This window comes from Streptomyces yatensis (assembly GCF_018069625.1).
In the GTDB taxonomy this organism is placed as follows: domain Bacteria; phylum Actinomycetota; class Actinomycetes; order Streptomycetales; family Streptomycetaceae; genus Streptomyces; species Streptomyces yatensis.
This window is the reverse complement of record NZ_CP072941.1, coordinates 1,209,709-1,324,285: the sequence shown is the minus strand read 5'-3', so window position 1 is coordinate 1,324,285 and position 114,577 is coordinate 1,209,709. Positions and strand designations below refer to the sequence as shown.

Annotated in this window: 100 protein-coding genes and 1 riboswitch (2 of these 101 running past the window's edge); of the genes, 53 read left to right on the top strand and 47 right to left on the bottom strand. The window is 72.0% G+C overall.

Going from position 1 to position 114,577, the window contains the following annotated elements; translation table 11 throughout:
• From J8403_RS04835 to ccrA, 5 genes are all read left to right on the top strand, one after another.
• A protein-coding gene (locus tag J8403_RS04835; protein ID WP_246585692.1) for a response regulator crosses the window boundary here: on the top strand, positions 1 to 145 show its 3' end. The gene continues 554 nt to the left of window position 1, outside the view; only the last 145 of its 699 coding nucleotides appear in the window; its start codon lies off the left edge, out of view; its stop codon occupies positions 143 to 145.
• Between the two features lie 92 nt (positions 146 to 237).
• Positions 238 to 1,203: an NAD-dependent epimerase/dehydratase family protein gene (locus J8403_RS04830; protein ID WP_246585691.1), complete on the top strand. Its 966-nt coding sequence runs from the start codon at positions 238 to 240 to the stop codon at positions 1,201 to 1,203.
• A complete protein-coding gene (locus J8403_RS04825; RefSeq protein ID WP_211122028.1) occupies positions 1,203 to 2,189 on the top strand; it encodes an aldo/keto reductase in 987 nt (328 codons plus the stop codon). The genes J8403_RS04830 and J8403_RS04825 overlap by 1 nt, the downstream gene beginning before the upstream one ends.
• Entirely contained in the window at positions 2,183 to 3,559 is a 1,377-nt protein-coding gene (locus J8403_RS04820; protein ID WP_211122027.1) for an NDP-hexose 2,3-dehydratase family protein, read from the top strand. Before J8403_RS04825 ends, J8403_RS04820 begins: the two co-directional genes overlap by 7 nt.
• A gap of 114 nt (positions 3,560 to 3,673) precedes the next feature.
• On the top strand, positions 3,674 to 5,017 hold the full coding sequence (ccrA, locus tag J8403_RS04815; protein WP_211122026.1) for a crotonyl-CoA carboxylase/reductase: 1,344 nt from the start codon (positions 3,674 to 3,676) through the stop codon (positions 5,015 to 5,017).
• A gap of 24 nt (positions 5,018 to 5,041) precedes the next feature.
• On the opposite strand, the gene J8403_RS04810 is transcribed toward ccrA, so the two are convergent.
• Positions 5,042 to 7,864, bottom strand: a complete 2,823-nt coding sequence (locus J8403_RS04810) for a peroxidase family protein (protein ID WP_246585690.1) — start codon at positions 7,862 to 7,864, stop codon at positions 5,042 to 5,044.
• 158 nt (positions 7,865 to 8,022) lie between these two features.
• Between J8403_RS04810 and J8403_RS04805 the strand changes: the two genes are divergently transcribed.
• The 6 genes from J8403_RS04805 (at position 8,023) to J8403_RS04780 (ending at position 16,079) form a co-directional block, all read left to right on the top strand.
• Positions 8,023 to 8,889, top strand: a complete 867-nt coding sequence (locus J8403_RS04805) for an Fpg/Nei family DNA glycosylase (RefSeq protein WP_211122025.1) — start codon at positions 8,023 to 8,025, stop codon at positions 8,887 to 8,889.
• 206 nt (positions 8,890 to 9,095) lie between these two features.
• Complete coding sequence (locus J8403_RS04800; RefSeq protein WP_211122024.1) at positions 9,096 to 10,307, top strand: FAD-dependent monooxygenase; 1,212 nt, start codon at positions 9,096 to 9,098, stop codon at positions 10,305 to 10,307.
• Positions 10,308 to 10,476: 169 nt separating this feature from the next.
• Positions 10,477 to 11,796, top strand: coding sequence for an NAD(P)/FAD-dependent oxidoreductase (locus J8403_RS04795; RefSeq protein WP_211122023.1), 1,320 nt, complete (start codon positions 10,477 to 10,479; stop codon positions 11,794 to 11,796).
• Between the two features lie 27 nt (positions 11,797 to 11,823).
• Positions 11,824 to 13,662 (top strand): transketolase, encoded by a 1,839-nt coding sequence (locus J8403_RS04790; RefSeq protein ID WP_211122022.1) that lies wholly within the window; start codon positions 11,824 to 11,826, stop codon positions 13,660 to 13,662.
• 45 nt (positions 13,663 to 13,707) lie between these two features.
• On the top strand, positions 13,708 to 14,796 hold the full coding sequence (locus tag J8403_RS04785) for an NAD-dependent epimerase/dehydratase family protein (RefSeq protein WP_211122021.1): 1,089 nt from the start codon (positions 13,708 to 13,710) through the stop codon (positions 14,794 to 14,796).
• A 215-nt stretch (positions 14,797 to 15,011) separates the two neighbouring features.
• Entirely contained in the window at positions 15,012 to 16,079 is a 1,068-nt protein-coding gene (locus J8403_RS04780) for a phosphatidylinositol-specific phospholipase C domain-containing protein (protein WP_211122020.1), read from the top strand.
• A 46-nt stretch (positions 16,080 to 16,125) separates the two neighbouring features.
• On the opposite strand, the gene J8403_RS04775 is transcribed toward J8403_RS04780, so the two are convergent.
• Positions 16,126 to 16,338: a dodecin gene (locus tag J8403_RS04775; RefSeq protein WP_093467158.1), complete on the bottom strand. Its 213-nt coding sequence runs from the start codon at positions 16,336 to 16,338 to the stop codon at positions 16,126 to 16,128.
• Between the two features lie 84 nt (positions 16,339 to 16,422).
• Positions 16,423 to 16,884, bottom strand: a complete 462-nt coding sequence (locus tag J8403_RS04770; RefSeq protein ID WP_078639047.1) for a universal stress protein — start codon at positions 16,882 to 16,884, stop codon at positions 16,423 to 16,425.
• A 106-nt stretch (positions 16,885 to 16,990) separates the two neighbouring features.
• Between J8403_RS04770 and J8403_RS04765 the strand changes: the two genes are divergently transcribed.
• Both J8403_RS04765 and J8403_RS04760 read left to right on the top strand, forming a co-directional pair.
• Positions 16,991 to 17,842: a metallophosphoesterase family protein gene (locus tag J8403_RS04765; RefSeq protein ID WP_059148448.1), complete on the top strand. Its 852-nt coding sequence runs from the start codon at positions 16,991 to 16,993 to the stop codon at positions 17,840 to 17,842.
• Between the two features lie 201 nt (positions 17,843 to 18,043).
• Positions 18,044 to 19,336, top strand: coding sequence for a cytochrome P450 (locus J8403_RS04760; protein ID WP_211122019.1), 1,293 nt, complete (start codon positions 18,044 to 18,046; stop codon positions 19,334 to 19,336).
• Here the strand turns inward: J8403_RS04760 and J8403_RS04755 are convergent.
• Entirely contained in the window at positions 19,299 to 20,069 is a 771-nt protein-coding gene (locus J8403_RS04755) for a bestrophin-like domain (RefSeq protein WP_211122018.1), read from the bottom strand. The genes J8403_RS04760 and J8403_RS04755 overlap by 38 nt on opposite strands.
• Positions 20,070 to 20,102: 33 nt before the next feature.
• Positions 20,103 to 20,255 carry a hypothetical protein gene (locus J8403_RS04750; RefSeq protein WP_211122017.1) on the bottom strand — a complete coding sequence of 51 codons (153 nt, stop codon included), beginning with the start codon at positions 20,253 to 20,255 and terminating at the stop codon, positions 20,103 to 20,105.
• A gap of 154 nt (positions 20,256 to 20,409) precedes the next feature.
• Here J8403_RS04750 and J8403_RS04745 point away from each other — a divergent pair, with 154 nt between their 5' ends.
• Positions 20,410 to 20,622 (top strand): hypothetical protein, encoded by a 213-nt coding sequence (locus J8403_RS04745; protein WP_210566629.1) that lies wholly within the window; start codon positions 20,410 to 20,412, stop codon positions 20,620 to 20,622.
• A gap of 415 nt (positions 20,623 to 21,037) precedes the next feature.
• On the opposite strand, the gene J8403_RS04740 is transcribed toward J8403_RS04745, so the two are convergent.
• Positions 21,038 to 21,823 carry a crotonase/enoyl-CoA hydratase family protein gene (locus J8403_RS04740; RefSeq protein ID WP_211128080.1) on the bottom strand — a complete coding sequence of 262 codons (786 nt, stop codon included), beginning with the start codon at positions 21,821 to 21,823 and terminating at the stop codon, positions 21,038 to 21,040.
• Between the two features lie 41 nt (positions 21,824 to 21,864).
• Complete coding sequence (locus J8403_RS04735) at positions 21,865 to 23,511, bottom strand: acyl-CoA dehydrogenase family protein (RefSeq protein ID WP_211122016.1); 1,647 nt, start codon at positions 23,509 to 23,511, stop codon at positions 21,865 to 21,867.
• Between the two features lie 112 nt (positions 23,512 to 23,623).
• Here J8403_RS04735 and J8403_RS04730 point away from each other — a divergent pair, with 112 nt between their 5' ends.
• Entirely contained in the window at positions 23,624 to 24,385 is a 762-nt protein-coding gene (locus J8403_RS04730; RefSeq protein WP_211122015.1) for a PaaX family transcriptional regulator C-terminal domain-containing protein, read from the top strand.
• A gap of 44 nt (positions 24,386 to 24,429) precedes the next feature.
• Here J8403_RS04730 and J8403_RS04725 read toward each other — a convergent pair whose 3' ends face one another.
• From J8403_RS04725 to J8403_RS04715, 3 genes are all read right to left on the bottom strand, one after another.
• Positions 24,430 to 25,434, bottom strand: coding sequence for a LacI family DNA-binding transcriptional regulator (locus J8403_RS04725; protein WP_211122014.1), 1,005 nt, complete (start codon positions 25,432 to 25,434; stop codon positions 24,430 to 24,432).
• Positions 25,435 to 25,491: 57 nt separating this feature from the next.
• A complete protein-coding gene (locus J8403_RS04720; RefSeq protein ID WP_211122013.1) occupies positions 25,492 to 26,511 on the bottom strand; it encodes an acyl-CoA dehydrogenase family protein in 1,020 nt (339 codons plus the stop codon).
• A gap of 76 nt (positions 26,512 to 26,587) precedes the next feature.
• Positions 26,588 to 27,769 (bottom strand): acyl-CoA dehydrogenase family protein, encoded by a 1,182-nt coding sequence (locus J8403_RS04715; protein ID WP_211122012.1) that lies wholly within the window; start codon positions 27,767 to 27,769, stop codon positions 26,588 to 26,590.
• Between the two features lie 68 nt (positions 27,770 to 27,837).
• On the opposite strand from J8403_RS04715, the gene J8403_RS04710 reads away from it, so the two are divergent.
• The 8 genes from J8403_RS04710 (at position 27,838) to J8403_RS04675 (ending at position 34,944) form a co-directional block, all read left to right on the top strand.
• On the top strand, positions 27,838 to 28,626 hold the full coding sequence (locus J8403_RS04710; RefSeq protein WP_211122011.1) for an SDR family oxidoreductase: 789 nt from the start codon (positions 27,838 to 27,840) through the stop codon (positions 28,624 to 28,626).
• Positions 28,627 to 28,641: 15 nt separating this feature from the next.
• Positions 28,642 to 29,349, top strand: a complete 708-nt coding sequence (locus tag J8403_RS04705) for a TetR/AcrR family transcriptional regulator (protein ID WP_281427899.1) — start codon at positions 28,642 to 28,644, stop codon at positions 29,347 to 29,349.
• A gap of 35 nt (positions 29,350 to 29,384) precedes the next feature.
• On the top strand, positions 29,385 to 30,542 hold the full coding sequence (locus J8403_RS04700) for an acetyl-CoA C-acetyltransferase (RefSeq protein ID WP_211122010.1): 1,158 nt from the start codon (positions 29,385 to 29,387) through the stop codon (positions 30,540 to 30,542).
• A gap of 270 nt (positions 30,543 to 30,812) precedes the next feature.
• Positions 30,813 to 31,235: a septal ring lytic transglycosylase RlpA family protein gene (locus tag J8403_RS04695; RefSeq protein WP_059144671.1), complete on the top strand. Its 423-nt coding sequence runs from the start codon at positions 30,813 to 30,815 to the stop codon at positions 31,233 to 31,235.
• Positions 31,236 to 31,248: 13 nt separating this feature from the next.
• A complete protein-coding gene (locus tag J8403_RS04690; protein WP_211122009.1) occupies positions 31,249 to 31,944 on the top strand; it encodes a cell wall protein in 696 nt (231 codons plus the stop codon).
• Complete coding sequence (locus J8403_RS04685) at positions 31,941 to 32,933, top strand: MauE/DoxX family redox-associated membrane protein (RefSeq protein ID WP_211122008.1); 993 nt, start codon at positions 31,941 to 31,943, stop codon at positions 32,931 to 32,933. The genes J8403_RS04690 and J8403_RS04685 overlap by 4 nt, the downstream gene beginning before the upstream one ends.
• A 239-nt stretch (positions 32,934 to 33,172) precedes the next feature.
• The gene (locus J8403_RS04680; RefSeq protein ID WP_211122007.1) at positions 33,173 to 34,033 is read left to right on the top strand and encodes a YihY/virulence factor BrkB family protein; all 861 of its coding nucleotides are present in this window, start codon (positions 33,173 to 33,175) and stop codon (positions 34,031 to 34,033) included.
• A gap of 167 nt (positions 34,034 to 34,200) precedes the next feature.
• Entirely contained in the window at positions 34,201 to 34,944 is a 744-nt protein-coding gene (locus J8403_RS04675; RefSeq protein WP_211122006.1) for a Mut7-C RNAse domain-containing protein, read from the top strand.
• A 60-nt stretch (positions 34,945 to 35,004) separates the two neighbouring features.
• Here the strand turns inward: J8403_RS04675 and J8403_RS04670 are convergent, their stop codons facing one another.
• Positions 35,005 to 35,850, bottom strand: coding sequence for a glutathione S-transferase C-terminal domain-containing protein (locus J8403_RS04670; protein ID WP_211122005.1), 846 nt, complete (start codon positions 35,848 to 35,850; stop codon positions 35,005 to 35,007).
• A gap of 331 nt (positions 35,851 to 36,181) precedes the next feature.
• A riboswitch (SAM riboswitch) is annotated at positions 36,182 to 36,328 on the bottom strand.
• A gap of 155 nt (positions 36,329 to 36,483) precedes the next feature.
• Positions 36,484 to 37,629 carry a PP2C family protein-serine/threonine phosphatase gene (locus J8403_RS04665; protein ID WP_211122004.1) on the bottom strand — a complete coding sequence of 382 codons (1,146 nt, stop codon included), beginning with the start codon at positions 37,627 to 37,629 and terminating at the stop codon, positions 36,484 to 36,486.
• A gap of 83 nt (positions 37,630 to 37,712) precedes the next feature.
• Between J8403_RS04665 and J8403_RS04660 the strand changes: the two genes are divergently transcribed.
• Positions 37,713 to 38,501: an Fpg/Nei family DNA glycosylase gene (locus J8403_RS04660; RefSeq protein WP_211122003.1), complete on the top strand. Its 789-nt coding sequence runs from the start codon at positions 37,713 to 37,715 to the stop codon at positions 38,499 to 38,501.
• Between the two features lie 51 nt (positions 38,502 to 38,552).
• On the opposite strand, the gene J8403_RS04655 is transcribed toward J8403_RS04660, so the two are convergent.
• Both J8403_RS04655 and J8403_RS04650 read right to left on the bottom strand, forming a co-directional pair.
• Positions 38,553 to 39,533 carry a CU044_5270 family protein gene (locus J8403_RS04655; protein WP_211122002.1) on the bottom strand — a complete coding sequence of 327 codons (981 nt, stop codon included), beginning with the start codon at positions 39,531 to 39,533 and terminating at the stop codon, positions 38,553 to 38,555.
• The gene (locus tag J8403_RS04650) at positions 39,530 to 40,126 is read right to left on the bottom strand and encodes an RNA polymerase sigma factor (RefSeq protein WP_211122001.1); all 597 of its coding nucleotides are present in this window, start codon (positions 40,124 to 40,126) and stop codon (positions 39,530 to 39,532) included. Before J8403_RS04650 ends, J8403_RS04655 begins: the two co-directional genes overlap by 4 nt.
• 104 nt (positions 40,127 to 40,230) lie before the next feature.
• Here J8403_RS04650 and ctaD point away from each other — a divergent pair, with 104 nt between their 5' ends.
• Positions 40,231 to 41,895 carry an aa3-type cytochrome oxidase subunit I gene (ctaD, locus tag J8403_RS04645; protein WP_211122000.1) on the top strand — a complete coding sequence of 555 codons (1,665 nt, stop codon included), beginning with the start codon at positions 40,231 to 40,233 and terminating at the stop codon, positions 41,893 to 41,895.
• A 2-nt stretch (positions 41,896 to 41,897) separates the two neighbouring features.
• A complete protein-coding gene (locus J8403_RS04640; RefSeq protein WP_237516711.1) occupies positions 41,898 to 42,245 on the top strand; it encodes a hypothetical protein in 348 nt (115 codons plus the stop codon).
• Here J8403_RS04640 and J8403_RS04635 read toward each other — a convergent pair.
• The 6 genes from J8403_RS04635 to J8403_RS04610 all read right to left on the bottom strand — a co-directional run bounded on the left by J8403_RS04635 (position 42,232) and on the right by J8403_RS04610 (position 48,873).
• Positions 42,232 to 44,139: a transglycosylase domain-containing protein gene (locus tag J8403_RS04635; protein ID WP_211121998.1), complete on the bottom strand. Its 1,908-nt coding sequence runs from the start codon at positions 44,137 to 44,139 to the stop codon at positions 42,232 to 42,234. The two genes, J8403_RS04640 and J8403_RS04635, sit on opposite strands and share 14 nt — an antisense overlap.
• A gap of 138 nt (positions 44,140 to 44,277) precedes the next feature.
• Positions 44,278 to 45,546, bottom strand: coding sequence for a sensor histidine kinase (locus tag J8403_RS04630; RefSeq protein WP_211121997.1), 1,269 nt, complete (start codon positions 45,544 to 45,546; stop codon positions 44,278 to 44,280).
• A gap of 1 nt (position 45,547) precedes the next feature.
• Entirely contained in the window at positions 45,548 to 46,321 is a 774-nt protein-coding gene (gene cseB / locus J8403_RS04625; protein WP_211121996.1) for a two-component system response regulator CseB, read from the bottom strand.
• The gene (locus tag J8403_RS04620; protein WP_211121995.1) at positions 46,318 to 47,094 is read right to left on the bottom strand and encodes a hypothetical protein; all 777 of its coding nucleotides are present in this window, start codon (positions 47,092 to 47,094) and stop codon (positions 46,318 to 46,320) included. Before J8403_RS04620 ends, cseB begins: the two co-directional genes overlap by 4 nt.
• A gap of 145 nt (positions 47,095 to 47,239) precedes the next feature.
• The gene (locus J8403_RS04615; RefSeq protein WP_246585689.1) at positions 47,240 to 47,863 is read right to left on the bottom strand and encodes a helix-turn-helix transcriptional regulator; all 624 of its coding nucleotides are present in this window, start codon (positions 47,861 to 47,863) and stop codon (positions 47,240 to 47,242) included.
• A gap of 299 nt (positions 47,864 to 48,162) precedes the next feature.
• The gene (locus J8403_RS04610) at positions 48,163 to 48,873 is read right to left on the bottom strand and encodes a hypothetical protein (RefSeq protein ID WP_211121994.1); all 711 of its coding nucleotides are present in this window, start codon (positions 48,871 to 48,873) and stop codon (positions 48,163 to 48,165) included.
• Positions 48,874 to 48,965: 92 nt separating this feature from the next.
• Between J8403_RS04610 and J8403_RS44280 the strand changes: the two genes are divergently transcribed.
• From J8403_RS44280 to J8403_RS04595, 3 genes are all read left to right on the top strand, one after another.
• Entirely contained in the window at positions 48,966 to 53,507 is a 4,542-nt protein-coding gene (locus J8403_RS44280) for a cation-translocating P-type ATPase (protein WP_211121993.1), read from the top strand.
• Between the two features lie 92 nt (positions 53,508 to 53,599).
• The gene (locus tag J8403_RS04600) at positions 53,600 to 53,833 is read left to right on the top strand and encodes a DUF6296 family protein (RefSeq protein WP_211121992.1); all 234 of its coding nucleotides are present in this window, start codon (positions 53,600 to 53,602) and stop codon (positions 53,831 to 53,833) included.
• Between the two features lie 110 nt (positions 53,834 to 53,943).
• Entirely contained in the window at positions 53,944 to 54,945 is a 1,002-nt protein-coding gene (locus tag J8403_RS04595; RefSeq protein ID WP_211121991.1) for a sigma-70 family RNA polymerase sigma factor, read from the top strand.
• On the opposite strand, the gene J8403_RS04590 is transcribed toward J8403_RS04595, so the two are convergent.
• The 4 genes from J8403_RS04590 to J8403_RS04575 all read right to left on the bottom strand — a co-directional run bounded on the left by J8403_RS04590 (position 54,844) and on the right by J8403_RS04575 (position 58,145).
• Complete coding sequence (locus J8403_RS04590) at positions 54,844 to 55,296, bottom strand: STAS domain-containing protein (protein WP_211121990.1); 453 nt, start codon at positions 55,294 to 55,296, stop codon at positions 54,844 to 54,846. The two genes, J8403_RS04595 and J8403_RS04590, sit on opposite strands and share 102 nt — an antisense overlap.
• A 177-nt stretch (positions 55,297 to 55,473) precedes the next feature.
• Positions 55,474 to 56,175: a glycoside hydrolase family 75 protein gene (locus J8403_RS04585; protein ID WP_211121989.1), complete on the bottom strand. Its 702-nt coding sequence runs from the start codon at positions 56,173 to 56,175 to the stop codon at positions 55,474 to 55,476.
• A 157-nt stretch (positions 56,176 to 56,332) separates the two neighbouring features.
• A complete protein-coding gene (locus J8403_RS04580) occupies positions 56,333 to 57,172 on the bottom strand; it encodes a class II fructose-bisphosphate aldolase (RefSeq protein WP_211121988.1) in 840 nt (279 codons plus the stop codon).
• Positions 57,173 to 57,251: 79 nt separating this feature from the next.
• A complete protein-coding gene (locus J8403_RS04575) occupies positions 57,252 to 58,145 on the bottom strand; it encodes an SIS domain-containing protein (protein ID WP_211121987.1) in 894 nt (297 codons plus the stop codon).
• Positions 58,146 to 58,271: 126 nt separating this feature from the next.
• Here J8403_RS04575 and J8403_RS04570 point away from each other — a divergent pair, with 126 nt between their 5' ends.
• On the top strand, positions 58,272 to 59,057 hold the full coding sequence (locus J8403_RS04570) for a DeoR/GlpR family DNA-binding transcription regulator (RefSeq protein ID WP_211121986.1): 786 nt from the start codon (positions 58,272 to 58,274) through the stop codon (positions 59,055 to 59,057).
• A 102-nt stretch (positions 59,058 to 59,159) separates the two neighbouring features.
• Here the strand turns inward: J8403_RS04570 and aroQ are convergent, their stop codons facing one another.
• Positions 59,160 to 59,633 (bottom strand): type II 3-dehydroquinate dehydratase, encoded by a 474-nt coding sequence (aroQ, locus tag J8403_RS04565; protein ID WP_211121985.1) that lies wholly within the window; start codon positions 59,631 to 59,633, stop codon positions 59,160 to 59,162.
• Positions 59,634 to 59,710: 77 nt separating this feature from the next.
• On the bottom strand, positions 59,711 to 61,543 hold the full coding sequence (locus tag J8403_RS04560) for a coagulation factor 5/8 type domain-containing protein (RefSeq protein ID WP_211121984.1): 1,833 nt from the start codon (positions 61,541 to 61,543) through the stop codon (positions 59,711 to 59,713).
• Positions 61,544 to 61,918: 375 nt separating this feature from the next.
• Between J8403_RS04560 and J8403_RS04555 the strand changes: the two genes are divergently transcribed.
• The 3 genes from J8403_RS04555 to J8403_RS04545 all read left to right on the top strand — a co-directional run bounded on the left by J8403_RS04555 (position 61,919) and on the right by J8403_RS04545 (position 66,002).
• Positions 61,919 to 63,034: a DUF1996 domain-containing protein gene (locus tag J8403_RS04555; RefSeq protein WP_211121983.1), complete on the top strand. Its 1,116-nt coding sequence runs from the start codon at positions 61,919 to 61,921 to the stop codon at positions 63,032 to 63,034.
• An 83-nt stretch (positions 63,035 to 63,117) separates the two neighbouring features.
• Positions 63,118 to 64,866, top strand: coding sequence for a discoidin domain-containing protein (locus tag J8403_RS04550; RefSeq protein ID WP_211128077.1), 1,749 nt, complete (start codon positions 63,118 to 63,120; stop codon positions 64,864 to 64,866).
• Between the two features lie 83 nt (positions 64,867 to 64,949).
• Positions 64,950 to 66,002: a LacI family DNA-binding transcriptional regulator gene (locus J8403_RS04545; protein ID WP_211121982.1), complete on the top strand. Its 1,053-nt coding sequence runs from the start codon at positions 64,950 to 64,952 to the stop codon at positions 66,000 to 66,002.
• 831 nt (positions 66,003 to 66,833) lie between these two features.
• Here the strand turns inward: J8403_RS04545 and J8403_RS04540 are convergent.
• Entirely contained in the window at positions 66,834 to 68,141 is a 1,308-nt protein-coding gene (locus J8403_RS04540) for an ROK family protein (protein ID WP_211121981.1), read from the bottom strand.
• A 183-nt stretch (positions 68,142 to 68,324) separates the two neighbouring features.
• On the opposite strand from J8403_RS04540, the gene J8403_RS04535 reads away from it, so the two are divergent.
• From J8403_RS04535 to J8403_RS04505, 7 genes are all read left to right on the top strand, one after another.
• Entirely contained in the window at positions 68,325 to 69,644 is a 1,320-nt protein-coding gene (locus tag J8403_RS04535; protein WP_211121980.1) for an ABC transporter substrate-binding protein, read from the top strand.
• Between the two features lie 13 nt (positions 69,645 to 69,657).
• On the top strand, positions 69,658 to 70,656 hold the full coding sequence (locus J8403_RS04530; RefSeq protein ID WP_211121979.1) for a carbohydrate ABC transporter permease: 999 nt from the start codon (positions 69,658 to 69,660) through the stop codon (positions 70,654 to 70,656).
• 28 nt (positions 70,657 to 70,684) lie between these two features.
• Positions 70,685 to 71,545 carry a carbohydrate ABC transporter permease gene (locus tag J8403_RS04525; protein ID WP_211128076.1) on the top strand — a complete coding sequence of 287 codons (861 nt, stop codon included), beginning with the start codon at positions 70,685 to 70,687 and terminating at the stop codon, positions 71,543 to 71,545.
• Between the two features lie 29 nt (positions 71,546 to 71,574).
• Positions 71,575 to 72,939 carry a GH1 family beta-glucosidase gene (locus tag J8403_RS04520; RefSeq protein WP_211121978.1) on the top strand — a complete coding sequence of 455 codons (1,365 nt, stop codon included), beginning with the start codon at positions 71,575 to 71,577 and terminating at the stop codon, positions 72,937 to 72,939.
• Positions 72,940 to 73,730: 791 nt separating this feature from the next.
• Positions 73,731 to 75,623, top strand: coding sequence for a discoidin domain-containing protein (locus tag J8403_RS04515; protein ID WP_211121977.1), 1,893 nt, complete (start codon positions 73,731 to 73,733; stop codon positions 75,621 to 75,623).
• Positions 75,624 to 75,704: 81 nt separating this feature from the next.
• Positions 75,705 to 76,055 (top strand): L-rhamnose mutarotase, encoded by a 351-nt coding sequence (locus J8403_RS04510; protein WP_211121976.1) that lies wholly within the window; start codon positions 75,705 to 75,707, stop codon positions 76,053 to 76,055.
• Positions 76,056 to 76,463: 408 nt separating this feature from the next.
• Positions 76,464 to 78,116 carry a S1 family peptidase gene (locus J8403_RS04505; protein WP_246585688.1) on the top strand — a complete coding sequence of 551 codons (1,653 nt, stop codon included), beginning with the start codon at positions 76,464 to 76,466 and terminating at the stop codon, positions 78,114 to 78,116.
• 105 nt (positions 78,117 to 78,221) lie between these two features.
• Here the strand turns inward: J8403_RS04505 and J8403_RS04500 are convergent, their stop codons facing one another.
• Complete coding sequence (locus J8403_RS04500) at positions 78,222 to 79,016, bottom strand: uracil-DNA glycosylase (protein ID WP_211121974.1); 795 nt, start codon at positions 79,014 to 79,016, stop codon at positions 78,222 to 78,224.
• On the bottom strand, positions 79,013 to 80,758 hold the full coding sequence (gene polX, locus J8403_RS04495; protein WP_211121973.1) for a DNA polymerase/3'-5' exonuclease PolX: 1,746 nt from the start codon (positions 80,756 to 80,758) through the stop codon (positions 79,013 to 79,015). The genes J8403_RS04500 and polX overlap by 4 nt, the downstream gene beginning before the upstream one ends.
• 189 nt (positions 80,759 to 80,947) lie before the next feature.
• Between polX and J8403_RS04490 the strand changes: the two genes are divergently transcribed.
• The 3 genes from J8403_RS04490 to J8403_RS04480 all read left to right on the top strand — a co-directional run bounded on the left by J8403_RS04490 (position 80,948) and on the right by J8403_RS04480 (position 85,741).
• Positions 80,948 to 82,042, top strand: coding sequence for a baeRF2 domain-containing protein (locus tag J8403_RS04490; RefSeq protein ID WP_246585687.1), 1,095 nt, complete (start codon positions 80,948 to 80,950; stop codon positions 82,040 to 82,042).
• Positions 82,043 to 82,670: 628 nt separating this feature from the next.
• The gene (locus J8403_RS04485) at positions 82,671 to 85,436 is read left to right on the top strand and encodes a glycoside hydrolase family 2 protein (protein ID WP_211121971.1); all 2,766 of its coding nucleotides are present in this window, start codon (positions 82,671 to 82,673) and stop codon (positions 85,434 to 85,436) included.
• A gap of 146 nt (positions 85,437 to 85,582) precedes the next feature.
• Positions 85,583 to 85,741, top strand: coding sequence for a hypothetical protein (locus tag J8403_RS04480; RefSeq protein WP_014057037.1), 159 nt, complete (start codon positions 85,583 to 85,585; stop codon positions 85,739 to 85,741).
• Between the two features lie 86 nt (positions 85,742 to 85,827).
• On the opposite strand, the gene J8403_RS04475 is transcribed toward J8403_RS04480, so the two are convergent.
• Positions 85,828 to 86,541, bottom strand: coding sequence for an HdeD family acid-resistance protein (locus J8403_RS04475; RefSeq protein WP_211121970.1), 714 nt, complete (start codon positions 86,539 to 86,541; stop codon positions 85,828 to 85,830).
• 168 nt (positions 86,542 to 86,709) lie between these two features.
• On the opposite strand from J8403_RS04475, the gene J8403_RS04470 reads away from it, so the two are divergent.
• Positions 86,710 to 87,087 carry a DUF2267 domain-containing protein gene (locus tag J8403_RS04470; protein ID WP_211121969.1) on the top strand — a complete coding sequence of 126 codons (378 nt, stop codon included), beginning with the start codon at positions 86,710 to 86,712 and terminating at the stop codon, positions 87,085 to 87,087.
• Between the two features lie 21 nt (positions 87,088 to 87,108).
• Here the strand turns inward: J8403_RS04470 and J8403_RS04465 are convergent, their stop codons facing one another.
• The 7 genes from J8403_RS04465 to J8403_RS04435 all read right to left on the bottom strand — a co-directional run bounded on the left by J8403_RS04465 (position 87,109) and on the right by J8403_RS04435 (position 94,690).
• Positions 87,109 to 87,540, bottom strand: a complete 432-nt coding sequence (locus J8403_RS04465; RefSeq protein ID WP_211121968.1) for a TIGR03668 family PPOX class F420-dependent oxidoreductase — start codon at positions 87,538 to 87,540, stop codon at positions 87,109 to 87,111.
• Between the two features lie 16 nt (positions 87,541 to 87,556).
• Positions 87,557 to 88,384 carry an LLM class F420-dependent oxidoreductase gene (locus J8403_RS04460; RefSeq protein ID WP_211121967.1) on the bottom strand — a complete coding sequence of 276 codons (828 nt, stop codon included), beginning with the start codon at positions 88,382 to 88,384 and terminating at the stop codon, positions 87,557 to 87,559.
• A gap of 130 nt (positions 88,385 to 88,514) precedes the next feature.
• Positions 88,515 to 89,156, bottom strand: coding sequence for a C39 family peptidase (locus J8403_RS04455; protein ID WP_211121966.1), 642 nt, complete (start codon positions 89,154 to 89,156; stop codon positions 88,515 to 88,517).
• 46 nt (positions 89,157 to 89,202) lie between these two features.
• Positions 89,203 to 90,042, bottom strand: coding sequence for an SDR family oxidoreductase (locus J8403_RS04450; RefSeq protein WP_211121965.1), 840 nt, complete (start codon positions 90,040 to 90,042; stop codon positions 89,203 to 89,205).
• Positions 90,043 to 90,203: 161 nt separating this feature from the next.
• A complete protein-coding gene (locus J8403_RS04445) occupies positions 90,204 to 91,022 on the bottom strand; it encodes a SigB/SigF/SigG family RNA polymerase sigma factor (RefSeq protein ID WP_425519748.1) in 819 nt (272 codons plus the stop codon).
• Between the two features lie 260 nt (positions 91,023 to 91,282).
• The gene (locus tag J8403_RS04440) at positions 91,283 to 92,203 is read right to left on the bottom strand and encodes an AEC family transporter (protein ID WP_211121964.1); all 921 of its coding nucleotides are present in this window, start codon (positions 92,201 to 92,203) and stop codon (positions 91,283 to 91,285) included.
• Positions 92,204 to 92,404: 201 nt separating this feature from the next.
• Entirely contained in the window at positions 92,405 to 94,690 is a 2,286-nt protein-coding gene (locus tag J8403_RS04435; protein WP_211121963.1) for a glycoside hydrolase family 3 N-terminal domain-containing protein, read from the bottom strand.
• Between the two features lie 247 nt (positions 94,691 to 94,937).
• On the opposite strand from J8403_RS04435, the gene J8403_RS04430 reads away from it, so the two are divergent.
• A complete protein-coding gene (locus tag J8403_RS04430) occupies positions 94,938 to 95,615 on the top strand; it encodes a GntR family transcriptional regulator (RefSeq protein ID WP_211121962.1) in 678 nt (225 codons plus the stop codon).
• A 25-nt stretch (positions 95,616 to 95,640) separates the two neighbouring features.
• Here J8403_RS04430 and J8403_RS04425 read toward each other — a convergent pair whose 3' ends face one another.
• From J8403_RS04425 to J8403_RS04400, 6 genes are all read right to left on the bottom strand, one after another.
• Positions 95,641 to 96,321 carry a GntR family transcriptional regulator gene (locus J8403_RS04425; protein ID WP_246585686.1) on the bottom strand — a complete coding sequence of 227 codons (681 nt, stop codon included), beginning with the start codon at positions 96,319 to 96,321 and terminating at the stop codon, positions 95,641 to 95,643.
• A gap of 151 nt (positions 96,322 to 96,472) precedes the next feature.
• Positions 96,473 to 97,960, bottom strand: a complete 1,488-nt coding sequence (locus J8403_RS04420) for an aldehyde dehydrogenase (RefSeq protein ID WP_211121961.1) — start codon at positions 97,958 to 97,960, stop codon at positions 96,473 to 96,475.
• The gene (locus tag J8403_RS04415) at positions 97,957 to 98,862 is read right to left on the bottom strand and encodes an alpha/beta fold hydrolase (RefSeq protein ID WP_246586300.1); all 906 of its coding nucleotides are present in this window, start codon (positions 98,860 to 98,862) and stop codon (positions 97,957 to 97,959) included. The genes J8403_RS04420 and J8403_RS04415 overlap by 4 nt, the downstream gene beginning before the upstream one ends.
• A 5-nt stretch (positions 98,863 to 98,867) precedes the next feature.
• Positions 98,868 to 99,419: an amino acid synthesis family protein gene (locus tag J8403_RS04410; RefSeq protein ID WP_211121960.1), complete on the bottom strand. Its 552-nt coding sequence runs from the start codon at positions 99,417 to 99,419 to the stop codon at positions 98,868 to 98,870.
• Positions 99,416 to 100,024 carry an amino acid synthesis family protein gene (locus J8403_RS04405; protein ID WP_211121959.1) on the bottom strand — a complete coding sequence of 203 codons (609 nt, stop codon included), beginning with the start codon at positions 100,022 to 100,024 and terminating at the stop codon, positions 99,416 to 99,418. Before J8403_RS04405 ends, J8403_RS04410 begins: the two co-directional genes overlap by 4 nt.
• Positions 100,017 to 101,195: an LLM class flavin-dependent oxidoreductase gene (locus tag J8403_RS04400; protein WP_246585685.1), complete on the bottom strand. Its 1,179-nt coding sequence runs from the start codon at positions 101,193 to 101,195 to the stop codon at positions 100,017 to 100,019. Before J8403_RS04400 ends, J8403_RS04405 begins: the two co-directional genes overlap by 8 nt.
• A gap of 194 nt (positions 101,196 to 101,389) precedes the next feature.
• Here J8403_RS04400 and J8403_RS04395 point away from each other — a divergent pair, with 194 nt between their 5' ends.
• The 3 genes from J8403_RS04395 to J8403_RS04385 all read left to right on the top strand — a co-directional run bounded on the left by J8403_RS04395 (position 101,390) and on the right by J8403_RS04385 (position 104,656).
• Complete coding sequence (locus J8403_RS04395; protein ID WP_211121958.1) at positions 101,390 to 102,307, top strand: flavin reductase; 918 nt, start codon at positions 101,390 to 101,392, stop codon at positions 102,305 to 102,307.
• Between the two features lie 73 nt (positions 102,308 to 102,380).
• Complete coding sequence (locus tag J8403_RS04390; RefSeq protein ID WP_211121957.1) at positions 102,381 to 103,808, top strand: purine-cytosine permease family protein; 1,428 nt, start codon at positions 102,381 to 102,383, stop codon at positions 103,806 to 103,808.
• A gap of 245 nt (positions 103,809 to 104,053) precedes the next feature.
• Positions 104,054 to 104,656, top strand: a complete 603-nt coding sequence (locus J8403_RS04385) for a helix-turn-helix domain-containing protein (protein WP_211121956.1) — start codon at positions 104,054 to 104,056, stop codon at positions 104,654 to 104,656.
• Positions 104,657 to 104,686: 30 nt separating this feature from the next.
• Here J8403_RS04385 and J8403_RS04380 read toward each other — a convergent pair whose 3' ends face one another.
• Complete coding sequence (locus tag J8403_RS04380; protein ID WP_059144620.1) at positions 104,687 to 105,181, bottom strand: Lrp/AsnC family transcriptional regulator; 495 nt, start codon at positions 105,179 to 105,181, stop codon at positions 104,687 to 104,689.
• A 108-nt stretch (positions 105,182 to 105,289) separates the two neighbouring features.
• Between J8403_RS04380 and J8403_RS04375 the strand changes: the two genes are divergently transcribed.
• Positions 105,290 to 105,754, top strand: a complete 465-nt coding sequence (locus tag J8403_RS04375; protein ID WP_211121955.1) for a DUF2000 domain-containing protein — start codon at positions 105,290 to 105,292, stop codon at positions 105,752 to 105,754.
• Here the strand turns inward: J8403_RS04375 and J8403_RS04370 are convergent.
• Positions 105,726 to 106,694, bottom strand: coding sequence for a ketopantoate reductase family protein (locus J8403_RS04370; RefSeq protein WP_211121954.1), 969 nt, complete (start codon positions 106,692 to 106,694; stop codon positions 105,726 to 105,728). The two genes, J8403_RS04375 and J8403_RS04370, sit on opposite strands and share 29 nt — an antisense overlap.
• Before the next feature lie 55 nt (positions 106,695 to 106,749).
• On the opposite strand from J8403_RS04370, the gene J8403_RS04365 reads away from it, so the two are divergent.
• The 4 genes from J8403_RS04365 to dnaK all read left to right on the top strand — a co-directional run bounded on the left by J8403_RS04365 (position 106,750) and on the right by dnaK (position 111,661).
• Positions 106,750 to 107,376, top strand: a complete 627-nt coding sequence (locus J8403_RS04365) for a CGNR zinc finger domain-containing protein (RefSeq protein ID WP_211121953.1) — start codon at positions 106,750 to 106,752, stop codon at positions 107,374 to 107,376.
• A 72-nt stretch (positions 107,377 to 107,448) separates the two neighbouring features.
• Positions 107,449 to 108,177, top strand: coding sequence for a YoaK family protein (locus J8403_RS04360; RefSeq protein ID WP_211121952.1), 729 nt, complete (start codon positions 107,449 to 107,451; stop codon positions 108,175 to 108,177).
• An 84-nt stretch (positions 108,178 to 108,261) separates the two neighbouring features.
• On the top strand, positions 108,262 to 109,665 hold the full coding sequence (gene sthA / locus J8403_RS04355) for a Si-specific NAD(P)(+) transhydrogenase (protein WP_211121951.1): 1,404 nt from the start codon (positions 108,262 to 108,264) through the stop codon (positions 109,663 to 109,665).
• A 76-nt stretch (positions 109,666 to 109,741) separates the two neighbouring features.
• Positions 109,742 to 111,661, top strand: a complete 1,920-nt coding sequence (gene dnaK / locus J8403_RS04350; protein ID WP_211121950.1) for a molecular chaperone DnaK — start codon at positions 109,742 to 109,744, stop codon at positions 111,659 to 111,661.
• A 3-nt stretch (positions 111,662 to 111,664) separates the two neighbouring features.
• Here dnaK and J8403_RS04345 read toward each other — a convergent pair whose 3' ends face one another.
• Positions 111,665 to 113,146: an ABC transporter substrate-binding protein gene (locus J8403_RS04345; RefSeq protein WP_211121949.1), complete on the bottom strand. Its 1,482-nt coding sequence runs from the start codon at positions 113,144 to 113,146 to the stop codon at positions 111,665 to 111,667.
• Positions 113,147 to 113,151: 5 nt separating this feature from the next.
• A protein-coding gene (locus J8403_RS04340; protein ID WP_246586299.1) for a hypothetical protein crosses the window boundary here: on the bottom strand, positions 113,152 to 114,577 show its 3' portion. 452 nt of this gene lie beyond the right edge of the window; only the last 1,426 of its 1,878 coding nucleotides appear in the window; its start codon lies off the right edge, out of view; its stop codon occupies positions 113,152 to 113,154.

The window sequence follows — 114,577 nt, the reverse complement described above, 5'->3', positions numbered from 1 at the left end:
GGCCACGAATCGACAGGCCGCGGCGGCGTTGTTCATCAGCCAGGCGACGGTGAAGACACATCTGCTGCATGTTTACGAGAAACTCGGGGTGAAGGATCGCGCGGCCGCCGTCAGTGAGGCCCATAAACGACATCTATTCCAATGACATCGCAGGTCGGAGCCGTGATAGGGGTGGCAGATAGGGGTGGGCGAGGGTAGGGGTTGTTCCGCTCGAAGCGGCGCCAATACGGTGGCGATATGGCCCACATGCGAGATCGGCAGGCCGTTGTGATCGGCGGCACCGGATTCATCGGGCGACATATCTGCAGGGCTCTCACCAAACGCGGATATGAAGTCCTGGCAATAGCGAGAAAACCCGCTGAACCCATTCCCGGAGTCGTATTCCTGCCCCTTGACGCGGTATCCGCGCCGAGCGACGACATCGCCCGGGCCGCGAAGTCCGCCGATCTCGTCGTCAACGCCGCGGGCGACAGCTGGGAGGGCGACGAGGAGAGCATGACGGCCTCGCACATCCCGCTCGTCGACCGGCTGGTGGACGCCGTGGCGGCCCTCCCCAGGCGGCCGCGGCTGGTCCATCTGGGCTCGGTGCACGAGTACGGCCCCGTCCCCGACGGCACGGCCATCGCCGAGGACCACCCCACCGCCCCCCACACCCCCTACGCCCGCACCAAACTCATCGGCAGCCGGATCGTCCTGGGCGCGGCGGACGCGGGCCGCATCGACGGCTGCGTCCTGCGCGTCACCAACGTCTGTGGACCGGGCACCCCCCGGGGCAGCTTCCTCGGCGGACTCGCCCACCGGCTGCGACAGACCACGAAGGACGCTCCGCTCTCCCTCACCCTCGTCGACGACCAGCGCGACTTCATCGACGTCCGCGACGTCGCCGAGGCCGTGGTGCTGGCCGCGAGCAGCCCGGTGACCGGCCGGGCGATCAACATCGGGCAGGGCGACGCCTCCAGCATGCGCGAACTGGCCTGGCTGCTGATCTCCGCCTCCCAGGTCCCCGCGGAGCTGGTACGCGAGGAGAGCGGCGCCGTGCACAGCAAGGGCGGAAGCTGGACCCAGGCCGACATCCGCCTGGCCCGGCGGCTCATGGGCTGGTCCCCGAAGGTGGCTCTGAAGGAATCCCTCCACGACCTGTGGGCCGCCTCCGCCACCTCGAGCCGACCGGCTGCCGCGGCGGCCCGTACCGAAGGACACTGATGGAGTACACCTATCTCGGACGTACCGGCCTCAAGGTGAGCCGGGTGTGCCTGGGCACCTTGAACCTCGGGGTCAGGGCGAGCGACGAGGAGAGCCACGCGATCCTGGACACCGCCCTGGACCGCGGGGTCAACTTCGTCGACACCGCCAACCAGTACGGCTGGCAGAAGCACAAGGGCTACACCGAGGAGTTCCTCGGCGGCTGGTTCGCGGAGGGAGGCGGCCGGCGCGAGAAGGTCGTACTGGGCACCAAGGTGTTCAACCCGATGAGCGACTGGCCCAATGACTCGGGGCTCTCCGCCCGGCACATCATCGCCTCCTGCGAGGACTCGCTGCGCCGGATGGGCACCGACTGGATCGACCTGTTCCAGATGCACCACATCGACCGCCACGCCCCCTGGGAGGAGGTGTGGCAGGCGATGGAGACGCTGACCCGGCAGGGCAAGGTGCGCTACGTCGGCTCGTCCAACTTCGCCGGCTGGCATATCGCCGAGGCCCAGGAGGCCGCCGCCCGCCGCCACTTCCTCGGCATCGTCTCCGAGCAGAGCGTCTACAACCTCGTCACCCGCCATATCGAACTGGAGCTGATCCCCGCCGCCCAGCGGTACGGCGTCGGGGTGCTCGCCTGGTCCCCGCTGCACGGCGGACTGCTCAGCGGGGCGCTGCGCAAGCTGGCCGAGGGCACCGCGATGAAGACCGCCCAGGGCCGCGCGGCCCAGGCGCTGGAGGTCCACCGGGACGCCGTCGCCGCGTACGAGAAGCTGTGCGACGGCCTCGGCGCCGACCCGGCCGAGGTGGGGCTGGCCTGGGTGATGGGCCGCCCCGGCATCACCGCGCCGGTCATCGGGCCGCGCAGCCTGGACCAGCTGGACGGGGCCTTCAAGGCCATGGAGCTGACGCTGCCGGACGAGGTGCTCGCCGAACTGGACCGGCTGTTCCCGCCGATCGGCAACGGCGGCCCCGGACCGGAGGCGTGGGCGTGGTGAGCACGCTCCAGGAGCGGCTGGTCCGCTCGGCCGCCACCGTCGACAGTTCGGTGACCCTGCTCGCCGACTTCCAGCGCTGGTTCCGGGAGCGCGTCGACGCCGACGAGTCCCGGGTCGAGATCATTCCGTTCGAGGCGATGCGTGGCTGGGAGTTCGCGCCGGACACCCACAACCTCGTCCATGAGACCGGCCGGTTCTTCTCCGTCGAGGGCCTTCGGGTGCGGATGCCGGGGGCGCCGGTGGAGGAGTGGCGCCAGCCGATCCTCCACCAGCCGGAGATCGGCATCCTCGGCATCCTGGTCAAGGACTTCGACGGCGTACCGCACTTCCTGATGCAGGCCAAGATGGAGCCGGGCAACCACGGCGGGCTGCAGCTGTCGCCCACCGTCCAGGCCACCCGCAGCAACTACACCCGTGTGCACAAGGGCCGGGCCGTGCCGTATGTGGAGTACTTCCAGCAGCCCGAACGGCACCGGGTGCTCGCCGACGTCCGCCAGTCGGAGCAGGGCAGCTGGTTCTTCCACAAGCGCAACCGCAACATGCTGGTCGAGGTCGCACCGGAGACGGACGTCGAGGTGCGCGACGGCTTCCGCTGGCTGACTCTGGGCCAGTTGCACCATCTGCTGGCCGTGGAGGACCTGGTGAACATGGACGCGCGCAGCGTCCTGGCCTGTCTGCCGCACTCCCCGCTGGACTCCGAGGAGACCTTCCCCGCCCTGGGGGCCCACAGCCGCCACCGCGACGCCGACATCCTCAGCTGGATCACCGGGCTGCGCACCGAGCGCGAGGTGTTCACCGAGCGGATACCGCTGCGGGAGACGACCGGCTGGCACCGCGGCGCCCATCGGATCTCCCATGAGAGCGGGCGTTTCTTCAGCGTGATGGCCGTGGACGTCACCGCGGGCGGCCGTGAGGTGGGCGGCTGGACCCAGCCCATGATCGAGCCCCATGGCCCCGGCGTGGCGGCCTTCTTGCTGGCCTACGCCGACAAGGTGCCCCATGTGCTGGTGCAGGCCCGCGCCGAACCCGGCTACACGGATGTGGTGGAGCTGGCCCCCACCGTGCAGTGCACACCGCGCAACTACACCCATCTGCCCGAGGGGGCCACGCCGCCGTTCCTCCGGGAGGTGGTGGAGGCGCCGGCCGACCGGGTGCGGTTCGACACCGTGCTCTCCGAGGAAGGCGGCCGTTTCTTCCACGCCTTCAACCGCTATCTCGTCGTGGAGACCGAGATGAGCGCCGTCCCCGAGGAGCCGTCGCACTACCGCTGGATGGCGGTGCGTCAGCTGCTCGACCTCATACGTCACAGCCATTACGTCAATGTCGAGGCCCGCACGCTCATCGCCTGTCTGCACTCCCTGGCGGTATAGGGGGGCGCCTAGGGGGGCCGGACCTGGGCGGACGTAGGGGTTATTCGGATCGTGGCCGCTGCCATAGCCTCCGGGACACAGGGTGCCCCGGGGCGGTACATCGGAGGACATGTCATGCAGGACATCATCAGCGCCGTGCTGGCAGAGGATGCGGTGGCCGCGGATTTCGCCGCCTTGAGCGTGCCCGAGTCCTATCGGGGCGCGGTGATCCTCAAAGAGGAATCCGAGATGTTCGAGGGCATGGCCACCAAGGACAAGGACCCTCAGAAGTCGCTCCACATCCGTGAGGTGCCCACGCCCGAACCGGGCCCGGGCGAGGCGGTGATCGCGGTCATGGCCGGCGCGATCAACTACAACACCGTGTGGAGCGCCATCTTCGAACCGCTGCCGACCTTCGGCTTCCTGGAGCGCTACGCACGGACCGACGACCCCGGAGCGGCCCGCCACGACCAGCCCTACCACGTCCTCGGCTCCGACCTGGCCGGTGTGGTGCTGCGCACCGGGCCGGGGGTGCGCCACTGGAAGCCCGGCGACCGGGTGGTGGCCCACTGCCTGTCCATCGAACTGCGCTCACCGGACGGCCACGACGACAGCATGCTCGACCCCGAGCAGCGCATCTGGGGCTTCGAGACCAACTTCGGCGGGCTCGCCGAGCTCTCCCTGGTCAAGGCCAACCAGCTGATGCCGATGCCCGCCCACCTCACCTGGGAGGAGGCCGCCTCCTCGGGCCTGGTCAACTCCACGGCGTACCGGCAGCTCGTCTCCCGCAACGGCGCCCAGATGAAACAGGGCGATGTGACCCTCATCTGGGGCGCGGCCGGTGGCCTCGGCTCGTACGCCACCCAGCTGGCCGTCAACGGCGGGTCCATCCCGGTGTGCGTGGTCTCCGGGCAGCGCAAGGCCGAACTCGTCCGCTCCATGGGGGCCGAGCTGGTCATCGACCGGGCCGAGGAGGGCTATCGGTTCTGGAAGGACGCGTCCACGCCCGACCCCAAGGAGTGGAAGCGCTTCGGGGCCCGGATCCGCGAACTGACCGGCGGCGACGATCCGGACATCGTCCTGGAGCACCCCGGCCGCGAGACCTTCGGCGCCAGTGTGTTTGTGGCGCGGCGCGGCGGAACCATCGTCACCTGCGCCTCGACGTCCGGCTACCGCCACGAGTACGACAACCGCTATCTGTGGATGGCGCTCAAGCGCATCATCGGCACCCACTTCGCCAACTACCGGGAGGCCTGGGCGGCCAACCGGCTGATCGAGAAGGGGATGGTCCACCCCACGCTCTCCAAGGTCTATCCGCTCACGGCGGTCGGCACGGCCACCCAGGACGTCCACCGCAACCGCCACTCCGGGAAGGTCGGCGTCCTGTGCCTGGCCCCGGAAGAGGGGCTGGGAGTGCGCGATCCGGAGCTGCGCGAGCGCCATCTGCCGTCCATCAACCGCTTCCGCGGCCAGGACTGAACCCGAACCGGTCCACGGCCGCGGTCAGGGCAGGGACGGCGCCACCGGCCGCCAGGGCGCGAACGGATTCGCCCCGCGGGGCAGCACTCCGGCCAGCTCCGGGCAGTGCCGCAGGATCACCGAGGTCATGCTGGACTTCTCCACCCAGTCCAGCCCCAGCGGGGTGTACACCTCCGGCCGGAAGTCGGCGGTCAGGAGGCGGTCGTCCTGAATCCGCCGGGTGGCCATGTGCAGCAGGACATGGAAGGCCGTCTCGCTGAACGCCGGCCCCCCGGGCGGGTTCTCCGCGAACAGCCCCACCATGGTGTCGATCTCGTTGACCGAGGCGTAGACCTCCTCGAGCCGCGCCACCGTGTCCTGATCGGGGGACAGCTCCTCGAAGGACCGGATCCGCGCTCTGCCCAGCCGGGCCCGGAAGTCGTTGTACCGCGGTACGCCCCGCCGCCGGGCCCGCATCAGCTCCGCCACCGGCAGATCGAGGAGCTCGCCGTCCCGTTCGAAGCGCCGCAGTGCGCGCGGGTAGTTGCCCAGGGTGATCGCGCCCGGGTGGGCGATGCCGAAGGAGTAGAGGGCGTCGGCGAGCCCCGTCTTGCGCATCACCGCCTCGGCCGCCGCGCCCCGCACCTCGTCGAAGCCGAGCGACCGCGACCGCCGCCCGAAGCGGTGGTCGCACAGCTCGATGTCGTCCGGGACCAGCGCATGGGTCCGGTAGACCGTCATGAACTCCTCGGCGAGGGCGAACGGCACCCGGGGGTGGTCCGGCACGCCGCGGGAGCCGCCCGCCGACGCGCTCGCCTCGAACAGCCACAGGCCGAGCCGGGACAGCCAATGGGCGGGCGGGCCCTGCCAGTTGGTCTTCGACCCGAGGTCGATCACCTCGGTGGCGAAGATCGCCGGAATCCACTCCACCGTATGGATCTTGGCGATGAGCGCGGAGACCACCAGCCGGGCCGTATGGTGCACCGCCTCCCCGCCCATCGCCGGATGGGTGCGGCGCAGCGCCTCGCACACCGCCTCGTGCTCACGGGCGAAGAGCGTGTGCACTGTGCTGAGCCCCAGCCACCAGGCGCCGGGAGAGCCGATCGGCGGCACCCCGCCCGGGCCCAGCGACAGATGGCCCTCCTCCAGGCGCGGCCCGGCGCCGCCGTACACCTGCGAGCCGTCCCACCGGTGGGAGGCGGCGTCGACCCAGTCCGGGGACTGGAAGTGGGTCCAGGCGGCCGCCAGGACATTGAGCGAGGTGGCGGGCCGGAAGCGCTCCCGGCGCAGCAGCCGTTCGCTGACCGTGGCGGGGTGGGGCACATGGATCAGCTCGGGCCGGTGGACCGCTGACGGGCGACGGCCGACGGCGGCCCCGGCCACGTCCGGCCGCGCCCCCTCCGTCCGCGCCCCCTCCCTGCGCGCCACGGCCGGGGCGGTGGCCGGATCGGGATGCGGCGGCGTCTCGGGCGGGGCCGCGTCGAGGAGGCCGAGCCGGCGCAGCGTCCGGCCCAGCGCGTCCGGGTTGAGCACCCCCAGCGGGTCCGGCAGCCGATGCCAGGGCACACAGCGGTTGACCAGGCCGAAGGCCGCGCGCACCGGTAGGTCGAAGGCGGCGCGCACCGGAACGGGCAGCAGCGCGGTGGGGCTCGGCTCGGCGGTCGGGCTCGGCTCGGCGGTCGGGCCCGGTTCGGCGGTGGGGCCCGGCTCGGTGGCGGGGAGGCGCAGGCCGAGGCGGTGCGCCGCGGCGACCTCGTACGCGGCCTTGCGCGCCCGGTTGAGATTGCCCAGCGGACGGAACTCCTCCGTGGTGTGCCAGGGGTTGAACGTCAGCAGCTCGACCCGGCGGGCCGCCGCCCGGGCCCGGGTGCTGTCCAGGTCCTGGCACGGCACCGTGAGCACCGCGACCGGGACGACCGGTGCGTCGCTCTCCCGCCACTCCACCGAGCCGTCCTCGACCGGAGTGCGGCGGTCGTCCAGATAGCGCTGCACACACAGCTCGAAGGCGACGTCGCCGGTGGACAGCCGCATCGCCAGCTCACGGTCGAGATAGTCGGGGTCGCCGCGGTCGGGCGGGGGAGCGGCGGTGCCGCCGGGCGCCGGACGCAGCTGATACCGCACCGGACCGGCCGGGCCCCACAGGATCGCGCCCCGGCTCCAGAAGGTCTCGCGGGCCAGCGAGCCCACCGTATGGCGGGTGGCGATCCGCACATTGCGGCGCATCCGGTCGGCGGTGGCCCAGCCCACCGCCAGCGGCAGCCGGACGAACAGCCCGAACGCCTTCTCCACGGTGCTCCCCGCGCCCGCCGTGGCCTTGGCGAAGGCGACGAACTCGTGCACATCGGCGGCATGCGACACCGGGAAGCTGGTGGCCAGCAGATCGTGGGTCTCCTCCGGACCGGCCTGGACCCGCACCGCCATCCGGCGCAGATCGGGTGTGGTGTCGTGCCGCTCGGTGCCGCTCGCGCTGGACAGCCGCACCACGGCCGGGTACTCGGCGCCCGGCCGGGCGTATCCCACGCACAGCTCCGGCGGCAGGTCGTCACGGAACCGCAGCCGGGCGTTCTCCACACCCAGCGTCGCCCTGGCCCGGAAGGGGCGCAGCAGCTGCGGGGCGCCCGGGCTGTCCGCGCCGCCGGGGCGGGTCCGCTGCGTCCGCATCAGCTCGCGCGTCAGCTTCTCGAAGCGCCGCCGCTCGGCCTCGGGGCTGCCGCCCTCGTACGCCTCATAGCCCTCGTACCTCGCGCCTCGTGTCCCGCCCGTCCCCTCGTGCCGTGCCACCTCGTGCCGCGCCACCTCACCGACGCGTGTCACCTCACCGCCGCGTACTGCCTCGCTTCGTACGGACTGCTGTCCGGTGTCGACCATGGGGAACGCTCCGTACGGGGCAGGCTGGGACGAGAAGGGACAAAAGAGACGGTAAGGGAGGGCTCGCGAGGCCGCAGCCCGGAGCGGTGCGTCGGTGGTAACCCGCCCCTCCGGGGCGCCCCGGGTGATTCGCCTCCGCCCTGCGGCACACTGGTGGCATGCCGGAGCTGCCCGAGGTGGAGGCCCTCACCGCGATCCTGGCCGAGCGCGCCGCCGGCCGGGAGATCGCCCGCGTCCTCCCCGTCGCGGTGAGCGTTCTGAAGACCTACGACCCACCGCTGAGCGCGCTCGAAGGCCACACCGTCACGGCGGTGGCCCGCCACGGCAAGTTCCTCGACCTGGCCACCGACGGCCCCCATCTGGTCGTCCACCTCGCCAAGGCGGGCTGGCTGCGCTGGCGGGACGGCCTTCCCGAGGCCCCGCCGCGCCCCGGCAAGGGCCCGCTCGCGCTGCGGCTGCTGCTGGCCGGTCCGGAGCGCTCCGGCTTTGACCTCACCGAGGCCGGGACGCGCAAGGGGCTCGCGGTGTACGTGGTCCGCGACCCCCAGGAGGTCCCCGGCATCGCCCGGCTGGGCCCGGACCCGCTCGACGACTCCTTCACCCTGGAGGCGTTCGCCGGGCTGCTGCGCGGCGTACGCCACCGGATCAAGGGGGTGCTGCGCGACCAGAGCGTCATCGCCGGCATCGGCAACGCCTACTCGGACGAGATCCTGCACGCCGCCCGGATGTCCCCCTACCGGCTCGCCTCGGACCTCACCGAAGAGGAGATCGCCGGGGTGTACGAGGCGATGGGCGCCACGCTGCGCTCCGCCGTCGAGCGCTCCCGCGGCCTGGCCGCCACCGACCTCAAGGGGGAGAAGCGCGGCGGCATGCGGGTGCACGGCCGCACCGGGCAGCCGTGCCCGGTGTGCGGGGACACCGTCCGCGAGGTGTCCTTCCGCGACTCCTCGCTGCAGTACTGCCCCACCTGCCAGACCGGCGGCAAGCCGCTCGCCGACCGGCGGCTGTCCCGACTGCTCAAGTAGCGGGGCCGCTCGCGAAGCGGAGCCCCTCACGTGGCGCGGCTGCTCACGTGGCGGGCCCCTCACGTGGCGGGTTGCCGGAGCTGTCCCAAATGCCGCTCGCCACCGCGTAGTTGAAGTGGCGCTCTTGACCCGGGGAGCTCCGGTCCGCCATATGGTGCTGTCGCAACCCCACGACACGACCACCCCACGCCATGTCACGGAGCACCATGACCACAGCCCTGATCATCGGTGGCGGCATCGCCGGCACGGTGACCGCGATGGCCCTGCGGAAAGCCGGGATCGACGCGGTCGTCTACGAGACGTACCCCACGGACGCCACCGACGCGGGTGCGTTCCTCGTCGTCGCCGCCAACGGCCTGGAGGCATTGCGCACCATCGACGCCCATGAACCGGTGCTGGAGAACTCCTTCCCGGTCGGCCGCGTCGAGTTCATCAGCAACACCGGCAAACGGCTCGGCAACCGTCCCATGTCCGGATCGCAGGACGGTGGCCTCGGCTCGGTCACCCTCAAACGCGCCACCCTCGCCCGGGTGCTGCGCGAGGAGGCGATGCGCCGCGGAGTGCGCATCGAGCACGGCAAGCGGCTGCTGGCCGCCCACACCAGCCCCGACGGCCGGATCGTCTGCTCGTTCGCCGACGGCGGGCGCGCCGTGGGCGATGTGCTGATCGGCGCCGACGGTATCCACTCGCTCGTCCGCAGGGCCATCGACGCGGCCGCGCCCCGGCCCCGCTACACCGGACAGCACACCGTCTGCGGCTACACCCGCGACGCCGAGACGCCCCCGGACCCGGACGCCTACACGATGATCTTCGGCAGGCAGGCGTTCTTCGGCTGCACCACCGCCCCGGACGGCGAGGTGTGGTGGTTCTGCAACGCCCCGGTCGAGGAGATGTCCAAGGGCGAGCTCGCCGCCATCACCCCCGAGGAGTGGCGGGAGCGGCTGCTGAGGCTCTTCGCCGAGGACCACACCCCCGCCGCCGACCTGGTCCGCGCCACCGGCGACTCCATCGTGGCCACCGCCGCCTACGACCTCATCTCCACCCCCACCTGGTCCGAGGAGGCCATGGTCATCGTCGGCGACGCCGCGCACGCCTGCGCGCCCAACGCCGCCCAGGGCGCGTCGATGGCCATCGAGGACGGTGTCGTGCTCGCCAAATGCCTGCGCGATCTGCGCTCGCCCCAGTCGGCCTTCGCCGCGTACGAGGCACTGCGCCGGGAGCGGGTCGAGAAGGTCGCCACGGCCAGCGCGGGCATGGCCCGCCGCACCGCCCCGGGACCCGTGGCGCGAGCCCTGCGCGATGCCACCATGCCGCGCAAACTGGACCGGGCCGGCAACGGCGCCCCCGACTGGCTGACCGGCTACCGCATCGACTGGGACGAGCCGGTCGACGCGCAGACGGCCCGCCGGCGCCGCTGACCTACCGCGGCCCCCGGCCGCTGACCTACCGCCGCCGCGCCCCGCCCCCGCACCGCACCGGGACCCTCCGGAACGCGGTCCCGGGGGCGGGGCCGCCTGGGCCCGACGTTTGGCCCGGACTCTCACGGGCACTTGGTGCTCCCTGGCCCCGTATGCCCGGGAGATTCGTGTGAGCCCAGTACGCATAGTGATCGTCGGTGCCGGTTTCGCCGGTTACCAGGCTGCCCGTGGCCTCTCCCGCACCCTGAGGGGCGCGGTGGAGATCGTCCTGATCAACCCCAACGACTACTTCCTGTATCTGCCGCTGCTGCCCGAAGTGGCGGCCGGAGTCCTGGAGCCCCGACGGGTCTCGGTCTCCCTCACCGGCACCCTGCCGCATGTCCGGCTGGTGCTGGGCGAGGTCCACGGCGTCGACCTGGACGCCCGCCGGATCTCCTGGCAGGACCCGGACGGACGGTCCGGCGAGATGGCCTACGACCGCCTCATCCTCTCCGTGGGCAGCGTCAACAAGCTGCTGCCGATCCCCGGTGTGGCCGAGCACGCCCATGGCTTCCGCGGCATGCCGGAGGCGCTCTTCCTGCGCGACCACGTCACCCGGCAGATCGAGATGTCCGGCACCAGCGAGGATCCCCGGGAGCGGGCCGCCCGCCGCACCTTCGTGGTGGTCGGCGCCGGCTACACCGGCACCGAGGTGGCCGCCCACGGGGTGCTCTTCACCGACTCGCTCGCGCGGAAGAACACCACGCTGCGCGACGCGCCGCGGCCCCGCTGGCTGCTGATCGACATCGCCCCCCGGGTACTGCCGGAGCTGGACAAGAAGCTCTCCCGCACGGCCGACCGGGTGCTGCGCAAGCGGGGTGTGGAGATCCGCACCGGCACCACGGTCAAGGAGGCCACCTCGGAGGGCGTGCGGCTGGACGACGGCGAGTTCATCGACACCCGGTCGCTGATCTGGTGTGTCGGGGTGCGCCCCGACCCGCTGGTGGAGCAACTCGGGCTGCCGACCGAACGCGGCCGGCTGCGGGTCGACCAGTATCTGGCCGTGCCCGGCCACCCGGAGGTGCTGGCCTGCGGGGACGCCGCAGCGGTACCCGATCTGACCCGGCCGGGCCAGTTCACCCCGATGACCGCGCAGCACGCCCACCGGCAGGGAAAGGTCGCGGCCCACAACGTCCTGGCCTCCCTCGGGCGCGGTGCCCCCAAACCGTACAAACACCATGACCTCGGGTTCACCGTCGACCTCGGCGGGGCGCAGGCCGCCGCGAACCCGCTGCACATACCGCTGTCCGGGCCGATCGCGAGCGCGGTCACCCGCGGCTATCACCTGACGGCGATGCCGGGGAACCGGGTCCGGGTGGCCGCCGACTGGCTGCTCGACGCGGTGCTGCCACGTCAGGGGGTGCAGCTCGGGGTGATCCCGCCCTGGGCGGTGCCGCTGGACACCGAATCGCCCGAGGTCGCGCAGACGGTACGGGCGGGTCGCGGCTGACCGTCGGCGAAACCTGGAAGGAGAACAATGCGACACGAACAACTCAGCGAGCTGGGGCAGCAGCTCCGTGTGGACTCGGTGCGTGCCGCCGATGCCGCCGGGTCCGGCCATCCCACGTCGTCGATGTCGGCGGCGGACCTGATGGCCGTCCTGATGGGAAACCATCTGCGCTATGACTTCGAGCAGCCCGAGCGACCGGGCAATGACCACCTGATCTTCTCCAAGGGCCATGCCTCGCCGCTGCTCTACTCGGTCTACAAGGCGGCCGGGGCCCTCCGCGACGAGGAGTTCCTCACCTTCCGCAAGCGCGGCAGCAGGCTGGAGGGCCACCCCACCCCGCGGCTGCCGTGGGTGGACGTGGCCACCGGATCGCTCGGCCAGGGCCTGCCCTACGGCGTGGGCATGGCGCTGAGCGGCAAGCGGCTCGACCATGTGCCCTACCGCGTCTGGGTGCTGTGCGGCGACAGCGAGATGGCCGAGGGCTCGATGTGGGAGGCGTTCGAGCACGCGGGCTACGAGCGGCTGGACAACCTCATCGCCATCATCGATGTGAACCGGCTCGGCCAGCGCGGCCCCACCCGCCACGAATGGGACCTGGACGCCTACGCGCGGCGCATCCGCGCCTTCGACTGGCACACCATCGAGATCGACGGCCATGACATCGAGGCCATCGACCGCGCCTACGCCGAGGCGCTGTCCACCGTCGGCCGCCCCACCGCCATCATCGCCCGCACCATGAAGGGCCGCGGCGTCGCCTCGGTGGAGAACCGCGAGGGCATGCACGGCAAGCCGCTGAAGAACGCGGAGGAGGCCATCGCCGAACTCGGTGGCGTACGCAACCTGGCCGTGCCGGTGCTCGGCCCGCCCTCGGTCTCGCCCACCCGGCCCTTCGCCGAGGGCCCGCTGGTCCTGCCGCGCTACAACACCGGCGACTCGGTGCCCACCCGTGACGCGTTCGGCGAGGCGGTGGCCGCCGTCGGCACCGCCCGCGGCGCTGTGGTGGCGCTCGACGGCGAGGTGGGCGACTCCACCCGGCTGGAGTACTTCCACAAGGAACACCCCGAGCGGTACTTCGAGTTCTTCATCGCCGAGCAGCAGCTGGTGGCCGCCGCCGTCGGCATGCAGGCCCGCGGCTGGAACCCGTACGTCTCCACCTTCGCGGCCTTCTTCACCCGCGCCTACGACTTCATCCGGATGGCCGCCATCAGCGACGCGGACCTCAACCTCATCGGCTCCCACGCCGGGGTGGCCATCGGTGAGGACGGCCCCTCGCAGATGGGCGTGGAGGACCTGGCGGCCATGCGGGCGGTGCACGGCAGCACCGTGCTCTACCCGTGCGACGCCAACCAGACCGCCCAGCTGACCGCCGCCATGGCCGCGGAGTCCGGCATCCGCTATCTGCGCACCACCCGCGGCGGAACGCCGGTCATCTACCCGCCCACCGAGAGCTTCCCCATCGGCGGCTCCAAGGTCGTCCGCGCCACCGACGACGACCAGGTCACCCTCATCGGCGCGGGGGTCACCCTGCACGAGGCCATCGAGGCCGCCGACCGGCTCGCCCAGGAGGGCATCCCCGCCCGCGTCATCGACCTGTACTCGGTCAAGCCGGTGGACGCCGAGACGCTGCGCACCGCCGCCGAGGTGACGGGCCGGCTGATCACCGTGGAGGACCACCACCCCGAGGGCGGACTGGGCGACGCGGTGCTCGAGGCGTTCGGCGACGGCCGTCCGGTGCCCCGGACGATCCGGCTCGCGGTGCGCATCATGCCGGGCTCCTCGACCCCCGACGAGCAGCTGAGCGACGCGGGAATCGACGCGGACGCGATCGTCGCGGCCGCGCGGGAGCTGGTCGGCCGGGCCGGCTGAGGAGGCGGACGCCGAGGACACGACGCGGCCGGAAGGAGCGGACACATGGGCATCAAGCAGGGCATGCGCGTGGTGGTGGTCGGAGCCACCGGCAACGCCGGTACGAGCGTCGTCCGCGCGCTGGGCGAGGCCCCGGACATCGAATCGATCGTGGGCGTCGCCCGCAGGGTGCCCGACTGGTCGCCGCCGAAGACCACCTGGGTACGGGCGGACATCGGGCGGGACACCGGTGCGGAGGCCGATCTCGTACGCCACTTCGAGGGCGCCGACGCGGTCATCCACCTCGCCTGGCTGATCCAGCCCAGCCACCGGCCCGCCGTCACCTGGGACACCAATGTCCTCGGCAGTATCCGGGTCTTCGAGGCGGTGGCGCGGGCCGAGGTGCCGGTGCTGGTGTACGCCTCCTCGGTGGGCGCCTACTCGCCCGGCCCCGAGGACGGCCGCCCGGTGGACGAGTCCTGGCCCACCCACGGCTGGCCGGAGGCCGCGTACTGCCGTGAGAAGGCGTATGTGGAGCGGGTGCTCGACGCCTTCGAACGGGAGCATCCGCAGATCCGGGTGGTGCGGATGCGGCCGGGCTTCCTCTTCAAGGAGGAGGCGGCGGCCGAGCAGCGCCGGCTGTTCATGGGGCCGTTCCTGCCCCGGCGGCTGATCCGCGCCGGCTTCCTGCCCGCGGTCTTCGACCTGCCCGGGCTGCGCCTCCAGGTGCTGCACAGCGACGACGCCGCCGAGGCGTACCGCCTGGCGCTCGGCCGCCAGGTGCGCGGCGCCTTCAACCTCGCGGCCGAACCGCCGGTCGACGGCGCGACGCTGGCCGGACTCCTGGACGCACGGACGGTGCGGATCCCGCGCGTCGCCGCCCGCTCGGCCATGGCCACGGCCTGGCATCTGCATCTGCTGCCTCCCTCGCCCCAGCTGTTCGACGCGGCCCTGCGGCTCCCGCTGATGGACACCACCCGTGCCCAGGAGGAACTGGGCTGGCGGCCCCGGCACACCGCCGTCGAGACGCTCCGGGAGTTCCTCACCGGTCTGCGGCGCGGCACCGGGATGGATCAGACCGCCCCGCTGGCCGCCAAGCTGCCCAGCGGGCGGCCGCGCGAGGCCGCGACGACCGGAGTGGGGGAGCGCCCCTGACCCGCTCCTGACCCCGCCGAACCCCTGACCCCGAAAGGACCCCGGCCGGGCGGGAAACGGCCCCCGGCCGTGTGAGACGCGGCACATGAGACGGGCTCAGCGGCAGCACCGCCGCGGGGCCCGTTCCGCTGTGACCCCTTGCCCCTCGTAACCCGTGACGCGACTCCCGTACGCTTCTGCCCAGTTGGTCGGGATGTCGACGAGGGTGGGGACACATGGGCAGGGTGGGGAATCCGGCGCGCGGTCATGCCCGGCGCACGGGAACGGTGGCGGTCGCCGCGGCGGCCGCCGCACTGTGTCTGACGGCACCGGCGGAGGCCCGGCCCGCCGCCGCGGACGATCCGTCCTATTCCGCCACCACCTCGGTGGGGGTGCACAACGCGTACGAAAAGGCCAAGTATCCGTACTTCGCCGACGCCCTCGACTCCGGCGCCTCGCTCCTGGAACTCGACGTGTGGACCAATGCGTTCGGCGCCGGCTGGCGGGTCTCGCACAGCAATCCGCTCGGCAACGACAACAACTGCGAGAACGCCGCCGGCCCGGACCAGCTGCGCACCAAGCCCCGCAACCAGAGCCTGACCGGCTGCCTCGCCGACATGCGGGCCTGGCACGAGGCCCATCCCGGCCACCGTCCCGTCTTCATCAAGGTGGAGATGAAGGACGGCTTCTACGGCAAGAGCGGACGCGGCCCGGGCGACCTCGACACCCTCCTCGGCACCACCCTGGGCGACGCGCTGCTGCGCCCGGCGGATGTGGTGGGCGGCCATGCCAACCTCGACGAGGCGGTGCGCGCGGACGGCTGGCCGTCCCGCTCGGCGCTCGCGGGCAAGTTCATCGTCGAGCTGATCCCGGGCACGGTCGAGGAGAACAACCCGCTGGACTCGCTGTGGACCGACCGTGAGTACGCCACCCATCTGCGGGACCTGTCCGCGGCCGGGAAGCTCGGTCAGGCCGCCGCCTTCCCCGCCGTCCACGGCGCCGCCGCGGGCGACCCGCGCACCCGCTACACCGACGCCACCCTCCGGCCGTGGTTCGTGGTCTTCGACGGCGACGCGTCCACGTATGTCACCACCGGTGTGGACACCGCCTGGTACGACGACCGCCACTACCTGCTGATCATGACGGACGCGCACAACGTGGCGCCCGCGATCGACGGCATCAGCCCCACCGAGGACCAGGCGCGCACCCGGGTCTCCGAACTCGCCGCCCGGCACGCCAGCTTCGCGACCGCCGACTGGTATCCGCTGCCGTCCGTGCTCTCCACCGTCGTGCCCCGTGGCTGAGCACACCACCGCCGGGGCCGTGCCCGCCGTGCGGGCACGGCCGGGGTCAGTCGGGGTCCTCGAGCCGAAATCCGACCTTCAGCCCCACCTGGTAGTGGGCGATCCGGCCGTCCTCGATATGCCCGCGGACCTGGCCGACCTCGAACCAATCCAGGTTGCGCAGCGTCTTGGAGGCACGGCCGATGGCGGTGCGGATCGCGTCGTCGACGCTCTCGGTGGACGAGCCGACGATCTCGGTCACCCGGTAGGTGTGGGCCATGGCAGTCTCCCCGGTCCATGGGGTGGTCCGTTCGTTTCTCCCACGGTGCCTCACCGCGCCGGGCTCCGCGAGCCGGCAGGGGCCCTACGGCACCACCGTGACCGGCCAGCGGCCCGCCTTGACCAGCCGTACGGCCACCGAGCCGATGAAGCGGTGCCCGGCCTGCTCGGACGCGCCCACCACCACGGCGTCGGCCTTCAGCTCATCGGCCGCCTGGGCCAGGCCGTTGTACGGATCGCCCCGGAAGGTATGGAACTCCCAGCGCACGTCGAAGACCCCGCGCAGCCGCTCGGTGGCCTCGCGCATCTCCGTCATCAGCTCCTCGGCCACCTCGCCGGTCGTGTCGGCCACCGAGGCACCCAGCGCCGCCCCGGCGGCCAGCACCGGCTGGATGTAGACCACGACGAGCAGTGCCTTTTGGCGTCTGGCCAGTCCGGCGGCGTAGGCCGTGGCACGCCAGGAAGATTCGGAACCGTCCAGTCCGGCCACGATGACCTTGGGTCCGTCGGTTCCCCGTTCAAAAGACGGAGGGAGTTTGTCCACCACATCTGCGAGGCTAGCGCCAGGGACGGTCCGGTGATCACCCGGCCCGTCCCGCGGCGCGCGAGCACCGCGACCGCGTCATGACCGCCACCGTACGACAGGAGAGACAATGGGTGGCACCCACGGGGGCGAACTCCTCGCAATCAGCGACCTGCATGTGGCCTATTCGGAGAACCGGGCGATCGTGGAGCGGCTGCGGCCCGGCTCCGACGACGACTGGCTGATCGTCGCGGGGGACGTCGGCGAGGTCTTCTCCGAGATCGAGGAGGTCCTCGGCCTGCTGAGCGAGCGTTTCGCCAAAGTCATCTGGTCACCGGGAAACCACGAGCTGTGGACCCATCCCAAGGACCCCTTGGAAGTCCGGGGGGTGGCGCGCTACGAGGCGCTGGTGGAGATGTGCCGGGCGAAGGGCATCGTCACCCCCGAGGACCCCTACCCGCTCTGGGAAGGCATCGGCGGGCCGCTGGTCATCGCCCCGCTGTTCCTGCTCTACGACTACACCTTCCGCCTCGACGGCATGGCCACCAAGGAGGCCGCGCTGGCCCACGCCCATGAGGTGGGCGTGGTCTGCACCGACGAGCACTTCCTGCACCCCGACCCCTACCCCACCCGCGACGCGTGGTGCCGGGCCCGGGTGGCCGAGACCGAGGCCCGGCTGGCGGCCGTCGATCCGGGGCTGCGGACCGTGCTCATCAACCACTGGCCGATGACCCGGCTGCCCACCCGGGTGCTGCGCTACCCCGACTTCGCGCTGTGGTGCGGCACCGAGCTGACCGCCGACTGGCATGTGCGGTTCCGGGCCGAGACGGTCGTCTACGGCCATCTGCACATCCCCCGGACCACGGTGGAGGACGGGGTGAAGTTCCAGGAGGTCTCGGTCGGCTACCCCCGGGAGTGGAAGGCCCACGGCCGGCTGCCGGAGGACCCGCTGCGCCGGATCCTCCCGGTGCCGGTGCCGTAGGGGTCGCACGGCGTCCGACGGGCTCACGGTCTCCGGCGGGCCCGGGGCGTCCGGTGGGCTCGGCGTGTTTTTTGGTGGGCTCGCGAGGTCCGGTGGGGTCGGGGCGTCCGGTGGGCTCGGGGTCTCTTTCGGGGGCTCAGGGGGTCGGTGGCCTCCGGGCGTCTTGACGGGCCCGGAGGGCGGCGCCGTACGGTCTCGGCTGTGAACCCTGTCGAGGCGTTCCTTCCCGAGACCTACACCGCCGGTGTCCCCTACGCGCTCTTCGCCGAACTGCGCGCCACCCGCCCGGTCTGCCGGATCGAGGAGCCCGCGGTCGGGGCCTGGCCGGCCGGCCCCGGCTTCTGGGCGGTGTTCCGGCACGCCGACGTCAAACACGTCCTGCGCACCCCCGAGGTCTTCTCCTCCCACCTCGGGGCCACCCAGATCCGCGACCCCGACACCCCCGCCGATCTGGAGTTCGTGCGGGCGATGATGCTCAACCAGGACCCGCCCGACCACTCCCGCAGCCGCCGCATCGTCGCCGCGGCCTTCACCCCGCGCGCGGTACGGGAGCTGGAGGAGGTCATCGAGGAGCGCGCGGCGGCGCTCGTGGACTCCGTGGCCGGGCGCGGCGAGGCCGACTTCGTCGAGCTCGCCGCCGATCTGCCGGTCTGGACCCTCGCCCATGTGATGGGCATCCCCGAGGGCGACCGGCGGCTGCTCTTCGACTGGGCCGGCAGGGTCATCGGCTACCAGGACGCCGACTACGCCGGATCGTCCACCGCGGCCCTCGAGGAGCTGAGCCCCATGGGGCGCGCCGCCCTCGCCCGCCGACCGGCCCCGGCGGCGCGACGCCCCGACGGCCGGCCGATGAACCCGCGTTCCCGCGAGGCCCTGGCCGATATGTTCGCCTACGCCCACGCGCTCGCCGAGCGGCCCCGTCCGGGCAGTGTGATGGCGCGGATGCGGGAGGGCGGGCTGAGCCGGGACGAGTTCGAGAACATGTTCTTCCTCTTCGCCGTGGCGGGCAACGAGACCCTGCGCAACGGCATCCCCGGCGGGCTGCTCACCCTGCTCGACCACCCCGAGAGCCTGCGGCTGCTGCGCGACCGGCCCGAGCTGACCGGCCCCGCGGTGGAGGAGATGCTGCGCTTCTGGCCGCCCGTCATCGACTTCCGGCGCACCGCCATCCGCGATGTGGAACTGGGCGGGCAGCTCATCCGCCGCGGTGAGAAGGTCGTCGTCTTCCACGCCTCGGCCAACCGCGACGAAACCGTCTTCACCGACCCCGACCGGTTCGACATCACCCGCGCCCCCAACGACCATCTGAGCTTCGGCTTCGGACCGCATGTCTGCCTGGGCGCGCGTCTGGCCCGCGTCCAGATGCGGGCCATGCTGCGCGCCGCCCTGGACCGGCTGCCGGGGCTGCACCGGGCGGGCGACCCGGTGCGGCTCACCTCCAACTTCCAGAACGGGCTCAAGACCCTCCCCGTGCGCTGGGGAACAGATCGGTGAAGGCCGTGGTCGAATCGCCGACGGACCGGCCGAAGGGTGCGTCGAAGTCCCACACCAGGAAGAGCAGGAAGACGATGAGCGCGGTGAACATCACCGCGAGCATCAGCTCCCGGGGCGAGCGGCGGATCTGCAGGGTGAAGACCAGCCCGACCACCAGCGCCGCGCCCAGCACCAGGCCGAACCAGACCAGATGGGGCATCGTGGGCCCCGCGCTCTGCTGCCGGGCGTTCCGCGCGTCGTCCACGGCGGCCACCTGATCCACCATCGGCTGGTACGCCTGCGACTGGAGATCGCTGTGCGGTGTCGCGAAGGTGACGTCGTGGCGCAGGGTCTTCAGCAGCTCGCCGCCGCGGTCGGTGAGCTCGCCCTTGTCGATCATCACCTTGAACTCCGTGTGCACCACATGGCGCACATACGCGTCCACGTCCTCGCGGATGCGGTCGCGCACCGGGCCGGGGTAGACGCTCGCCCGCTCGGCCACCTCGTGCAGCGCCTGTGCCTCCGTACGGACCCCGTCCTGCGCGGCGGAGCGGGCCTCCCAGACGCCGGCGATCGCCAGGCCCAGCACGATCGCGTAGACCACGCCGATCATCATGATCATGTAGTCGAGGACATCGGGGGTCTCGTCCGGATCGTCCTCGTCCCCGAGCCGGCGGGCGTTGAGGACCGCCCCGGTGATCACGACCGCACAGGTCCCGGCCATCACCAGGGCCATAATCAGCCATTCGGGCATGCATAACCTCCCAAGCGGTTCGACAGTGAGCCGTCAGCCGCGCCGCCCGCCGCGCCCGGCGGAGCGCGAACGCGGACGGAGTGCGGCGGCCGCGAGGACCGCGGGCGCGGTGAGCAGCAGGGTGAAGGTGACCAGGGAGGTGCCGTTGTCGGGCTTCTGGCGCGTGGGCTTCTGATACGCGTGCACCTCGACGGCACGGGTCCTGGTCGGTGTGGGAACCGGCGTGGGGGGTGAGGCCGGAGGCTTGGTACGCGGAGGCGGAGGCGGAGGCGGGGGCGGGGGCGGCAGCGGAAGCGCGGGCTCGGCTGTGGGCCCCGGCGTGGGAAGCCGCGGAGAGGGCGTGGGGGAGGGGACCCGCGGCGTCCGGGTGGGTGTGGGAGTGGGACTCGGGGTCCGCGTGGGCGTGGGCGTCGGGGTCGGCGTGGCGGACGGGCTGGGGGTGGGCGTCGGGGTCGGGGTCGGCGTCGGGGTGGGCGTAGGAGTCGGCGTGGGCGTCGGGGTCGGCGTAGGTGTGGGGGTCGGCGTGGGCTTCGGCTTGTGGCACCAGCCGTAGTGGGCGAAGAAGCCGACCGGGCCCGCCGAGGCGGCGACGCAGACGCACAGCCCCGGACCGATCCGGATCCTCACCCAGACATGCGGTCCCTGGTGCGGGCCCCCGGGCTCGGGCCGGGCGCCCGCCGTCGGCCGTGGGGACGCGGACGCGGTCGCCGGACCGTCACCGTCCTGGTCGGCCAGGGCTGTCGCCCCCGCCGAGGCGAGAACAAGGGCAGTGGTCAGGACCCCCGCACGCCATACGCGCTGCCATCGCTTCACGAGGAGATGTTCCGCCGAACGGACGCCCGCCAGCTGTGTGAGTACCGGGATTCCCCCGAATAGGGGAATGGACCCGGACATTGGCGCTTCGAGGTTTACCGGAGGACATTCACCTCATGGCGTTCAGCTCTCCCTGGGACGGGTCACGCCCCTGGTCACAGCCGGCCGAAGCTCCCATGCCGGCCCGCGCCCGCCGCGAACCGCGCCGCGCCGTCCAGCCCCTCGGCCAGCGTGGCCTGACCGTGACGCAGCTCCCGCGCCATGGCCTCGTCCTCCGGCAGTCCCTCCTGGTCCAGCAGCGAGGCCCGGTCCGAGCGCAGACACAGCTGCGGGAAGCCGGCGATCCGGGCCGCCAGCCGCTCCGCCTCCACGCGCGCCCGCCCCGGCGGTACGAGGCGGTTGGCGAGCCCGATGGCGTACGCCTCGTCGGCCGGTACCGGCCGCCCCGTCAGCACCAGGTCCATCGCCCGGCTCGAGCCGATCAGCCGTGGCAGCCGTACCGTTCCGCCGTCGATCAGCGGGACGCCCCAGCGGCGGCAGAACACCCCGAAGACCGCGTCCTCCTCGGCGACGCGCAGATCGCACCAGAGCGCCAACTCCAGCCCGCCCGCCACGGCGTGGCCGCTGATCGCGGCGATCACCGGCTTGGACAGCCGTAGCCGGGTGGGCCCCATCGGGCCGTCGCCGTCCTCGGCCACCCGGTTGCCGCGCGCCGTGCCGACCGCCTTCAGATCGGCGCCGGAGCAGAAGGTGCCGCCCTCGCCCCACAGCACCGCGACCCGCGCCTGAGGGTCGGCGTCGAAGGCGCGGAAGGCGTCGGCCAGCGCCGTGGCGGTCGCGCCGTCGACCGCGTTGCGCACCCCGGGGCGGGAGAGCACGACCGTGGTGACCGGGCCCTCCCGCTCCGTGCGAACCGTAAGGGGCGCACCGGCCGTGTCCACGGCTTCGGCTTCCGTCGCTTCCCCCGCGCCGTCCGTGGGCGTCACCGCGCGTCCTTCGGGCGGGCGCGCTCCAGGATCGGGCCGGTGTCCGTACCGGGCGGCAGGGTGCCGAAGGCATGCCCCCAGTCCCCGTCGAGCCGCGAGGCGCAGAACGCGTCCGCGACCGCCGGGTGGCTGTACCGCACCAGCAGGCTGCCCTGCAGCACCAGCGTCATCTGCTCGGCCAGCCGGCGCGCCAGCAGCTGTGCCCGCTCGGGGTCGGCGAGCTGCGGCAGCAGCCCGCGCAGCCGGTCCACGGCCGCGTCCAGCCGCGCGTCGGCCCCGGCCGCGGCGTCCACCTCGGTCAGGAACGCCTCCAGCGCACCCGACTCCCGGCTCAGCGCGCGCAGCACATCGAGCGCCGCAACATTCCCCGAGCCCTCCCAGATCGACAGCAGCGGAGCCTCGCGATACAGGCGCGGCATGCCGGACTCCTCCACATAGCCGTTGCCGCCCAGGCACTCCAGGGCTTCGGCGGCGTGGGTGGAGCCGCGCTTGCACACCCAGTACTTGCTCACCGCGAGCCCCAGCCTGCGCAGCGCCGCCTCGCCCTCGTCCCCGGCCTCCGCGCGGTCCAGGGCGGTCGCGAGCCGCATCGCGAGCGTGGTGGCCGCCTCCGACTCCACCGCCAGATCGCCGAGCACATTGCGCATCAGCGGCTGGTCGACCAGCTCGGCGCCGAAGGCCCGGCGGTGCTCGGCGTGGTGCAGCGCCTGCCGCAGCCCGGCCCGCATGCCCGCCGCCGAGCCGATGACACAGTCCAGCCGGGTGACGTTGACCATCTCCACGATGGTCCGCACCCCGCGGCCCGGTTCGCCGACCCGCCAGGCCATGGCGGACTCGTACTCGATCTCGGCCGACGCGTTCGAGCGATTGCCCAGCTTGTTCTTGAGCCGCATCAGCCGCAGCGGGTTGCGGCCGCCGTCCGGCAGCACCCGGGGCACCAGGAAGCAGGTGAGCCCCTCCTCCGTCTGGGCCAGCGTCAGGAAGACATCGCTCATCGGCGCGGAGGTGAACCACTTGTGGCCGGTGAGGACGTAGTGACCGGCGCCGTCCGGCACGGCCTGGGTGGTGTTGGCGCGGACGTCCGAGCCGCCCTGCTTCTCCGTCATCGACATGCCCGCGATCAGGCCCCGCTTGGCGAGCGGCGGCCGCAGTCCGAAGTCGTAGGTGCGGGCGGCCAGCAGCGGTTCGTACACGGCGGCGAGCTCCGGTTCCGCGCGCAGCGCCGGGACCGCGGCGTACGTCATGGAGATCGGGCAGCCATGGCCGGGCTCGGCCTGCGCGAAGGCGTAGAACTTGGCCGCGCGCACCAGATGGGCGCCCGGGCGGCTCTCGCTCCACGCCGCCGCGTGCTGGCCGCTTTGCACGGCGACGTCCATCAGCTGGTGGTAGGCGGGGTGGTACTCGACCTCGTCGATGCGATGGCCGTGACGGTCGTGGGTGTGCAGCACCGGAGGGTGCTCCTCGGCCATCCGCGCCCAGTCCTGGACCTCCGCGGAACCGGCCCGCGCGCCCAGGTCCCGCACCTCCTGCTCGCCCCAGCCGCCGCCGTCCCGCCGCAGGGCCTCCAGCAGGGCGGGGTCGTCCGCCGTGCTGAAGCCGACGAGCGGCGGGGCCTGGTTGAGGACCTCGTGCGTAGCGCTCATGGCAGACATCTCCTCGTTCGCGGCGGTCTCCCGGGGCCGGGCGGCCGATGGGCGGCCTTACACTTCCATCATGCGCGATGGAGAACTGTAATGGATAGGGTTTCGCGTAACCATGGACGACACCGGCACTGACACCGACACCGGAACGCTCACCCTGCGGCCGCTGACCGCACGCTCGATCGTGCTCAGCACCCTGCTGGGCCATCACCCGCCCCAGCTGCCCGCCCGCGCGCTGGTACGCGTCGGCGCGCTCTTCGGCACCGCCGAGGGCACCATCCGGGTCGCGCTCACCCGGATGGTCGCGGCCGGTGACCTGGAGCAGAGCGACGGCGCCTACCGGCTCACCGACCGCCTGCTGGCCCGCCAGGCGCGGCAGGACGACAGCCGCGCCCCCCGCACCCGGCGCTGGGACGGCGGCTGGGAGATCGCGATCGTCACCTCCGACCGGCGCGAGGCGGCCGAGCGCGCCGCCCTCCGCCAGGCCATGGCCGCCCTGCGCCTGGCCGAACTGCGCGAGGGCACCTGGATGCGCCCCGCCAATCTCGTCCATCCCCGGCCGGACGTCGCCGCGGAGCAGTGCGGCTGGTTCACCGGCGCGCCGGAGGGCGATCCGGCCGAGCTCGCCGCGCGCCTATGGGACCTGGACGGCTGGGCCCGCCAGGCCAGGCTGCTCGGCGCGGCGCTGGCCGACGCGGAGGAACCGGCCGACCGGTTCACCGTCGCCGCCGCGGCCCTCCGGCACCTCCTCGCCGACCCCGTCCTCCCCGCGCGGCTGCTGCCGGAGGACTGGCCGGGTGCCGAGCTGCGGCGCCGCTATGACGGGTTCGAACGGGACTTCCGGGCATGGCTGCCGCGGTACGCGGGTGGCGGCTGAGCCGTGGCGGCGTGTCCGTCGCCCCTTGGGCGCCGCACCCTCGGCTACGCCGACTCGCGGATCACCAACTCCGTGGGCAACACCAGCGCCGGTTCGATCGTCTCCCCACCCGTCAGGCGCAGCAGCTGACGGGCCAGCCGGCGGCCGATGCCGCCGATCGGCTGGCGCACGGTGGTCAGCGGGGGTTCGGTGTAGCGCGCGGGCTCGATGTCGTCGAAGCCGACCACCGCCACGTCGTCCGGCACCCGGCGGCCGGTCTGGCGCAGCGCCCGCAGCACCCCGATCGCCATCAGGTCGGAGGCCACGAACACCCCGTCCAGCCGCGGCTCCCGGTCCAGCAGCTCCCGCATCGCGACCGCCCCGGACTCCTGGGTGAAGTCACCGAACCCGACGTACGCCTCCAGCCGCGCCGCGGACAGCGCCGTCCGGTAGCCCGAGAGCCGGTCGATCCCGGCCACCATGTCCTGGGGGCCCGCGACCGTGGCGATACGGGTGCGCCCGGAGCGGACCAGATGTTCCACGGCCAGCGCCGCGCCCGCCGCGTTGTCCACCCCTACGTACGGCGGCGAGGCCGGGCTCAGCACCCGCTCGTTGCAGACCACGGGGATGCCCATGCGGGCCAGTGCGGCCGGGAGCGGATCGGGGCCGTGCATCGAGGCGACCATGACCCCGTCGACATGGCGGGCCAGGGCGAAGCGCTCGATGCGGTCACGGCTGGCGGGGGAGCGGGCCATCATCAGCACCAGCTGCTTGTCCGCGGACTCCAGCTCCTGGCTCACCCCGCGCACCACGCCCGGGAAGAAGCGGTCGTCGGAGAAGACCCGGCCCGGCTCCTCGGGGAGCACCAGCGCGAAGGAGTCGGTGCGCTGGGTGACCAGGCTGCGGGCGGCCTGGTTGGGGATGTAGCCCAGCTCCTGGATGGCGTCCAGCACCGCCTCCCGGCTCTCCTCGGCGACCTTGGTGGAGCCGTTGACGACACGGGAGACGGTGGCGCGCGAGACTCCCGCGCGCCGCGCCACGCTCTCCAGGGTGGGCCGGGGACGGTGCATCCGCGCATACCTCGCTGTGTGCTCACTGATGGTCGCTACAGCATGGATCAAGACCGGTCAGGGCGCGAGAACGCGGGCGCGGCAGATCGACGGAGAGCCCCAGGCGGAGCGCAGGGCGCGGGCCTTGCGGATCCACAGCGAGAGGTCGTACTCGTCGGTGTAGCCGAGCGCGCCGTGCAGTTGGAGGGCGGTGCGCGCCGCTGTGTACGCGGCCTCGCCGGCGGCCACCTTCGCCGCGGCGACCTCCGCCCGGGCCTCGCGCGCGGGCCCCGACGCACTCGACGCCAGGGCCACCGCGGCCCCGTACAGCAGCGGCCGGGCGAACTCCAGTCCGATGAGCGCGTCCGCCAGCCGGTGCTTCACCGCCTGGAAGGAGCCGATCGGGCGGCCGAACTGGGTGCGCTGCCCGGCGTACGCCGCGGTGCGCTCCACCAGCGCGAGCCCGGTGCCCAGGGACAGCGCGGCCGTGGCGAAGGCGGCCCAGTCGGCGGCGTGCGCGGCGGCAGCGGCCACGGCCGGGCCCCGGGCCAGCAGTTCGCCACCCGGCAGCGGCCGGGCCAGCCGGCGGCCCGGGTCGAACGAGGGCTGGACCGGCCCGTGCCCGGGGGCCAGCCACAGCTCCTCGCCCTGGACGGCGAGGACGGTGCCGGCGGCGTCCGCGTCGAGCGCGTACGGGCCTCCGTCGGGCGCCGCCAGCGTCACCAGCGCCCGCCCGTCGGCGATCCGGGGCAGCCAGTACTCGGCCGCCCGAACGGTCCGTGCCGTGCCGCCCTCGGCGAGCGCGGCCAGCAGTACCGCGGCGGCGGCCGTCTCGGCCAGGGGCCCCGGCACGGCGTGCCGCCCCGCCGCGACATACGCCACGGCCAACTCGACCGGCAGCGGCCCGACCCCCTCGTACGCCTCCGATACGGCCAGTCCGGTCACCCCGGCTTCGGCGAGCCGCCCCCATACCGCGCGCCCCGGCGCATGCTCCCCGCGCGCCCACGCCCGGACGGCGTGCGGCGTATCGGCCGCGCCGAGCATCCGGTCCACGGTGCGGCCGAAGTCCGTCTGCGCCTGATCGAGCATGAACCTCATCCGGGGATCCCCTCGTCAGCCACTGGGCCTGTCACCAGCCACTGGTTCGCCGGCCGCTGAGTTCGTCACCGGGGCCTCACCGGCGCCCCTTCGGCAGGCCCAGCAGCCGCTCGGCGATGATGTCGCGCTGGATCTCGTTGGTGCCCGCGTAGACCGGGCCCGCGAGGGCGAAGGTGTAGCCGTCGGACCAAGCGCCGGGCGCGGCGGGGTCTTCGGCGGCGTCGGACAGTTCGCCGTAGGGGCCCAGCAGGTCCAGGGCCGTCTCGTGGAGGGCGATGTCCAGCTCCGACCAGAAGACCTTGTTCAGGCTGGACTCGGCGCCGAGGGAGCCCCCGGCGGCCAGCCGGGAGGCGCCCCCGTAGGCGAAGAGCTCGTACGCGCGGGCGCGGATCACCGCGTCGGCGACCCGGTCGTGCAGCGAGGCGGCCGTCTCGTCGTCGGGCCCGGCCGCGCGCTCCCGCCACAGCGCCACCAGCCGCCGCGCCGCCGCGGTGAACCGACCGGGGCTGCGCAGGGTCAGCCCGCGTTCGTTGCCCGCCGTGCTCATCGCGATGCGCCAGCCCTGCCCCGGCTCGCCGATGACGTCCTCGTCGGGCACGAACACCTCGTCCAGGAAGAGCTCGGCGAAGGCGGGCTTGCCGTCGAGGCGGCCGATGGGGCGCACGGACACACCGGGCGCGTCCAGGGCGAACATCAGATACGTCAGCCCCCGGTGCGGTGCGTCCGCCGCCGGATCGCTGCGGAACAGGCCGAAGGCCCGGTCGGCGAAGGCCGCCCGGGACGACCAGGTCTTCTGTCCGGTCAGCAGCCAGCCGCCATCGGTGCGGCGGGCGGTGGAGCGCAGCGAGGCGAGGTCGGAGCCCGACTCCGGTTCGGACCACGCCTGGGCCCAGATCGTCTCGCCGCGCGCCATCGGCGGCAGGATCCGGGCGCGCTGCCCGGCGTTGCCGTGCTCGAAGAGGGTGGGGGCGAGCAGGCTGATCCCGTTCTGGCTCACCCGGCCGGGGGCGCCCGCCGCGTAGTACTCCTCCTCGAACAGCAGCCATTCGACCACCGAGGCGCCCCGGCCGCCGTACTCCTCGGGCCAGGTCACCGCCGACCAACGGTCCGCCGCGAGGGTGCGCTCCCAGGCGCGGTGCGCCGCGAACCCCTCGGCGGTCTCCAGGGAGGGCAGGGGAGCGGGGGGCGTGTGCGCGGTCAGCCACCGCCGGGCCTCGGCCCGGAACGCCGTCTGCCGCTCGGTGAGATCGAGGTCCACCGCCGCGTCACCTTCCCCGGTCCCGATCGACCTTCCCTAACAAGTGTTTGGTAGGTTACCGTGGCGTCGTGACGGACAACAAGGCGCCGTACGTCCCCGGCCACGGCCTCCTCACCGGCCGCACGGCCGTCATCACCGCTGCCGCGGGCGCCGGCATCGGGGGCGCCACGGCCCGGCGGTTCCTGGAGGAGGGCGCGCGGGTCGTCCTCGGCGACGCCCATGGGCGCCGGCTCGAGGAGACGGTGGCCGCGCTCGCCGAGGAGTTCGGCGAGGAGCGGGTCGCCGGACGCGTCAGCGATGTCACCGACGAGGCCCAGATCACCGCGCTGTACGACCTCGCCGAGGAGCGCCACGGACGGCTGGACGCCGTGGTCAACAACGCCGGTCTCGGCGGCACCGCCCTGCTGACCGAGATGACCGACGAGCAGTGGGACAAGGTCATCGACGTCACCCTGACCGGCACCTTCCGCTGCACCCGCGCCGCGCTGCGCCGGATGAAGGCCGGCGGCCACGGCGGGGTGGTGGTCAACAACGCCTCGGTCGTCGGCTGGCGCGCCCAGGCCGGCCAGGCCCACTACGCGGCGGCCAAGGCGGGCGTCATGGCGCTCACCCGCTGCGCCGCGGTCGAGGCCGCCGCGTACCGGGTGCGGGTCAACGCGGTCTCGCCGAGCCTGGCCATGCATCCGCATCTGGTGAAGGTCACCACCCCCGAACTGCTGGCCGCGCTCACCGAGCGCGAGGCGTTCGGCCGGTACGCCGAGCCCTGGGAGGTGGCCAACGTCATCGTCTTCCTGGCCAGCGGCTATTCGTCGTACATGACCGGCGAGACGGTGTCCGTGAGCAGCCAGCACGCATGAGGCGAGAATGAGAACGTGCCGAATTCCACCCGGACCCGCGCTTCCACCGGAAACAGTGCGAAGAAGAGCGAGAAGAAGACGACCGTGAGCCCGTCCCCCGAACGACGGCGCGAACTGCTCTCGACCGCGGCGGAGGTCTTCGCCGCCCAGGGGTACAACGCGACCACCGTCCGCCGGATCGCGGACGAGGCGGGGATGCTCGCGGGCAGCCTCTATTACCACTTCGACTCCAAGGAGTCGATGGTCGACGAGATCCTCTCCACCTTCCTGGACGAGCTCTGGGCCGGCTACGAGGCGGTGCTCGGCGCCGGACTCGGCCCCCGGGAGACCGTCGAGGCACTCGTCACCGAGTCCTTCCGGGAGATCGACCGGCACCGCGCCGCCGTCGCGATCTACCAGAAGGAGTCCAAGCACCTGTCCGCCCAGCCGCGCTTCGGCTATCTCGCCGAGTCGCAGCGGAGGTTCGAGCGGGCCTGGCTGGGCGCGCTGGAGCGCGGAGTGGCCGAGGGGGTCTTCCGCGCCGACCTCGACATCCGGCTGGCGTACCGCTTTCTGCGCGACACCGTATGGGTCGCCGCCTCGTGGTACCGGCCGGGCGGACAGCACAGCCCCGAGGAGATCGCCCGCCAGTACCTGTCGATGGTGCTGGACGGCATCACTCCCCGAGAAGGGCAAGAGCGGCAAGAACAGCGAGAGCGACAAGAACGGCGAGGACGACCGTAAGACCGTCATGACGTGAGGGAACTCAAGGAGCTGACATGCCCGAGGCATACATCGTCGAAGCGGTGAGGACGCCGGTGGGGCGGCGGAAGGGCGGGCTCTCCGCCGTCCACCCCGCCGACCTCGGCGCACACGTCCTGCGCACGCTGATGGAGCGCTCGGGCGCCGATCCGGCCGCCGTCGAGGACGTCGTCTTCGGCTGTCTGGACACCGTGGGCCCGCAGGCCGGGGACATCGCGCGCACCTGCTGGCTGGCCGCCGGGCTCCCGGAGGAGGTCCCGGGCGTGACCGTCGACCGGCAGTGCGGCTCCTCGCAGCAGGCCCTGCACTTCGCCGCGCAGGCGGTGCTCTCCGGCACCCAGGACCTGGTGGTCGCGGGCGGGGTGCAGAACATGTCGATGGTGCCCATCGGCTTCGCCAGCCGCCAGGCCACCGAGCCCCTGGGGCTGACCGAAGGCCCCTTCGCGGGCTCGGAGGGTTGGCGGGCGCGCTACGGCGACCGGCCGGTCAGCCAGTTCTACGGAGCCGAGCTGATAGCCGAGAAGTGGGGCATCACCCGCGAGGCCATGGAGGAGTTCGCCCTGGGATCGCACCGGCGGGCGCTGCGCGCGATGGACGAGGGCCGCTTCGACCGCGAGGTCGTCCCGTTCGGGGACGTCCGGATGGACGAGGGCCCGCGCCGGGACACCAGCCTGGAGAAGATGGCCGCCCTCAAGCCGCTCATGGAGGGCGGCCGGATCACCGCCGCGCTCGCCTCGCAGGTCTCCGACGGCGCCGCCGCCCTGCTGATCGCCTCCGAACAGGCCGTACGGGAGCACGGCTTGACCCCGCGCGCCCGGGTGCACCATCTGTCGGTACGCGGCGAGGACCCGATCCGGATGCTGTCCGCGCCCATCCCGGCGACCGCGCACGCACTGAAGAAGTCCGGCTTGACCATCGGCGACATCGACCTGGTCGAGATCAACGAGGCGTTCGCCCCCGTCGTCCTGGCCTGGCTGAAGGAGACCGGCGCCGACCCCGAACGGGTCAACGTCAACGGGGGCGCCATCGCCCTGGGCCACCCCCTCGGCGCCACCGGCACCAAGCTGATGACCACGCTCCTGCACGGACTGGAGCGCACCGGCGGCCGGTACGGGCTGCAGACGATGTGTGAGGGGGGCGGGCAGGCCAACGTCACGATCGTCGAGCGGCTGTAGGCGTCCTGGCCACCGGCTCGACGGACGGAGTCCGGCGCAGGCACCCGAAGCCCGTGAGGCCCCCGGGGCCGAGCGGTGTGAGGGGGCCGTGGAGGTGGCGGTCGATGTGTGAGGGGGGCGGGCAGGCCAACGTCACGATCGTCGAGCGGCTGTAGAGCCCCCGGTCGCTGACGAGCACTCCGACCGGACGCCTTCCCGTGGCGGCCGCATGCGGCCCCACGGATGATGGTGCTGCTCCGAGGGCCCGACCGAAGCCGGGAGGACAGTGGCATGGCGTGCGGATCGACCAAGCTCTGGAACGGCGAGGCCACCTGGTTCTGTTGTGGCAACGCCTGGGGTCCGTGCGCCTCGGCGGGCGGCGGCGCGTGCGGCACCTGCCGCTCCAGCGCCCTGCAGGCGGCCTGGCCCAACGCCTCCAAGGCGTGCTGGGACATCACCCGGCCGGACCTGTGCGGCGAGGACATACCCCGGCGCGGCTGCGGCTCCGTGATGAAGGTGCGCCACGACTGCTCGGGCGCGAGCGTCTGTGTCACCGTCAGCGACTGCGGCCCGCGCACCCGCAGCTTCTGCTCCGAGTCCACCTGCTGCGACGGGGTCTGCCGCACCAACCGCGTCATCGACCTCACCCCCGCCGCCTTCTCCGCCATCGGCAGTCTGAGCTCCGGCACCCTGCCGGTCTCCATCTTCGAATGAGGCGGGCCCGGCCATGAGCGCGTACCGAACCGGCGACCCCCTCGACCGCCGTCGCTTCCTCACCGCCGCCGCCCTCCGCGGCGCCACCGTCATCGGCACGGGAGCCCTGAGCGCGGGAGCCCTGAGCACAGGAGTCCTCGGCACCGGAGTCATCGGGGCGACCGCCCTGGGCGCCGTGGACGCCGACGCCGCCTTCGCCGCGCCCATCCGCCCCCTGGACCCCGCGGTCGCCGAGAGCGCCTTCGCCGAGGGGCGGATCACCGCGATCAACCACGACGTCCTGGAGGTCGCGGGTTCCTACGGCGACCACTCCCGGGTGCGGGTCACGAACGCCACCAGCGTCTGGAAGGCCCGGGCCACCACCGCGGACGACATCGAGACCGGCGACGGGCTCTACGCCCGCGGCCTCCCCCTGCCCGACGGCACCCTCGCCGCCGACGCGGTGTGGGTCAACATCGTGAACCTCCACGCCACCATCCGCGGTATCGAGAGGACCCGGCTGCATCTCGCCCACGGGCAGCACGAGATCGTCGGCCACCTCATGGCGCAGACCACCAGCGCCTCGTACGGCGACGCCTCGCCGACCGCCGATCTGTCCCGGCTCTCCATCGGGCAGAGCGCCCAGGTCCTGGGCGCGTGGCGGCCCTCCGACGGCTCCGTGGACCTCGTGCGGGTCGCGGTCGCGCCCGGTGCGGGGAGACGGCGGTGAGCGCCCTGGTCTGCGCCCTGGCCCCGCTGGTGCTCGCCGGGGTGCTCGGACCGGCCGGGGCGGGCAAGCTGTTCGGCCGGGGCACCGCCCGGCAGGCGCCCCGTACCGCGCTCGCCCGGCTGCTGCGCGACGGCGGCCGGGCCGCGCTCGTCCTGCGCGCCCTCGGCGCGGTCGAACTCCTCCTCGCCGCCGCACTGCTGGCGCCGCCCGCCACCCCGCTCCCGGGAGCGGGGGCCGCCCTCCTCGGCGCGGGCTTCCTCGGCTATCTCGGCTATGCCCGCGCCGCCGCGCCCGGCTCCTCCTGCGGCTGTACGGCACGTCAGGACGCCCCCCTCACCTGGCGCGCCTTCGCCCGCGCCGCCGCGGTTCTCGCGGGCGGGGTCGCGGCGGCCCCGGCCCAGCAGTCCTGGTGGACCGCGGCGGCCCGCCGTCCGGCCGCGGCGCTGTGTCTGGTCCTGGCCGCGGCGGCGGTTCTGACGGCCCTGTCCGCCGATCCGGACCGCCGCTGGCGGATGCCGCTGCGCCGGCTGCGACTGCGGATCACCGGACACCCGCTCGCCGCGACCGGAGCCCCGGCGGTGGTCCCGCTCGGCGCGCCCGGAGCCCCGGCGGTGGTCCCGCTCGGCGCGCCCGGAGCCCCGGCGGTGGTCCCGCTCGGCGCGCCCGGAGCCCCGGCGGTGGTCCCGCTCGGCGCGCCCGGAACCCCGGCGGCGGTCCCGGTCGCCGCGACCGTCGAACTGCTGGAGCGCTCGCGCGCCTGGCAGAGCGCCTCCCGCGTGGTGCGCTCCGCGCTGCTGGACCACTGGGACGACGGCGGCTGGCGCATCCTCCAGTTCGCCGGGGTGCACGGCGGCGGCACGGCCGCCAGGCCCGTTCTGGTGCTCTTCGCGGTGGACGCCGCGGCCAGCCTGGACACGGTGCGCGAGCCCGCCGTCCGGGTCAGCGTCATCGACGCGGACAGCGGGGCCCCGGTCACGGCCACGGCGTGAGAGGCCGGCGCTCGGCGGGTAATCTGAATCAAACGAAGACTTCCTGGACAAAAAGATCGATCCGCGGGGCGTCCAGCGCAGATGGGTGCCGAGGCGTACAAGGCATGGATGGACAAGCCCGACCGAGACCCGTACCGACCGACACCCCTGCCGAGGGGGGCCCGTGGCGCGCGCGCCGCCCGGCGCGCGTTCCCGCCTGCCGGGGGCTGAGCCGGTGGCGCCGGTAGGGGAGTGGGTGTATGTCCGAGCATCGGTCCGCGTCCGGCTCCCGGGGGCCCAGATGGTGGCGGCGGCTGGAGGACGCGTTCCACCGCTCCGCGATCGGACGCGGATGGCGGCGGGGCAGTGAGTTCGAGCTGCTGCACCGCGCGATGGGCTTCGCCGCCCTGGGCTTTCTCACCCTGGTGCCCCTGCTGATCGTGGTCGCGGCGGCCGATCCGGTGAACCGGCTCGGGTTCGCCCAATGGCTGGCCGAGGGCCTCGGCCTGTCCTCGACCTCACGGGACGAGGTGCAGGAGCTGTTCGCCCCGCCCAAACAGGCGCTGGAGTCCACCACCGCCTTCGGTCTGGCCACGCTGGCCGTCTTCAGCCTGCGCTTCGGCACGGTGCTCCAGGTCGGCTACGAGAAGGTGTGGGAGCTTCCGGCCGGCCGCTGGCACACCGCCTGGCGCCATCTGGTGTGGTTCGTCGTGCTGATCTGCTATCTGCTGCTCTCCGCCCATCTGGAGCCCGGCTTCTCGCGGGTGCTGGTGGGGGTGCTGGGCACGGTGCTGTTCTTCTGGTGGTCGCAGCGGCTGCTGCTGGGCGGGCGGATCAGTTGGGGCGCCCTGCTCCCCGGCGCGCTGGCCACCGGCGTCGGGCTGCTGGGGCTGCGGGTCTTCTCCCAGCTGGTGTTCTCCCCGCTGATCGCCTCCAACGCCGTCTCCTACGGTCCGGTCGGCACCGTCCTGGTCGTCCAGTCCTGGCTGGTCGGCGTCGGATTCGTGGTCTTCGGCGGCGCGCTGCTGGGCCGGGTGCTGTACGAGGAGTATCTGCGGATGGTGGCCTGGCGCCGCAAGCGGCGGCGCGACCGGCCCAAGCCACCCCCACCGGCGGAGTGAAGGCGCCCCCACCGGCGGACTGACACCCCGGCCGACGATCACCCGGGCGTGGCCCGCGGCCCCGGTGCGACGCGTTCCCGACGGCGGCCGCTTCCATGATCGTCGGGCCCGGGGCCGCACCCGAAACGCCGTCGCCCCGGGCCGGGCGCGCCTGGCATGCTGGCGGTGTGAACGGACCCGAGATCCACCTCAGCCTCGCCCCTGAACTGCGATTCTTCGCCGTCCCGGAGCGGCGCCGCCCCTGGACGGCCGTGGTCACCGACGGCGCCTCCACCCTCGGCCATGTCGTGGAGTCGCTCGGGGTCCCGCTCACCGAGGTCGGCCGGCTGGTGGTGAACGGCGAGGAGACCGCCGTCTCGCATGTGCCGGGCGCGGGGGAGACCGTGGAGGTCCATCCGGTCGTCCGCCCGCAGCGGGTGCCGGGCGCGCCGCTGCGCTTCCTGCTCGATGTGCACCTGGGCACGCTCGCGCGCCGGCTGCGGCTGCTGGGCGTGGACGCCGCGTACGAGAGCGAGGACATCGGCGACCCCGAGCTGGCCGCGCGCTCCGCCGCCCAGCGCCGGGTGCTGCTCTCCCGCGACCGGGGGCTGCTGCGCCGCCGTGAGCTGTGGGCCGGGGCGTATGTCTACAGCGACCGCCCCGATGAGCAACTCCGGGACGTCCTCGGCCGGTTCGCCCCGGGCCTGGCGCCCTGGACCCGCTGCACCGCCTGCAACGGCCCGCTGGAGGACGCCGACAAGGAGTCGGTCCGGGAGCTGCTCCAGCACGGCACCCGGCGCACCTACGAGGTCTTCGCCCGCTGCACCGTCTGTGAGCGGGTCTACTGGCGCGGTGCCCACCACGCCCGGCTGGAGGCCATCGTGACCGGGGCGATGAGCGAGTTCGGCGACGCCCGGGCCGCCCTGTCCTGAGCCGGGCCGCCCTGTCCTGAGCCGAGCCTCCGGACAGGGCGCCCGGTCCCGGACGCGCGCTCAGGACACGTCGTCCAGGAGGGCCTCCGGAATCGTGGTGTGGAAGGCCGGATGGGCGTGCAGCCGCCGCACATAGCCGCGCAGCCGCCCATGGCGGGAGACCCGCTGGGCCGCGTCGGCGTCCAGGTGGAGCCGGTGCTCGGTGTCGAGCTGGACGAGGGCCACCCACAGGTCCACATCGGCGGCGGTCAGCTCGTCGCCCAGTGCGTACGGCGCGGTCGCCAGCCTGCGGTCGAGCCGGCCGAGGGCGGTCAGCAGCCGCTCCAGCGCCGCGTCCCGGCACTCCGCCCCGGGCGCCGTCCCGGCCTGCCGGGCGGCGTGGGTGATGTCCTCGTCGAGGTGTTCCCGGAGGGCGTCGATGTCCGCGGCGCGGGGCGCCGGGCGCAGCCGGGGACGCCCCGGTCCGCCGCCGTCGCTCAGATGGCCGGCGAGGTCGCGCAGGATGTCGGGCGTGTGGTTGCTGACGACACGTCCGGTCCAGCCGTCGCACAGCGCGGGCGCGTCCACCGGTCCGCCGTAGCGGTGCCAGGTGGCCTCGTAGGCCCCGCGCAGTGCGGCGAACGCTTCGGGGGTGTCGTCCGGGAGGCCGACGAGGGTGGTGGCGACGGTGTCCCGCAGTCCGAGCAGATCGAGGGTGATGGAGACGCGCAGCGAGAGCGGACAGCTCGCGGAGAGATAGAGCCGATAGCGATGCGGCACCGGATAGAAGCCACCGGCGAGGTCGACGCCGATGCGGCTGCGGAAACGGTGCGGCGCGGCGGGCGGGGCGATCCGGGGGTGGGGTGAGCACGGGTCGGGGTCGAGAAGCGCGGCAGGACCTGAACTGACCGGAAACGTCTCGGACATGGCTCTCCAAGGCAAGGACGGAGCCCCCGGCCCGCCGGTCCGGGCGGCGCCGATGGCACAACGGAAGGGAAGCCCGCGCGGCGCGTTCGCCGGGCCGGTGCCGGGACAGCCCCGACTCCGGCGCGCCGGGCCGCGCTCGGTGACCGCGTCGATTCAGCCGGCTGGACTGGCGGCGCTGCAGACGCGCAGCAGGTCGATGTGCAGACGCCTGGTCAGCAGATGGCGACGGAGGAGCGGGGACCACGGCCGGGGACGCCGACGGGCGCCGCCCCCGTCGCTGTCGGTCCTGGGCATCTCACCGGTCCCATCATCGGGGGCTCGCGAGGCAGCGAGACCGCGCTTGTCCCGTCCACGCCGACGGAACCTGGTCGTCACCCGGGGGCACCCCGTCGCGGGAGAAGGGTTGCCTGTCAGCGAGCCGGGGCCGATGACCCATCCGAGCGGGGATTCCGCACGGTGGGCGCTGACCATCGTGACCGTCCCTGACAGTGTCGTCGCGCTCCGCGAGGGCGTCAACCCATGCCCAAGTGGCCAACGCGGGCCGCGGGCACGGTGGATACCGGCTCACCGGCTCGCTGGATACCTGCTCACCGGCTCGGTGGATGCCGGCTCGGAGGCACGGTGGACACCCGCTCAGCGGAACGGCCGCCGTGCGCCGCCGATGGCCCGCTCGACGAGGACCATGGCCGCGTCGTCCGCCAGCCGTCCCTCGGCATGCCGGACCAGGGCGTGGCGCAGCCGGTCCAGGTACTCGCCCGGGGTGGCGCCGTCCAGCGTCTCCATGGTCCGGTGCAGCGGAAAGAACTCGTTGTAGTGGTTGCGGGCCTCGACCACGCCGTCGGTGTGCAGCAACAGCCGGTCACCGGGCAGGAACGGAAAGGTCTCGACGCAGATCGGGGGAGGGCTGAGGAACTCCTCCAGGCCGAGCGGCGGCAGCGGGCGCGCCGGGTCCAGGGAACGCACCTTGCGCTCGCGCATCACCAGGGGCGGCGGATGGCCGCGGTTGATCAGCTCGACCAGCGACTCGTCCGACACCTGGGCGAGGAGGACGGTGACGAACTGCTCCTCCAGCTCCTGCGGGTCCTGGAGCTGGGAGCGGTCCAGCAGCTCGTACTCGCGCCCCAGCGCGGCCGCACAGCGGTGCATCACCTCGGCCAGGTCCTGCTCGTAGTGCACCGCCTCCCGGAAGGCGCCCACCACGGCCGCGGCGGACCGCACCGCGGCCAGCCCCTTTCCCCGCACATCGCCGACGATCAGCCGCACTCCGTAGCGGGTGCACATCGCCTCGTAGAGGTCCCCGCCGATCTGCGCTCCGCGCTCGGCCGCCATATAGACGCTGGCGGTGTTCACGATACCGATCCGGGCGGGCAGCGGCCGCAGCACCACGTTCTGGGACACCTCGGCGATCCGGCGGACATGAGCCAGCTCGCGGTCCCGGCGCACCCGCACCGCGCTGGTCGCCACGCTCGCCACCGCCACCACCAGCAGGGCCAGCAGATTCGCGTACACCATCTCGCTGCCCCACACGCCGTTGTGGGTGGCGGTGATCGCGCTCACCGCGGTGGCCAGCAGCGCCACACCGCCGGTGCCGAACGGCCCCATGGTCACCGCCGCCAGCGCCGGCGCCGGGGAGAGCAGGGGGCCGGTGTAGACGGTGTGCGCGGGGGAGAGCTCGATGCTGAGCACCGCCGCCAGGACCAGGAACGGCAGACACCGTGTGACCGCGAACAGCGTATGGCTGCGACCGCTCGCCCCCGGGGCGAAGCGCATGAATCGCATAACTTGGACCTTATCCGATGAAAGCCGCCAAAGGGGTGATTCTCCACAACGCGCGACGGAGGCCCCGGGCGTAGCCTGACGCTATGCCCGAGCTACCGGATGTCGAGGGGTTCCGGCGGACGCTGGCCTCCTGCGCCCAGGGCCACCGCGTCGAGCGGGCGGAGGTGGCCGACGCGGGCGTGCTGCACGGGGTGACCGCGCAGCGGCTGAAGCGCGATCTCAAGGGCCGCCGCTTCGCCGCGCCGCGCCGCCACGGCAAGTGGCTGATCGCCCCCACCGACGGGCCCACGGTGGTGCTGCACTTCGGCATGACCGGGCGGCTGGTCTGCGGGGCGGACTCCGAACCGGCCGGCCGGTTCGAGCGCGTCGCCTTCGACCTCGACGACGGCCACCGCCTCGGCTACGAGGACCAGCGCAAACTCCAGGGCATCTGGCTCGCCGCCACCGACGCCGACGTCGACCGGATCCTCGGCGATCAGGGCCCGGACGCGCTCTCCCTGAGCCGGGCCGATCTCGACCGGCTGCTGGCGGGGCGGCGCGGACGCCTCAAGGCCACCCTGACCGACCAGGCCGTGATCGCCGGACTCGGCAACCTGCTCGGCGACGAGATCCTGTGGCGGGCCCGGATCCATCCGCGGCGGCCGGCCAACGCGCTGAGCGACGACGAGCGCGACCGGCTCCACACCGCGATCCGCGAGGTGCTGCGCGCCTCGGTGCGGGCGGGGCGGGTGCCGGACGACCCGGACTGGCTCACCGGACAGCGCGACGACCCGGACCCGCACTGCCCCCGCTGCGGCCATCCGCTGCGCCGCGGCCGGATCGCGGGACGGACCAGCCTGTGGTGCCCCCACTGCCAGCCGGACGGCGACTGACGCCCGCCCGGGGCGACCCGCGGCCCGCCCGGCGCCCCCGCGCCCGATCGATCAGGACATCCACGCCTTGTACGACATCACGTCGCCCGCCTTCAGCCGGTACTCCGGATCGTCCCGGGTGACGGTCTCCTCGACGTCCAGCACGCTGCCGTCGTCCGGATCGAGGACGATCAGCTCCCGCATCCCGGCGGAAGCCGGGGTGAAGCGGAACGCCTGCCCCTCCCGGCCGAGCCGGTCGGTGACCTTGCCCGCCGGGCGCAGCCCCTCGATCCGGGACAGCAGGGTGACGATGTCCGCCCGCTGGCGCGGACCGGGAGTCCACACCGCGAGGAACGACTCGATGGCCGAGATCAGCTCCGCCGGGTCGTCGTCCGCGCCCGGGGACCAGACGGCGAGATAGGCGCGCAGTGCCGAGGCCCCGGCCGGAGGATCCTCGAAGTAGCTCTCGTTGGCGCCGTCGATACCGGCCGGATACTTCTCCTCGCTCAGCACCTTGCCGTCGTGGACCGCACGGGGCGGCGTACCGTCGGCGATCACCGGGCGGCCCGGGTGGCGCGGATCGGTGGCCACCTCCAGCGAGAAACCGCTGCCGTCCGCGTTCCACCGGGTCAGCGACTCCCGGGGCAGCGTCACCGGATCCTCGCCCGACTTCATGCTCAGCGCCCAGCTCCGGAAATGGCTGCCCCGCTCGCTCTTCCCCGGGGACTCCTCGGCCGCCGTCCGCGCCCGCCGGACGATCTCGGCGAGCGATACGTCCGCCCGGGAGGCATGCGCCACCAGCGGCACCGGTCTGGACGCGGCCACCGCGGAGGAAGGAGTGCCCGAGACGGTCAGGGCGAGGGCGAGGACCGTCGCGGCCGCCGCGGCTTCCAGGCTCCAGATCACGCGTCGGACGGTACGGCGCCCCCGGTCCTGGGACGGCAGCCGCCGCAGCAGCAGCTCGGCGCGCGCGTTCAGCGGCCGGTCCCGCCAGGGGCCGGTGTCGGCGGACACGGGGTCGGCCTCGCGGAGCAGATCCAGTTCGTCGGTCATGCGTGTCCATCCTCGTGGGCCTGGTCGGCCCGGTCAGCGCTGTGGGCCTTGTCGCCCTTGCCGCTCGTGCACCCCACTGAGACCCGGTCGTCCCGGCGCAGGGTCTCTATCTGCTCCCGCAGCCGCCGCCGCGCCCGGTGCAGCCGCATCGCCGCGGCGGACCGGCCGCACCCCAGCACGGTGCCGAGCTCTTCGACGGTCAGCTCCTCCCAGGTCGTCAGCCGCAGCACCTCCTGGTCGGCCTCGGCGAGCCGGGACAGCGCCTCCAGCACCCAGGAGCCCGGCCGCTCCGCGTCCGGGCTCGCCACGGTGCGCCCCTCGCGCGTCACCTCGTGATGTCCCAGCCTGGCCAGCAGTCTGCGGTAACGGCCCTTGCCGCGCACGGCGTTGGCCAGGCAGTGCCGGGCCACCCCGTACAGCCACGGCAGGGGTGACTCGGGCAGTTCGGCCCGGCGCCGCCAGGCCACCGAGAACACCTCGGCGACCACTTCCTCGACCTCCCATGCCTGGCCGTCCAGCCGCCGTGCCACAAATCGGCTGACCGCCCAGTAATGCTCACGGTAGGCGTCGTCGAAGGCGTCGTCGGTGCTCATGATCCGAAGGTGTCCGGCACGCCTCGGATCATCACACCCCGGAGCGGGAAATCTTGACCGGCCGTCCGAGTGACGATCCACGGGGTGCCGGACACCTTCGGATCATGAGGAACAACACCGTTGTCGCGGCGGCGCCGGCCGCCCCGCCGTCGCGCCGCCCCGGGCCAGGGGCTACGGCCGTGAAATGGCTGACCACCACCGATCACAAGACGATCGGCACGCTCTACCTGATCACCTCGTTCGCCTTCTTCTGCATCGGCGGGGTGATGGCGCTGCTGATGCGCGCCGAACTGGCCCGGCCGGGTCTGCAGATCATGTCGAACGAGCAGTTCAACCAGGCGTTCACCATGCATGGCACGATCATGCTGCTGATGTTCGCCACCCCGCTGTTCGCGGGCTTCGCCAACTGGATCATGCCGCTGCAGATCGGTGCGCCCGATGTGGCGTTCCCGCGGCTGAACATGTTCGCGTACTGGCTGTACCTCTTCGGCTCGCTGATCGCGGTGGGCGGGTTCCTGACCCCGCAGGGCGCGGCCGACTTCGGCTGGTTCGCCTACTCCCCGCTGTCGGACGCGGTGCGCTCACCGGGGGTGGGCGCGGACATGTGGATCATGGGTCTGGCCCTCTCCGGCTTCGGCACCATCCTGGGCTCGGTCAACTTCATCACCACGATCATCTGCATGCGCGCACCGGGCATGACGATGTTCCGCATGCCGATCTTCACCTGGAATGTGCTGTTGACCGGAGTGCTGGTGCTGCTCGCCTTCCCGGTGCTCGCGGCCGCGCTGTTCGCCCTGGAGGCGGACCGCCAATTCGGCGCGCAGGTCTTCGACGCGGCCAATGGCGGTGCGCTGCTCTGGCAGCACCTCTTCTGGTTCTTCGGCCATCCGGAGGTCTATATCATCGCCCTGCCGTTCTTCGGCATCATCTCCGAGGTCATTCCGGTCTTCTCCCGGAAGCCGATGTTCGGCTATATCTCGCTCATCGCGGCGACGATTTCCATAGCGGGCCTTTCGGTCACCGTCTGGGCGCACCACATGTATGTCACCGGCGGTGTGCTGCTGCCGTTCTTCTCCTTCATGACGTTCCTGATCGCGGTGCCGACCGGTATCAAGTTCTTCAACTGGATCGGCACGATGTGGAAGGGGTCGCTGAGCTTCGAGACCCCGATGCTCTGGGCGATCGGCTTCCTGATCACCTTCGTCTTCGGTGGTCTGACCGGCGTGATCCTGGCCTCGCCGCCGATGGACTTCCACGTCTCGGACACCTACTTCGTGGTGGCCCACTTCCACTACGTCATCTTCGGCACCGTGGTCTTCGCGATGTTCGCCGGATTCCACTTCTGGTGGCCCAAGTTCACCGGCAAGATGCTCGACGAGCGGCTTGGGAAGATCACCTTCTGGACCCTCTTCCTCGGCTTCCACGGCACGTTCCTGGTGCAGCACTGGCTGGGCGCCGAGGGAATGCTCCGCAGAATTCCCGACTATCTGGCGGCCGACGGCTTCACCACCCTGAACACCATCTCGACCATCAGCTCCTTCGTCCTCGGCCTGTCGTTCCTGCCGTTCCTCTACAACGTCTGGAAGACTGCCAAGTACGGCGAGAAGATCGTCACCGACGACCCCTGGGGATATGGCCGTTCCCTGGAATGGGCGACCTCCTGCCCGCCGCCGCGCCATAACTTCGTCAGCCTGCCGAAGATCCGTTCCGAATCCCCCGCGTTCGATCTGCACCATCCCGATGTCGGCCAGAAGGAGAGTGTGGCGTGAGTATGGCCAGAGCCGCCGAGCCCCCCGGTGTCGCCGCCGGAATCAACCAGATCGAGGGCTATCTGCTGCTGCAGACGGAGCGGGACGCGGCCCGGGAGCGGGCCCGCCGCCTCACCGCGCGGCTCGACTGGCTGACCTCCGCCCAGCGGGCGGAGGTCGAGCGGCTCTACCTCCAGGACCAGCTGGCCGTCACCGAGCAGACCCTGCGCAAGGTGGTACGGCGCTGTGAGGAGCTGCGGGCGGAGTACCAGGAGGTCTACCGCACGCTGCGGCGCCGGCTGCTCCTGGTCTGCCTCCTCGGGGCCGCGACCCTCGCCGGCGGCTTCGCCGCGGCCCTCACCGTCCGGTAGGCCCCGTCTGGGCCGGGTTCGGAATCGCCCCGGATTCGGCGCCGAAGTCGAACCAGGCCGCGGGCGTATGGCGCAGGGCCTGGTCGGTGTAGTCGCTCCAGAGGTCGGCGACCCGCTGGGCACTGGCGTTCTTCAGCGGAATCTGCTTGCGCGTCTCGGCGTCCTCGCCGAAGAGGGCGACCGCGGTGACCAGGTCCGGGGTGTAACCGACGTACCAGGCCGCCCTCTTGTCGTCGGAGACCCCGCCCTTGCCCGCCGAGGGCCGCTTGACGGCGCGTACCGCGACCTTGCCGCCGTCCATGATGAGGCTCCGGGTGATCTGCTGGGCCGCCGCGGGGGCGATCGCCTGATCGCCCACCGCCTTCGGCGGCCCGGCGCTCTCGTCGCCGCGCCGTGCGGACTTCACGATGGTCGGGGTGACCCGCTTGCCCTGGTGGTCGAACGAGGCGTAGACACCGGCCATCTTCAGCGGGCTCGACCCCATCAGCCCCAGCCCGACGGACTCCTTGGTGCCGAAGCCGCCGTCGGTGTCCATGCCGAGGGCCCGGGCGGTGCGCTTGATCTCCGGCAGTCCGCCGGCGGTGGGTCCGTTGCGTATCTTGGCGTCCATGAAGGCGGCATCGGTGACCGGCTGGAAGGCGGAGCCCACCTGGTAGTCGCCGCGGGTCGCGTTGGACAGATAGTGCCGGGTGTAGTCCCGGCCGCCGTAGAGCGCGAGGATCCGCCCGTTCCTCGGGTCCACCGAGACCGCGCCGCCCTGGGTGGCGGCGGCGTCCGCACGGGCCCGCTTCTCCTCGGCGGAACCGGCCGCCCGGGGCTTCCCCTTGGCGGTGCCGTCGAGCCCCTGCCGCATCGTCTTCTCCAGCGCCCGCTGCTTGGCCGGGTCGACGTTGAGGGTGATGGTCCAGCCGCCCGCGGCGAGTTCCTGCTCGCTGACGCCCGAGGCGATCAGCTCATTGCGGGCCGCGTCCACGAGATAGCCGGCCTGGCCGCCGAGACCGGGGGCGGGCTCGGGGTCGACCGGCACGGGGAAGCGCATGCGCCCCCGCTGCGCGGGGTCCAGCCAGTGCATGTCGACCATGTTGTCCAGCACGTAGTTCCAGCGCCGGGTGACCAGCCGCTTGGCCTTCGGGCTCGCGACGGCCCAGTCGTACTGGCTGGGGGCCTGCACCAGCGCCGCCAGATACGCGCCCTGCTCGACCGTGAGGTCGTCGACGTCCTTGTCGTAGTAGGCGCGGGCGGCGGCCTGGATGCCGTAGGCCACGCGGCCGAAGTAGCTGGTGTTCAGATACCCCGCGAGGATGTCCTCCTTGGAGTTGCGCTGGTCGACCTTGAGCGAGATCACCAGCTCCTTGATCTTGCGGCTGGCGGTCTGCTCCTGGCTCAGGTAGTAGTTCTTGACGTACTGCTGGGTGATGGTCGAACCGCCCTGGGTGCCCTTGCCGGCCACGGTGTTGACCAGCCCGCGCAGAATGCCCATCGGGTCCACGCCCGAGTCCTTGTAGAAGGACTTGTTCTCCGCCGCGACGAACGCGTGCTGCACGCCCGTGGGGATCCGGTCGAGGGTGACCATCTCGCGGTTGATCTCGCCGGTGCGGGCGAGGATCGTGCCGTCGCTGAACTTGTAGACGTTGCTCTGCGCCTTCGCCTGGGCGTTGGCCTTGGGAACGTCGATGGAGTAGTAGAGCACGGTGAACGCCCCGATCAGCAGGGCGCACAGGCCGGCCACATAGGCGATCAGCTTCCGCCAGGTGAAGAACCTCCGGATGCCGGTCCGCCTCGGCCTTCCGCGTCTCCTCGCGCCGCGCTGTCGGCCAGGGGGTCTGGTCTCCCGCGGCGCCTGCTCCGAGTCCGGGGTGAACCGTTCGCGTAGTGCCGTGAGGGGACCTGCCATGCCGATTGCTCCTCTGTCGATCCCGGCCGCGAGGATTCGCGGGGGTCGGCGCCATCCTCCTCAGCGAAGATCTTCGGAACGGCAACGGGCGATCTCGGCCGGGGCTCGGCCGCTTCTCGACTTCCGCTCGACGATGTATCAGCCGTGTATCGGTCCGGGCTCGGGCCGCTCGGGCAGGCGCAGCGTGGCGACCGCGCCGCCGTCCGGTGCGTTGCCGAACCGCAGCGTGGCGCCGATGACCTGGGCCTGTCCCGCCGCGATGGTCAGCCCGAGACCGTGGCCCCGGCCCCGCTCCCGGACCCCGGTGCGGAACCGCTGCGGGCCCTTCTCCAGCAGATCGTCCGGATAGCCGGTGCCATGGTCGCGGACGGTCACGGTCCGGCCGTCCGCCGCCACCGTCACCTCGACCGGTTCGCGGCCGTGGCGATGGGCATTGACCACGAGATTGGTGACGATCCGGGTCAGCCGGCGGGGGTCGGTCCACACCTTCGGGCCGTCCGCGGGCTCCTGCGGCTCGCCGTCCCCCGCCCCGTCGGTGCGCAGCTGTGCCGTCAGCCCGGTGCCGGCGATGGCCTCGTCGAGTACGGGCCCCAGGGGGCAGGGCGACAGATCGGCCTCCTCGGCGCCCGCGTCCAGCCGGGAGATCTCCAGCAGATCCTCGACCAGTGTGCTCAACACCCGCACCCGGTCGCGCACATACCCGGCCGCCTCCCCGGGCGGGAGCAGCTCGGCGGCGGTGACCAGGCCCATCAGCGGGGTGCGCAGCTCATGCGCCACATCGGCGGTGAACCGCTGCTCGTCGAGCAGTCGCTCCTGCAGCGCGGCGGCCATCGAGTCCACGGCCCCGGAGATCTCGGCGATCTCGTCGTGCGGGCGGGCGGCGGCGGAGATCCGGGCGTCCAGGTCCCCGGCCGCGATCCGCCGCGCGGTGGCCGCCGCGAGCCGCAGCCGCCGGCTCATCCGCTCGGCGGTCAGCACGCCCAGCGGCAGCACCACGGCGGTGGTCATCAGCCCGGCCAGGATGATGTTGGTGTCCAGCGCGCCGATGTCGCGCATCGCGGTGCTCATGTCGACGCGTACGGACAGGATCTGGCCGTCGGCGGGCCGGGCCGCCCACATCGCGGGCCCGTCCGGGCCGGTGGTGAACTCGGTGCCCTGATGGCCCTTCTTCACCAGCTGCCGCAGCCCCTGAGGCAGCCCGGGCGCGTCCATCACCGCACCGGAGCCCTGGACGCCGCCGGTGCGGGCGTAGCTGAGCGCGGCACGGTCGAGCGTGGTCCGCGCCCCGTCGCGCGCCTGGGACAGCTCGCGGTCGCGTGAGGCGTGGTGCACCAGCACCCCGACCGCGGCCGCGGCGGCACAGGTCGCGGCCGCCACCAGGGCCACGATCCGCCATCTCAGCGTCATATCAGCGCCGCAGCTTGTAGCCGAAGCCGCGGACCGTCTCGATCCGTTCGGCGCCTATCTTCGCCCGCAGCCGCTGCACATGGAGGTCGACCACCCGGGTGTCGCCCTGCCACGCGTGGTCCCAGACCCGGCTGAGCAGCGTACGGCGCTCCAGCACCACACCGGGCGAGCCGGCGAACTCCAGCAGCATCCGCAGTTCGGTGGGGGTCAGGGCGAGCGGCTCTCCCGCGCGGCGCACCTCCATGCCGAGGGTGTCGATGGTCAGGTCACCGAAGACGAGGGTGTCCGGCCCGGCCGCGCCGTCCGGCTCCGCGGCCCCGTCGCGCGTCTCGGCCTGCGGGGCGCGGGCCGCGGGGGCGAAGGAGGCGCGGCGCAGCAGCGAGCGGATACGGGCCACCAGGACCGCGCTCTCGCACGGCTTGATCACATAGTCGTCGGCACCCGCTTCGAGACCGGAGACGACGTCGAGGGCGTCCCCGCGCGCGGACATCATCAGGATCGGCGCCAGGCTGAACTCGCGGACCCTGCGGCACAGTCCGATGCCGTCCAGCTCGGGCAGCATCACATCCAGGAGGAGCAGATCGGGCTGCTTCTCACGGAAGATCTCCAGCCCGGTGAGACCGTCGCCCGCGGTGGACACCGTGAAGCCGTAGCGCTCCAGGGCCATCCGTACCGTATTGCGGATCACCTCGTCGTCCTCGACGAGCAGCAGATGTGCCTCGGTCGGGGAGCCGGTGCCCGGGCCGGGGCCGGGCGGGAGGAAGCCGGTGGTCATCGCGTCGCCCTCTTCTCCGCGAAGGGGCGCGGGGTCGCCGTGCCGGACGGCAGTGGTTCCGGTACGGCCTCGGGGCCGGCCCCCGGCTCGGCCGCCCGGGCGCCCGCGCCGCCCTCGGGTGTCACGGCCGCCATGACGCGGCCGTTCCAGCGGAAGCGCGTGGTGACCCGGCCGTCCTCGCCGGTCGCGCTGATCAGCAGGTCGCGGCCGAAGGTTTCGCCGGTGAGCCCCGGCGGGCCCCAGTAGATCAGCACGGGGCGGACCGTGCGGCCCGAGGCCGTGTAGACCTGAAGCAGCGTCCGGTCGAGTCTCGGCAGATCCACCGCCACCACCTGTTCGTCCTCGCCGTCGCCGGTCAGATCGCGATGGACGGCATCCCGCAGCGGACAGTCGCCACTGCCCGGGCACACGGAGATCTCCTTCTGCACCAGCGCCGGCACATTGGGGTCGTTGAGCAGCAGGGTCTGCGCGGAGACGGCGGTCAGTCCGCCCGAGGGCAGCCGGAGTCTGCTCACGGGCAGATAGCGGTCGAAGTCCGGCTTCTGACGGGGCGACGATGAGGCCGAGGGAGTGTACCGGGGCCACAGCGGAACCGCGCTGGCCGGTGCCGACAGCGAGGGCGCGGCGCCGTCGTCCCGCACCCCGGACTGGGCCGCGCACCCAGCGGCGGTGACGATGGCGCACGCGGCCGCCACGGCGGACGGGAGGCCGCGTGGGAGCCGGGGGCGGGGGCGTTGCCGCGCGGTGCGCGACGCGTGGGGGAGTGAACGCATGGCCGTCCCAGACTACTGAGCGGCGGACGCGTCCCACGCCGGGCCCGTGAGTACCCGCCGGTAGGGGCGGGGCGGCCGAAGCCGACAGGCCCGGGGCGGTGCCGCCCCGGGCCTGTCCGAGTGACGTGGTGTCACATGATCGGTCTCATTTGATGAATTCCGGACGCACCCGGGCCGGCCAGGTGCCCACGGTCAGCATGCCCGCCGCGTAGGCGCGCGAGACCAAGGCGGCCCGGTTGGGTGCCTTCATCTTCCGCAGCATCGATCCCACGTGGTATTCGACGCCCTGTCTGCTCAGGTAGAGCTTGGCGGCCATCTGCACGGTCGACGCGCCGGTGGCCACTCCCTCGAGTATCCGGGCCTCCAGCGGCGAGAGCAGCTTCTGGCCGGTGGCGGCGGGTGCCTCCTCGTGTCGTTCGTCATCCGGCTTGACCATCACGACGATGGCCGAGAGCCGGTCGGACCGGCCCTGGATGGCGGTGCCGGTCAGTTTGCCCGAGAACACCTGGCCGCGTGCGTGGCAGCCGAGGACGCGCTCGGTGAAGCGGGTGCGCCGTCCGTCGTGCAGTCGCGAGAAGTGTTCCCGCAGGACGGGGGAGGTGCTGGGGTGCAGCAGGTCGAACACGCTACGGCCGCACAACTCAGCAGAGGATGCGCCGAAATGTCGGCAGAAGTCCTCGTCCCCGGCCACCACATGGAGGTCGGGGGCGAGTGTGGCCATTCCGGTGGCGTGCCGCGAGGCGGCGGCGGGCACTGCCTGTCCGGGCACTCGAGGGGCACTCTGAGCGCTGTGGGGGAGGGCCAAGAGGAGTCACCGCTTTCAGTCGGTTCGTGACGGAGTGGTCAGTCCGTCTCGGGTGAACCCCCAGGTGACGGAGGGTCGGCGCACAGCGGGCCACGCAATGCGCCGGACCCCAGGGGGAATTCAGTGACGGGTGTTAGATCCGCTTCCTGGTGTATACCAACGCTACGGCAACTGTGGGGTGCCCGTTTCCAACAGAGTTGTGCCCGCTTTCTGCCCGCTTTGCGGTCGGAACCGGCGGGAGGCGGGAGCCGCTGGTGGGAGCGCTACGCCGCGGCCTTGGCCGACTTGCGCGTCTTGGCGCGGCTGTTGGAGCGGCTGCTCTTCGCACGGCCCTCGCCGCGGCCCTCGTCGCGACCTTCGGTGCCCTTCTCGGCCGGCGGGGCCATGATGCCGCCCTTGCGCAGCACCGCATAACCTACCCCGATGCCGACGGCCACCGGCCATTCGATGACCTCCACGGCACCCAGCGCACCGAGCCCCACGTACAGCGGGAGTCCGCCCTTGGCGGGCAGCACCCGGCGGGCCACCTCGACCGGCTTCAGCGCCGCCCTGGCCGCGCCCCCGGTCGCACGGGTGGTGGCGTGGCCGACCGTGTCGAAGGTCTCCCTGGTGGCGTGACCCACGGTGTCGAGGGTGCCCCTGGTGGCGTGCCCGACGGTGTCGAGCGTCTCCTTCGTCGCGTGGCCCACGGTGTCGAGCGTGGGCACCGTGAGGGTCAGGCTGCGCTTGCCGTCGCTGCGCGAGGTCTCCATGGCGCCCTTGGCGGCCTTCGCCGTCCGCTGTCGCTGCGTGGTCTTCGATGGCCTGGCCGCCTTCGTCGCCTTCTTGGGCTGCGAAGACTTCGACGTGGCCGACGTGGCTGCCGCGGTCCGGGGCTTCGTCGACTTGCCGCCGCCGCGCCCCGGTGCCGTCTTCTTCGCGGCTGTCGAGGGGCTGCGCTTGCGTGAAGTAGCGGGAGTGGTCACTGGTCTCACGTCCACACGGTGATGACGGATTGAATCTTCTTCCTATTTAAGGGTAATAGGGATGAACCGGGCAGGCCGCCCGGAGAGCGGAGGTTCCCCCGATGTCACCGCTGCGTCTGCCCCTGGCGCCCCTGCAGCTGCTGCCCCTGCCGCCCCTGCAGCTCCTCGCGCCCATCAAGGCCGGTGTGCCCGCGGGTGTGCGGGATGCCGCCGGAGCCGTCGGGCGGCTGGTCCGGCCCTCCCAGCGCGGGGTCTGGTCCTATCCGGGGCGGTACTACATCGAGGTCCGCGGGGTGCACGGCATCGGGGGCGAGCAGGTGGCCCGCCGGGTGGAACGGGCCCTCGAGGAGCATCCGCGGGTCCAGTGGGCACGGGTCAACGCGCCCTCCGAGCGGGTCGTGGTGGCCGTGGGCAAACCGCCCCCGTCCGAGCAGGACCTGATCGCACGGATCGAGCGCGCGGAGGTCCAGGAGCCCGTCGCGCCCACCGAGGAGTTCGACGAGTGGGCCCCCGAGCCGTGCCATCCCTCCGGCGGGGGGAAGGAGGCCCAGTCGCTGGCCGTCGTGGCGGCCGACGTCGTGGGGCTGAGCGTCGCCACCGCCCTGCGTCTCACCCCGTGGCTCAAACTGCCGACCGAGGTGGCCGCGGCCCTGTCCATCATCCAGAACCACCCCCGCCTGCGGCGGCTGACCCTGGCCATCACCCGCGGGCAGCCCACCGAGGCGGCGCTGCCGGTGCTGACCGCGCTGACCCAGGGCGTGGCCACCCGGGGCGGAGGGCTCGCGCTCGACCTCGTCCAGCGGGCGGCCCTGTGGCGGGAGGCGGAGGCGGAGGGCCGGGCCTGGGCGGCGATGGAGCCACAGCTGGTGCACGGCCCCCAGGACGTGGTGGCCGAGCCCATCGTGGTCGAGCGGCCCGGAAAGCCCCCCAAGGACACCGTGGAGCGCTTCGCGGAGCGCTCCATGGCCGCCGGGGCCGGGGCCGGCGTCCTCGCGTCCCCGTTCGCCGGTCCGCGTCGCGGATTCGCGGTCGCGTACTCGTCCGTGCCCAAGGCGCCGGGGGCCGGCCGGGAGGGGTTCGCGACCAGCCTCGGCCAGTTTCTCGCCCTGCGCGGCGTCCTCGCCATGGACCGCAGCAGTCTGCGGCGGCTGGGCCAGGTCGACACCGTGGTGCTGGACGAGGCGGCGCTGCGCGGCGACCGCTACGAGCCCATCGACCTGGAACTCCTCGGCGGCGCCGACCCCGAGCGGACCGCCGAGCGGCTCTTCGACCTCTTCGACCCCGAGGAGCCCCTGGAGACCCGCCACGACAACGGATGGGCACTCGGCTCCCTGGACCGGCTGGAGCTGACGGGCCGCACCGGGCAGCAGACCGCCGCGCGGCTCCGCCGCAGGGGCAGCGAACGGGTGCTCGGCCTGGCCCGGGGACACAAGCTCCAGGCGGTGGTGGGCCTCGCCCCGCAGACCGTGCCGGGCGCCGAGGCCGTGGCGGCCGCCGCCCGCCGGGCGGGCTCCCGCATCGTCCTGGCCACCGACCGGCCGCATCCCACGGGCTTCACCTTCGCCGACGCCGTGGTGCCCTCCGGCCGCCGCCTCGTGGCCTCCGTACGCTCCCTGCAGGCCGACGGCGCCGTGGTGCTGCTGCTCTCCGGCAACCGCCGGGCCCTGGGAGCCGCCGACTGCGGCGTCGGCGTGCACCGCGACGGCGAGCCCCCGGCCTGGGGCGCCCATCTGCTCGTCGGCGCCGACCTGGAGTCGGCCGGGCTCATCGTGGACGCCGTGGGGGTGGCCGCGCGGGTCGACCGGGAGAGCGCCCTGCTGTCGGCGGGCGGCAGCGCCGTCGGCGCGGTGGCCGCCCTCCAGACGGCCCCGAACCAGGCCACCGCCCGCGCCGCCGCGGCGGGCACCACCGCGGGGACCCTGGCCTTCGCCCTGGGCCACTGGCGGGCGCGCCAGCTCCTCGCCCGCCCCATGGACCCGCCGGTGACCACCACCCCCTGGCATCTGATGCCCGTCCCCCGGGTGCTGGAGCGCCTGGACGCCGACCCCGACGGCCTCACCCCCGAGGAGGCGACCGCCCGCACCGCGCTGGGGCCGCGCCGCGGCGAACCCACCCGCACCACCCTGCCCGCCGCCTTCATCGAGGAGCTGGCCAACCCCCTGACCCCGGTCCTCGCCGCCGGAGCCGCCCTGGCCGCCGCCGTGGGCTCGCGCACCGACGCCGCCCTGGTGGCCGCCATCACGGGCATCTCCGCCCTCGTCGGCGGATTCCAGCGGGTCAGGACCGAGCGGGCGCTGTCCGAGCTGTTCGCCCGGTCGGCGATCGGCGCCCGGGTCCGCCGGGGCGGTACGGAACGCCTCGTGACCGCCGGGGACCTCGTCCCCGGCGACATCGTCATGCTGGGCCCCGAGGACGTGGTGCCCGCCGACTGCCGGCTGCTGGAGGGCGAGGGGCTCGAGGTCGACGAGTCCTCGCTGACCGGCGAATCCCTCCCCGTGAGCAAGGATCCGGCGCCGATCGTCGGCGCGCACATCACCCAGCGCCGGTCGATGCTCTACGAGGGCACCACCGTCTCCGCGGGACGCGCAGTGGCCGTCGTCGTGGCCACCGGACCGGCCACCGAGGTCGGCCGGAGCCTGGCCACCGCCCGCCAGGCCGCCCCCGTCACCGGGGTCGAGGCGCGGCTGACCTCGCTCACCCGGTCCAGCGTGCCCATCGCGGTCGGCTCCGCCGCCGCGGTCGCCGGCGCCGGACTGCTGCACGGCCTCCCGCTCACCGAGAACCTCGCCTCCGCCGTCAACCTGGCCGTCGCGTCCGTCCCCGAAGGGCTTCCGTTCCTGGTCAACGCCGCCCAGCTGGCGGCCGCCCGCCGACTGGCCGACCTCGGCGCCCTGGTCCGCAACCCCCGCACCATCGAGGCGCTCGGCCGCGCCGACGTGCTGTGCTTCGACAAGACCGGAACCCTCACCGAGGGCAACCTCCAGCTCGCGGCCGTCAGCGACAGCGGCGGCCCGCTCCCCGCCGACCGGCTCGACGCGCCCCGTAAGGCGGTGCTCGCCGCCGCCCTGCGCGCGACCCCGCCGGCCCGCCAGGCCGAGCCCATGGCGCACCAGACCGACCGCGCGGTGAGCGTCGGGGCGCGCCGGGCCGGGGTCGGGGTGCGGCGCGGAGCGCCCCGCTGGCGCCGTACCGACGCGCTGCCCTTCGAACCCTCCCGCGCCTACCACGCCACCACCGGGCGCACCGTGCACGGCCCGCTGCTCAGCGTCAAGGGCGCGCCCGAGGGCGTCCTGGAGCGGGTCGCCCGGCGGCGCACCCCGGGCACCGGCCAGGCCACCGAACTGGACGCGGAGGCCATCAGGAAGCTGGGCGAGACCGCGGAGGAGCTGGCCGGCGCCGGGCGCCGGGTGCTGGCGGTGGCCGAGCGGCGGATGCGGGAGGGCGAGGAGCTGACCGACGACGCCGTACGGGACCTGGACTTCCTCGGCTTCATCGCCATCGCCGACCCCGTGCGCACCAGCGCCGCCCCCGCCCTCGCGCGGCTGCGCGAGTCGGGTGTGCAGACCATGATGCTCACCGGTGACCACCCCGCCACCGCGGACGCCATCGCGGCGCCCATCATGGACCTCCCCGAGCCCAAGGTGTGCACCGGTCCGGAGCTGGACGAGATGGACGACGCGGAGCTGGACGAGCTGCTGCCGACGGTGGACGTGATCGCCCGGTGCAGCCCGCACCACAAGGTCCGGATCGTCCAGGCGTATCAGCGCCTCGGCCGGGTGGTGGCGATGACCGGGGACGGCGCCAACGACGCCCCCGCGATCCGGCTCGCGGACGTGGGGATCGCCCTGGGGCGGCGCGGCACCCCCGCCGCGACCGCCGCGGCGGACCTGGTCGTCACCGACGACCGCCTGGAGACGATCGTCTCGGCCCTGATGGAGGGGCGCGCCATGTGGGCCTCGGTGCGCGCGGCCCTCGCCATCCTCATCGGCGGCAACTTCGGCGAGGTCACCTTCAGCGTGGTCACCTCCGCCCTGACCGGCGCCACACCCCTGAGCGCCCGTCAGATCATGCTGGTCAACCTGCTGACCGACCTCGCGCCCGCGCTCGCCATCGCGGTGCGCGAGCCGACCGGGCACACCGGCGAACGGCTGCTCAAGGAGGGCCCCAGCCGCTCCCTGGGCGCGGCGCTGACCAAGGAGATGCTGCTGCGGGGCGTCATCACGGCCGCCGGGGCCGGGATGGCCTGGACCGGCGCGAGGATCACCGGCAGAAGCCGCCGGGCCGGTACGGTGGCGCTCGCCGCCCTGGTGGGCACCCAGCTGGCGCAGACCCTGACCACGGGCGGCCTGGACCGGCACGTCCTGGTCGCCGGGCTGGGCTCCGCCGCGGTGCTCGCCGCCATCATCCAGACCCCGGGCGTCAGCCAGTTCTTCGACTGCACCCCGCTCGGCCCGGTCGCCTGGGCCATCACCCTGGGGTCCATCACCGCGGCCACCCTCTTCGGACCCATCCTGGCGCCGCTCCTGCGGCGGGAGGCAACGCCCCTTGAAGCGGGTCAAGCGGGTCAAGCGGATGATGCGGAGGGTGCGGCGGAGGGCGCGGACGCCGCCGACGGGGCGGAGGTGACGCCCGCATCGGGGTGACCACCGAACCTCTTGCGCCGCCCGGCCCGAGCGATAGTGTTGAATGTCCCGGTTTGAGATGACGGGGGCGGGTCGGTGTGGAGGAGGGTGTGATGCGGAGCCGAGAGAGGTATGAGCTGATCTTCGTGGATGCGACCGTCCCGGACACCGAGGACGTCGTGCTGGTGCACCGCACGGACAGCAGCGGTCCGGGCGGACACCCCGTCTACGCGGACGACACCGGCATCGTGCGGGCGGAGATCAGCGACCGCGACGAGGTGCGGATGATCGCCAGCGGCGGCCATCAGGTGCACGCCGCCGCGGTCAGCGCCCGCCCGGTGTCGTGAATGACCCGTCCGGAGCCCGATGCGTCTGTCGTCTCCGCAGGTCGGCGCCGTTGTCAGTGGTGCCCGCTACGTTTGCCCCATGAGAGTCCGAAGAGCGATGAGGTGCGGCGATGAGTGATGTGGCGGCGGTGGACGGCGCGACCGGTGTCGAGCTCCAGCTGGAGCCGTACCGCACGCAGCTGACCGGTTACTGCTATCGGATGCTGGGCTCGGCCTTCGAGGCCGAGGACGCCGTCCAGGAGACCATGGTGCGCGCCTGGCGGGGCCTGGACCGCTTCGAGGGCCGCTCCGCTCTGCGGTCCTGGCTCTACCGCATCGCCACCAATGTCTGCCTGGACATGCTCAACGGGAGCAAGCGCCGGGCCCGGCCCATGGATCTGACCTCCGCGGCCACCCCCTTCCCGGCCGCGCTCGCCGAGCAGCCGGAGGCCACCTGGATCGGGCCGGTCCCGGACGGCCAGGTGCTGCCGGACGGGGGAGACCCCGCCGAGGTGGCGGCCCAGCGGGACGCGGTGCGGCTCGCGTTCATCGCCGCGCTGCAGCATCTGGCGCCCCGCCAGCGGGCGGTGCTGATCCTGCGCGAGGTGCTGGCGTGGAAGGCGAGCGAGGTCGCCGAGCTGCTGGGCACCACCGTCGCGTCCGTCAACAGCGCGTTGCAGCGCGCCCGGGCCACCCTCGCCGCGAGCGAGATCAGCGACTCCGACCCGGTCAAGCCGCTGGACGAGGAGCAGCGCGCCCTGCTGGCCCGCTATGTGGACGCCTTCGAGCGCTATGACCTGGACTCCCTCACCGCCCTGCTGCACGAGGACGCCACGCTCTCCATGCCGCCGTACGAGCTGTGGCTGCGCGGCCACGAGGACATCCGCCAGTGGCTGCTGGGCCATGGCATCGGCTGCCGCGGCTCGCGTCTGGTCCCTACCGTGGCCAACGGCATGCCCGCCTTCGGCCAGTACCGTCCGAGCGGCACCGACGGCGGCCATGAGGCCTGGGCGCTTCAGGTCCTCGAGATATCAGGGGGCCGGATCACCGGGCTCAACTCCTTCCTGGACACCGAGCACCTCTTCCCGCTGTTCGGCCTTCCCACCCGGCTCGAGCCCCAGGGCGTGGCCTGACGCCAGGGGGTGACCCGGCGCCGCGGGGGCCGTCAGGGCCTCGTCCAGCCCCGTCCAGGCGAGCAGCCGCCGCAGTTCGCCGCAGGCGTTGCGGAGCTGGATCCCGCGCCCCAGCCGGCCGGCGGTCAGCCGCAGCCGGGCCAGGGCCTCGACCACGGCCAGGTCCGGCCGGCCCACCCCGCCCACGTCCACGGTGACCGGCCCCGGTCCGGCCCCGCGCGCCAGCGCGGGCAGCCGTTCGCACAGCCGGTCCACCTCGGCGCGGGTGACCGGCCGGCCCAGGACCAGCACGGCCGGGGGCGGCGGGGGCGGTGACGGCGTGGGCGGCTTCTCGGGCTCGGGACGGACCAACGTCCACCTCCTGTTGTGGTGTTCATCGGTGAAGACCGCCCGGCTGAGGAAAAGTCATCGGCTATCGCCCCCTCCGGCCGTCGCCCCGCGATGCCGCACGCTTCGTGCACGCACAACAGTGGTGCACGGCCGTCAGGGGCCGTGCACCACAGTCCGTTCGCCGCCGGGGTGGCGGGGTCAGTTGTTCTGGATGAACTGCTTCGCCAGACCGTCGCCGACCGACACGGCCTTGTCGTGGTTCTCGATGGGGGAGACGGAGGAGTTCTTGAAGACGATGTACGTCACCCCCGATTCGGCGCCGCCGGTCTCCGGGTCGGGGTCGATGCCGAGCGCGTTGGCCGTGGCGTAGGACGCCTCACCGATGATCTTCGTCGGCCCGGTGTCGCCCACCACCGCGTACTGCACCTTGTTGTTGTAGATGACCGCCACCACACCGCCGCCCTTGATGCCGGACTTGGTGTAGTCCCAGGTGGAACTCGGGCTCGGCACCACGACATACGGCAGCTTGTCGGCGATGAGGGGCTTGCCGTCCGACTGGTGGAAGGCGGTGTCGTCCTGGAACCACGGGTCGGTGTCCTCGTTGCACCGGGAGGTCACCTGGCCATCGCAGTCGATGTCCATGTCGGCCTTCCAGAAGACCGCCCCATTGGCACCGCAGACCGGGATGTTGGCCGATGTCTCGTCGTCGGTGCGGTATTTGCCGCTGGATATCTGTGAACAGCCCTGCACCTTGGCGAGCAGCTGCGCCGCGGTGACCGTGCCCTCCTTGGTGGACGTGGGGGCCGGCGCGGGGCCCCGGGTGGTGGCATGGGCGCCGGCGGTGACGGAGCCGGCCAGCAGTCCGGCCGCGGCGAGTACGAAAGCGAAACGCTTGCGCATAGGACACCCCTTTGTTAGGAACCTTTCCTAACCTCGTCGGCATCCTGGCGAGTTGATAAGCTCATGTCAATACATCCGCCGTACACCCGCCCGGGGAAAGCCGATGCGTGATGCAGCGCGGATCGGGGGCGTTCGGAACACCTTCCGGCAGGGGCTCTCAGTGCGTGGCCCGCACCAGCTTCAGCAGCCGGGTCACCTCCCGCGCCACCGCGTCACGCGCGGCCGCCACATACCGGCGGGGGTCGACCACCTCGGGGTTTCCGGCGAGATGGTCGCGGATCGCCCGGGTGAAGGCCACGTTCAGATGGGTGGCGATGTTCACCTTCGTCAGCCCCGCCTCCACGGCCCGGGTCAGATCCGCCTCGGGCACCCCGGAGGAGCCGTGCAGCACCAGCGGTACGGGCACGGCCGCGCGCAGCGCCGCGACCAGCGGCAGATCCACCACCGCGGCCTTGACGACCATGGCGTGCGAGGTGCCCACCGCGACCGCGAGCGCGTCCACGCCCGTCGCCGCCACATACGCGGCGGCCTCGGCCGGATCGGTCCTGGCGCCCGGTGCGTGGACGCCGTCCTTGCCGCCCACCTCGCCCAACTCGGCCTCCACCCACACCCCGTGGGCATGGCAGTCGGCCGTCACCTCGGCGGTGGCCGCCACATTGCCGTCGTACTCCAGGGCCGAGGCGTCGAACATCACCGAGCCGAACCCGAGGTCCACCGCCTCCCGCACCAGCTCCGGCCCGGTGGCGTGGTCCAGATGCACGGCCACCGGCACCCGGGCCGCGCGGGCCACCTCCACGGTCGCCCGGCCGATGGCGGCCAGGGCGCCGTGATACCGCACCGCGTTCTCGCTGATCTGCAGGATCACCGGCGCGCCCGCCGCCTCCGCCCCGGCCACGATCGCCTGGGCGTGCTCGATCTGGATGACATTGAACGCACCCGCGCCGAGCCCGGCGCGTGCGGCCGTCCCGACGATCTCCCCGGTCGCCACCAGTGGCATCTACCGGCTCCTTCCGCCCGTTTTCCGTGTTCCGGCCGTTTCCGTGTTCGTTCGGTTCCCGTGTTTCCTTCGCCCCGGCTCAGCCGAGGATCACCGAGCGGGTGAGATGGCGGGGCTCGTCGGGGTTGAGCCCGCGCGTCGCCGCGATCGCGACCGCGAGCCGCTGCACCACCACCAGTTCGGCCAGCGGGTCACGGCCGTAGCCGGCGACCCGGCCGCCGGTGCGGGTGATCTCCTGGTCCGCCACGTCCGACGCCCCCTCGCCCAGCCACCACACCACGCTCCGCGGGCCGGTCACGCTGATCGGGCCATGCCGGTACTCCTTGGCCGGATAGGCCTCGGTCCACGCCCCCGCCGCCTCGCGCATCTTGAGCGCGGCCTCCTGGGCGACTCCGTAGGTCCAGCCCCGCCCGAGGAAGGTGAACTGCCCGGCCTCCACCAGCGCCCCGGGCAGCGGCTCGGCGAGCGCCGCCTCGCCGTCCGCCTCCAGGTGCTCCAGCGGTGCGCCCAAGTGGGCCCGGAGCAGGGCCAGTTCGCTGGTGGCCCAGCGGGTCTGCACCACCGACCGCTCATCGGCGAAGTCGAGCACGACCGCGGCGTCCGCGGCGCCCACGACCGGTGAGTCGGGGACCGCCGTGATGACGGTGGTGGGCACCCGGCCGCGGACCGCGCCGAGCAGCTCCAGCACCTCGGTCGTGTTGCCGGACCGGGACAGTGCCACCACCCGGTCGTAGGCGCGGCCGGCCGGCATCTCGGACGCCGCGAAGGCGTCCGTCTCGCCCTGGCCCGCCGCCTCGCGCAGCGCGGCGTACGACTGGGCGATGAACCACGAGGTGCCGCAGCCGACGACGGCGACCCGCTCACCCGGCCGGGGCAGCGCCGCCGGTACGGGCCCCTCCGGATCCCGGGCCAGGGCGATGGCGCGCCGCCAGCAGTCGGGCTGGCTCGCGATCTCGGCCTCGGTGTGGCTCATGGGACTCCCCTCGTCGCACGGTGACCCGAGCACTTTTCATGCGCGGAGTTGTTTCGTACGAGCAGATAATGCGCAGGATCACGCATGAAAGTCCAGAGCTGATGTGCACGGGGTAGGGTGATCGACGTGAAACGGCCCGAGCGCTGGAACGCCCTGCTGGATCTGCTGACCAGGGACGGCAGGATCGATGTGGAGGAGGCGGCCGCCGAACTGGCGGTATCCGCCGCGACCATCCGGCGCGACCTGGATGAGCTCGCTCAGCAGCAGATGCTGACCCGTACCCGGGGCGGCGCGGTAGCGCAGAACCTCTCGTACGACCTTCCCCTGCGCTACAAGACCGCCCGGCGCGCCTCGGAGAAGCAGCGGATCGCCGCGGCCGCGGCCCGGCTGGCCGAAGCGGGCTCGATCGTGGGGCTCAACGGCGGGACGACCACCACCGAGGTCGCCCGTGCCATCTCCCTGCGCGGCGATCTGTCCGCCCCGGGCGGCGGCCCGGCCGTCACGGTCGTCACCAACGCCCTGAACATCGCCAGTGAGCTGGCGGTGCGCCCCCAGGTCAAGATCGTGCTCACCGGCGGGGTCGCCCGTCCGCAGTCCTTCGAGCTGATGGGGCCGCTGGCCACCGGGGTGCTGGGCCAGGTGTCGCTGGATCTGGCGATCCTCGGCGTGGACGCGCTGGACACGGTCCAGGGCGCGACCGCCCACCACGAGGGGGAGGCCAGCATCAACCACCTCATGGCGGGCCGGGCGGCCCGGGTGGTGGTCGTGGCGGACAGCTCCAAGCTGGGCCGCCGGGCGTTCGCCCGGATCTGCGCGCTGGAGGAGATCGATGTGCTGATCACGGACACCGGCGCCGGTGCGGAGCTGGTCGCTCCGTACACCGAGGCCGGTGTCCAGGTGATCAGGGCCTGACACGCCGGACGGGCCTGACGCGCCGGCCGGGCCTGACGCGACGGACGCGCCCGAGGTGCCGAACGGGCCCGGAGTGCCGGACGCGCCCGAAGCGCCGGGCGGCTACGCCTTGGCGGCGGCCAGCAGGGCGGCCACGCGCTCGACGGCGAACGCGTAGCCCTGCACACCGCATCCGGCGATCACCCCGTTGGCCAGCGCGGAGACATAGGAGTGGTGCCGGAACGTCTCCCGCTGGTGGATGTTGGAGATGTGCACCTCCACGATCGGCAGACCGTCGCAGGTCGCCAGGGCGTCGCGCAGCGCGACGGAGGTGTGGGAGTAGCCCGCGGGGTTGATGATGACCGCCGCGTGGTGCTCACGCGCCTCATGGACCCAGTCGATCAGCTGCCCCTCGTGGTTGCTCTGCCGGCAGTCGGTCGTCAGACCGTGCGGGGCGGCTGTTACGGCGACCAGCTTCTCGATGTCCGCCAGGGTGTCCGTGCCGTAGATCTCGGGTTGCCGGCGGCCCAGGAGGTTCAGATTCGGCCCGTTCAGGACCATGATCGTGGAACGGTCGCGCACGGGGGTGGTCGCCATGGCGTGGTGGTCCTTCCTGGGCGGTCGGTACATCGAGGGCGGTTCACCGGAGACACCGGCCCGCGACGCATCGTAGATCAGGGATATGACACCACGGTCGACGGCACGGTGGAGGTGCCCGAGGTGGGAGATCCGGTGTCATTGATGACGCGTTCGTACTGGCCCTGGCCGCCGAGCGAGACGACCAGCAGATTGTGGAACTTCACCCCCGACGCGTTCGGCGCGGCGAAGCCGTGGTGCTGCACGATGCTCGGGTCGACGTTGTAGTAGCAGTAGCTGCCGAGCCCCCACCCCTCGTGCGTGGTCACCGAATCGGCCACCTTGTAGGCCGCGTAGCCCTTGATGGAGCCGTTCTGGATGGCCGCCTGGTTCGGGGCGTCGTACGCCTTCTCGTTCTGGAAGAAGATGGTGCGGCCCCGCTGCCCGTACCACTGCACGTCGTACTTGTTGAAGTGCTCCACGAACAGCCCCGTGGCGAGGACATCGTCGCCGTTGACCCGGACTCCGTAGTCGGCGCGGTTGGTCTCCCAGCCGACCCCGTCACCGTGGTCGGCGCGCCAGACCCAGGTGTGGTCGACGATGGTGTGACGGCTGTTGATCACCATGCTGGTGGTGGCCTTGCCGGGGCCCGCGCCGCCGATGCGGATGAACACGTCCTGGACGGTGGTGGGGTTGGCGGAGTGGTCGGCCGAGGCTCCCGCCGGGCCGACCTCCAGCAGGGTGGCGGAGTTGACCGGTCCGGCGTCGATGAGGAAACCGGCCAGCCGCACCCCGTCCACATCGGCGACCTTCACCGCGGTGGCGCCGTTGTCCGGGATGAGCGTGGCGTAGCCGAGCCCGAGGACGACGGTGTTCGCGCGGTTCACCTGGATCGGCCGGTCGAGGTGGTAGATCCCCGGGGTGAGCAGCAGCTGGAGCCCCTGGGCGAGCGCCTCGTTGAGGGTGGCCGCGGAGACGCCGGGCTTGGCCACGTAGAACTGCGACAGCGGCAGCGAGGTGCCTCTGGGGGTGCCGTTGCCCCAGGTGACCCCGCGGGCGTTGGTCCGCTTCTCGGGCAGGAAGACCCGGTACTCGCTGCCGTTGAGGTACAGGAACGGCTTCTCCCGGGAGACGGGGGTGGTGGCGAGCGTGGTGTACGGCGGGTTCGGGAAGCTCTGCCCGGGCGCGCCCTCCACACCGGAGAACACCATGTTCCACACGCCGTTGAGCCAGCTGCCGATCGCGCTGTCGCGGGTGTACCACTGCTGCTGGGAGTACGGCCCGACCTGGCCGTCGATGCGGCTGTCCGCGATGTAACCGCCGCTCGCCCAGCCGTAGCCGTCGGGGGAGAGGTTGAGCCCGCCGCGGACGTGCATCCGCCGGAAGGGCGCCGCCTGCGCCACCGCCCAGCGGTTGGTGCCGTTGACGGGGACGACCGCGAGGTTCTCCGCCGAACGCCAGAAGTTCTGGGTGGCATTGCCGTTGAACCACCCGGCGTCCACCGTGATATCGCCGTTGATGGTCGTGTCGTCGGGGGAGAGTCCCAGCCCGGCGATGGAGGTGTAGAAGCCGATCTGGGCGTTGAGCCCGCTGTAGGAGCCGGGCTTGAACAGCAGGGCGTAGCGCCCGGTGCCGAACTGCGCCGACTCCTGCTTCTTGAACACCTCGTCCAGCTTGGCCTGGATGCCGGGCGTGGACGGGTCGAAGACGATGACGTTCGGGCCGAGGTCGCCGCCGCCCGGCAGGGCCCGCGGGCTCTTGCTCCGGCCCGCGGAGGTGGCGGACGCGGAGGTGGCCGACGCGGGAGTGGCCAGGCCGGTGAGGGCGGAGGCCGATGCGACGGCGGCCGCGGCGCCGAGCACCGCGCGGCGGCCGACCGGGGAGCGGCCGGAGGAAGAGGGCGTGGCGAACGGCGTGGGGGAAGGCGTCATGGGGGCGTCTCTCCTGGTTCAGTAAATGAACGGGATGGAGGTGAGGGAGCGCTCTCTTGCCGTCGCATGCTTCATCCATGTGAACGACTCGTCAAGAGTTGTGACCGCAGTCTGTGGGTGTTGTTGCCTTTTGAACATCAACTGGCCTGGAAAATCCGGTAGTTCGGGCGCACTTGGGGCGGATTCGCGGTCGCCCGTGTCCATGGATGTTGTGTTCAAGAGGTAAGCGGATTCGGCGTCTCTGATCCTTTGCGCTTCACGCCTTGACACCTTTGCGTCCCCGCCCGGACACTCCGGTCTTGGAGAGCGCTCTCCCAGTGTTGTCGCGGGCCTGTGACGGCCCGTCATCCCCCTCTCCAGGTGGCAGGAGTCTCCATGGCACGGAGATCGAAGATCGTTTCAGGAACCCTGATCGCAGGCGCGTTACTGCTGACCTCGCTAGGGCTCGGTGGTATCGCGATGAGCGCCGAAGCGCCCCCGGCCAAGCCCGCGGGCGGCGGTGTCACGACCCCCGCCGGTGGCGGTGTCACGGCCGCCCACGCGGGACACGCCATGGCGGCGCCGTCGTCCTCCTCGCCCGAGGACCCGGACGGCGACGGCTACATCCCGGCGAACCCGCCGGTCACCGGCGTCACACCGTCCACGAAGGAGCCGCCGCACCGCTACTTCCACGAGTTCCAGGCCAACTGCTCGGTGAGTCACACCAAGCCGGACGACCCCATCGTGTACCCGCAGCAGCCGGGCGCGTCCCATGACCACACCTTCATGGGCAACACCACGACCGACGCGGCCAGCACCACGGCCTCCCTCGACGCCGGCCGCACCAGCTGCAAGGCGCCGGGGGACAAGTCGGGCTACTGGATGCCCACACTGTTCAACGCCGATCGGCCGGTGCTGCCCATCGGGCCGCAGACCATCTACTACAAGGCGGGCGTCACCGACTACACCAGTGTGCGCCCGTTCCCCAAGGGGCTGCGCTTCGTGGTGGGCAACCCGATGCAGACCGCCGAGGAGTTCCGCCACCACCCCGGCTTCGTGGAGGGCTGGGAGTGCGGCGACAGCTTCTTCAACATCGAGTTCCCCAAGGACTGCCCGAGCCGGCCCGAGGTCCAGCTCAACATCCGTTTCCAGGCGCCCAGTTGCTGGGACGGCACGTACCTGGACACGCCCGACCACCGCAGCCATATGGCCTACCCGGTGGTGAACCCCGGCACCAACAACAACGTGTGCCCGGCCGACCATCCGGTGGCGCTGCCGATGGTCGAGTTCAAGATGGCCTTCCCGGTCAACGGTGACCTCTCGCACGCGAGGCTGGCCAGCGGCCCGAGCTGGTCGTTCCACTACGACTTCTTCAACGCCTGGGACGCGCCCACGCTGAAGGCGCTCGTCGATCACTGCGTCGTCGGGGCGCTGCAGTGCGACGCCCGCGGCTACGACCAGACCCACCCCGAGGCCGGAGCGGCCCTGGACGAGAACTACGAGCTGCCGTGAACCACGGCCCGGCCGCCGGTGCGGACACCACCGCGGCCGGGCCGCCGCACTCCACCTCCCCCGACACACCGAAAGACACCACCATGACCCGGACCCGTACCGCCCCACGCCGTATCGCGGCCCCCCTCACCGCCGGTCTGCTGGCCGCCGGCGCCCTCGCGCTGCCCGGCCAGCCGGCCCACGCCGCCGGAAGCGTCGTCAAGGTCACCGGCACCCAGGGCGGCTGGCGGCTGACCGTGGACGGCCAGCCGTATCAGATCAAGGGCCTGACCTGGGGCCCCGCCATCGCGGACGCCGACCGCTATCTGCCCGATCTGCGGTCCATGGGTGTCAACACCCTCCGCACCTGGGGCACCGACGCCACCAGCAAACCCCTCTTCGACTCCGCGGCCGCCCACGGCATCAAGGTGATCGCCGGTTTCTGGCTGCAGCCCGGTGGCGGCCCGGGCAGCGGCGGCTGTGTGAACTACCGGACGGACACCGCCTACAAGGACCAGATGCTCGCCGAGTTCCCCAAGTGGGTCGCCACGTACAAGGACCACCCGGGCGTGCTGATGTGGAACGTCGGCAACGAGTCGGTGCTCGGCCTGCAGAACTGCTACAGCGGCGATGAGCTGGAGCGGCAGCGCGACGCCTACACCACGTTCGTCAACGACATCGCCAAGAAGATCCATGGTGTCGACCCCGACCACCCGGTCACCTCCACCGACGCGTGGACCGGCGCCTGGCCGTACTACCAGAGGAACGCCCCCGATCTGGACCTGTACGCCGTCAACTCCTACAACGCCGTCTGCGACATCAAGTCCACCTGGGAGCAGGGCGGTTACACCAAGCCGTACATCGTCACCGAGACCGGCCCCGCGGGGGAGTGGGAGGTCCCCGACGACGCCAACGGCGTGCCGGCCGAGCCCACCGACCAGGCCAAGGCCGCGGGCTACACCAAGGCATGGAACTGCGTCACCGGCCACCGGGGTGTCGCGCTCGGCGCCACGATGTTCCACTACGGCACCGAGGACGACTTCGGCGGCGTCTGGTTCAACCTGCTGCCCGCCGGTCAGAAGCGGCTGTCGTACTACGCGGTGAAGAAGGCGTACGGCGCGGACACCTCGCATGACAACACCCCGCCGGTCATCTCCTCACTGGCCGTGGACGGCGACCCCGCCAAGGTGGAGGCGGGCCGCGAGCTGACGCTCACGGTCAAGGCCACCGACCCCGACGGCGACGCGCTCTCCTACCAGGTGCTGGCCAGCAGCATGTACCTCGACCAGGACAAGAAACTCACCCCGCTGCCCGCCACCGAGCTCGGCGGCGGCCGGTTGAGGGTCACCGCGCCGGACCGCCCCGGCGTATGGAAGGTCTACGTCAAGGCCGCCGACGGCAAGGGCAACGTGGGCATCGAGACCCGTTCCCTACGGGTCGTCCCGCCCGCCGTGAACGGCACCAATGTGGCGCTCGGCAAGCCGGCCACCGCCTCCTCGTACCAAACGGGCGGCGGCGACTGCCCCTGCACCCCCGCCAACGCCGTGGACGGCAAGGCGGATACGCGCTGGGCCGCCGACTGGAGCGATCCGCAATGGCTCCAGGTGGACCTCGGCACATCCACCCCCCTCACCCATGTCCAGCTGGTCTGGGAGGCCGCCTACGCCAAGGCGTACACCCTCCAGACCTCCGACGACGGCCAGAACTGGCGCACCATCCGTGAGGTGACCGACGGCAACGGCGGCGTCGACGACTTCGACGTCTCCGGCACCGGCCGCTACGTCCGTGTCCACGGCACGGCCCGGGGCACCGGATACGGCTACTCGCTCTACGAGTTCGGCGTCTACCACTGATCCACGGCCGGTCATGACGCATCCCCGGCGGTGGCGGGAGAGCGCTCTATGCCCTCGGGGTGCGCTGCCACTAGGGTGCGGGCATGAACCGACACGCCCCGACCTTGGAGGATGTCGCCCGGGAGGCCGGTGTCTCCCGGGCGACGGTGTCCAGGGTCGTCAACGGCGTCCGCAACGTGGATCCGGCCATCCAGGACCAGGTCCGCGTCGCGATCGAGCGCACCGGCTACGCGCCCAACCGGGCGGCCAGATCGCTGGTGACGCGGCGCACCGGCACCGTGGCGCTCGTCGTCTCCGGGGCCGGGGACGGCACCGGGGACACCTCGGAGGAGGAGCAGAACGCCTTCGCCGCGCGGGTGTTCGCCGATCCGTTCTTCGGCCGGGTGGTCGGCGGGGTGGTGGGATTCCTGCGGCCGCGCTCGACGCACCCGGTGCTGATGTTCGCCGAGTCCCCCGGGGCCAGGCAGGAGGTGCTGCGGTATCTGCGGCAGGGAAACGCGGACGGGGCGCTCGTGGTGTCCACCCACCCCGACGATCCGCTGCCCGCGCTGCTGGCCGAGGCCGGACTGCCCGCCGTGCTCTTCGCCCGGCCCGTGCGGCCGGTCGCACTCAGCCATGTCGACCTGGCGCACTGGGACGGTGGCCGCCTCGCGGCCGAGCGTCTGCTGGCCCGGGGATGCCGGAAGGTGGCCACCGTGTCGGGGCCGTGGGCGGTGGCGGCGAGCCAGGAGCGGCTCGCCGGGTTCCGCGACACCATGGCCCGCGGCGGCCATCCGTATGTGCCGGTGGCCGAGGGGGGCTTCACGCTGGACAGCGGGGTGGCGGCGATGACCGAGCTGCTGGCCGAACACCCCGATGTGGAGGGGGTGTTCGCCGCCAACGACCTGATGGCCCAGGGGGTCTGCCAGGTGCTGAGGGAGCGCGGCCGGCGGGTGCCCGACGATGTCGCGGTCGTCGGCTTCGACGACTCCAGCGTGGCCGCCACCTGTCGGCCGCCGCTGACCTCGGTGCGTCAGCCGGTGGAGGACATGGCGGCGGCGATGGCCCGGCTGCTCGACGAACACGTCCGCGGCCTGCGCACCGAGCCCACCTCGGTCCTCTTCGAACCGGAGCTGGTGGTACGGGAGTCGGCGTAGCCCCCGCGCCGGACGTGCGGGCAGTCTCCGCGCCGGAAGTGCGCGTGGCCCCGCGCCCGGCCGGTGGGGGTAGCCCCTGCGCGGGACGTGCGCGCGGTCCCCGCGTCGGACGTGCCGTAGCCCTGCGTCGGACGTGTCCGTGGCCCTCGCGCCTGGACGTGCCCGTAGTCCTGCGCGGATGTGCGTGTGGCCCCTGCGTCGGACGTGTCCGTGGCCCTCGCGCCTGGACGTGCCCGTAGTCCTGCGCGGATGTGCGTGTGGCCCCTGCGTCGGACGTGTCCGTGGCCCTCGCGCCTGGACGTGCCGGTAGCCCTGCGCTGACGTGCGTGTCGCCCCCGCGTCGGACGTGCCGTAGCCCTGCGCCCGGACGTACTTGTAGCCCGTGCGCCTGGACGTGCTGGTAGTCCTGCGCGGACGTGCGGGTGGCCCCGCGTCGGATGTGCGCGTGGCTCCGCGTCGGACGTGTCCGTAGCCCCGCGGCGGACGCACACGTAGCCCTCGCGCCCGGACGTGCGCATGGCCCCTGCGCAGGACGCGCGTGTACTAGTGCGCCAGCCGTGCCAATAGTCCCGGCTCCGGACGTGCGTGTAGTCCCCGCGTCCGGACGGGCTCGTAGCCCCACGCCGGATGCGCGCCTGCAGCCCTGCGCGGATGTGCGCGTGGCCCCGCGTCGGACGTGTCCGTAGCCCCGCGGCGGACGCACACGTAGCCCTCGCGCCCGGACGTGCGCATGGCCCCTGCGCAGGACGCGCGTGTACCAGTGCGCCAGCCGTGCCAATAGCCCCGGCGCCGGACGCGCCCGTGCCCCCGCCCCAGCCGCGTCCGTGCCCCCTACGCCAGCCGTGTGTCCAAGGTGGCGCGCCACGCCGGGGAGGGCTCCGGCGCGGGTGTGGGCGGCAGGCGGCGTCCGCCGCGGGCGAAGAACGCGGCGAGTGGCAGGATCGCAGCGCCCACCGTCACCGCGTCCGGCCCCAGCGCGCCCAGGTCGATGCCGACCCGTCCGGAGGGGTACGGCAACGCGTAGGACATCGCGTGGCCGCGCACCGCGTCCAGGAAACGCGAGCCGAGCTGGAGACCGGCCCAGCCGCCGACGAGGATGCGCTCGGGCTGGAAGAGGTTGATCAGGTCGGACAGCCCGGCGCCCAGGTACTCCGCGGTCTCGGCGAGGACGGCGGCCGCCACCGGGTCCGGGGTGCCCCCGTCCGCGGGGTACGCGGCGGCCAGCATCGCCGTCAGGGCCGTCTCCTCGTCCGTGTCGGGCGCCGGCCGCCCGCCCGCCTCCTGCCAGCGTTCCAGCAGCGCCTCCGCGCCCGCGTACGCCTCCAGGCAGCCCAGTGCCCCGCAGCGGCACCGGCGGCCGCGCACCCGCACGGTGAGATGGCCCCACTCCACCGCCCGGCCGCGCTCGACGTCCTCGGTGACGACACACGCGCCGACGCCCGATCCGAAGAGCACGACCACCGCGTTGCGCGCACCCCGCCCGGCGCCGAACCACATCTCGGCCTGCCCGAGCGTCTTGGCGCCGTTCTCGATGAAGTACGGGACCTCGTCCGGAAGATGGCCGGATCCGCGCAGCATCCGCTCCAGCGGCACCGCCTCCCAGCCGATCGGCTGGCCGTGCACCACCGCACCGTCCTCCCCGGAGTGTTCGACGATGCCGGGGACGCCGATGCCGACGCCGAGGATCCGCGCGGGGTCGCGCCCGGCCGCCTCCAGGACCTCCGCGATGCCGTCCCGGATATGGCCCGCGATCAGTTCGCTGTCGTAACGCACCCGGCGCCCGGCGCCGCGCGTGGGCAACGGCCGGTCGGTGCGCGCCCGTTCGGCCAGCGAGAGATCGAACAGCTCGACGCGGACCCGGGTCTCGCCGACATCCACCCCGATCATGTGGCCGCTGTGCGGTGTGATCCGCAGCAGGGTGCGGGGGCGGCCGCCATCGGAATCGATGCTTCCGGCCTCCTCCACCAGCTCCTCGGTAAGCAGTTCGGCGACCACATTGCTGATGGAACCTGAACTCAGCCCGGTCGCGGGGGCCAGCGAGAAGCGGCTCATCGGCCCGTCGAAGTACAGCCGGCGCAGCACGGCGGCGCGGTTCTCCCGTCGCAGGTCACGAACGTTACGCCCGTTGTGTGCTGCCACCTGGCCTCCTCAAGTCCCGGCTCCGCGCCGCAAGATACCTCCGCCGGATCTCTTGACGCGACCTTCTCTTGAGGTTTAACTCACGTCCTAAATTAAGCCGTGAGCGGCTTCGGGAGTTGAACGCGGTTGGCGTGCCCGGGCCCTTCTTGGCATTCACCCCTCCCGGAAGGGACACCTGGAGCCATGCGCAGGATCCGAGCCGCGGCCATAGGCGCCGTCACCTTGTCACTCGCCCTTGCCGCCTCGGCGTGCGGAGGTGGTTCCTCGACGGACGGCGGCGGCTCCAACGACTCGCCGAAGACGCTCACGTACTGGGCCTCCAACCAGGGCGCCAGCATCACGGTGGACAAGAAGGTCCTGAAGCCCGAACTCGACAAGTTCGAGAAGCAGACCGGGATCAGAGTGAAGCTGGAGGTCATTCCCTGGTCCGAGCTGCTGAACCGGATCCTCACCGCGACCACCTCCGGCCAGGGCCCGGACGTCCTGAACATCGGCAACACCTGGAGCGCCTCGCTGCAGGCGTCCGGGGCGCTGCTGCCCTGGGACACCAAGAACTTCGACAGCATCGGCGGCAAGGACCGCTTCGTGGACTCCGCCCTCGGCTCGACCGGTGCGCAGGGCGAGGACCCGGCCGCCGTACCGCTGTACTCGATGGCGTACGCGCTCTACTACAACAAGAAGATGTTCGCCGACGCCGGCATCTCCAAGCCGCCCGCCACCTGGGACGAGCTGGTCGCCGACGGCAAGAAGCTGTCCAAGGACGGCAAGTGGGGCCTCGGCGCCGAGGGCGCGAACCTCTCGGAGAACATCCACCAGGTCTTCGTCTTCGCCAAGCAGCACGGCGCGGACTTCTTCACCGCCGACGGCAAGCCCGACTTCACCTCCAAGGGCGCGGTCACCGCCATCAAGCAGTACGTCGACCTGATGGCCAAGGACAAGATCATCGCCCCGGGCAACGCCGAATACGCGCAGAACCAGTCCCTCAGCGACTTCGCCAAGGGGAAGACGGCGATGGTCCTGTGGCAGACCGCCTCCGCCACCCTCGCCTCGCTGGGCATGAAGGACGACGAGTGGGGCGTGGCCCCGGCGCCCGTCCGCTCCGGCACCCCCGGCTCCGGCACCTCCGTCAACTCGATGGTCGCCGGTATCAACCTGGCCGTCTTCAAGAACACCGACAACCACGACGGCGCCCTGAAGTTCGTGAAGTTCATGACCAGCGACGCCGAGCAGAAGATCCTCAACAAGGCGTACGGCTCCATCCCGCCGGTCAAGGCCGCCCAGTCCGACTCCGCCTTCAACACCAAGGCGACGGCCGCCCTGCGGGACACCCTCGCCAAGAGCGCCGCGGCGCTGCCGCAGGTGGCCGACGAGTCGCAGTTCGAGACCTCCGTCGGCACGGCCGTCAAGGAACTCCTCGCCGATGCCGCCGGCGGACGCCCGGTGACCACCGAGTCGGTGAAGGCCAAGCTGGAGAAGGCCCAGCAGCAGATGCCGGCGAAGTGAGTGCGGACACCTCATGACCACCACGACCGCGACCGCTGAGACAGACCGGCGGACGGTGTCGGGGAGCACCCCCGGGGCGGCGCGAGGCCCGCGCCGCCCCGGGCGGATCCGCCGCATCGGACTGCCGTATCTGCTGCTCCTGCCCGCCCTCGTCCTCGAACTCCTGGTCCATCTGGTGCCGATGGTGATCGGCATCCTGATGAGCTTCAAGGCGCTCACCCGGTTCTCCATCCGGGACTGGGGCGCCGCGCCCTGGTCCGGATGGGACAACTACAAGATCTCGGTGGACATCAACGCCCCGGCCGGGGAGGCGCTGCTCCACTCGTTCTGGGTCACCTGCGGCTTCACCGTGCTCTCGGTCGGGCTGTGCTGGCTGCTGGGCACCGCCGCCGCCATCTTCCTCCAGGACACCTTCCGCGGACGGGGGCTGCTGCGCACCCTCTTCCTGGTGCCGTACGCGCTGCCCGTCTACACGGCCGTCATCACCTGGGCGTTCATGTTCCAGCACGACAACGGGCTGGTGAACCACGTCCTCCACGACCAGCTGGGCCTCACCGACAAGCCCTCGTTCTGGCTGATCGGCGACAACAGCTTCATCGCGCTGCTGACCGTCTCGGTGTGGAAGGGCTGGCCGTTCGCGTTCCTCGTCGTCATGGCCGGTCTGCAGAACATCCCCAAGGAGCTCTACGAGGCGGCCGCCCTCGACGGCGCCGGGATGTGGCAGCAGATCCGCCGCATCACCCTGCCCTCGCTGCGCCCGGTCAACCAGGTGCTGGTGCTGGTGCTGTTCCTGTGGACGTTCAACGACTTCAACACCCCGTACGTGCTGTTCGGCAAGGCGGCGCCGGAGGCGGCGGACCTCATCTCGATCCACGTCTACCAGACGACATTCGCCACCTGGAACTTCGGCACCGGCTCCGCCATGTCCGTGCTGCTGCTGCTCTTCCTGCTCGTGGTGACGGGCCTGTACCTCCTGCTGACCTCCCGACGAAGGAAGACGGCCGATGTCTAGCACCGCCCCGGCGCCGCCCGGCTCACCGATGGCCCCGCCCCGCTCACCGATGGCCCCGCCCCGGTCCTTCCTCTGGGCCCGCCGGATCTTCCTCACCCTGATCACCGGCTTCGTCCTGCTGCCGGTGTACGTCATGGTCTCCAGCTCCCTGAAGCCACTGCAGGACGTCTCCGGGACCTTCCGCTGGCTGCCGAGCGGGCTCACCATCCGCCCCTACATCGACATCTGGTCGACGGTCCCGCTCGCCGACTACTTCGTGAACTCGCTCGTCGTGGCGGGCGCCGCGACCGTCTGCTCGGTGGTGATCGCCGTCTTCGCCGCGTACGCGGTCAGCCGGTACCGCTTCCGGGGCAAGCGGGTGTTCACGGTCACCGTGCTGTCCACCCAGATGTTCCCCGGGATCCTCTTCCTGCTGCCGCTGTTCCTCATCTACGTCAACATCGGCAACGCCACCGGCATCGCCCTCTTCGGCTCCCGCGGCGGCCTCATCCTCACCTACCTCACCTTCTCGCTGCCGTTCTCGATCTGGATGCTCATCGGGTACTTCGACTCGGTGCCGCGCGATCTGGACGAGGCGGCGCTGGTGGACGGCTGCGGACCGCTCGGCGCGCTGTTCCGGGTCGTCGTTCCGGCCGCCATCCCCGGCATCGTCGCCGTGGCCGTCTACGCGTTCATGACCGCCTGGGGCGAGGTGCTCTTCGCGTCCGTGATGACCAACGACACCACCCGCACCCTCGCCGTCGGCCTCCAGGGGTACGCCACCCAGACCGAGGTGTACTGGAACCAGGTCATGGCCGCCTCGCTCGTCGTCAGTGTTCCCGTGGTCGCGGGCTTCCTGCTCCTCCAGCGCTACCTCGTCGCCGGACTCACCGCCGGAGCCGTGAAGTGACCGGCCTTCCCACCTCTGAAAGGACGTACGTGTCCGAACTCCTGGACCTCACAGCCTTCCCGCACGACTTCCTGTGGGGCACGGCCACCTCGGCCTACCAGATCGAGGGAGCCGCCGCCGAGGACGGACGGTCGCCCTCGATCTGGGACACCTTCTCGCACACGCCGGGCAAGATCGCGGGCGACGACCACGGCGATGTGGCCTGCGACCACTACCACCGCTGGCGCGCCGACATCGGGCTGATGAAGCGGCTGGGCACCAACGCCTACCGGCTCTCCATCGCCTGGCCACGGGTGATGCCGGGCGGTGACGGGCCGGTCAACGCCAAGGGCCTGGCCTTCTACGACGAGCTGATCGACGGTCTGCTGGAGGCGGGCATCACCCCGTCCGTCACCCTGTACCACTGGGACCTGCCGCAGGTGCTCCAGGACCGGGGCGGCTGGCCCGTGCGCGACACCGCGGAACACTTCGCCGCGTACGCCTCGGTGGTGGCCGGCCGCCTCGGCGACCGGGTGCACCACTGGACCACCCTCAACGAGCCGCTGTGCTCGGCCTGGATCGGCCACCTCGAAGGTGTGATGGCGCCCGGGCTCACCGATCTGACCGCGGCGGTCCGCGCCTCGTACCATCTGCTGCTCGGCCACGGCCTCGCCGCCCAGGCGATCCGGGCCGCCGCACCCGGCGCCGAACTCGGCATCGTCAACAACCTCAACACCGTCGAGGCCGCCAGCGACCGGCCCGAGGACCAGGCGGCCGCGCGCCGCATGGACGGCCACACCAACCGCTGGTGGCTGGACCCGGTCCACGGCCGCGGCTTCCCCGCGGACATGCGCGAGGTCTACGGCGTCGAACTGCCGGAGCGCCCCGGCGACCTGGAGACCATCGCCGCACCCCTGGACTGGCTGGGCCTGAACTACTACTTCCCGGCCACCGTCACCGACGACCCCACCGGCCCGGCCCCCCACGCCCGCGCCGTCCGCCGCCCGGACCTGCCCCGCACGGGCATGGACTGGGAGATCGACGCCACCGGCATCGAAACCCTCCTGCTGCGCCTGACCGGCGAATACGGCGCCCGCAAGCTGTACGTCACCGAGAACGGCTGCGCCTACCCCGACGTCGTACGCCCGGACGGGACCATCGACGACCCCGAGCGCCAGGACTACCTCGTCCAGCACCTCGCGGCCTGCGCCTCGGCGGCCCGCAAGGGCGCCCCGCTGGCCGGCTACTTCGCCTGGTCGCTGCTCGACAACTTCGAGTGGGCCTACGGATACGACAAGCGTTTCGGCCTCGTCCACGTCGACTACGCCACGCAGACCCGCACCATCAAGGGCTCCGGCCACCGCTACGCGGAAATCATCCGCGACCACCGGGGCGGGGCCCGGCGCGCCGCCTAGGGGGGCGGCGGCGGATGGTTCCGCCCGCGGCGGGCCGTGCCGCCTGCGGCGAGCCGTTCCCCTCCCCGCCCCTTCCCGAAACCGGGGCCCCGCCCCAGCCCCCGTTCCGGGGCTTCGCCCCGGACCCCGGGGCGGGCTCTGCCTCAGATCCCGGGCGGGGCTCCGCTCCAGGCCCCGTAACTGGGGCTTCGTCCCAGGCCCCGCAACTGGGGCTTCGCTCCAGGCCCCGCAACTGGGGCTTCGTCCCAGGCCCCGCAACTGGGGCTTCGTCCCAGGCCCCGCAACTGGGGCTTCGCTCCAGGCCCCGTAGCGGGGCTTCGCCCCGGACCCCGGGGCGGGCTCCGCCTCAGATCCCGTACCGAGGCTCTGCCTCAGGCCCCGGGGCGGGGCTTCGCTCCAGGCCTCGTTTCGGGGCTCTGCTCCAGGCCTCGTTCCGGGGCTTCGCTCCAGGCCCCTTTCCGGGGCTCTGCTCCAGGCGCCGTTCCGGGGCTCTGCCTCAGGCCCCGTTCCGGGGCTCTGCCTCAGGCCTCGTTCCGGGGCTCCGCTCCAGCCCCCGTTCCGGGGCTCCGCCCCTTCTCGCGGCATCGATATGCGGGTCCGCCGCGTGGCGGGGCTCGCCGCAGCTCCCGGGGTCCAGGGGCGGAGCCCCTGGTATCGGGAAGGGGCGGGGAGGGGAAGATCCGCCCGCGGCACATCGGCACAACGCAAAGCACATCGGCACATCGGCACATCGGTACGAACACCCATCGGCATCACACGTGCACCCCCACGACCTCATCGAGGAGAGCCGCATGCCATCCCGTACCCCCCGCACCCTGCTGAGCGCCCTCGCCACCCTCGCCACGGTGGCGGTCCTGACCACGGGCCCGGCCCTCGCCACACCCACCTCGCACTCCACCGCGGCCGCCGCCCAGGCAACCTGGGACACCGACCGCGCGGCGGCCGCGTACGCCGCCAATCACAATGCCGTCACCGCATCCGGTAGCGAGAACGACGGCACCGCCCCGGGCCTGGCCTTCGACGGCAACGGATCGACCCGCTGGGCCAGCCCGTTCAGCAACGACGCATGGATACGCGTCGACCTCGGCGCCACCATCCGGATCGACCGCGTCGTCCTGGACTGGGAGGCCGCCTACGGCAAGAAATACGTCCTGGAGGTGTCGAAGAACGGCACCGACTGGACCCCCTTCTACACCGAGAACGCCGGCACCGGAGGATCCCTCACCGCCCACACCTATCCGCAGGACGTCACCGGCCGCTACGTACGGATGCGTGGTGTCGAGCGTGGCACGCCCTACGGCTATTCGCTGTACTCGTTCAAGGTCTACGGCGGAGAGCCCGCCCCGGCGTCCACGACCCGCACCAACCTCGCCCTGAACCACCCCGCCTACTCCAACTACTACCAGCACGCCGGCAATTCACCCGCGTTCCTCACCGACGGCGGCTGGCCCGCCAACCTCAAGGACGACCAGACCCGCTGGTCCAGCGACTGGAACGCCGACCGCTGGGTCTCGGTGGACCTCGGCGCCACCTCCACGATCGACACCGTCGACCTCTACTGGGAGGCGGCCTACGCCGTCGACTACCAGGTGCAGGTGTCCGACGACAACCGCACCTGGCGCACGGTGTATCAGCCCTCCGCCGCCGAGGTGGCCGCCCGTCGCGCGGACGTCAAATCGCCCGCCGACGCGGTGGGCCGCCATGACACCGTGAGGCTGTCGCAGCCCGCCACCGGCCGCTATGTGCGGATGCTCGGCAAGGAGCGCCGCTCCTTCTACAACCCGGCCCCGGCGACGGCCCAATTCGGTTACTCGCTCTACGAGTTCCAGGTCTGGGGCACCGGCGGGAGCGCCTCCGCCGCCTACCCCGCCCTCCCCGGTGAACAGTCCGGCGCCTACCGGACGACATTCCTCGACGACTTCACCGGAGCCACCCTCGACCGCTCCAAGTGGCGTGTGGTGCGGACCGGCCAGGAGATGGGGTCGGTGAACGGCGAGTCACAGGCGTATGTCGACTCCTCCGACACCATCCGCACCGAGAACGGCAATCTCGTCCTCAGGGCGAAGTACTGCAAGGGCTGCACCCAGGCGGGCGGCGGCACCTACGACTTCACTTCCGGGCGCATCGACACCCACACCAAGATGGACTTCACCTACGGGCGGGTCAGCGCCCGGATGAAGCTGCCGGTCGGCGACGGGTTCTGGCCCGCGTTCTGGCTGCTGGGCAGCGATGTGGACGATCCATCGGTGTCCTGGCCGTCCTCCGGCGAGACCGACATCATGGAGAACATCGGCTACGCGGACTGGACCAGCACCGCCCTGCACGGTCCCGGCTATTCGGCGGACGGCAACATCGGCGCCCGCCAGATCTACGAGGGCGGCGGCCGCGCCGACCAGTGGCACACCTATGCGGTCGAGTGGACACCCACCGTGATGCGTTTCTTCGTGGACGACCGGGTGGTCCAGGAGACGACTCGCAACAAGCTCGAATCCACCCGTGGCCAGTGGGTCTTCGGCCACAACCAGTACGTCATCCTCAACCTCGCCCTGGGCGGGGCGTATCCGGCCGGGTGGAACAAGGTCACCACCCCCTACTGGGGTCTGCCGCAGTCCAGCGTCGACCGGATCGCGGCGGGCGGAGTGCAGGCGGAGGTGGACTGGGTGCGCGTCGAACAGAAGGGCTGAGCGCTGCATGATGGGACGTCGACGGGCGGCCACCGTGGCCGCTCGTCGACGGAAGCGGCAGCGACATAAGGAGGAGCGGCCATGCGGGTGGCGTTGCACTCGGTTCTCAAGGAGGGCCAGGAGTCCGGTTATGAGCAGGTGCACGCCACGGTCCCGGAGGACCTGCTGGAGGCGCTGCGACGGGCCGGGATCACCAACTGGCGGATCTGGCGCAGTGGCCGCCATCTCTTCCACCTGGTGGACTGCGAGGACTTCGCCGCCGCGATGGCGGCGCTGGACGAGGATCCGGCCAACCAGCAGTGGCAGGAGTTCATCGGCGCCTACGTCGACCACTTCGAGGACACCGGCGGTTCCCCCGCCGAGGCGGAGCGGATGGCGCTCGGCGAGGTGTGGGAGCTGAGTGCCCAGGCCGAGGCGGCCGAGCGCGGATAGGGGGTTCCCCGGCCGCGTGGTGTCCGGCGGATCTGCCCCTCCCCGCCCCTTCCCGACACCTGACGATATGCGGCTCCGCCGCGTGGGGGCCCGACCCCGGCCCCCGCCGGGGCTTCGCCCCTGGACCCCGCTCCTCAAACGCCGGAGGGGCTGGATTGGGCTGCCAGGGGCGGGGAGGGGAAAAAGCCGCCCCAGGCGTCAAGACGACCGGCCGAACCGGCGGAGCCTACCCATCCGAATCGTTCGGCGCAGCCATTCATCAGACCTTGAGTACGGGTGAGAACGGGGCGAACGCGTCCGCGTACGACGTGGTGGCCCCGCACGGGGGCGTGGCGGAACGCGGCAAGCGCTCCGCACACGCCTGCCGCGCATCCCCGACTGGAGGTCAGTGAGTTGAGCCACCGACGTGTGAACAAGCGGACCCTCGCCATTTCCGGAGCCGCCGTCGCCGCGCTCGGAGCAGCGGCCATTCTGCTGCCCAACGCGAATGCGAACCCGGACGAGACGTCGGGCGCCAAGACCTTCTCGTCCCCGGTCGCGGTGAAGCTCGCGAGGAGCCTCGCCGCGGACCTCGGTGACAACGGCGCGGGCTGGTACTACGACAACGCCAACCGCCAGCTGGTCATGAATGTGATGGACGAGGACTCCGCCGAGGGCGTCCGGGCCAAGGGCGCCGTGGCGAAGGTCGTGGCCAACAGCATGGAAGACCTGAAGGCCGCCACCAAGACGCTGAGCAGTGACGCGTCGGTGCCCGGCACCGCCTGGTCGATCGATCCGGTCACCAACAAGGTCCAGGTGACCGCCGACCGGACGGTGACCGGCGCCAAGTGGGCCACGCTGACCAAGGCCACGGACCAGATGGAGGGCACGGTCAGCGTCAAGCGCAGCCGGGGCGAATTCAAGAAGTTCGACGGCGAGGAGGCGGCCCAGCCCGGCGACAACGGCGGCGCGGGCGCGGGGGACGCCGCGGGCGACGCCGGTGCCGGGGACGCGGCGGGTGACGCGGGCGCGGGCGCGGCTGGCGGTGCTGGTGACGCGGGCGCCGGCGCGGCGGGCGGTGCTGGTGACGCCGGTGCGGGAGGCGCCGCCGGTGGGGAGGAGCAGGGCGCGGGTGGCGCCGGGGACGCCGGTGGTGCGGGTGACGCGGGCGGTGGTGACGCCGCGGCCGGAGGGCTCGATGGCGGCGATGCCATCTTCGGCGGCGGCGCTCGCTGTTCGCTGGGCTTCAACGTCAGCGTCGACGGGGCGCCGGGCTTCCTGACCGCCGGTCACTGCGGCAACGCATCCCAGACCTGGACCTCGGACGAGGCCGGTGCCCAGCAGGTGGGCACCGTGCAGGATTCCCAGTTCCCCGAGAGCGACTTCGCGCTGGTGATGTACGACGACGCCACCACCCAGGCGTCCAGCACGGTCGACCTCCAGGACGGCAGCACCCAGGAGATCGGGCGCGCCGTCGAGGCGAGCGTGGGTCTGAAGGTGCAGCGCTCCGGCTCCACGACCGGCGTCACCGACGGCACGGTCACCGGCCTCAACGCCACGGTGAACTACGGCAACGGCGACATCGTCAATGGCCTCATCCAGACCGATGTGTGCGCCGAGCCCGGCGACAGCGGCGGCGCGATGTTCGCCGAGGACGCGGCGGTCGGGCTGACGTCCGGCGGCAGTGGCGACTGCACCCAGGGCGGTGAGACGTTCTTCCAGCCGGTGACCGGCGCCCTGGAGGCCACCGGTGCGGTCATCGGCGCTGGCGACGGCGGCGCCGGTGGCGGTGACGCGGCTGGTGGTGCTGGCGACGCGGCTGGTGGTGCTGGTGATGCCGCTGGTGGCGCTGGTGACGCAGCCGGTGGTGCTGGCGATGCCGCTGGTGGCGCTGGTGACGCAGCCGGTGGCGCCGGTGACGCGGCCGGTGGTGCGGGCGATGCGGCCGGTGGCGCCGGTGACGCGGCCGCCGGTGCGGGCAACGCCGGAGCAGGTGACGCGAGCAACGCGGGTGCCGGTGACGCAGGTGCCGCCGCCGGGGCCGGTGACACCGGCAGCGAGGCGGGTCAGGGTCTCAACTGATCCGGCCCACCCCATGACCGGAGGTCCCGGGCGCCCTCCTGCCCCAGTGCCCGGGGCCTCCACTTCCCTCCGCCAGTGATGGCCCCTGACGCAATCCCGCGGTGCTCAGGATGGATCCGGATCCGGATCCGGATCCGGGCCGGAGCCCGGAAGCCCGGCCGCCTCCGCCGCCGTGCCCAGCACCTCACGCAGCATGGCCGGGGTGAGCCGCCCGGTGAAGGTGTTCTGCTGGCTCACGTGGTAGCAGCCGAAGAGCGTGAGTGGCGCCCCGCCGTCGGCCGCCCGCAGTGTGCTCCGCGCGCCGTGCCCGAACACGGGCCGCGGCCGGGGCACGGACCATCCGGCCGCCTCCAGCGCGGGCATCACGGCCTGCCAGCCGAACGCGCCGAGCACCACGGCGGACCGTACGGTCGGCCGCAGCAGCCGCAGCTCCCGGGCCAGCCACGGGCGGCAGGTGTCGCGCTCGCCGGGGGTGGGGCGGTTGGCGGGCGGGGCGCAGTGCACCGGCGAGGTGATCCTGACCCCGCGCAGCTCCAGACCGTCGCCGCGGTGGGTGGCGGTGCGCCGGTTGGCCAGCCCCAGGTCGTACAGCGCCGAGTACAGGAAGTCGCCGGCGCGGTCGCCGGTGAACATCCGGCCGGTGCGATTTCCACCGTGGGCGGCCGGTGCGAGGCCCACGATCGCCACCGAGGCGTCCGGTGGCCCGAAACCGGGCACCGGCCGCCCCCAGTAGTCCCAGTCGGCGTAGGCGCGGCGCTTGGTGCGCGCGGTCTCCTCCCGCCACTCGACCAGCCGGGGGCAGGCACGGCAGTCGATCAGTGCTTCGTCCAGCTCGGCGAGGGTTTCGGCGCCGGGGGCCCGACGGGCGGGGTAGGAGCGCGCGGGTTCGGAAGTGGTCATGTAGAAGGCTGCTGCCCCTTGTCCTTGCGCAGAAAACGCCGCAATCGGGTCAGTGGCCAGGTGTTGACGATGTCGTCCGGGGTGAGCCAGCCCCGCTGCGCCACGCCCACCCCGTACCGCATGTTGTCCAGATCCCGGGTCGAGTGGGCGTCGCTGTCCAGGGCGAACACCACCCCGTACGACTTCGCCCGCAGAATGTGCTCGTCCGACAGATCGAGCCGGTCCGGATGTGCGTTGATCTCCAGCGCGGTGCCGGTGCGGGCGCAGGCGGCGAACAGCTCGTCCAAGTCGGCGTCGATACCGGGCCGTTTGCCGATCAGCCGGGTCGTCGGATGGCCGATGACATGGACGTACGGATTCTCGCAGGCCCGCACCAGCCGCCGGGTCATGGCCTTGCGGTCCATTCCGAACTGGGTGTGCACCGAGGCCACGCACACGTCGAAGTCCTCGAGGAAATCAGGCGGCCAGTCCACGTCTCCCTGGGTGTCGATGTTCAGCTCCACACCGTGCAGCAGCCGGGTCTTCCCGCGCCCGCGCCCCCGGTCGAGCTCGCGCACCCGCTCCCGCTGGGCCAGCATCTTCTCCTCGGTCATCTGCTGCATATACAGCTTGGGCGCGTGATCGGTGATGGCGTAGTACGCGTATCCGCGCCGCTCCGCCTTGGTGATCATGTCCTCGAGCGATTCCAGCCCATCGGTGAGGTTGGTGTGGGTGTGCAGATCGCCCCGTAGGTCCGACTCGGTGACCAGCTTGGGGAGTTGGCCTTCGAGGGCGGCCTTGACCTCGCCCCGGTCCTCGCGCAGCGTCGGCGGGATCCAGTCCATGCCGAGCCGGGCGTAGACGTCCTCCTCGTTGCGTGAGGCGATGCTCTTGCCGCTCTTGGTCTCGAAGAGGCCGTACTCGGAGAGTTTGAGGCCATGGCGCACCGCGATCGCGCGGATGCGGATGTTGTGCGCCTTCGAGCCGGTGAAATAGAGCAGCCCCGCACCCCATGAGTCCAGGGGCAGGACCCGCAGATCCACCTGCAGCCCCTTCGTGGTGCGGATCGACGTCTTCTTCTGGCCGTGTGCGATCACCTCGGCGGTGAGCGGAAGCCCGGTGAACGCCTCCATGAACGGGCCGGAATCCTCCGCCGCGACCAGGATGTCCACATCGCCCACGGTCTCCTTCATCCGGCGCAGCGACCCGGCGTACGCGCACCGCCGGCAGCCGCGCACCTTGGACAGGGCGGCGACGATGTCATCGGCCACGTCCATGGCCTCGTCGAGCGGGATGCGGTTGCCCGCGGCGCGCATCAGCGCGATGCCGTGGAGGATGTTCTCCTCCGACTTCGGCCCGAAGCCCTTGAGATCGCGCAGCTGGTGTTCCTCGATCGCCTGGGCCAGCTGGTCGATCGAGGAGATCTGCAGCTCCTCGTAGAGGATCATGGCCTTCTTGGGCCCCAGCGCCGGGATGGCGGTCAGCTCCCGCACCCCGGCCGGGATCGCGGCGCGTGCCTCCTCTACGGCGGGCATGGTCCCGGTGCGCAGATACTCGACCACCTTGTCGGCGATCGACCGTCCCACATTGGGAATGTCCCGCAGCGCCTTCGCGTCGAACTGCGAGATGTCGGCCGCATGGCCACCGATCGCCCGGGCGGCCTTCTCATACGCACGCGCCCGGTACGCGTCCCCGCCCGTGATCAGGAGGAGATCGGCGTACTCGCGCAGGAGGGCTTCGACCTCCTCATTGGAGCGAGCCATGCCAGTGATTCTAGTCGTCTCTGGCGAACCCGGTGAGGTGGAGGGATGCTGGGGTCAGGAGCGAAACGGCGATCCGCGGAATTCGGGTCGGCCGGTTTCTGCCGTGTGTCCCCGGGTTTGGGGGAGGTCATGGACGTTGGATTCCTGAAGCCGTTGTTCGATCGCCCCGGTCCATGGGCGGGTGTGTACATGGACACCTCCCGCAGCACGGAGGACGCGCCCAGGCGGCGCACGCTGCGGGAGCGGTTCGTGGCGGATCAGCTGGCCGAGCAGGGCGCCGACCGCGCCACCTGTGACGCGGTGATCGAGCGGCTGGCAGGTGAGCAGGTGGCCAGGGCGTCCGCGGGGCGGGCGCTGTTCGCGGCGGATGGCGAGGTGGTGCTCGACCTGCCGCTCGCCACGTCCCCGATCGATGTGGAGACGTCCTGGTCGATGCTGCCGCGGGTGGCGCCACTGGCCGCGTTCCGTGGCGAGTGGCCGGCCTGTCTGGTGGCCTTCGTCGACCAGGCGGGCGCCGATCTGGAACTGCGGGACGACACCGGCAGCCGCCCGGCGGGCCGCGCCGGGGGGCGGAGAGCGCATGGCCGGGGCCACCGGTCGGTGCCCGCCGACCGCCATGAGTGGCACTACCGCAACCGGGTCGGGAACACCTGGGAGCAGACCGCCGACCGCGTGGCCGACGAGCTGGTGCGGCAGTGGTCCGACGGCGACGCCGAGCTGCTGATCCTGGCCGGTGATCCGCGCGAGCGCCGGGCCGTACGCGACCGGCTGCCCGAGTCGCTGCGCGCCACGACGGAGGAGATGCGCCACGGCAGCAGGGCCGCCGGCTGCTCCGAGCTGCTGAACGCGGAGATCGACCATGCCCGGGCGGAGTACGCCCGCGCCCATCTGGAGTCGGTCCTCGACCTCTTCCGCGCCGGTCGGGGCCGCCCCGGCGGGCCGGGCCCGAGCGGGCACGACGGCGACGGACCGCCGAGCAGCCGGGCGGCGGAGGGGGTGCCCGCGGTCGTGGCGGCCATGCGCAGCCATCAGGCGGCCACGCTGCTGCTGGGGACCGCCGGGGGCGATATGCGCCATGAGGTGTGGATCGGCCCCGACGCCGATCAGGTGGCCGTGCAGCGCTCCCAGGCGCGTGCCATGGGCGTCAGAACACCCGAGCCCGCCCGCGCGGACGACGCGCTGATGCGGTCCGCGGCGGTGGCCGACACCGAGGTGCTGGTGGTGCCCGAGGGACTCCAGGGGCCGGCCGGGGGCCTGGGCGCGGTGCTGCGCTGGCACGGCTGAACAACGCGCGGGGGCCAGGCGCGGAGCGCCGGCCCGCCGCGCTCGGCTGTGCGCCGCGCTCGGCTGTGCGCCGCGCTCGGCTGTGCGCCGCGCTCGGCTGTGCGCCGCGCTCGGCTGTGCGCCGCGCTCGGCTGTGCGCCGCGCTCGGCTGTGCGCCGCGCTCGGCTGTGCGCCGCGCTCGGCTGTGCGCCGCGCTCGGCTGTGCGCCGCGCCCACCGCGCCATGCACGGCCGCGCTACGCCTGGCCGTGCCGCGCTCGGCAGGGGTGACCGCTCCGCGCCTGGCGGTTCCGTGCTCGGCCGCTCCGCGTTGCCGCTCCGCGCTCGGCCGGGTGACTGCTCCGTACCTGGCGGTGCCGTGCTCAGCTGCTCCGCGTGGGCCGCTTCGCTATCGGCGGTCAGCACGGCACGGCCAGAGCGGCCAGGCGCCGGCAGAGCGCGGCGGCCGCACCTCGGCCGGGGCGGCGCGTGCCCGCACGCCATCGTGGGTCCGCACCGCACCGCCCTATCCGCCGGACGGGCTATTTCTCGGTGGGCCTGGTTGACATGCCTCCCTCAGCTCTCTACCGTCCCTAGGCTGTTAGGAAACTTACTTAACCAATGCTCTGCCTGCCCTCAGGGAGACATCCGTGGTCCTCCGTCCGGCACCATCCCGGCGGCGGGCGCGAGCCCGCGTCCGACGCGCCCTGACCGCCTCGCTCGCCGTCGGCGGCCTCCTCCTCACCGTCTCCCTGACCACGGGCGCCGCGCCCCCGCGCCCCGGTACGGCTACGGGCGCCCCGGCCCCGGTGACCCGGGTGGGCGGGGCCCCGGGCACCGCGACTCCGCTCGCGGGTTTCGCCACGCAGTCCTCGGCCAAGGTGTCGGACACCCCCGCGGCCGTCTCCACACCCGGCTACCCCACGTCCGGCTGGCACCCGATGGGGCCCCGGTCGACGGTGCTCTCCGGGCTGCTCAAGGCCGGTACCTACCCGGATCCGTTCTACTCGACCAACCTCAAGAAGATCCCGGCCGCCGACTTCGCCGTCCCGTGGTGGTACCGGAGCGACTTCACCGTGGCCGACCCCTCCCGCCGCACCTATCTGGACGTCAGCGGTGTGGTGTCCGCCGCCGATGTGTACGTCAACGGGACCCAGGTCGCCAACAAGGACCGGATCGCCGGCGCGTACACCCGCCATGAGCTGGACGTCACCGACCTGGTCAAGGCGGGCACCAACACCGTGGCGTTCCGCGTCCAGCCCAACGATCCGCGCAAGAACCTCACGATGGGCTGGATCGACTGGCTGCAGCCCCCGCCCGACGAGAACATGGGCATCGTCCGCGATGTGCTGGTCCGCCGCGGTGGCCCGGTGGCCCTGCGCGACGCGCATGTGACGACCCGGCTGGACACCGACTCGCTCGCCTCCGCCGAACTCACCGTCAAGGCCCAGGTCCGCAACGACTCCGGCGACACGGTCACCGCCACGGTCTCCGGTACGGCCGGCCCCGCGGCCGTCAGCCGCGCGGTGTCGCTCGCCCCGCACCAGACCAAGACCGTCACCTTCACCCCCGACGACGTTCCGGGGCTGCGGCTGGACCGGCCCAAGGTGTGGTGGCCCGCCGGGATGGGCGATCAGCCGCTGTACGACCTCGACCTGACCGCCACCGTCTCGGGCACCCCCTCCGACACCGCTCACCACAGCTTCGGCATCCGCGACGTCAAGACGCCGCTGAACGCCGACGGAGCCCGCCAGTACCGCATCAACGGACGCCCGCTGCTGATCAAGGCGGGCGGCTGGTCACCCGATGTGTTTCTGCGCTGGGACGCCCGCTCGGTGGAGGACCGGCTGAAGTACACCCTCGACCTGGGGCTGAACACCGTCCGCCTCGAAGGCCATATCGAGCCGGACGAGTTCTTCGACCTCGCCGACCGCTACGGCATCCTGACCCTCCCCGGCTGGGAGTGCTGCGACAAGTGGGAGGGCCACGTCAACGGCGACGAGACGGGGGACAAGTGGACCGCCGCCGACTACCCGGTCGCCAAGGACTCGATGGCCGCCGAGGCCGCGCGGCTGCGCGACCACCCCAGCGTCATCTCCTTCCTCATCGGCAGTGACTTCGCCCCCGATGCCACCATCGAGAAGAACTACCTCGACGCGCTCGACGCGGCGGACTGGCCGAACCCGGTGATCCCCGCCGCCTCCGCCAAGTCCTCCCCGAAGCTCGGCAAGTCCGGCATGAAGATGACGGGCCCCTACGACTGGGTCCCGCCGGACTACTGGTACGCCAAGCGGGAGGGCGGGGCCACCGGCTTCAACTCCGAGACCAGCGCCGGACCCGATATCCCCACCCTGGACACGCTCCGGCGCATGATGTCCCCCGGCGAACTGGAGACCCTGTGGCGGGATCCGTCGGCCAAGCAGTACCACCGGTCCCCGTCGGACACCTTCGGTGACCTCAAAATCTTCGACAACGCGCTGATCGGCCGCTACGGACCGCCGACCGGACTGACGGACTATGTGCGCAAGGCGCGGCTCGCGCGGTACGAGGCGGTGCGCGCCCAGTTCGAGGCGTACGCGCGCAACTTCTCCGACGCCGCACGGCCCGCCACCGGTGTCGTCCACTGGATGCTGAACAGCGGCTGGACCTCGCTCCACTGGCAGCTCTTCGACCGCTATCTGGACCAGGGCGGGGCCTACTACGGCGCCAAGAAGGCCAATGAGCCGCTGCACGTCCAGTACTCGTACGACTCCCGCTCGGTGGTCGTGGTCAACAGCCGGCACACCGCCGCCACCGGTCTCACCGCCCGGGTCAGCCTCTACACCCCCGACGGCACCCGGAAGTTCGACAAGAGCGCCACCGGTCTCACGGTGCCGGGCGACGGCGGCAAGGCCACCGCGCTCACCGTCCCGGCGAAGGTGAGCGGAGTGTCCGGCGCCTATCTGGCCAAGCTCCAGCTCACCGATGGCGCGGGCAAGGAGATCGGCCGCAATGTGTACTGGCTCTCCACCGAGCAGGACGTGCTCGACTGGGACAACACCGACTGGTACTACACCCCCACCACCTCCTACGCGGATCTGACCGGGCTGGACGACATGGCCGAGGCGCCCGTGTCCGCCACCGCCACCACGACCCGTGGGCCGGACTCCACCGCCACCACGACCGTCACCCTGCGCAACACCGCGAGCCGTGGCACACCGGCGCTGCTCGTGGACGCCCATCTGGTGAACGGCTCGGACACGCCCGTCCTGCCCGTGCGCTGGTCGGACAACGAGGTGAGCCTGTGGCCGGGGGAGTCGGTGACGCTCACCGCCACCTATCGCACGGCGGACCTGGGCGGTTCGGCCCCCTCGGTCCGGATCTCGGGCTGGAACACCGCCACCCGTACCGTCCCCGCGGCCGCCAAATCCCGCTGATCGGCCCCGTCCTGAAATCGTGTCGAAAGGAATTTTTTCGGCGAGTCCGATGCATGGAGCAAGTTCACACTTTTGTATGCTTTCTCCAGCGCGTCGTTCCCCCGTGTCGGACAGTCACTGTCCGTACGTTCAGAAAGGGGCTCCATATGCACACCATGGAGGTTCGCCCACCGGTACCCAGCCGTTCCACCAGCAGATGGCGTCGATACGGCCGACTCGCGGCCGCCAACTTCGTCCGCGGCGCGTCGTACGCCTGCGGCACCGCGGCCATCGGCCTGATGGCGTGGTGGGTGCAGACCCGCTGACCCGCCCCGCCACCCCGTCCCGAGCCGGAGCCCCTGACCGTCCCGCACCGTCGCGGCGGCCGTGAGCGGCCATCGCGACGGCCCGGCTACGCCTGCGGATGCGGCTGTGAGCGGAAGCGGGGGAAGTGCAGACCCCGGTGCTCCGCGCGGGGTGCACCGCCGCCGAGATGGGTGCGCAACTGGATGCCGTGCATGATCTCGATGATGCCCAGGGCGAGCAGCCAGATGCCGGCCACCACGGTCAGCGCCGTGATCGAGCCGAAGGGCGCCACGATCAGGATGATCCCGCCCAGGATGGTGAGCGCACCGAGGAACAGCTGCCAGCCCCGGGCGGGCATGCCCTCAGCGGAGATCGCCGTGGCGGTCTGCATCACGCCCCGGATCAGCCAGGAGAAGCCGATCCACAGCGCGAGCAGCAGGATCGACTGGGCCGGACCCCGGAAGCAGAGCAGCCCGAGCAGCACGCTCAGTGCCCCGGTGACGAAACTCAGCACCCGCAGATGCCTCGGTATATGCGCGCCGAAGGCCCCGACCAGCTGGAAGATCCCGCTGATCAGCAGATAGGCGCCGAACAGGGCGCCCACCACCACCAGCGTGGCCCCCGGCCACGCCAGCACCATGATGCCCAGCACGATCGCCACCAGACCCGCGGCCACCAGGACCTGCCAGGCGGTATCGGAGAGTATGTTCTGCAACGTGGCGTACGGCGTGCCCTCGCCGAAGGGCCGCTCTCCCGGCCGGCCGGAGGGCTCCCCTCTCGGCTGTTCGGCGCCGTGCGGACTGTCGGAGGAGTAAGTCATGGTCGTCCACCTCCTGGGGGAACAGGATGGCCGTAGCCCCACAGAACCATCGTCCACCCGCGCCCGTGCCCGCGCCTGATGACACCGGGTAGTGCCTCGCGGGCGGCGGTCACGCATGGCAAGGTGGTGGATGAGGCCGTGTCCTGGGCGCGTCATAGGGAGGCCCGCATGGACGACAGGGAGTTTTTCCAGACAGTGGCGGACCGCACCCAGCTCTCACGGCAGGAAGCGGCCGACGTCACCCGTGCCACGCTCGAGACCCTGGCGGCCCGCCTGAGTGCGGGCGAGGCCCGCGATCTCGCCCTGGAGCTGCCCGAACACCTCCGGGAGTCCCTGCAGCGAGGGGAAGGGGACATGGAGATCTTCGACCCCGACGAGTCGGTCCGCAGGGTGCATGAGCGCACCGGGCTGTCCGAGTCGGAGGCCGACCGAGGTGTGCGTGCGGTCCTCGCCACGCTCCGGGAGGCGGTCTCCGCCGAGGAGTACGACCACGCCATGTCCCAGCTGGGCAGCGAGTACGCGAAGATGGCGGAGTCCGTGCGCTGACGCGTCCGCCGGCGCCGCGGCTCAGACGGCCCGCCAGCCGCTCCACCGGCCGACGGTGATCTCCACGACCGGCCCGCGCGGCGGCCGGTCCCCGTACTGGGCCGGGTAGGTGTTCACGAGCAGCCGGATGTACTCCGAGGACAGCGCCGACTCGTCCGCCGGGGGCAGGACGCGGGCCGTGCCGTCCCCCCGCGCCCACCACAGGTGGTCCCAGTTCTCGTCGTAGTCGTCCACCAGGAGGCATACGGCGGGGTGGGCGCGGATGTTGTCCAGACGCCGCAGCCGCGTCGTCCGCTTCGGCTTGTGGTCGACGGCCGTCACCACGGTGTCGCCGGTCAGCGCGAAGACCACCGGCACCAGGTGCGGGCGGTCCTCGGCGCCGACGGTCGCCAGCCGGGCCAGCCTGGCCCGTGCGAAACGCTCACGCGCCTGCGCGCTCGTCAGCTGTGGCATCGTGTCTCCCGGCGGCTCACCGGAACCGGGTGGCGACCTGGGCCATCGCGTCCAGCCGGGCGATCGTCTCCGCCTCCGGCATCGTCGGCAGATAGAAGAGCACCCGCTCCACACCGATGCGCTGATACCCCTCGACCACGTCGGGGTCCTCGGGCGCCGCGTACACCGTCACCGGCACCTCGCGGCCGGCCACCTCGCGCAGCCGCTCGATCTGCGGTCGCAGCTGCTCGGGGGATTCGCTGTTGGCCAGCCAGGCGTCGCCGAGCTCGGCGATCCGCCGGAACGCGGCGTCGCCGCCACCACCCACATAGATCGGCGGATGTGGCCGCTGGACGGGCTTGGGCCACTGGAAGACGGGGTCGAAGTTCACGAACTCCCCATGGAATTCGGCCTTCTCCTTCGTCCACAGCTCACGGATGGCGCGCAGCCGCTCGTTCACCAGCCGGCCCCGGGTGGAGGGATCCGTCCCGTGGTTCTCCATCTCCTCGCGGTTCCAGCCGGCGCCGACCCCGAAGACGGCTCTTCCGTCGGAGACCAGGTCGAGGGAGGACACTTCCTTGGCGGTGGTGATCGGGTCCCGTTGCGCCACCAGGGCGATACCGGTCCCCAGCAGGAGATGGCGGGTGACCGCGGCGATCGAGGCCAGCGTCACGAACGGGTCGAGCGTACGGTAGTAGATCTCCGGCAGGTCTCCGCCTCCCGGATAGGGGGTGCGGCGCTCCACCGGGATATGGCTGTGCTCCGCGAGGAAGAGCGAGTCGAACCTGCGCTCATCGAGGGCCCGCCCCAGCGGAGCGGGCCGGATGCCCTGGTCGGTGACGAACGTGGATACGCCGATTTTCACTGCGGCTCCCTGGGAAGGTGCGTCGATGATCTACGGGAACCACATGGGTACCCGGCCCGGCGGTAACCGCAACGGTGCGCACGAGTGACACGGTGTGCCCGCCACCAGGACCCCCCGACGACGCGAGGCCCTACGGCCGGTGCTCACCCGGCCCGAGCAGAACACCCCGCTCCGCGTAGAACCGCCCGAGGTCGGTCCAGGGGACCTCGGCGAAGCGCTGGGAGCCGTCCGGGAAGCCCGACGGGTTGTGTACGAGGAGATGGTCCGGGGTGGCGCCGACCGCCAGCACCAGATGGCCGCCCCGGTGCGGCGGCCGCGGGTCCAGGGTGCGCAGCGAGGGGTGGACGGAGAGCATCGCGAGCCGCCCGGCCGCGAGATGTCCCGGCAACTCCTCGGCCGGCAGCCGCGGCCGGGACTCGGCGAACAGCCCCCAGCGCCGCAGCGCGTAGGCGGCGAACGGGGCGTAGACGAGCCCGTCCACCCGGTCCGGATGGCGCACATAGGCCCCCGCCTCGACACACTCCTCGGCGAGCGTCACCGCGGGCGGCGCGGTGTCACACCAGTGCTCCAGGGCCATGCGCAGACACGCCATCCCGCACAGCCGCCACGACCAGAACGCGTACTCCTCCCGGCTCGCCGCCCCGGACTTCTGCCACAGCGGGTCGTCGGCCGCCGACCGGGTGCCCGCGATGATGTCGGGCACCAGGGCGGCCGACTCCCACTGGGCGTAGTAGGGGACGGGATGGGTGAGGGAAACGGAGGCCTCGGACATGTGCGCCAGTCTTCCCGACATTTGCCCGCCGCGCCGTGGCTCCCGGTCAGCCGCCGGTGGCGAAACCCGGGAAGAGGGTCATGCCGCCATCGACGTAGATGGTGGTGCCCACCACGTAGTCGCACAGGTCGGAAGCCAGGACCACGGCGGCGTTGGCGATGTCCAGGGGATCGCCGACCCGGCCGTACGGGATGAGCTCCAGGAGGGCGGTCCGCGCCTCGGGGGTCTCCCAGGCACTGCGGTTGATCGGGGTCTTGATGGCGCCCGGCGCGATCGCGTTCACCCTGATCTTCTGGGGGGCGAACTCCTGGGCCAGGGTCTGCATCAGCAGCGCCACGCCGCCCTTGGAGGAGGCGTAGTTCACATGGCCCGCCCATGGGATGGTCTGGTGGACCGAGCTCATGCAGATGATTTTCCCGGCCGCTCGCGACACCTCCGGGACCACTCCGCGCCGCAGGAACTCCTTGATCGCCTCCCTGGCGCAGAGGAACTGGCCGGTGAGGTTGACGGAGATGACCTTCTCCCACTGCTCCAGTGTCATCTCCACCGTGGGGGCATCCCGCTGGAGCCCCGCGTTGGCGACGAGGATGTCGATCGTGCCCAGCCGGTCGATCATCGTGGACACCATGTCGATGACCTGGTCCTCCTGGGACACATCCGCCTGATGGGCGTAGGAGCGCACACCGTGGCTCTGGACCTCGGTGACGACGGCTTCGGCGGCCGGCCGGTCGCTGACGTAGTTGACCACCACATCCGCTCCGGACCGCCCCAGGGCGATCGCGGTCGCCTTCCCGATCCCCGAGTTCCCCCCGGTCACCAGCGCCTTCTGGCCCTTGAGGAGCTCCGGGGCGTGTACCGGAGGAGGACGCTCGGGATTGGTGTTCACTGGCTTTCGTCTCCTTCGCTTGGGCGTCCGTCACCCGCCGCACCGACCCTCGCAGTCCGTGGGGGGAGCCGCCGCTCCCCACGGCGCCACGGTCACCCACTAAGGCGATGCACATCGTTCCAGCGGCGCAACGCGCGCCCCGGCCGGGCCGCCCCCCCGGCTCAGCCGGCCTCGGCCAGCGCCTGATCGCGCAGTGTCGAGCAGGTGCGGTTGATGAGCCGTGAGACGTGCATCTGCGATATGCCCAGCTGCTCGGCGATCCGGCTCTGTGTCATATCGCAGAAGAACCGCATGTAGAGGATCTGGCGCTCCCGGTCGGGGAGCCGGCTCAGACCGGGGCGCACGGCCTCGCGGTCCACCACCCGGTCGTACGCCGTCTCCTGGGCGCCGAGCGTGTCGGCCAGGGAGTAGCCGTCGTCGGAGCCGGTCAGCTGGGCGTCCAGGGAGAGCGGGGTGAAGCTGCCCATGGCCTCCATACCGGCCCGCACTTCCTTCTCGGTCAGTCCGGTGCGCTCGGCGATGTCCTGGGTCCGCGGCGGCCGGTCGTCCGCCGAATGGGACAGCTCCCGGTGGGCGGCCCGCACCCGGTTGCGCAGGTCCTGGACCCGGCGGGGGACGTGCAGCACCCACAGGTGGTCCCTGAAGTGGCGCTTGATCTCGCCGACGATGGTGGGCACCGCGAACCCGGCGAAGGCGGTGCCGTGTTCCGGGTCGTACCGCTTGACGGCCTTCACCAGACCGAGCGCGGCCACCTGCTGCAGGTCCTCCAGGGATTCACCGCGGTTGCGGTACTGCCGGGCCAGCCGTTCGGCCATCGGCATCCATGCCTCCACCACCCGACGGCGCAGCGCCTCCTTCTCCGGCCCGTCGGGGAGACGGGCCATTTCCGCGAACTCGGCGCTGGTGTCGGGCGCGTCGTCATGCGGGTGCTTCGTGGGGCCGGTCTGGGGCCGTGCCATGTCCTGCGTCGCGGTCGTCACGGAACACACCTCCTGCGATGGGCTGACGGGTCACCTGGGACCGGGGTGCATCGCGGGAGGGTTCACGGGGACGTGCTGACCGGCGCGCCGCCGCGGTGTGGAGCAATACAGACTGCTCCCGCGGTGCGTGCCTACGGTCCGAAGCACGAGTATCCGCCTGCCCTGGGCCCTGGGGGGCAAACAAAGTTCTTCCCCGACGGGTCCGCGCGGCGGCACACCGCGGCGAACACCTGCCCCGAGCGGCCGCAGTGGGGCCGGGCTCAGCCCAGCAGCGCGGCGACCGTCATCAGCACCGGCGCCGCGAGCAGCGTGGACAGCAGGATCGACTCACGGGCCAGGATGGTGGCGGTCTCATACCGTGAGGCGTAGGTGAACAGGTTCTGAGCCGCCGGTAGCGCGGAGGTGACGACGGCGGCGAAGAGCGCCGGGCCGTCCAGCCCGAACACCCCCGCCGCGATGGCCCAGGCCACCACCGGCTGGGCGAAGGACTTCAGCGCCACCGACAGCAGCACCGGCCCGCGTTCCTCGCCGCGCCCGGGGAGTTGACTGCCCGGCAGCGAGATCCCGAACGCCAGCAGGACGGCGGGCACGGCCATGCCGCCCAGCAGTGAGAGCGGTTCGGTGACGGGCCCGGGGATCCGCCAGCCCGTGGCGGACACGAGGACGCCGGACAGTGAGCCGATCACGATGGGATTGCGGAACGGCGTGGTCAGCCTGCGGAGCAGCGAGGGCCGCCGGTCGGGGCGGCTGAGGTCGATGACCGTCAGGGCGATCGGGGTCATGACGAGTTGCTGGAAGAGCAGCACCGGCGCGATCAGGCTCGCGTCGCCGAGGACGTACATCGCGATGGGGATGCCGAGGTTGCCCGCGTTCACATAGCTCGCGCACAGCGCGCCGATCGTCGTCCGGCCCACGCTCCACCGCCGTACGGCGCCCACGGCGACGAACGTACCCGCCACCACGAAGGTGCTCAGGGCTGTCACCAGCAGCGGGGTGGAGATGATGGCGGAGAGGTCGGCCCTGGAGAGCGTGGTGAACAGCAGCGCGGGGGAGGCGACATCGAACGAGAGCTTGGTGAGCACCTCCCGGCCGTGCTCGCCCAGGGAGCGGCGGCATCCGATGACGTAGCCGACGACGATGATGGACGCGATGACGCCGAAGCCGGTGATCACACCGCCCACTGGGCCTCCACCCCGCCGAGGCCGGAGCGTCCGGCGCGGTGTGCCGCGGGGTCTCGTCCGCTCGTCGTGGTGGTCGAGGGCCAGGGCGCGGCGGTCATCAAGGGCGTCTTCCGGGTGCGTAGCGGTCAGCATGCACCCTACAAGTAATCCGGCCGCTGCGCTGGTGAAGTCGGTTACAGACCGCTGGTCAGGGGTCAGGGGTCAGGTGATGGTGAGGGTGCGACCCCCCTTCGCCAGCGAGCTGTTGCCCGCGAAGACCCGGATCTCGCCCTTCTGCAGCAGGAACCTGCCGTGCGGGTCCTGGGTCCAGAAGCCCAGCTCCTCGGCGCTCAGCCGGAAGCGGACGGTGGTGGCCTTCCCGGCGCCGAGGCTGACCCGGCGGAAACCGCTGAGCCTGCGCACCGGTTGCACGATGCTCGCCACCGGATCGCGGATGTACAGCTGCACCACCTCATCGCCCTTGCGGCGCCCGGTGTTGCGCACCGCGACCGCCACCTCGACGGTGTCGCCCTTGCGCAGCGCCTCGGCCCGGACGCGGCTGACGCTGAGCCGTGGTTCGCCGATGTCGAAGGTGGTGTAGCTGAGGCCGTGGCCGAAGGGGAACTGGGGTCCGTAGGCCAGGTCCAGATACTTGGAGGTGTAGTGGTTGGCCCGGTCGTAGGGGCGTCCGGTGTTCTCGTGGTTGTAGTAGATGGGGATCTGCCCGACCGTGCGCGGGAAGGTCACCGGGAGCTTGCCACCGGGGTTCACGGTGCCGAAGAGCACATCCGCGATGGCGTTGCCGCCCTCGATCCCCGGATGCCACGCCTGCAGCACGGCGGGGGTGCGGTCCAGCCAGCCGCCCATCGTCAGCGGACGCCCGCTGAGCAGCACCACCACGAACGGCGCGCCGGTGTCCGCGATCGCGGTGATCAGCCGCTCCTGCCGGCCGGGCAGACCGAGGTCACTGCGCACCGACGCCTCCCCGCTGAGCGTCGCCGCCTCCCCGACCACCACCACGGTCACATCGGTCGCCCGGGCCGCCGAGGCCGCCCGGGCGATGCCCCGGGTGCTCCGTCCGGAGGCGTCCACGCCCTCGACATGGCTGACACTGGCCTTCGGTGCCGCGTCCTTGATCGCGTCCAGGACGGTGACCGGGCGGAACGCGTCGGCCCACGTCCCGGCCCAGGAGCCGCGCAGGTCGGTGGAGTCGGCGAAGGGGCCGACGACGGCGATGGAGCCCGATCGGTCCAGGGGGAGCGTGGACTTCTCGTTCTTGAGCAGCACCATGGTGCGCCCGGCCGCCTCGCGTGCCGCCGCCCGGGATGCCTTCGTGGGCCCGGCGATCGCCGTGTCCTCGTCCGCGTAGGGGTGCTCGAAGAGCCCGAGCCGGAACTTCAGGCGCAGGATGCGGGCCACCGCGTCGTCCAGCCGGTCCATGGTGATCTGCCCGCTGCGCAGCAGCCGCTTGCCGTACTCGTTGATGGTGGTGCTGGCCATCTCCATGTCGATCCCGGCGTTGAAGGCCAGCCGGGCCGCGTCGGAGCGGTCGGCGGCATAGCCATGGACGATCATTTCCTGGACGCCGTTGTAGTCGCTGACGACAAAGCCGCGGAAGCCCCACTCCTCCTTGAGGATGTCGGTCAGCGCATGCCGGTAGCCGTGCGCGGGGACCCCGCTGACGGTGTTGAAACTCGCCATGACGGTGGCCACTCCGGCGTCCAGGGCCGCCCTGAACGGGGGGAGGTAGAAGTTGCGCAGCCGGGCCTCGGAGACATCCACCGTGTTGTAGTCGCGGCCGCCCTCGACGCCCCCGTAGGCGATCATGTGCTTGGCGCAGGCCGCGAGGCGGTGCCGGGAGCGGAGGTCGTCGCCCTGGTAGCCGCGGGTCTTGGCGGCCGCGAGCGCCGCCGCCAGATACGGGTCCTCGCCGTCGCCCTCGGCGATCCGCCCCCAGCGCGGTTCATGGGTGACGTCCATCATCGGGGAGAACGCCCAGTGCACACCGTTGGAGCGGGCCTCCCTGGCCGAGACCTCCGCGTCCCACTCGGCCACCGCGGGGTCGAAGGCGGCGGCCTGGCCGAGGGGGATGGGAAAGGTGGTCCACATGCCATGGATGACATCGAGGCCGAAGATCAGGGGAATGCCCAACCGGGACTTCTCGACGGCCATCCGCTGCAGGGTGTTGGTGGTGCGGGCCCCGTAGATGTTGAGCACCGAGCCGAGCCTGCCCCCGCGGGCCGCCTTCTCCGCGGCGGCGGTCTGCCCGCCGCCGGGCCCGGTGTCGCCGGTCCAGGCGAACTGCTGCAGCTGGCCGAGCTTCTCGTCGATGGTCATCCGCGCCATCAGGGCCCGAATCCTGGTCTCGTACGGGCCGGATTCCGGCCCCGGCCGGGGCGCGTCGGAGGTGGGGGCGCCCGGGGCCCTTGCCCGGGCGGTCGCGGCCTTGCCCGCGATGGCCGTCCCTCCGGCCGCGGCGAGCACCGTACGTCTGCGCACATCATTCATGGTCTTCGTCCTGGCCTTCGGCGATCTGTTGTCCCCGAGTCCGAGTTCCTCAAGACCATGCTGGTCACGACCCTGTGCGGGATGTGGGCCGTCACCTTTGCCGTGGGTCTTCTGCCAACGTACGACAGGATCGGCGTGCAGGCTCCCGGTGCGTCCGGTGTTCCGGGTGGGGCGCCGGAGGCCGATACTGAGGTCGACGGTTAACCGTCGACCAGCGCCCGGTCCATCCGCCAGAAGGAGCCCGTCGGTGCCCATCACCTCGCTGCAGCAGCGGTCCCTCGGCGATCTGGTCGCGCATGAGCTGCGTGTGCTCATCGTGTCAGGACGGCTGCGCCCCGGCACCCATCTTGTCGAAGGGGCCCTCGCCGAGCAGTACGACGTCAGCCGCGGCCCGGTGCGGGGCGCGCTGCGTCAGCTGGAGGCCGAGGGGCTGGTCGAGGCGCGCCGCCGCGGGGTCTTCGTCACCGGGCTCACCGAGGGCGACATCGACGAGCTCTACACCCTGCGGGAGTCCCTGGAGACGCTCGCCCTCACGCTCGCCATCGGCAGGGCGGGGCCCGGCGACTGGGAGCCCGCCGAGCGCTTCGTACGGGACATGCGCGACGCGGCGGACCGCGCCGCGGGTGGCGACTTCGCCCTCGCCGACCTGGAGTTCCACTCCCAGTTCTATGTGCTCTCCGGGCATCGCAGGCTGCTGGCGGTCTGGGAGCAGTACCGCCCCACCTTCGGTGTGATCCTCGACGTCGCCAACGCCCAGGACGTCGATCCGCGCCCCTCCGCCGAGGCCCATGCCGACCTGCTGGCGACCGTGCGCGCCGGCGATGCCGAGCACGCCGCCACCGCCCTGCGCGCACACCTCCTCGGCGCCGGGAACCGGCTCCGCGCCGCGCTGCGCTCCGCACGCGCGGCGGTCGACCAGGGGTGAACCGCCCTTCCGCGGAGGGATGTCGTCAGGCCCGGCGCTCGTCCATGCCCGCCATCAGGGCCTGGTGGCTCATCCGCACGTGCTCCCGCATCACCCGCTCCGCGCCGTCGCCGTCCTTGGCCTGGATCAGGTTGAGGACGCGATGGTGTTCATCGTCGGACTCGTCCAGCCGGCCGGGCCGGGACAGCGAGGTGCGCACCAGCCGGGCGTAGGCCAGCTGGTTCATCAGGGTGCGGTAGTGCGCCTCCAGCTTGCTGTTGTCGGCGCCCACCACGATCAGATCGTGGAACTCGTGGACCAGCGCCGCGTATTGCTCGGCGTCGCCGTCCCGGACGGCCGCGTCGGCCGCCGTCATAGTGGCCTCCAGCCGCTCCACTTCCGGTACGTTCCCGCGGAAGGCGAGCAGCCGGGCGGCGGCGCCCTCCAGCAGCTCCTTCATCTGGAACAGCTCGGTCAGCTCGCGCCGGGACGGTACGGCGACAAACGTTCCGACCCGTGGCCGCACCTCGACCAGCCCCTCGATCTGGAGCTGCTTGAGGGCCTCGCGGATGGGCGTCCGGCTGACGCCGAAGGTCTCGGACAGCGCCATCTCGGAGAGGCTGGAGCGGGGCGGCAGTTCACCACTGATGATCATCTGCCGCAGCTCTTCGGCGACCCTCGCCTGCATGCTGGTCTGCTGAAGCCGCTTTCCGGTGGGTTGTTGCATGGCACGTGACCCTAGAGGCGGCCGCCGTCCCCCGTCAACCGAGGGATCAGCGGAGAAATCAACCGGAGACGCGCTCGGGTGTTGTGCCATACAAGAACCCTTCCTTCGGCCCAGGACCGGCCCAGGACCGGCCCACGATCTGCTCCGGACCTCAGGACCTCAGGATGAAGGGATCCCCGGCGGGCTCCTCGCTGGTGTTGATCCAGACGCTCTTCAGCCGGGTGTACTCCCGGATCACCTCCGTGCCGTGCTCGGTCCCCATCCCGCTGGTCTTGAACCCGGCCCGGGGCGACATCGGCGACATCGAGCGATAGGTGTTGGCCCACACCGTCCCGGCCTCCAGCCGGGCGGCCATCCGGTGCACGCGGTTCACATCCCGGGTCCACACCCCCGCCGCCAGGCCGTACGCGGAGTCGTTCGCGATCGCCAGGGCCTCCTCCTCGGAGCCGAAGGGCATGACGGTCGCGACCGGGCCGAAGATCTCCTCCTGGCAGATCCGCATCCCGTTGTCGGTGCCGGTGAAGACGGTGGGGGAGTAGTAGTACCCGTCGAGGCCCGTGTCCGGCCGCCTGCCGCCGCAGACCACCTTTCCGCCCTCGGCCTGCCCCAGCTCGACATACGACTCGACCTTCGCCAGCTGCTCGGCGAGGGCCAGCGGGCCGAGCTCGGTGGTCTCCTCCAGCGGATCGCCGACCCGGATCGTGGCCGCCCGCGCCGTCACCCGCTCCAGGACCTCGTCGTACGCCTCCCGGTGCACCAGCACCCGGCTCCCCGCCACACAGGTCTGCCCGGCGGCCGCGAAGATGCCCGCGATCACCCCCATGGCGGCCGACCCCAGATCGGCGTCCGGGAAGATGATGTTGGGCGACTTCCCGCCCAGCTCCAGGGTGCAGCCGATCAACCGGTCGGCGCAGGTACGGGCGATCCGGCGGCCGGTCCCGCTGGAGCCGGTGAAGGTCACCTTGGCCACGGCCTCGTGCTCGGTCAGCGGCGCGCCCGCCTCCGCGCCGTATCCGGTGACCACATTGACCACCCCGGGCGGGAACCCCGCCTCCTCGAAGAGCGGTGCGAGCGCCAGCAGCGAGGCCGAGGTGTGTTCGGAGGGCTTGACCACCACCGTGTTCCCCGCGGCCAGGGCCGGGGCCAGCTTGGTGGCGGTGAGCAGCAGCGGGGAGTTCCAGGGGGTGATGGCGCCGACCACGCCCACCGGTTCGCGCAGGGTGTAGTTGAGCAGCTCGCGGCTGGCCCCGGGGATCACCTCGCCCTGGATCTTGTCGGCGAGTCCCGCGTAGTAGTAGAAGTACTCGGGCAGCCCGGCGAGTTGGGCCCGCATCTCCCGCAGCAGCTTGCCGTTGTCGAGGGTCTCGGTACGGGCCAGCCGCTCCGCGTGCTCACCGATCAGATCGCCCAGGTTCCGCAGCAGCCGTCCGCGCCGGGTCTGGCTCAGATCGCGCCAGCGCGGATCCTCGAAGGCGGTACGGGCGGCGCCCACCGCACGGTCCACATCGGCGGCGGTGCCGCGCGCCGCCTCGTACCAGGGCTCGGCGGTGGCCGGGTTGACGCTGGCGAAGTAACCGCCGTCGGCGGGGGCGGTCCACTCGCCCGCGATGTAGTGGTCGTGGCGCGGCAGAGGGTTCATGAGCGGTGGGACTCCTGTCCGGTGTGGGCTCCGGCGTCGGTTCCGGTATCGGTTCCGGTGGGGCTTCCGGGGTGGGCTCCGGTGTGGGTGAGGATCACGGCGGCGAGTTCTTGGGGGCACTCCAGCGGCAGCAGATGGCGGGCGCCGGGCACGATCACCGCCCGGCCGCCGGGGATCCGCCCGGCCAGCCGGTGCGACATGGCCGGGGTCGAGCCGGGGTCCCGCTCGCCGGTCACCGCCACGGTGGGGGCGGCGATCCGGGGCAGCCACCGCCACAGCCCGGTGTCGGCCGTCGCGAAGACCCGGTAACACGCGAGGTAGGAGGCCCGGTCGTTGGCCAGCAGGGTGTCGAGCACCCGCTGCGCCAGACCGGGGTCCTGGGCCCGCCAGGCGGGGGAGAACCAGCGGTCGACCGCGGCCCACGCGGACGCCCCGAAGTCCTCGGCGGCCAGCTCCTGGCGGCGGGAGACCGCCGCCCGCTCCTCCTCCGACCGGCCCGCGACCGAGCTGACCAGGGTGAGCGAGGCGGTGAGGTCCGGCCGGTCCAGCCCCAGCCGCTGGGCGACCAGGGCCCCGAGCGAGAAGCCGACGATATGCGTGGGGCCGCTCAGCAGCGCCCCGACGTCCGCGGCCAGCTCGGCGAGGGACACCCCGGCCGCCGCGGCCGGGGAGGCGCCGTGGCCGCGCAGGTCGGCCAGCGTCACGTGGTGCCGGGCGGCCAGCGCGGGCAGACAGCGGTCCCACATGTGGCGGTCCAGGCCCACGCCGTGCAGCAGCACCATGGGTGTCCCCGTGCCATGGGACTCATGGGCGAGCGCCACCGGCGCCCGGGCCCCCGCCGGGGCCGGCCCGCCGGGAGCGCCCGCCCCCGGCGTCCCGCCGGGAGCCCGCACCGCGTCCATGCCGCTCACCGCTCCGTCGACAGCGGGGCCAGCCGGGCCTGGGGGCGGCCCTGGGCGGCCGCCGCGAGCCCGATGACGATCTCGTCGGCGCGCGGCCCGTCCGCCACCCGGACCTCGATGCTCTGGTGGTGCGAGCGGATGGTGGCGTCGGTGATGTGCTTGAGCGGAATGTCGAAGACCGTTCCCGCGGCGGCCCGCTTCTCCACGGCCGGCAGCAGGGTGGTCGCGTTCGCCGCCCGGCGGAAGTGGTCGCCGAACTTCAGGGTGTGGATCAGCGCGGAGCCGTGCTCGACCTCCCCGTCGAGCCCCACGATCGCGGCCTTGCCGTACGCCTCCACCGGCGCGTCCAGCGCCTCGACCACACGGGGTGCCAGCAACGCGCCCAGCTTCGGCGCCGCCTCGTCGATCCCGGGCAGCAGATCCGCCACGAAGCCCTGACCGGCCCACGGGTTCTCGATGACGGCGAGCACCACCGCCGTACGGGCCGGCGGGTCCACCGGGCGGCCGCCCTCGCTGTGGATGTCCTCGGTGAAGGTGATGATCTTGCGGATGTTCACGTCACGGTCTCCAGATCGTCCAGATCGGCGAGGCGGATGAGGGGGTCGGTGGCGCGGTCCCCGATCCGGGCGTTCGGACGGGGGCCGGACGCCCCGGCCGCGATGACGACGATCTCGTCCGGGCGGGGCGCGTCGGGGATGCGGATCTGGCAGGTCTGGTAGTGCGAGCGGGTCGCGGCCGCGGTCTTGTGCCACAGCGGCACGGTCAGCGGCTCACCGGCCGGAAGCCGGTCGTCGCTGAAGACGATGATCGAGGTGCCCTCGGTCAGCTCGCGGAAGACATTGCCGAAGAAGGGGGTGTGGATCAGCGCGCCGCCGTGCTCGATCTCCCCGTCGAGCCCCACGATCGCGGCCTTGCCGAAGGACTCGATCCGGTCGACCCCGCCCAGCGCCTCGCTGATCCGGCCGGTGAGCAGCCGGGCCAGCCCCGGTGCGATTCGCTCCACCTCGGGCCCCAGATCGGCGACGAGGCCGCCGCCGGCCCAGGGGTTGTGGATCACCGCGGCCGCCGCGACCCGGCGCACCGGCACCGCGACCGGGCGGCCGAGCTCCAGCAGCAGCTCATCGGCGACGGTGACGACCTTGCGCAGCACCGCCTCAGCCATGACCGCCGCCGGTGGTGAACTGCGGCATGACCTTCTCGGCGAACAGCTCCAGGCTGCGCATCGCGTTGCGGTGCGGCAGACCGGGATGGGTGGTCCACAGCAGCAGATGCTCACACCCCACCTCGTCGCGCAGCTCGGCGATCTTCTCCGAGACGTATTCGGGGGTGCCGACCAGCAGATTGCGCCGCTGGAGGAAGTCGAAGGACAGCTCATGGGCGTCGGTGAGCTCCTCGCCCGCCTCCATGAGGTTGCCCAGCCCCCGCCAGTGCATGATCCACCGGTAGGTGGTCATCAGCGCCTCTTCGAATTCGGCGCGCGCCTGCTCCATGGTGTCCGCGACATACACATCCCGCACCAGACCGATGCCCTCGCCCAGCGCGTACTCGCGCCCCGCCGCCTGGCTCGCGGTGTCCCGGTAGAGCTCGAACCGCTCCTTGAGCGCCGAGACCGGCGGCAGCCAGAAGAGCCCCTGGACGCCGTCCGCCGCCGCGGCCCTGATCGAGCGGGGGCTGTCGATGACCTGCCACAGCGGAGGGTGCGGCCGTTGCAACGGGAAGGGGGTCACCCGCATCTTCGTGATGACCCCGGCCTCGGTGTACTCCGGGGTGGCGGGGGAGAGGGGATGGTTCCACTTCACCCCGGGGGCGGGGAACTCATAGAAGCGGCCCTGGTGCGAGAAGAACTCGCCGCTCCACGCCTTGCGCAGGACCTCCACGGTCTCGGCGTAGAGCGCGCGGTTCTGCTCCTGGTCGCGCGGATCGGCCAGGGCGTTGAGGTTGAGCGCCTCGCGGCCGTACAGCCCCCGGCCGAGGCCGACCTCGACCCGGCCCCCCGAGAGCTGGTCGAGCATCGCGATGTCCTCGGCGAGCCGCAGCGGATGCCAGAAGGTGGCGATCGAGGCCGCCTGGCCGATCCGGATATCCGTCGTACGGGCGGCGATGTCCGCCCCCATCAGCACCGGGTTCGGGGTGATCTCGATCGCCTCGTGCCCGAAGTGGTGCTCGGTGTACCAGGTGGACCAGAAGCCCGCCCGGTCCGCGGTGACCGCGAACTCCCGGGCCTCCGCCATGACGTCGGCGTACTCGCCGAGACGGCCCGGGGCACCGAGATTGTGAAATATCGAGAAGCGCATGCAGCGTCCGTCCTGTTCTTCCGGCTCACGCTGTGCCATGGCAGGGAGGCTAGGAGTCCGATTCTGGCTCCGTCAAGGGTCACGGTCGAGGCAACTCCTATTGACCTGTGTCTTTGCTGTTCGGAGAGGTCTCGCCGGCCCATTTCCGGTTCATTCGGCCCTAGGTGTTGACAGCGACTGATGGCCCTTCCTACGGTCCTCTGCCATACAAGAGCTGAGTGAGGGAAGACGTCATGACGCATACTCTTGACCGCACCGCCCGCATCCGCTCCACCTGGCAGGCCGTCTGGGACCAGGGTCAGGTCGACGCGCTCGACCAGCTGCTCAGCCCCGGCTATGTGCGCCGTCGCGGCCCTGCCGCGGCCCCCCAGGGCCGGGAGCAGTTCAAGGAGTCGGTCCGCGCCATCCGCCGGGCCTTCCCCGATCTCCGTACCGAGATCGAGGAGATCGTCGAGGAGGGCGAGTCGCTGGCGATCCGCTGGCGCAGCACCGGCAGTCACACCGGCGACTTCCTCGGCGTGCCGGCCACCGGCAGGCCGGTCGAGGTCTCCGGCGCCACCTTCACCCGCTTCGACCACGGTGTGGTCAGCGAGGAGTGGGTGACCTGGGATCCCCGTCAGCTGCTGGAGGCGCTCGGGATCATCACCACCACCCAGCGAGCGGCCGTCGACGCCGATCTGGTCCGTGGGGTGCACCGTAAGTTCATCACCGGTGTCACCGTCGTGACCTGCCAGGACGACGGCAGGCCCCGGGGGCTCGCGGTGAACGCGTTCGCCAGCATCTCGCTGGATCCGCCGATGGTGCTGGTCTGCGTGCAGCGCACCTCCACCACCCACCCCGCGCTGCACCGGGCCGGCCATCTGGGGATCAACATCCTCGCCGCCGGCCAGCTCGAGGTGGCCAGGACCTTCGCCTCCAAGGCGGACGACAAGTTCGCCGAACTGCCCTGGACCGCCGGTGAGTTCGGCGCCCCGCTGATCGACGGGTCCTGCGCCCAGCTGGAGGTGGAGATCGGCGAGCGGCTGGAGGCCGGCAGCCACACCGTCTTCACCGGCCGGGTGGTCTCCGCCCGCCATGCGGAGCTGGCCCCGCTGGTCTACAGCGGCGGCGGTTTCTTCGACATCTCGCAGACCGCGCCGCTGCCGTGGTGAGACGCCGCCACCCGGATCCGTACGCCCACCGGTCCCCCCTGACGTCCACTCCTCCCGTCCCAGGAGCACGCCCATGACCCACGACGACACGGCGCCGGTGTACGGCAGCGCGGTCACCAAGGTGGAGCCCTTCGGGGTCGACCACATCCCCGACAACGAGCGGCATGGCAAGCCCAGTTCGCAGTTCTTCGTCTGGTTCGCCGCCGGTCTCAACTTCCCCATCATCCTGCTCGGGTTCAGCGCGGTCGGGCTCGGTCTCAGCTTCGGCGCCGCCGTCGCCGCGATCGTGGCCGGCGCGGGTCTCGGCTCGCTGCTGATGGCCGTGATGTCCCGGATGGGCGTACGGCTGGGGGTGCCCCAGCAGATCCAGGCGCGTGGCCCGCTCGGCTTCTTCGGCAACTTCCTGCCGGTGGCGTACATCAATGTGTTCGCCGGGGTCGGCTGGGCCGCCGTCACCGTGATCCTCGGCGGCAAGGCCATCGCCGAGCTGACCCATCTGCCCTTCTGGGTCTGTGGATTGGCGCTCACCCTGGTCGAGCTGGTGGTGTCCATCTACGGCTACAACATGATCAATTTCCTGCAGCGGGTGCTGACCTATGTGCTCACCCCGCTGTTCGTCATGATCACGGTGGTGGCCCTGGTCCGGGGCGCGGGCACCTTCGACGCCGATCCGAAGGCACCGGACTACGTGGGCTCCACCGGGGGCTGGATCACCTTCGGCGGCTGGTTCCTCTCCTTCCTGGTCGCCTGGGCGCCGTTCGCCTCGGACTACTCGCGCTATCTGCCCGACTCGCCCCGTGTGGTGAGCCGCACCGCCTGGTACACCGGGCTCGGCAACTTCGTCACCATCTGCTGGCTCGGCATCCTCGGCGTGCTCCTCGGCTCCAACGCCACCAGCACCGACTCCATCACCGCCCTGCACCAGCTGACCGGGCCGTTCGCCATCCCCGCCCTCGTCGCCATCGGGCTCTCGGCGCTCGCGCAGAACTTCCTCAACGTCTACGGCGGCGCGATCTCCATCCAGACGCTGAAGGTGCCGTTCACCCGGACCCAGGCGGTCACCCTCATCTGCGCGCTGGCGTACGGGATCAGCCTGTGGGGACACTCCGGGATCGAGGACAAGTTCTCGGTGTTCCTCAACCTCACCGCGTACTTCATCGCGCCGTTCGCCACCGTGCTGCTGCTCGACTACCACCTGGGCGGCCGCTCCGACCCCGGCCGGATCGCCGAGCTGTACGACCGCGGACGGGTGCTCTCCTGGGGCTTCGTCGCCTGGGCCGGCGGGGTGGTGGCCTCGGTGCCGTTCTGGCAATCCGACCTCTACACGGGGGCGTTCGCCGCGGCCTATCCGCACGCGGGCGATCTGAGCATGTTCGTCGCGGCGGCCGCCGCCGCGGTGCTCTATCTGCTGACCTACCGGCTGCGGCCGCTGTGGACGCGGGACGTCCCCGCCACGCCCGGGCCGCGGCCGGAGAAGACGGCGGCGGTGGCGGGCTCCTGACCTCCCGGCAGTGCACGGCCCGGGGCGGGCGGCGTCGCGACGGCGCCGCCCGCCGCCGAGGAAGCGCTCCGCGGGAGGTGCCGCGAGGTGCGGTCGTTCCTCCGCGGCTGTGTCGTGGCCGGCCACGCGGCGGAGCCGCATATGGACACAGCCGCGGCGGAGCCGCATATCGGCACAGCCCCGCGCCCCTTCGCGGCGCACCCGAACCGCACCGGACTTCATCGAGGCCGCTTAGAATGCGGGGAATGGCGGCAGACGCGGGGGACGACGACAAGGCACTGGAGCGGATCATCGCGGTCCGCACGCGGGAGTACCGGCAGGCGGCCGGGGCGTCGGTGGGCGGGATGGCCCAGCGGGTGGGCATCTCCAAGGCCATGCTGTCCAAGATCGAGAACGCCCAGACCGCCTGCAGCCTCACCACCCTCTCCCGGCTCGCGCGCGGCCTGGGCGTGCCCGTCACCGCGCTCTTCCGCGGGTTGGACGACGAGCGCGAGGCCGTCTTCGTCCCGGCCGGCCACGGCGCCCGCATCGTGCGCCGCGGCACCCGGATCGGCCATGAGTACGCCCTGCTCGGCGCCCTGCGCGGCAGCGACAAGCGGATGGAGGCGCTGGAGGTCACCCTCACCGAGTCCAGCGAGGTGTTCCCGCTCTTCCAGCACGGCGGCACCGAGCTGATCTACATGCTCGACGGCGTCATGGTCTACGGCCACGGCAAGTCCAGCTACACCCTGGGGGCCGGTGACGCCCTGCAGTTCGACGGCGAGGCGCCGCACGGCCCGGAGAAGCTGATCACCCTGCCCATACGGTTCCTGACCGTGACGGCCTTCGGCGACACCCCGCACCACTGACCCATCCCATCCCCTGACCCGACTCGCTCGCTACCGCCTCCGGCGGGAGGGCGCCGGGCGCTCGGCGGGGGCCGGGTCGATACAGCGCGACTGGGCGTGTTCGTAGACCATCGTGCTCTGCACATCCGCCACCTCACGGCGCTCGGTGAGGCGGTCGATGACGAACGCGTACAGCCCATTGGTGTCCGGCACCGCCACATGGATGAGGAAGTCATGGGCGCCGGAGGTGACGAACAGGCCGATGGTCTCCGGCAGTTGGGCGGCCCATTCCCGGAAGCCCTCGATGACCGGCCGGGACGGCGGGCGGATCCGCACCGAGATCAGCGCCTGGACGGGACGGCCGACCGCCTCCAGATCGACGGCGGCGTGATAGCCGCTGATGATGCCGCGCTCGCGCAGCGCCCGGACCCGCTCCAGGGAGGTCGACGGCGAGACCCCCGTGCGCAGGGCCAGCTCGCGATTGGTCTGGCGTGCATCGTTCTGCAGCTCCCGCAGAAGAGCGCGGTCCAGTGCATCAAGTTCCACGAAAGCGCTCCCTTGCCTGACGAAATTCGGCGGGCCGTGCCACGGCACGGATGGATGGGTACCGTCCACCTCATCCACCACATTAGCCATCGACAAGGAGTGCCGCTCGTGTCCGTTCCCCAGCTGACCGACGAGGATGTCCGCACCGATCAGTCCACCCGCCAGGCGAAGCTGAAGTGGGTGATCGTCGTGGACGAGGAACTGCCCGCGGGCCGGGCGGTGAACGCCGCCGCCTGCATGGCCGCCGCCGTCGGCCGGGCCATGCCGGAGCTGCTGGGACCGGACGGCACGGACGGGTCCGGCGCCGGCCACCCGGGGCTGCCGTGGGCCGGCTGCTCGATCCTGGCCGCCGGCCCCGAGGCGCTGCGCGAGCTGCGCGCGAAGGCCGCCGGGAAGGACGACCTGTACCTCGTCGACATGCCCGGGCAGGCCCAGACCTCACGGGTCTACGACGAGTACCTCGACAGCCTGGCCGGCACCAAGACCGAGGACCTCGACTATCTCGCGCTCAGCCTCGTCGGCCCGCGGAACAGGGTGAGCAAGCTCATCGGGAAGCTGCCCCTGCTGCGCTGACCCCCGCGCCACCGGTCGTGGCCGGATCGCCCAGGGCGTACGGGGAGAGGATGTCGGCGATGGCCCGGTTGCGCGGGGTGGCGACGTCCAGCTCGGCGCCGAGGCCGGCCACCGCCCCGCTGAGCCAGCCGAGTTCGAGACGGTTGCCGCGCAGCAGGTCGTTGTGCATGGAGGACGTCATCGCGGCGGGCAGCGTGTCGCAGAAGGCGAGCCGGTCGTCGGCGAAACCGGGGTCCAGGGCCACCCCCTTGGCCCGTCCCACGGCGACCACCTCGTGCATCACCTCACGCAGCAGCGCCCGCGACCCGGGATCCCCGCGGACCACCCCGATCGGCTGCCGCACCGCCGACGTCGTCCCGGAAAGGCCCACCAGGAAGACGAACTTCTCCCAGATGGTGCGCTCGATGTCGGCGCTGATCTCCGCGTCGATACCGGCCGCCACAGCCCGGTCGAGGAAAGCGCGGGCGCGCGGGGACTCCGTACGGTCGTACTCCCCGAACACCAGCCGCTGCAGCGTGCCGTTGTGCACCACCACCCCGGGCTCCTCGATGAACGCCGAGATATAGCCGACCCCGCCGAGGACGGACCCGTCCGGCAGATGGCGGCGCAGCACCGTGTCCTTCTGGACCCCGTTCTGGAACGACACGACGGCGGCGCCGCCTTCCGCGAGGGGCGCCAGCTGCCGGGCGACGTCCTCGGTGTCCCACAGCTTCACCGCCACCATCACGAGGTCCGGGGCCTCGAGGTCGGAGATGGCCGGCACCACCGCCTCGGACGGCACCCGCAGCTCGCCCAGCGGGCTGCGCACCGTCAGCCCCTTCTCCCGGATCGCCGCGAGATGGCGGCCCCGTGCCACGAAGGTGACCTCGTCACCCGCGGCGGCGAGCCGCGCCCCGAAGTATCCGCCGACGCCACCCGCGCCGATGACCGCGATCCGCATGATGTGTCCTCATCCTCAGCCGCTTGGTAACCCTTCAGGCGGTTACTATATGCGGATGGATTCCTCGACGGAGCCGGTCCCGCGGCCGCGGGTGACCGCCCGGCTGCGGGCCCTGCGCTTCGACGCCGGCAGCCTCGCCCTGAATCTCGTCGCGACCCTCGGGCGGCGCGGCAGCACCCCGATCGAGCGCCTCGGCACCCTCGACCGGCTGCGGGAGTGGTGCGACGGCGTCGGGCTGCGGCTCCACGACGAGGCCGTCACCGACCAACTCCTCACCGAGCTGTGGACGCTGCGCGAGGCGGCCTACGACGTGGTGGCCGCGGTGGTCGACGGCCGGCCCCCGTCGGATGTGTCCGTGGCGCTGCTCAACGACCGGGCGCGCCCCGCCCCGCCGCAGCCGCTGCTGATAGCGACCGGCACCGGTGTCGGGGTCGACGCCGATCGCCCCCTGTCCGGGCGGGAGCTGCAGTCGGTCGTCGTCCGCGACCTCATAGCGGTGCTCGGGGACCCGGAGCGGCGCGGGGCGCTGCGGGTGTGCGACGCCTCGCTGTGCACGATGGTCTACCTCGATCACACACCGGGCGGCAGGCGCCGGTGGTGCTCGATGCGGCTGTGCGGCAACAGTGCCAAGGCCGCGAAACACCGCGAGCGGCGGGCGGCCGCCGCCCCGGCCGGCTCCTGACGCCCCGGCGCCCCCCGGACCGTTGTTTCCGGTGCGCCGCCCGGGGCACCCGAGGTGGCCGGAGGAGTGCCGATGGCCGATGAGAGCGACACCGACCTCGCACCGAAGCGACGGCGCCCGGGACGGGCGTGCGACGCCGGGGGAGTGGCGGCCGCCGTCGCGCTGACCGTGGCGACCGGGGCGATGGACGCCATCAGCTTTCTGGCGCTGGGCGGGGTCTTCACCAGTGTCATGACCGCCAACCTCTCCCTGCTCGGCATGTCGACCGCCTCCCTGGACGCGTCGCTGGCCCGGGACACCGCGGTCGCCATGGCCGGATACATCGTGGGTGCGCTGCTCAGCGGCCGGATCGTCCGCGGTCGCCGGCCCGCTTGGCGCGCCCGCTGCGCGCTCACCGTGGAACTGCTCGCACTCGGCGGGCTCTGGGCGGCGTGGGCGGCCGCCGGTGGCCACCCCTCCGGCGGCCGGCAGCTGTGGTTGCTGGCCGTGGCCGCGCTCGCCATGGGAGGGCAGAGCGGTCTGGTGCGGGCGGTCGGGCCGCCCGGCTTCTCCACCACCTATCTCACCGGCGTCCTGACCGGGCTGCTGGTCGACGTGGCGCGCAGGGGCACCGTGGGCCGGCTCAGCATGGCGCTGCTGGGGGCCCTGGTGGTGGGTGCCGCGTCCGGCGGGCTGCTGGTGGCCCATGCCGCGCGGGCCGCGCCCGCCCTGCCGACCGGGCTGGTGGCCCTCGTCCTGCTGGCCTCCCTGACCTCTCTGGCCCGGGACGCCGAGGGCCGGCTGTGGCCGCACGGCGAGTAGGGTGCCCCAAGTCTGTTGCCGCCCGGGGCGGTTGACCGGCGATTCCTCTTCCAGCGGGACGTCATCCGATGCCAGACTCGGTCCGTGACCGACTTTGACATGCTTGTGATTGGGTCCGGACCGGGCGGCCAGAAAGCTGCCATCGCAGCCGCCAAACTCGGTCGCCGGGTGGCCGTCGTCGACCGCAAGGAGATGGTGGGCGGGGTCTCCCTGCACACCGGAACCGTTCCCTCGAAGACCCTGCGCGAGGCGGTGCTCTATCTCACCGGACTGACCCAGCGGGATCTGTACGGCCAGAGCTACCGGCTCAAGGAGGACATCACCGTCGCCGACCTGACGGCCCGCACCCAGCATGTGGTCGGCCGTGAGATGGACGTCGTCCGCAACCAGCTCTCCCGCAACCGGGTCGCGATGTTCCCGGGCACCGGGCGATTCGTGGACGACCACACCGTGGCCGTCACGGACGCGACCGGTCAGGAAGAGCTGCTGACCGCGCGGCATATCGTGATCGCCACCGGCACCCGCCCGGCCCGCCCCGCGAGCGTGGAGTTCGACGAGCGGACGATCATGGACTCCGACGGTGTCCTCAACATGGAGCGGGTGCCGCGCTCCATGGTCATCGTGGGCGCCGGGGTGATCGGCATCGAGTACGCCTCGATGTTCGCCGCCCTGGGCAGCAAGGTCACCGTGGTCGAGCAGCGCGAGGGGATGCTGGACTTCTGCGATGTCGAGATCGTCGAGGCGCTGAAGTACCGGCTGCGCGACCTGGCCGTCACCTTCCGCTTCGGCGAGACCGTGGCGGCCGTCGAGCGCCATGCGCGGGGCGCCCTGGCCGTTCTGGAGAGCGGGAAGAAGATCCCCGCCGACGCGGTGATGTACTCCGCGGGGCGCCAGGGGCTCACCGAAGGGCTGGACCTCGGCAAGGCCGGGCTCACCGCCGACCGGCGGGGCCGGATAGCGGTGGACGAGCACTACCGCACCGCCGTACCGCACATCTACGCGGTCGGCGATGTGATCGGCTTCCCGGCGCTGGCCGCGACCTCGATGGAACAGGGGCGCAGCGCGGCGTACCACGCCTGCGAGGAGCCGGTGAACCCGATCCACCATCTGCAGCCGATCGGGATCTACAGCATCCCCGAGATCAGCTTCATCGGCCGCACCGAGGACCAGCTCACGGACGAGAAGGTGCCCTTCGAGGTCGGGGTGTCGCGCTATCGCGAGCTGGCCCGGGGCCAGATCGTCGGCGATGCGCACGGCATGCTGAAGCTGCTGGTCTCCCCGGAGGACCGGCGGCTGCTCGGGGTGCACTGCTTCGGCACCGGCGCCACCGAGCTGATCCACATCGGCCAGGCCGTGATGGGCTGCGGCGGCACCGTCGACTATCTGGTGGACGCGGTGTTCAACTATCCGACCTTCGCCGAGTCCTACAAGGTCGCCGCGCTGGACGCCACGAACAAGATGCGCGAGATCGACCACCTGCGGGACTGAGCCCCGGCCCGCCTCCGCACCCGCCCCGAATATCCCTTTTTGGGATACTGGGAGGCAGATCGGGAGGAGGGCTCAGATGACCCGCGCAGTCGGTATTGACCTGGGTACGACGAACTCGGTCGTATCCGTCCTGGAGGGCGGCGAGCCCACCGTCATCACCAACACCGAGGGGACCCGGACCACCCCCTCGGTGGTGGCCTTCGCCAAGAACGGCGAGGTGCTGGTGGGCGAGGTCGCCAAGCGCCAGGCGGTGACGAACGTCGAGCGCACCGCGCGATCGGTCAAGCGCCACGTGGGCGAGGACCGGTGGCGGTTCCCGGCCACCGGCGACGTCGACGGCAAGCGCTACACCGCGCAGGAGATCTCCGCGCGGGTGCTGCAGAAGCTCAAGCGCGACGCCGAGGCATATCTCGGCGAGGACGTCACGGATGCCGTGATCACCGTCCCCGCGTACTTCAACGACTCCCAGCGCACCGCCACCAAGGAGGCGGGCGAGATCGCCGGGCTGACGGTGCTGCGGATCATCAACGAGCCGACGGCCGCCGCCCTGGCGTACGGGCTGGACAAGGAGAACGACCAGACCATCCTGGTCTTCGACCTCGGCGGCGGCACCTTCGATGTCTCGCTGCTGGAGATCGGCGAGGGGGTGGTGGAGGTCAAGGCCACCAACGGCGACACCCACCTGGGCGGCGACGACTGGGACCAGCGGATCGTGGACCATCTGGTCTCCCGCTTCAAGGGCGGCTACGGCGTCGATCTGGCCAACGACAAGATGGCGGTCCAGCGGCTGCGCGAGGCGTCCGAGAAGGCCAAGATCGAGCTCTCCGCGGCCAGCGAGACCACCATCAACCTGCCGTACATCACCGCGTCCGACGCGGGTCCGCTGCATCTGGACGAGAAGCTCACCCGCTCGCAGTTCCAGCAGCTGACCGAGGACCTCCTGGAGCGCTGCAAGGCCCCCTTCCACCAGGCGATCAAGGACGCCGGGATCAAGACCTCCGATATCGACCATGTGATCCTGGTCGGCGGCTCCACCCGGATGCCCGCCGTGAGCAGCCTGGTCAAGGAGCTGACCGGCAAGGAGCCGCACAAGGGCGTCAACCCGGACGAGGTCGTGGCGATCGGCGCCTCCCTGCAGGCCGGTGTCCTCAAGGGCGAGGTCAAGGACGTCCTGCTGCTGGATGTCACCCCGCTGTCCCTCGGCATCGAGACCAAGGGCGGCATCATGACCAAGCTGATCGAACGCAACACCACGATCCCGACCAAGCGCTCGGAGGTCTTCACCACGGCCGAGGACAACCAACCGTCGGTGCAGATCCAGGTCTTCCAGGGCGAGCGCGAGATGGCCGCGTACAACAAGAAGCTCGGGATGTTCGAGCTGACCGGCCTGCCGCCGGCCCCGCGCGGGGTGCCGCAGATCGAGGTCGCCTTCGACATCGACGCCAACGGCATCATGCACGTCTCCGCCAAGGACCTCGGCACCGGCCGGGAGCAGCGGATGACCGTCACCGGCGGCTCCGCGCTGCCCAAGGACGACATCGACCGCATGATGCGCGAGGCCGAGAGCTATGCGGAGGAGGACCACAAGCGCCGCGAGGCCGCCGAGACCCGCAACCAGGCCGAGGCGCTCGTCTACCAGACCGAGAAGCTGCTGCGGGACCAGGCCGACAAGGTGCCGCAGGACGTCCGGCAGGAGGCCGAGGCGGCGGTCGCGGAGCTGAAGGGGACCCTGGAGGGCGAGGACACCAACGCGATCCGCGAGGCCACCGAGCGGACCGCCGCCGTCGGGCAGAAGATCGGCACCGCCATCTACGCCCAGGCCCAGCAGTCCGGCTCGTCCGACGGCGGAGCCGGCGGCTCGGCGGGCGGCTCCTCCGGTGACGGCGGGGGCCAGGCGCATGCGTCCGACGACGAGGTCGTGGACGCGGAGATCGTCGACGACGAGAAGTCCGGGGGCGAGAAGTCCGGGGGCGAGCGGCCCCCGGATGGCGGCTGACCCTCACTGCTTCCTGGGCGGCTCGCCCCGTGGCGCCGAGACCTCCACCAACTCCGAGCGCCCCCTGGCGTTCAGGTGCAGGATGGGGATGGCCTTGTTGCGCGGATTGCCGTTGTTCTGGAACGAGATGAAGCCGCTCGCCCCCGCCACCTGCTGACGCCCGTCCATCTGGTGGAACATCCGCGCCACCGCGTCCCCCGACACCTCGCCCTGCCAGCCCGCCGCCATCTGGATGCCATGGGCGGCGGCGAGCACCGCGTCATGCCCCATGATGGCCTGGCCGTCGTAGCGCGGATCGCCCGGGAACCACTTGTCCATCGACCCGCCCGGCTGGAAGTGGCCGGCCGAGGGGCCGGAGACATGGAGGGGGTCCTGCCGCCACATATCCGGGTGCGCCAGACCCGTGTAGAGCACCCGCACCCCGCTCTCGGCGGCGTGCGCGAGCTCCTTGGCGGTGAGGTTGGAGGTGTCGTCACCGGTGATGACGGTGAACTTCCGCTCCTGACAGGGCCGGTTGGCGAGCGAGTCCAGGAACCGGGTGAGGTGTTTGCCGCGGCCCGCGAAGTAGACCACCTCCGGCTTCTGGTCGCACAGCTGCCCCGGCATATAGCGCAGCTCGTTCTCCCAGGCGCTGCGCACCGAGGAGTCATAGGTCATCCGGTCCGCCACCAGCCGATGGCCCTTGGTGTCCTGGAAGACCTCGGTGAAGGCGTCACCCAGCGTCTTGGCGTAGTAGTTGCTCCGCGCGGCGTCCTGGACCACCACCGCCGTACGGACCTTCTGCTTCTTCAGATAGGCGGAGGCGGCATACGCCTCGTCCACATTGGTCGGCGAGACCCGGACGAAACCCTTTATGCCCTCGATGTTGGTGGCCGTCATGGTGCTGGCCACCAGGGCGAGCCCGCGGTCCGACAGCCGCCTGAGCGCGCTCAGGCTCCGATCGGTGCTGGGGCCGAGCCCGGTGACCGCGACCAGCTTGTCGCGGTCGGAGGTCATCCGGCCGATCAGCTCGTCGACGGTGTGCTCCCAGTGGGCCGCGCTGCTCCCCACATTGGCGATCAGCAGCTTGATCTTGGGGGAGGAGGAGAGATCGCCGCGGTTGTGCCGGTACTGCGCCAGATACGCGCCCTCGAGCTCATGGCGGACCGACTCCTCGGAGTTGCTGTCGTCGTCGGTCAGGGTGAAGGAGGTCATATAGGCGACGCTGACGTACGGCTCCTTGCCGGTGTTCTCCTCCACCCGGTCGTTCTCCGTCTTGATCTTCTTCTCCACGGACTTCAGATGGTCCGCGAAGACATACGAGCCGTCGGTGACACCGACGCACTCGTGGTCGTCGCCCTTCTTGACGACGCCGTCGCCGCACCGCGCCCGCTTCTCCTCGATCCAGCTCCAGGTGAGGGGGATCGCCACCGCGAGCAGCGCGACGACGATCACGCCGATCACCACCCGGCGCACGATGTGCAGTGGCCATTCGAGTCTCGGCACCGGTCTCACCCCTCGCCCGCGCACGTCAGCGGATGGCGCCAGTGGCGGTACCGCTCCGCCTCGTTGAACAGGGCCACGATGTCGTTCCTCCGCAGTCGTGAGAGCTGGTTGAACCCGTCGGCGATCATGTCGTTCAGCCGCATTCCGGGGTCGGCCAGCGGATCGCTCCACACCCAGCGCACCGTGATCAGCTCCCGGATCACCGAGGCGGTGGTGACCGCCTCCGGGGGCTCCTCCGGGGCGAGGCCGGCGAGCAGCTCCAGCGGGCCGCCGGCCTGGCCCAGCCGGTTGGGCGCGGCCGTGATCGTGTTGAACTCGCTGATCCACTGCGCCGCGGGCACCGCCGGGAAGCGCGCCACCAGATACCCGGTCACCTCGTCGATCCGCTCGGCCGCCAGCCGGTGGTACATCTCCTGGACGGTGCGGCCCTCGGACCTGAAGTGCTCGGCCAGCAGCTCGTGCACCGCGTCCCAGTCGTCCGGACGCGCGGCCAGCCGCCACAGCAGCAGCCGCCGTGGCCAGGGGTGGAGGGCCGGGGTCACCGTGCCCGGGCTGTGCAGCAGCCAGCGGCCGCGGACCTCGCCGAACAGCGAGTCGCCCGAGCCCAGCAGCCGGGTGCCGATGGACAGATCACGGGCCGCAGCGCACTCCTCCAGCGCCGCCCGCTGCATGGGGTCGAAACCGCGCAGCAGATGGTCCAGGGCGGCCTCCACCAGCGTCCGGGGGTCCTCGCCCTCGCGCGGCGTGCGGTCCGGCAGGGTGCGCAGCCAGCGGTCCTGCTCGGCGCCGTCCTCGATGGGCACGGACGAGTGCCGGAACAGCTCCAGGACCTGGCTGACCGCCCGGGGGAGCCCCGCGGTCAGCCGGTGGATGAAGGGCGCGAGCCGGGCGAACGGCGCGAGGTCGGGGTGGTGGCGCAGCTCCAGCTCGATCCGGATGCGCACCTCGTCCAGATTGAGATCGCGCAGCCGCAGCGGATACCACCAGGTGTCATCGCTGTCCCGGCCCGGCCGGTGCTCCGTCCAGTCCGTGAGGGAGGCCCGGTCCGGGCCGCGCAGCCGCCAGGGCCACTGATCGCCGGTGGCCGGGCCCCAACGGGGCAGCCACCGGTTGGAGCTGGCCACGACGGTGAGCGGATCGCAGTCGGTGCCCGCCACCACGGCGTCGTCATGGCGGGCCCGGATCAGCAGATCGAGGAAGCGACGGCCGTACTCCGTATGGGAGTTGTCGAGCAGCAGCAGATAGGAGCGGGGCGTGAACGAGTGGCGCACATTGCCGCGCATGTCCTCCAGCAGGGCCGAGAACAGCACCCGGTCCAGCCGCTCCTGATCGTCCTCGTCCCCGTCGTGGCGCCACAGGTTGAGCTCGACCAGCGCCTCCCACGGATCCCGGCTCTGCAGCAGCGGATGGCCGCCGTACCAGGCGGCGCTG

Bases quoted from the DNA above. Each gene is read 5' to 3' on its own strand.
- J8403_RS04830 (WP_246585691.1), top strand. From the start codon at position 238: ATGGCCCACATGCGAGATCGGCAGGCCGTTGTGATCGGCGGCACCGGA.
- J8403_RS04825 (WP_211122028.1), top strand. From the start codon at position 1,203: ATGGAGTACACCTATCTCGGACGTACCGGCCTCAAGGTGAGCCGGGTG.
- ccrA (WP_211122026.1), top strand. From the start codon at position 3,674: ATGCAGGACATCATCAGCGCCGTGCTGGCAGAGGATGCGGTGGCCGCG.
- J8403_RS04810 (WP_246585690.1), bottom strand. From the start codon at position 7,864: ATGGTCGACACCGGACAGCAGTCCGTACGAAGCGAGGCAGTACGCGGC.
- J8403_RS04805 (WP_211122025.1), top strand. From the start codon at position 8,023: ATGCCGGAGCTGCCCGAGGTGGAGGCCCTCACCGCGATCCTGGCCGAG.
- J8403_RS04800 (WP_211122024.1), top strand. From the start codon at position 9,096: ATGACCACAGCCCTGATCATCGGTGGCGGCATCGCCGGCACGGTGACC.
- J8403_RS04790 (WP_211122022.1), top strand. From the start codon at position 11,824: ATGCGACACGAACAACTCAGCGAGCTGGGGCAGCAGCTCCGTGTGGAC.
- J8403_RS04785 (WP_211122021.1), top strand. From the start codon at position 13,708: ATGGGCATCAAGCAGGGCATGCGCGTGGTGGTGGTCGGAGCCACCGGC.
- J8403_RS04780 (WP_211122020.1), top strand. From the start codon at position 15,012: ATGGGCAGGGTGGGGAATCCGGCGCGCGGTCATGCCCGGCGCACGGGA.
- J8403_RS04775 (WP_093467158.1), bottom strand. From the start codon at position 16,338: ATGGCCCACACCTACCGGGTGACCGAGATCGTCGGCTCGTCCACCGAG.
- J8403_RS04765 (WP_059148448.1), top strand. From the start codon at position 16,991: ATGGGTGGCACCCACGGGGGCGAACTCCTCGCAATCAGCGACCTGCAT.
- J8403_RS04755 (WP_211122018.1), bottom strand. From the start codon at position 20,069: ATGCCCGAATGGCTGATTATGGCCCTGGTGATGGCCGGGACCTGTGCG.
- J8403_RS04735 (WP_211122016.1), bottom strand. From the start codon at position 23,511: ATGAGCGCTACGCACGAGGTCCTCAACCAGGCCCCGCCGCTCGTCGGC.
- J8403_RS04730 (WP_211122015.1), top strand. From the start codon at position 23,624: ATGGACGACACCGGCACTGACACCGACACCGGAACGCTCACCCTGCGG.
- J8403_RS04725 (WP_211122014.1), bottom strand. From the start codon at position 25,434: ATGCACCGTCCCCGGCCCACCCTGGAGAGCGTGGCGCGGCGCGCGGGA.
- J8403_RS04720 (WP_211122013.1), bottom strand. From the start codon at position 26,511: ATGAGGTTCATGCTCGATCAGGCGCAGACGGACTTCGGCCGCACCGTG.
- J8403_RS04700 (WP_211122010.1), top strand. From the start codon at position 29,385: ATGCCCGAGGCATACATCGTCGAAGCGGTGAGGACGCCGGTGGGGCGG.
- J8403_RS04695 (WP_059144671.1), top strand. From the start codon at position 30,813: ATGGCGTGCGGATCGACCAAGCTCTGGAACGGCGAGGCCACCTGGTTC.
- J8403_RS04690 (WP_211122009.1), top strand. From the start codon at position 31,249: ATGAGCGCGTACCGAACCGGCGACCCCCTCGACCGCCGTCGCTTCCTC.
- J8403_RS04680 (WP_211122007.1), top strand. From the start codon at position 33,173: ATGTCCGAGCATCGGTCCGCGTCCGGCTCCCGGGGGCCCAGATGGTGG.
- J8403_RS04670 (WP_211122005.1), bottom strand. From the start codon at position 35,850: ATGTCCGAGACGTTTCCGGTCAGTTCAGGTCCTGCCGCGCTTCTCGAC.
- J8403_RS04665 (WP_211122004.1), bottom strand. From the start codon at position 37,629: ATGCGATTCATGCGCTTCGCCCCGGGGGCGAGCGGTCGCAGCCATACG.
- J8403_RS04660 (WP_211122003.1), top strand. From the start codon at position 37,713: ATGCCCGAGCTACCGGATGTCGAGGGGTTCCGGCGGACGCTGGCCTCC.
- J8403_RS04655 (WP_211122002.1), bottom strand. From the start codon at position 39,533: ATGACCGACGAACTGGATCTGCTCCGCGAGGCCGACCCCGTGTCCGCC.
- J8403_RS04650 (WP_211122001.1), bottom strand. From the start codon at position 40,126: ATGAGCACCGACGACGCCTTCGACGACGCCTACCGTGAGCATTACTGG.
- ctaD (WP_211122000.1), top strand. From the start codon at position 40,231: ATGAGGAACAACACCGTTGTCGCGGCGGCGCCGGCCGCCCCGCCGTCG.
- J8403_RS04640 (WP_237516711.1), top strand. From the start codon at position 41,898: ATGGCCAGAGCCGCCGAGCCCCCCGGTGTCGCCGCCGGAATCAACCAG.
- J8403_RS04635 (WP_211121998.1), bottom strand. From the start codon at position 44,139: ATGGCAGGTCCCCTCACGGCACTACGCGAACGGTTCACCCCGGACTCG.
- J8403_RS04630 (WP_211121997.1), bottom strand. From the start codon at position 45,546: ATGACGCTGAGATGGCGGATCGTGGCCCTGGTGGCGGCCGCGACCTGT.
- cseB (WP_211121996.1), bottom strand. From the start codon at position 46,321: ATGACCACCGGCTTCCTCCCGCCCGGCCCCGGCCCGGGCACCGGCTCC.
- J8403_RS04620 (WP_211121995.1), bottom strand. From the start codon at position 47,094: ATGCGTTCACTCCCCCACGCGTCGCGCACCGCGCGGCAACGCCCCCGC.
- J8403_RS44280 (WP_211121993.1), top strand. From the start codon at position 48,966: ATGTCACCGCTGCGTCTGCCCCTGGCGCCCCTGCAGCTGCTGCCCCTG.
- J8403_RS04600 (WP_211121992.1), top strand. From the start codon at position 53,600: ATGCGGAGCCGAGAGAGGTATGAGCTGATCTTCGTGGATGCGACCGTC.
- J8403_RS04595 (WP_211121991.1), top strand. From the start codon at position 53,944: ATGAGTGATGTGGCGGCGGTGGACGGCGCGACCGGTGTCGAGCTCCAG.
- J8403_RS04585 (WP_211121989.1), bottom strand. From the start codon at position 56,175: ATGCGCAAGCGTTTCGCTTTCGTACTCGCCGCGGCCGGACTGCTGGCC.
- J8403_RS04580 (WP_211121988.1), bottom strand. From the start codon at position 57,172: ATGCCACTGGTGGCGACCGGGGAGATCGTCGGGACGGCCGCACGCGCC.
- J8403_RS04575 (WP_211121987.1), bottom strand. From the start codon at position 58,145: ATGAGCCACACCGAGGCCGAGATCGCGAGCCAGCCCGACTGCTGGCGG.
- aroQ (WP_211121985.1), bottom strand. From the start codon at position 59,633: ATGGCGACCACCCCCGTGCGCGACCGTTCCACGATCATGGTCCTGAAC.
- J8403_RS04560 (WP_211121984.1), bottom strand. From the start codon at position 61,543: ATGACGCCTTCCCCCACGCCGTTCGCCACGCCCTCTTCCTCCGGCCGC.
- J8403_RS04555 (WP_211121983.1), top strand. From the start codon at position 61,919: ATGGCACGGAGATCGAAGATCGTTTCAGGAACCCTGATCGCAGGCGCG.
- J8403_RS04550 (WP_211128077.1), top strand. From the start codon at position 63,118: ATGACCCGGACCCGTACCGCCCCACGCCGTATCGCGGCCCCCCTCACC.
- J8403_RS04545 (WP_211121982.1), top strand. From the start codon at position 64,950: ATGAACCGACACGCCCCGACCTTGGAGGATGTCGCCCGGGAGGCCGGT.
- J8403_RS04535 (WP_211121980.1), top strand. From the start codon at position 68,325: ATGCGCAGGATCCGAGCCGCGGCCATAGGCGCCGTCACCTTGTCACTC.
- J8403_RS04530 (WP_211121979.1), top strand. From the start codon at position 69,658: ATGACCACCACGACCGCGACCGCTGAGACAGACCGGCGGACGGTGTCG.
- J8403_RS04525 (WP_211128076.1), top strand. From the start codon at position 70,685: ATGGCCCCGCCCCGCTCACCGATGGCCCCGCCCCGGTCCTTCCTCTGG.
- J8403_RS04515 (WP_211121977.1), top strand. From the start codon at position 73,731: ATGCCATCCCGTACCCCCCGCACCCTGCTGAGCGCCCTCGCCACCCTC.
- J8403_RS04510 (WP_211121976.1), top strand. From the start codon at position 75,705: ATGCGGGTGGCGTTGCACTCGGTTCTCAAGGAGGGCCAGGAGTCCGGT.
- J8403_RS04500 (WP_211121974.1), bottom strand. From the start codon at position 79,016: ATGACCACTTCCGAACCCGCGCGCTCCTACCCCGCCCGTCGGGCCCCC.
- polX (WP_211121973.1), bottom strand. From the start codon at position 80,758: ATGGCTCGCTCCAATGAGGAGGTCGAAGCCCTCCTGCGCGAGTACGCC.
- J8403_RS04490 (WP_246585687.1), top strand. From the start codon at position 80,948: ATGGACACCTCCCGCAGCACGGAGGACGCGCCCAGGCGGCGCACGCTG.
- J8403_RS04480 (WP_014057037.1), top strand. From the start codon at position 85,583: ATGCACACCATGGAGGTTCGCCCACCGGTACCCAGCCGTTCCACCAGC.
- J8403_RS04475 (WP_211121970.1), bottom strand. From the start codon at position 86,541: ATGACTTACTCCTCCGACAGTCCGCACGGCGCCGAACAGCCGAGAGGG.
- J8403_RS04470 (WP_211121969.1), top strand. From the start codon at position 86,710: ATGGACGACAGGGAGTTTTTCCAGACAGTGGCGGACCGCACCCAGCTC.
- J8403_RS04465 (WP_211121968.1), bottom strand. From the start codon at position 87,540: ATGCCACAGCTGACGAGCGCGCAGGCGCGTGAGCGTTTCGCACGGGCC.
- J8403_RS04455 (WP_211121966.1), bottom strand. From the start codon at position 89,156: ATGTCCGAGGCCTCCGTTTCCCTCACCCATCCCGTCCCCTACTACGCC.
- J8403_RS04435 (WP_211121963.1), bottom strand. From the start codon at position 94,690: ATGAATGATGTGCGCAGACGTACGGTGCTCGCCGCGGCCGGAGGGACG.
- J8403_RS04425 (WP_246585686.1), bottom strand. From the start codon at position 96,321: ATGCAACAACCCACCGGAAAGCGGCTTCAGCAGACCAGCATGCAGGCG.
- J8403_RS04420 (WP_211121961.1), bottom strand. From the start codon at position 97,960: ATGAACCCTCTGCCGCGCCACGACCACTACATCGCGGGCGAGTGGACC.
- J8403_RS04415 (WP_246586300.1), bottom strand. From the start codon at position 98,862: ATGGACGCGGTGCGGGCTCCCGGCGGGACGCCGGGGGCGGGCGCTCCC.
- J8403_RS04405 (WP_211121959.1), bottom strand. From the start codon at position 100,024: ATGGCTGAGGCGGTGCTGCGCAAGGTCGTCACCGTCGCCGATGAGCTG.
- J8403_RS04400 (WP_246585685.1), bottom strand. From the start codon at position 101,195: ATGGCACAGCGTGAGCCGGAAGAACAGGACGGACGCTGCATGCGCTTC.
- J8403_RS04395 (WP_211121958.1), top strand. From the start codon at position 101,390: ATGACGCATACTCTTGACCGCACCGCCCGCATCCGCTCCACCTGGCAG.
- J8403_RS04390 (WP_211121957.1), top strand. From the start codon at position 102,381: ATGACCCACGACGACACGGCGCCGGTGTACGGCAGCGCGGTCACCAAG.
- J8403_RS04385 (WP_211121956.1), top strand. From the start codon at position 104,054: ATGGCGGCAGACGCGGGGGACGACGACAAGGCACTGGAGCGGATCATC.
- J8403_RS04370 (WP_211121954.1), bottom strand. From the start codon at position 106,694: ATGCGGATCGCGGTCATCGGCGCGGGTGGCGTCGGCGGATACTTCGGG.
- J8403_RS04365 (WP_211121953.1), top strand. From the start codon at position 106,750: ATGGATTCCTCGACGGAGCCGGTCCCGCGGCCGCGGGTGACCGCCCGG.
- J8403_RS04360 (WP_211121952.1), top strand. From the start codon at position 107,449: ATGGCCGATGAGAGCGACACCGACCTCGCACCGAAGCGACGGCGCCCG.
- dnaK (WP_211121950.1), top strand. From the start codon at position 109,742: ATGACCCGCGCAGTCGGTATTGACCTGGGTACGACGAACTCGGTCGTA.